Raw genomic sequence first — 112,168 nt, forward strand, 5'->3', positions numbered from 1 at the left:
CGTCGACGATCTCCACCGAGACCCGCGGATCGCTCGCCGCGTTGTCGGTGAGTCCCGCCAACGGCCCCCGGCACCATTCCAGGACCACCGGATTGAGCTCGGCGACCACCACCTGGGCGCTGGGCGGCAGGCAGTCGAGCACCGCCCGCAGGGTGAAGCCCATCCCCAGGCCGCCGACCAGCACCCGGGGGGCGCCGTGGTTTTTCAGGTGGCCGCAGCCGAGCTGGCCGAGGGCCACCTCCGAGCGGTGGGCGAGGCTGTTCATCAGCACCAGGGAGTTGACGGTGATCAGAAAGTCCCGCTCGCCGCGCTGGCGCAGCTCGAGCAGGCCTTCGGCGGTGGGGACGCTTTGAATGGTTTTCCAGGGCAGGGCCATCGGTCGATCCTTTGCTGCAGGGGGAAGCAACCCCCGGTTGAAAAATCACATTATGGCTCATCTCGGCTGGTTTGCCGATAAAAAACGCCGCACCCCGGCGGTGGCGGGTCGGCACTTCGTTTTGGACGCCGGGGCGGCAAAAATGCTATGGTGGGGATCGGCCGCCGGCCTATCCCTCTTTCGGAAAGTTTTTGCCTGATGAACCAGACCGCCCACCCTTTTCAGAGTCTCACCCCGAGTTTCGTCATGGACGCGGTGGAAAGCCGCGGCTATCGCTGCGACCACCGGGTGTTCGCCCTCAACAGCTACGAGAACCGCGTCTTCCAGGTCGGCGTGGAGGAGAGCGCGCCGCTGATCGCCAAGTTCTACCGCCCCGGGCGCTGGAGCGACGAGCAGATCGTCGAGGAGCACCGTTTCTGTTTCGAGCTGGTCGAGCGCGAGCTGCCGGTGGTCGCCCCCCTGGCCGGCGCCGAGGGGGAGAGCCTGTTTCATTTCGGCGGGTTTCGCTTCGCCCTCTTTCCCCGCCAGGGGGGGCACGCCCCCGAGTTCGACAACCTCGACAACCTGCTGATCCTCGGGCGCACCCTGGGGCGGCTGCATGCCTTCGGGGCGACCCGCCCCTTCGCCCATCGTCCGCGCCTGGATTGTCAGAGCTTCGGCCATGCCAGCGTCGAGCTGATCAGCGAGCGCTTTATCCTCCCCGAATACCAGGCCAACTACGACGCGCTGACCCGCGACCTGCTGCAGGCCCTCGACGAACTGCTGGACGACGGGCGGATCAGCTTCCTTCGCACCCACGGCGACTGCCACGCCGGCAACGTGCTGTGGCGCGACGGCGCCCCCCATTTCGTCGATTTCGACGACGCGCGCATGGCCCCGGCGATCCAGGACCTCTGGATGATGCTCTCCGGCGAGCGCTCCCGGCAGTGCGCCCAGCTGGCGGAGATCGTCGAGGGGTACGACGAATTCTACGACTTTCGCCCCAGCGAGCTGCGCCTGGTGGAGGCGCTGCGCGCCCTGCGCATCCTGCACCACAGCGCCTGGCTGGCGCGGCGCTGGGACGACCCGGCCTTTCCCCACCACTTCCCCTGGTTCAACACCGTGCGCTACTGGGGGGAGCACATCCTGCAGCTGCGCGAGCAACTGGCCGCGCTCAACGAGCCGCCTCTTAATATCTAAAAAGCGTGATGAGTAATGAGTGATAAGTAATCAGTAAAAAAGCTTTCACCTGTTACTCATCACTTATTACTCATTACTGGTCTTTGGATTTATGAACAAAGCACGCATTCTCCAGCTGATCATCGAGACCCTCGCCGCGGACCTCGCGGTGCTGTTCCAGGCGGCGAAAACCGCCCACGAGGCCGCCACCCACGAGGAGAACATCCCCGACAACAAGTACGCCACCCTGAGCCTGGAGGCCTCCTACATCGCCCAGGCCCAGGCCAACCGCGCCCAGGAAATCAAGGCGGCCCTCGACGCCTACCGCGGCCTGGAGCTGAAGGCGTTCGCCGAACAGGCTCCCATCCGCTTGAGCGCCCTGGTCACCCTCGAGGACGCAGACGGCGGCACCCGGATGGTATTCATCGGCCCCGAGGCCGGCGGTCTGAAGGTCAAGGAGGGGGGCCGCGAGATCGTGGTGATCACTCCGCAGTCGCCGGTCGGCCGGGAGCTGATCGGCAAGCGGCTGGGCGACGAGGTGGAGATGCGCGCCGGCGGTTCGGTGAAGCAGTACGAGATCGTCGCCATCTGCTGAGGCCTGCCGTCCGCCGCCCGGGATGAACTCGCCTTTGTCCGCGAAATTGCGCGGAAAAAAGCATTGCCGTGGCGGTGGCAATGGTGGTACAAGTAACCCGCACCTGAACCACAGGACTTGCCCCCTGTGGTTTTTATTTTTTGCTGACCAACCCTCACCCCGGCCTTCTCCCTGAGGGAGAGGGGGCTTTTCGGTGAACACCCATATTTTTTTCTAAGTAAAGGAAAGACGGAACATGATCAGCGCAGCCAACGTGGCCCTCTCCTACGGCAAGAGGGTCATTTTCAAAGACGTCAACATCAAGTTCAGCCCCGGCAACTGCTACGGGCTGATCGGCGCCAACGGCGCCGGAAAATCGACCTTTCTCAAAATCCTCGCCGGCGAGGTCGAGGCGGACAAGGGCGAGATCAGCGTCGGCGCCGGCGAGCGCATCGCGGTGCTGCGCCAGGACCAGTTCGCCTTCGACGAGCACAGCGTCTTCGACACGGTCATCATGGGGCACGCCCGGCTTTACGAGGTGATGGCCGAACGCGAGGCGATCTACTCCAAGGGGGAGTTCACCGAGGAAGACGGCATCCGCTCCGGGGAGCTGGAGGCCGAATTCGCCGAGATGAACGGCTACGAGGCCGAGTCGGAGGCGGCGGTGCTGCTCAACGGCCTGGGCATCCCCGAAGAGCTGCGCCACAAGAAGATGAAGGAGCTCGAGGCCGGGGACAAGGTGCGGGTGCTGCTCGCCCAGGCGCTGTTCGGCAATCCCGACGTGCTGCTGCTCGACGAGCCGACCAACCACCTCGATCTCAAATCCATCACCTGGCTCGAGGAGTTTCTCTACCGCTTCCCCAACACGGTCATCGTGGTCTCCCACGACCGGCATTTTCTCAACCAGGTCTGCACCCATGTCGCCGACATCGATTTCGGCAAGATCACGGTCTACGTCGGCAACTACGACTTCTGGTACCAGGCCAGCCAGCTTACCCTTAAGCAGAAGCAGGATGAGAACCGCAAGATCGCCGACAAGGCCAGCGAACTCAAGGAATTCATCCAGCGCTTCTCCTCCAACGCCTCCAAGGCCAAGCAGGCGACCTCGCGCAAAAAGCTGCTCGAAAAGCTGACCGTCGAGGAGATGCCGGTCTCCTCGCGCAAGTACCCCTTCGTGGTCTTCAAGCCCGAGCGCGCCTGCGGCGACATCATCCTCGAGGTCAAGGGGCTGAGTAAAACCGTCGACGGCGTCGAGGTGCTGAAGAATTTCGATCTGATCGTCAACAAGGGGGACAAGATCGCCTTCGTCGGCGGCAACAGCCTGGCCAAGACCACCCTGTTCCAGATCCTCGCCGGGGAACTCGAGCCCGATGCCGGCAGTTTCCGCTGGGGGGTGACCATCACCAACGCCTACTTCCCCAAGGAGAACAGCGCCTATTTCGACAACGAGCTGAACCTCATCGAGTGGCTCTGCCAGTTCCCCCCCTGCGACGGTGAGAGTTTCGCCCGGGGTTTTCTCGGGCGGATGCTCTTCTCGGGGGACGAGGCGACCAAGAAGACCCGGGTCCTCTCGGGCGGCGAGCGGGTGCGCTGCATGCTGGCGCGCATGATGCTCACCGGCGCCAACGCCCTGGTGCTCGACGAGCCGACCAACCACCTCGACCTGGAATCGATCACCGCGCTGAACAACGGGCTGATCGCCTTTTCCGAGGTGGTGCTGTTCGCCTCCCACGACCACCAGTTCGTCTCCACCGTGGCCAACCGCATCGTCGAACTGACCCCGGGCGGGGTGATCGACCGGGTGATGAACTTCGAAGAATACCTGGAGAACCCCGAGGTCGCCCGGCAGCGCGATGAGCTTTACCAGGGGCACGGCGAACTGAAGCTTTAGGAGGATTTAATCGGTGTTCGGACAGCAGCGAAAAGACATCCACCCCGGCCTGGCGGTGGCCGTGGTGCTGAAAAAGGATCAGCGCAGCGGCAAACTGACCGAGGGGGTCGTCAAGGACATCCTCACCAGTGCCCCCTATCACTCGCGGGGGATCAAGGTGCGGCTCGAGGACGGCCAGGTCGGCCGGGTGCAGGCGCTTATCAGTACTTGAAGTGTTTGATCTTTTCGCCCTTGCCGCCGATCTCGGTCATCGCCTCGATGCCGATGCGCAGGTGGGTCTCGGTCCAGCGCCGGGTGACCAGGTCGTCCGACTCCTCGGTCTTGACCCCCTCGGGGGTCAGCGGCACGTCGGAAACCAGCAACAGGGCGCCGCGGGCGATCTCGTTGTAGTGGCCGACGATGAAGATGGTCGCCGTCTCCATCTCGATGCCGATGCAGGTCATCTGCTGCAGGCGGGCGAGAAAGGCCTGGTCGTGCTCCCAGAGCCGCCGGTTGGTGGTGTAGACCACCCCGGTGCGGTACTCGTGGCCGTGCTGGGCGATCTTTTCCGAGACGAACTTGTGCAGCTTGAAGGAGGGGAGGGCGGGGACCTCCGGGGGGAAGTAGTCGTTGCTGGTCCCATCGCCGCGGATGGCGGCGATGGGCAGGATGAAATGGCCGATTTCGGTGGCTTTCTTCAGACCGCCGCACTTGCCGAGGTAGAGCACCCCCTTGGGTTTGCGGGCGATCAGCAGGTCCATGATGGTGGCGGCGTTGGCCGAGCCGATGCCGAAGTTGATGATGCTCAACCCGTGGTTGTTGGTGGCGGCCTGCATGGGGCGGTTCTCCCCGTAGACATCGCAGCCGAACTGCTCGGCGAAGCTGCGCACGTAGTTGTCGAAGTTGGTGAGCAGGATGTAGTCGCCGAAGCGCTCCAGGGGCATCCCCGTGTAGCGCGGCAGCCAGTTTCGGGCGATCTGCTGTCGGTCGGCCATAGGTCCTCCGCGGGTTCGGGTCAGCAGCAGGAGCCGCCGCCGGAGGCTTCGCCGGCGGGAGGGCAGGGGGAACAGTCGAAGGGCCCGAAATGCACCGAACGGTCGCCGTCGACGCGAAAGTGCGGGGCGAAGCGGGTGCCGCCGAGCATGTCGGCGGTGTTGCCGCAGACCAGCATCGGCTTGCCGGTGACGAAGAAGTGGTGGCCGTCCAGGGCGAAGCCGTGGGGCGCGTCGGGGATGCTCCCCAGGTAGGTGGCGACCTGGCCGTAGTCTTCGCAGATGTCTTCGAGGCTCGCGAGCTTGAAGGCGCGCACGGTGACGGAGTAGAAGTCGATCATCCCGGCCTTGCGCTCCAGGGCCTGGTTGTTGAGGGCGATGCGGCGGCTGGAGACCTTGCGGTAGTCGGGGCAGCCCAAGCCGGCGAGCAGCCGGCGGAAGTCCTCGGTGTAGAGGGCGCCGGCCAGGCACTCGCCGTGTAGCACCGGGTCGCGGCGCAGATCCTCGGGGATGCGCCGGCCGGCGAAGACGTCGGAGAAATAGAGCTCCCCGCCGGGCTTGAGCACCCGGAAGATCTCGGCGAAGACCCGCTCCTTGGCCGGGGAGAGATTGATGACGCAGTTGGAGACCACCAGGTCGATGGAGTTATCGGCGATGCCGGCGCTGGCCAGGTCCTCGATGTAGCCCTGGACGAATTCGACGTTGGGCTCGGCGAAGCCGAAGCGGCTGGTCTGCCGCGCCATGTGGCGGCGGGCGACCTCGAGCTGCTCGTCGGTCATGTCGATGCCGATCACCCGCCCCTTGGGCCCGACCAGCTTGGAGAGCAGGTAGACGTCGCGGCCGGTGCCGCACCCCAGGTCGAGCACCGTCAGCCCCTCGATCGCCTCGGGGATGGGCGAGCCGCAGCCGTAGAAGCGGTCGAGGATTTCCCCCTCGATCTGGGCGAGGATCTCGCGGTGGGCCCGGGGCATGGCCTCGGTGCTGCAGCAGGCGCTGGTCTTGAGGTCCTTCTGGCTCTTGAGGGTCTGGCCGTAGTACTGCTTAACGGCGGCGAGGGTGGTTTCGCGGTTGTCCATGGTCGGTATCTCCTGAATCAGGTTTTTCGGGGCCGGGGGCCCGTCAGAATTTCATCTTGGCGAATTGGGAGGCGGCCGAGGCCCGCACGGCGTCCTCCAGGGTGCGGATCCCCTTGGCTTCGAGCAGGGGGATCAGCTTGAGCAGCACCTCGGCGGTGACGATGGCATCCCCCAGGGCGGTGTGGCGGCCGACGATCTTGACGTTGAGCCGCTCGGCGATGCCATCGAGGGAATGGCTCTCGAGGTTGGGGTGGATCACCGAGGAGAGCAGCAGCGTGTCGAGCACCGGCTGGTCGAAGCGCACCCCAGCCTGCTCCTGCTTCAGCTGCAGGAACTTCATGTCGAAGGCGGCGTTGTGGGCCACCAGCACCGAGCCTTCGGCAAACTGGTGGAACCGGGGCAGCACCTGGTCGATGGTCGGCTGGCCCACCAGCAGCTCGGGCTGGATGCCGTGGATGGCCACCGACTGCGCGGGGACCGGCCGGCGTGGATCGACCAGCTGGTCGATGGTCTCGTGGTGGAGCAGGCGGTTGTTGACGATGCGGATAGCCCCGATCTGGATGATCTCGTCCCCCTCGGAGGGGTTCAGGCCGGTGGTCTCGGTATCGAAGACCAGGTAGGCCAGCTTGCGCAGGGATTGCGGGCCGAGCTTCTGCCAGCCTGGCTGGTGAAACAGGTCGAATTCGTAATAGATCGGTCGCTGTCCGGCCGGGGCGCGCAGCTCGATCCGCTCCTCCTCCGGCGCCGGGGCGGGCAGTTCGATGCGTACCTGGTGACAGGAGACGCCGCCGGGCGGCTCGATCCCCAGCGACCCGCCATGCTTGGCCACCACTTCGCAGAAACTGAGGATCTGCCCCTGGACGTTGGTGATCAGCGGTGAATTCTCCCAGTTGCCGAGCAGCTGCCGGCTGACTTCGCAGCCCGGCCAGGAGATGGTCAGGGCGGCCTTGCCGGGGGCGCAGCGCGAGAGGCGCAGCTGCATCTTCACCAGGTTCTGCTGTGGTTTCAGCAGTCCCCCCAGGTGGGAGATGGCCTGGACGATGGAGTAGCTGTCCAGTTTCAGCCACAGCCCCTCCTCGGCCTGGCAGTCGACCTCGATGGCAAAGCGCGCCGTGATGTTGCGCTGGATGATCTGCAGCAGGTTCTCGGCCAGCACGTCCTCCACCCGGCTCAGGGCCTGCAGGTGGCGGGCGTAGTTTTCCCGGGCCTGGGCCAGGTGCTGCTGCAGCGAGCGGGAGGCCCGGTCGATGTTGAGCCGGTACAGGCGCAGCTGCTCGGGCTTCAGTTCGGGATCGGTGAGGATGGTGGAGATCGACTCGCGGATCTCGCCGATGGCGGTCTGCAGGTCGTCGGTCAGGGACTGGATGAGCATGTCGCGGCGGGTGTCGGCCTCGATCTGCCGGGTCATATCCTCGACCGACAGGACAAAGCCCGATATCTGCCGGCGCTCGTCACGGGTGCCGAAAACCGGGGCCATGCTGACCCGCAGGCAGCGGCCCCCGTGCAGGGCGGTCATGAACCCGGAGACCGGTTTGCTCTGCCCCTTCTCCACCGCCTGCTGGAGCATCTCCAGGCCGTGGACGATGGGGTCGCGGTCGAGGATGCCGAACACCGAGCGCCCCAGACCGATCAGCCCCCCGGGCTGGGATTCGGCATAACCGCTGCGCTCGACGGGGCTCAGCAGCTGCTGGGCCTGGGGGTTGTAGAGCAGGATCTGCCCGTCGGTATTGCAGACCACCACCCCGCCCGGCAGTTCGGACATCAGGGCGGCCAGACGGTTGCGCTCCTCGGTCAGGTCGGCCCGGGCCGAGCGGATCTTCAGATCCACTTCGGTCTGCAGCCGGAGAAAGGCTTCGGCCGACTCGTTGATCACCTCGGTGAGGTAGATCAACTCCTTGGCGCCCCTGGGCTTGATGCGGTACTCGGGGTTGACCGAGGAGATCAGCCGCGTTTTTTCCGCCAGCTGAAGAATCGGGATGATGTAGTAATGAAACAGCAGGCTCACCAGGCTGCCGATGGCCATCACCAGCACCACCGCGCCCAGCAGCGGAAACGGCAGCAGCTTCTCGGCGAGCGCCTGGACGTAGAGCTGCTCCTCAAGCTCCAGGCTGAACCAGGAACCCAGAACGCTGGCCAGGATCACCCCGAAGATCAGGTTGACGATGGCGAGGAGAAAAATCCAGTATTTCAGCGATGGTCTCATGCATTCCGCGGGTCCCGGGCCAGCGCGGGCCGGGGGATGGAACAGGTTGAAAATTATCGGTTCTCATCATATGCCAATTTCCGCGGTGCGTCCATCCCCTGGCGGCCCGCGGGCGTTTTTTCAACAAAACGGTTGACAGACGTCGGCTTTTCTATTAAAAGAGCAGCTCGCAAGGGTTGCAGGCACGTAGCTCAGTGGGAGAGCACTACCTTGACACGGTAGGGGTCGGCGGTTCAATCCCGCCCGTGCCTACCATCCCTCCCCGGGGATGGACAACCGCGCGCAGGATAAATGCAGAGACCGGATCGGCCGCAACGGCCGCTCCGGTCTTTTTTTTTTCGGCAGTCCGTTCCGGGACACCCCGCGCCCCTTTCCTGGGATGCAGGATCTGGTATTGTTTCCTCAGAGCCCAGTCCGGCGATCTCCAACCACCCCAGGAGAGACCATGAATTCGCTCATCCCCGAGTACAATCCCCCCGACTTCGCCCGCCCCGAATTTGCCGAGGCCCCCGTGGTCAAAGTGGAGCCCGCCCCCCTGGACGGCGTGGTCCCGCAAAATTTTCACGGCACCTCCAACCACCCCGAATATGTGCACCTCGGGGCGGGCAGATGGATTCTAGCCGGAGAAAGCCGCATGGATAGCGTTCTGGTGCTGCGCGGTGAAACCCTCGAGGTGGTCGAGGCCCGACGGGTGAAGCGGGGCGACCCGGTGGTGGTCGGCCGCACCGAAAACGGCGAGGAGGGGATCTACGTCCACACCAGCGGTTTCACCTCTGCGGCCAGCGCGGCGGCGGACAAGTTCACCTTCCGCACCCGGGGCACCCGCGAGACTCCCTTCTCCCGCTCCTACGACGAGCTCTACCAGGTGCTGCGGCATGATCGCGACCAGGGCAACATCGTCTGGGTGCTGGGACCGGCGGTGGCCTTCGACAAGGACAGCCGCGACGCCATGCAGGGGCTCATCGAAAACGGCTATTGTCACGCCCTGCTGGCCGGCAACGCCCTGGCCACCCACGACCTTGAGGCGGGGTATTTCCGCACCGGTCTGGGGCAGAACATCTACTCCCAGGCCCTGCAGCCGCTGGGCCACTACAATCACCTGGACATCCTCAACGAGGTGCGCCGCGCCGGCTCCACCCGCCAGGCGATCGCCGAGCTGGGGATCCGCGACGGCATCATCTATGCCTGTGAAACGCAGAAGATCCCCTATGTGCTGGCCGGTTCGATCCGCGATGACGGCCCGCTGCCCGAGGTGATCGCCGATGTCTACCGGGCCCAGGATGCCATGCGCGTGCACGCCCGCAAGGCGACCACGGTGATGGCCCTGGCGACCCAGCTGCACTCCATCGCCTTCGGCAACATGGTGCCGAGCTACCGGGTGCTGGAAGACGGCAGGGTGCGGCCGGTCTTCTTCTACATCGTCGACATGACCGAGTTCAGCGCCGACAAACTGGCCAACCGCGGCTCGGCCCAGGCCATAGCCGTGCTGACCAACGTGCAGGATTTCATCGTCAATCTCTGGAACAACCTGAAAAAGCCCTGAGCCTGGGGCAGGGGAGGAGCGGCGGATGAAAGGGCAGGTGCAGATCATCGGCGTGCCGATGGACCTCGGCCAGTTGCACCGCGGGGTCGACATGGGCCCCGGCGCCATCCGCTACGCCGGGCTTCTGGGGCGGCTGGCAAGGCTCGGCTACCAGGTGCACGACCGTGGTAACCTGCCGGTCCCGGTGCGCGACTCCCTGGCCGACCAGCAGGAGCAGAACTATCTGCCGGCGATCCGCCAGGTCTGTGAAGCCACCTACCGCTCGGGCCGCGAGGCGCTCGAGCAGGGCGCCATCCCGGTGTTTCTCGGGGGGGACCATTCCATCGCCATCGGCTCCATCGGCGGGGTAACCCACAGCGCCCCCGCCGGGGTCATCTGGATCGACGCCCACGGCGATTTCAATACCCCCCAGACCTCCGACTCGGGCAACATCCACGGCATGCCGCTGGCCGTGTTGCTCGGAGAGGGGTTCCCCGAACTGGTGGATGTCGGGCGCCCGGGAGCCAAGCTGGTGCCCGGAGACGTGGTGCTGATCGGCATTCGCGATCTGGACCCGGCGGAGAGGTCCCGGCTGAAACAGAGCGGCATTGGCGTGTTCACCATGCGCGATATCGACGAGCGGGGGATGGCCGTGGTGCTGAAGGAGGCCTTGAAAAAGCTCGGCCATCGGCAGCGGCTGCACGTCAGCCTGGACGTGGACGCCCTCGAGCCCCACGAGGCCCCGGGCGTCGGCACCCCCTCACCGGGGGGGCTGACGTACCGGGAGGCGCAGCTGGTGATGGAGATCCTCGCCGACACGCGGCGGGTCGCCTCCCTGGACATCGTCGAGATCAACCCGATTCTCGATGATCGCAACCAGACCGCGCAGATCGCCGTGGCGCTGGCCGCCTCGCTGTTCGGCAAACGCATCCTCTAGCCACCTAAAGCAAAGGGCGGGCCCCTTAGGACCCGCCCTTTGCTGTCTTTGGTGGTAGGGGCAGGCCTGTGTGCCTGCCCTGGGCGGCCACCTGGGGCCGCCCCTACGGTTGTTTTCTCATTACGGCTCTTTGGCCAGTTCCGCGGCCTTGGCGAAGGCCGTTGCCATATCCGGCAAATGGGACAGCTCCGGGACCACCTGGATGTAGCGTATCGTCCCCTTTTTGTCGACCAGGACCACCGAGCGCGCCAGCAGGTAGATCTGGTCCACCAGCAGCCCGCTCGATTGGCCGAAGTCGGCCTTCTGGAAATCCGACAGGTAGAGGATGTCCTTGAACCCGGTTTCCTCGGCGAAGCGTGCCTGGGCGAAGGGGAGGTCACGGCTGATGGTGACCCGTCTGATGGCCGGCGGGAGTTTGCCGGCGGCTTCACCGAGGATGTGCGTCTGCCGCTCGCAAACCTGGGTGTCGAGCGACGGTACGATGCTCATCAGCAGCACCGAGCCCTGCATGTCGGCCAGGTCGACGCTGTTGAGGTTCGAGTCGACCAGGGGGACCGAGGGGAGCTTCTCCCCCACTTTGAGGGGGGTGCCGAGCAGGTTCAGGCTCAGGGTCCCGCCGCGGGTGACGGTTTCGCCGGGGTTGACCGAGCGGGTGTCGACGGGAATGACCGGCGCGCTGCTGGCGCACCCGGTCAGCCACAGGGCTGCCAGGCCGGCGAACACCGCGAGCAGCTGTTTGACTTTCATGGGTAGAATCCTCCTTGTTGTGGAATGACATCAATTCTACCCCGAATCGCCCGATCTTCAAAATTTTACCATCCCCCTCACCCCCGGGGGCCGTCCTGGCCTTTCAGGTAGCCCAGGGTGGCCGTCCAGAAGGAGAGGTCGTAGCGGGTTTCCTCGTAGAGCCGGGCGTTCATGATCGCCACCCCGGCGATCTCGGCCAGGGCCGAGAGAAAGGCGACCTCGTCCTGGCTGAATTGGCGCGGCGCGCCGGTGTAGAGACGCAGCAGCCCGATCACCCGGCGCTGGGCGATGATGGGCAGCGAGAGCAGCGAGGCGATCCCTTCGCGGGCCATCTCCTCGGGGTATTCGATACGCGGGTCGCTGCAGGCGTCCTCCACCAGCACCGGGCTCCCCTCGAGGTTTTCCCTGATGCTCTGTTCGGCATGCAGCGGCCCCTTGTCCAGGAACTGTTCGCTCAACCCCCGGGCGGCCAGCAGCTCGAGTTCGTGGGTCGTCTGGTTGATCAGGCGGATGGCGCACCCCTTGACCTTCATGACGATCAGCACCCGCTCGATGATCAGGGCCATGACCTCGCGCGAATCGAGGGTGGAGAGGATCGCCCGGGTGATCTCGTGCAGGGTCCGGAACAGTTCCAGGCTGCGGGCAGGGTCGATGGGGGCGAAGGAAAAGCATTTGAAAGCCTGGGTCGGCTCGATGTGCTGCTGCGGCAGCTCGATGCCGGTCTGCTGCAGCAGGCTGGAAAGCTGCACCCCGGCATCCCGGTAGATGCGGGCGTTGGCGATGGCCAACCCGCCCATTTCGGCCAGCGCCGAGGCGAATTCGATCTCCTCGCTGCTGAAATCCCTGGGCTCGGCGGTGTACAGGCGCAGCACTCCGATGACCTTGTCGCGGGCGGTAACCGGAACCGACAGCAGGGTGTTCAGGCCCTCCTCGCGCAGCTCCGCCTGGTACTGGATGCGTGGGTCGCGGAAGGCGTCGCGGATGTGGACCGCCTTGCCCTGCAGAACCTCGGGCATGCTGCGGTCCGAATCGAGGGGGCCCTTGTTCAGGTAGCGGTCGCTCAGCCGATAAGCGGCGGCCAACTCCAGGCGATGGCCCTGTTCGTCGACCAGGCGCAGGCTGCCGGCCTTGACCTCGAGAGCCTCCACCGCCTCGCGGACCAGGGCCTGGAGAATCTCCTCCAGGGATGAGGTGGAAAGGACCGCCTGGGCGGCTTCGAAAAAGGCGCGGAAGAATTCCTGGGTATGGGTCTGGGGCATGGTTTCACCTTGATGGAGGTTGCTGAGGCGCCAGGGTTGCGCGGCAAATCAAATATATCATAACGTTGTTTTATTGCTTTTGGCAATTTCTGGATCCGCGGCCTCGCAGCGGGCCCCGCCAGGCAGCAAACCGGCCAGGTTGCCCAGGTCGACCCCGGGTGCTGCGGTGAGCTTGACCAGCCCGGCGAGAAACTCGCCATGTTCCGGGTGCCCGGGCAGGTGCACCGCACGCCGCAGATATTCTCCGCGGGAAAACGTCCCCCAGTTGACCAGCCGGCTGAAATAGGCCCGGCAGCCCAGGCCTTGGGCCAGCGCGACGAAGAGGGGCATTTCCCGAAAATTGTTCCGCTGCACGACAAAGCTCAGCTTGAGGTCGATCGGCAGGCTCCGCAGAAACTCCAGGTTGTCCAGGAGGCGGGAGAAATCCCCGCCGCGGCGGTTGCGGGCGTAGGTGCTCGGGGTGGCGGCGTCGACAGAGACCTCGGCGCGGCGCACCAGCGGATGCAGCTGCGGCAGCGATTCCCAGGTCCGGCGGTTCCAGAGCTGGCCGTTGGTGTGCAGGCGGATTTCCTGCAGCCGGGGAAACAACCTGGGGCCGAGCTGGGCAAGCAGGTCCCGGTAGGCCGGGCTGGCAAAGGGGTCGCCGTAGCCGCTGAGGGTGATTTCCCGCACCGAGTGGGAAGCCTCGGCGATGATGCGCCGGGTGAGCGCCTCGGCGCGGCTGCGCTCTTCGCCGGAGGCCGAGTGAAAATCCTCGCGGCAGCTCGGACAGGCCAGGTTGCAGCTGCGATCGTAGCAGAGGTTGAGTTTCGCCGGCCCGAAGGGGAGCACCGACAGGCCCCGGTGGATGGCCTCGGCGCACTCCCCCGGAACCAGGGCGTCACGGGGCCGTACCGGAGCGCTTGAGGTCGCCAGCCGCGGGCAGCGTCGGGGACTGCAGCGGTGGAAGGAGCCGTTGAGGATGGTCTTGCGGATTTCCACCGCCGCCGGGCCGTTCCAGACCCGTTCGAGCGGCTCGGCGAGCAGGTTGCCGACGGGGGCCCTCAACCAGGCCGGGCAGCAAAGAAACACCTGGCCGCCCGGATGGATTTCACACCATTCGAAGGGACTCGTGCAGACCAGCGGGTTGGGGCGAACCGGTGTCGGGGGCATGGTGCCTCGGCGGACAGCAGGGTGTGGGTAAGCAGAATGGCTGATTTTCCCGGCAAAGGCAAGGGCTGCGGGGTGAATCATTTTTGGTTAAATTTGCGCTTGACAGCAAAGAGCGGGTTGGCTATCTTCTATGTCACGGAGATAAAACGATGTTTCGAGCTTTTCGGCAAATAATCAACCTGCTTCTGGTAGTCGTAGTCGTCGTACCCTGACGGCTCGCCGCTACCATGATTCGACAGCGAATTCAGGGAGCGCGGGCAGAACCCGCGCTCCTTTTGCCAATAACGACAAAAGGCCGCGGATGAACCCCGCGGCCTTTCGCATTTTCAACCAGCTCACGGGGAGGAGAGATCATGAAAAACGGAGCGCAGATTTTATTGGAATGCCTCAAGCGCGAGGGGGTGGACACCATTTTCGGCTACCCGGGGGCGCGCACCCTGCTGGTGCACGACGCGCTGATGGATGACCAGGATATCCGCCACTACCTGGTGCGCCACGAGCAGGGGGCGGCCCACGCCGCCGACGGCTACGCCCGCACCACCGGCAAGGTCGGGGTCTGCCTGACCACCTCGGGGCCGGGGGCGACCAACCTGGTGACCGGGATCGCCACCGCCTACATGGATTCGGTGCCGATGGTCGCCCTGACCTGCCAGGTGACCACCGCCGACATCGGCAACGACGCCTTCCAGGAAGCGGACATGGCCGGCATCACCCGGCCGATCACCAAGCACAACTACATCGTCACCGACGTCAAGGACCTGGCGCGCATCATCCGCGAGGCCTTCTATATCGCCCGCACCCGGCGCCCCGGGCCGGTGCTGGTCGACCTGCCCAGCGACGTATTGGCCGCAAAAATGGACATGGAGATCCCGGAAAAAGTCACCCGCCGCGGCTACCAGGAGCTGCCGACCCTCAACCAGAAGCAACTGAAACGGGCCGCCGAGATCATCAACAAGGCCAAGCGACCCCTGATTTACGCCGGCGGCGGCATCATCATGGCCGATGCCGTGAACGAGCTGCGGGCCCTCGCCGAGAAGGGGGACATCCCGGTGACCCACACCCTGATGGCCATCGGCGCCATGGACGCCGCTTCGCCCCACTCGATCGGCATGCTCGGCATGTACGGCGCCTACTACGCCAACCTGGCGGTGCATGAGTGCGACTGCCTGATCGCCGTCGGCGCCCGCTTCGACGACCGGGTCACCGGGCGGGTCGACACCTTCGCCCCCAAGGCGCGCATCATCCACATCGACATCGACCCTTCGAGCATCCGCAAGAACGTCACCGTCGAGCTGCCCATCGTCAGCGACGCCAAGCAGGCCCTGGCGGGGCTGCTCGAACTGATCAAGCCCGCCGAGCACAAGGACTGGCTCGAGCAGATCCACACCTGGCAGCGCGAAGCGCCCCTGCCGCGCCCCGAGCGGCCCGACCTGGTCCCCCACGAGATCATGGAGGCGATCCGCGAGGTGGCCGGCGAGGCGCCGGTGGTCGCTTCGGACGTCGGGCTCTCGCAGATGTGGACGGCGAACTACTTCGGTTTCGCCGGACCGCGCCAGTACATCACCAGCGGCGGACTCGGCACCATGGGCTACGCGCTGCCGGCGGCCATGGGAGCCGCCGTCGGCCACCCCGGGCGCACGGTTTTCGCCATCAACGGCGACGGGGCCTTCCAGATGAACGTGCAGGAGCTGGCGACCTGCTCCCATTACAACATCCCGGTCAAGACCATCATCCTCAACAACGGCAAACTCGGCATGGTACGTCAGTTCCAGAAGGTCTTCCTCAAACAGCGCTTTGCCGCCACCTGCCTGGGGCGCGGCGTCGATTTCTGCACGGTAGCCAAGGGCTTCGGGGTCAATGCCATCCGGGTCAGAGCGAAAGCCGAGCTCAAGGCGGCCCTGCGCAAGGCCATGGAGATTCCAGGCCCCGTGGTGGTGGACGTGGCCATCCACCCCGACTGCTACAGCTTCCCGATGGTTCCGCCGGGCAAAAAGACGGTGGAGGCGATCTTCTCCCCGGAGGACTGGGAAGGGTAGGCTCAGGCGACTGCGGGCCGGCGGCGCCGCCGTCTGCCCTGGCTGAGCAGCACCCCGCCGAAGACCAGGCCGCAGGCCAGCAGCTGGGAGAAGGTCAGGGTCTCGCCGAGCATCAGCATGCCGAGGGTCACGCTGAACACGGGGATCAGGTTGGTGTAGCCGGCGGCCTGGCTGGCCGGCACCCGGCTGAGGGCGAAGTTGTAGCAGGCGTAGGCGCCGAGGGTGATGAACACCCCCAGGTAGATGATGGCGACGACCGCGCCGGGGACGAAGGCCGTCGGCAGGGGCACCGCGGGCAGCAGCAGGAAGGGAAAGAAGAACAGGCTGCCGATGAAGGCCTGGATGGCGGTCAGAAACAGCGGCGGGTAGTTGGCGCTGAGGTGCTTGAGGGTGACGGTGTAGCCGGCGGCGCAGACCATGGCCAGAAACTCGTAGAAATTGCCGAGCAGCGGGTTGGGGGCGTAGTCGCTGCTTTCCCCGCCCAGGCTGAGCCAGCAGGCGCCGACGATTGCCAGGGTAAACCCCGAGAGGGTCTGGCGGGTGACCTTTTCCTTGAGCGCGGCCCAGGCCACCACGGCCACCAGCAGCGGCAGCATGGCGGTGATCATCCCGGCCTGGGAGGCGGTGGTGTTGGTCAGGGCCTTGGCTTCGAAGATGAAATAGAGGCAGGGCTCGCAGACCGCCATGATCAGCAGGAACTTGAAATCCGGCCGCCGGAAGCGGATCTTGCGGAAGCTGGGGATGAGGACCAGGAAGCAGAGACTGGCCACCAGCATGCGGCCGAAGATGACCACCATCGGGTGGTAGCTCTGGAAGGCCAGCTTCAGGGCGACGAAGGAACTGGCCCAGAGCAGCATGGCGAATATCAGGCTGGCGACCGGCAGCCAGTCCGAATGTAGTTTGCGCACCGCGAATCCCCCGTACAGTTTTGCCGAATCGGGTTTATGCACATCAACCCGCGGGGCGTAAAAATACCCCCGTCCGCCAAAAACTGCCAGCGAATTCTACATCGCGCCGGAACCAATGCTGGAAACCCGTTCCCGGCGGCGACCTGCCTAGCTTTTTTTGCCGGGGCCCCGCTTCTGGTCCCTGCGTCTTTTCGCTCCCCTCAGGCCGAAAAAGCACCCGGCGAGGGTCAGGGTCCAAATGGTCGCGGTCAGTACGATTTCCGAAGTGGTCATGGCGGGTCTCTCCCTTGGGTCAGCCGATCTTGCCGAAAAGCATAGCCAATCGGGTTGGAGTGGTCCTTGACCCCGGTCAAGAACCGTTTCGTTTTGTCGGCGGGATCGCTTGCTGTTGCGGTTTTTCGGCTTCTGGGCTAGGATGCAATGATTTGGCGCGGCTCGGGGCGGTCATCCGCGGCGCATGAAAGGGAGGGTGCGATGAGCATCGAAGTCTGGCTGAGCTATTTTCTGGCCGTGGTCATCCTGAGCGTTTCGCCGGGCGCCGGTGCGGTCAACACCATGAGCACCAGCATCCGCGTCGGCGTGCGCCGGAGCATTCCGGCCATCTTCGGGCTGCAGGCGGGGCTGGCCCTGGATATCCTGCTGGTCGGGTTCGGCCTGGGGGCCCTGGTGGCCTCCTCGGTCACGGCCTTCACCGTGCTTAAATGGGCCGGTGCGGCCTACCTGGTCTACCTGGGGTACCGCAAATGGACCGACCAGGGGACGGTGGAAATCAGCCGGGGACAGGCCGGCGAGGCCAGCGCCTGGAAAATGTTCAACCAGGCCGCCCTGGTCAACCTGACCAACCCCAAGGCCCTGGTGTTCCTGGTGGCGCTGTTTCCCCAGTTCATCGACCCGGCCCGGCCCCAGCTGATGCAGTTTTTCATTCTCGGCCTGACCCTGGTCGGGGTCGATATCCTGGTCATGTTCGGTTATGCTTCGCTGGCCTCGTCCCTGCGGCAACTGCTCAGCAGCCGTCGCCACATGCGCATCCAGAACCGCATTTTCGGCGGGCTTTTCGTCGGCGCCGGCGCCCTGCTGGCCTCGGTCAAGTCCTGAGGTCGCAGAGTCGGGGGCTTCACCGTTGCATCCGGCAATGAATCTGGTTTAGTTTAAGTCTAGAAGTCTGCTGCTCAAGGAGGAGGGGAAGATGATTCTTGTCAGGTTGAAGGACGGCACGTTCAAGAAGGTCCCCACCGATCTGCTGACCCGGATGATCGAATCGGAAGAGATCACCCACTTCCGGCGCACCGACGGCTGGGTCGCGGTCGGCAGCGATGCGGTGCGCAAGCGGCGCAGCCCCTTCTACCACGGCGAGGAGCGGCGCGGCTGGAAGCGCTTCCCCTGAGCGGATGATAGCGGAAACAAAACAGCGAAAGCCGGGCCCAAGGGCCCGGCTTTCGTCGTTCTGGGGGAAATCTCCGGCTTCCGCTAACCGCCCAGGTAGGCCTTTTTCACCTCGGGGTTGCCGAGCAGCTGCTCCCCGGTCCCCTCGGCGACGATGGTCCCGGTGTCGAGCACGTAGCCGCGGTGCGCCAGGTGCAGGGCGAGGTTGGCGTTCTGCTCGACCAGCAGCAGGGTCAGCCCCTCCTGGTTGAGCTTTTTCAGCGTGCGGAACATCTCGTACTTGAGCAGCGGCGCCAGGCCCATGGAGGGTTCGTCGAGCAGCAGGAAGTTGCAGCCGGTCATGATCGCCCGGCCCACGGCGAGCATCTGCTGTTCGCCGCCGCTGAGCGATTCGGAGCGCTGCTTCTTTCGTTCGGCGAGGCGGGGGAATAGGTCGAAGACCTTCTGGTAGTCCAGCTTGATCCCCTCGGCGTCCTTGCGGGCGTAGGTGGCCAGCTCCAGGTTCTCCAGGACCGTCAGGTTGCCGAAGATGCGCCTTCCTTCGGGGACCAGCGCCAGCTTGAGCTGGTCGACGATCACGTGGGGCGCCGTCTTGAGGATCGAATCGCCGCGCAGGCGGATCTCGCCGCCCACCACCCGCGGCGCCTCCGGCGGGGGGAGGCGGGCGATGCTGTAGAGGGTGGTGGTCTTGCCGGCCCCGTTGGCGCCGATCAGGGTGACGATCTCCCCTTCCTTGACGTGGAAGGTGATCCCGTGCAGGGCCTGGATGTTGCCGTACTTGACTTCCAGGTTTTCAACCGAGAGCAGCATCAGATATTGTCGTCTCCAAGATAGGCGGAAATGACCGCCGGGTGATTGCGAATTTCCTCGGGGGTACCTTCGGCGATGGTTTCGCCGAAGTCGATGACCTTGATCCGTGAGCAGAGCTGCATCATCACGTCCATGTGGTGCTCAATCATCAGGATCGTGACCTCGAACTTCTGGTGGATCCAGCGCACCAGGCGGATCAGCTCCAGCACGTCCTGCGAGTTGAGCCCGGCGGCCGGCTCGTCGAGCAGCAGCAGCTTGGGGCGCACCGACAGGGCCCGGGCGATCTCCAGCTTGCGCTGGGTGCCGTAGGGGAGGTTGCGCGGCAGTTCATCGGCGAAATCCGCCAGTCCCAGCGCCTCGAGCAGCTCGTGGGCGTACTCTTCGATCTCCTTTTCCCGGCGCTGGTAGCGCTTTGAACGCCACAGGCTGTCGACCACGCCGTAGCCCAGCCAGTGATGCTGGGAGATGCGGATGTTGTCGAGCACGCTCATCTCGTTCCACAGCCGGATGTTCTGAAAGGTGCGCGCCACCCCCAGGGCCGTGACCTTGTGCGGCTTGCGCCCGGCGGTGTCGACCTCGTTGATCAGGATCTGCCCCTCGCTCGGCTGGTAGAAGCCGCTGATCATGTTGAACACCGTGGTCTTGCCGGCCCCGTTGGGCCCGATGAGGCCGGAGAGCTCGCCCCCCTCGAGGGTGAGGTTGAAATTGTTGACGGCGCGCAGCCCGCCGAAGCTCTTGCCCAGGTTCTTGATTTCCAGTACCGCCATGCCTTGAGATCTCCCTTCGCGCCTTACTTGAACCGGTAGAAGCGGCGCAGCCGCGGGAACAGGTGCTGCAGCTCACGGTTGCCCATGATCCCCTCGGGGCGGAACTGCATGAGGATGATCAGCAGCAGCGGGATGACGATCCACTTGATGATCTGCAGTGGGCGCAGCGCCTCGAGCAGCAGGGTGAAGAGCACCGCCGAGAGGACCGATCCGGAGAGCGAACCCATGCCGCCCAGGTAGACCATGACCAGCACCTCGGTCGACTTGAGGATGGTGAAGGAGCCGGGGTTGACGTAGCCCATGATGTGGGCGAACAGCCCGCCGGCGATCCCCGCCAGCCCCGAGGAGAGCATGAAGGCGACCATCTTCATCTTGTTGGTGTTGACGCTCATGATCTCGGCGGCGACCTCGTCCTGGCAGATGGCCGAGACCCCCTTGCCGTAGGTGGAGGAGACGAAGCGGCGCAGCACGAAGACGCAGAACACGGTGAAGATGAACACCCACATGGGCATCCAGGGCAGATAGGCGACATCCTCCATGGCCCGCACCACCCCCTTCATCCCCATGAAGCCGCGGGCGCCGCCGATCACCCCCATGTTCTCTATCGCGCTGATGACGATGTAGTTGGCGGCGATGGTGATGATCGCCAGGTAGTCGCCGCGGGTCTTGAAGGAGGGGAAGGCGACCAGCAGCCCGGCCAGGGCCGCGGCCGCCCCGCCGGCCAGGATGACCAGCGGAAAGCCGTAGATCGCCAGGTCGGGGGAAAGCAGCGGCTCGCCGAAGACCCGGTCCTTGGCGAACAGCAGCACGCCCAGCACCGAGGAGACGTAGGCGCCCACCGCCATGAAGCCGGCGTGGCCGCAGGAGAACTCGCCCATGTAGCCATTGACCAGGTTGAGGCTGGTGGAGAGGATGATGTTGACCCCCATGAACATCAGCACCGAGAGGGCGTAGAGGCCGATCAACTCCTCGTGGGCCGCGTAGCTGAAGGAGAAGAAGGCTGCGGCAAGAATGGCGGGGATGGTGTATTTCTGCATAGAGGTTTCCGTAAAGTAAGTCTTGTCAGATCTTGGTGGTCTTCGCCACCCCGAACAGACCGGTCGGCTTGAAGGTCAGGATGACCAGCAGCACCGTGAAGGCCAACAGGTCGCGGAAGGTGGAGGGGAAGACCGCCACCACCAGGATTTCCACGGCGCCGAGCAGAAAGCCGCCGAGGAAGGCTCCGCGGATGTCGCCGATGCCGCCGACCACCGCGGCGATGAAGGCCTTCCAGCCGATCAGCGCGCCCATGTAGGGCTCCAGCACCGGGTAGCTCATGGCAAACAGGATCCCCGCCAGCCCGGCGAAGGAGGAGCCGAGCACGAAGGTGGCGACGATGATGGTGTCGATGGGGATGCCCATCAGCGGCACCGCGAACTTGTCGTAGGAGATGGCCCGCATGGCCATGCCGACCCGGGTCTTGGTGACGATGAAGTGCAGCAGCACGAAGACCAGGATGGCAGTCAGGATGACCGCCAGCTTCAGGTTGGTGAAGCTCACCCCGCCGACGTTGTAGACCGTCTCGGGGATCATCGCCGGAAACGCCTTGCGGCTGGCGCCGAGCAGGGCCAGGTTGCCGTGCTCCAGCATCAGGCCGGCCATCAGCGCGGTGATGACCACGTAGAGCCGGTTGGCTCCCTTGCGTCGCAGCGGGCGGTAGGCGACCCGCTCCAGGGTTACCCCGACCGCCGAGGTCAAAATCATCGTCAGGGGGATGACCAGCACCAGCGCCGCCCAGCCGGGCAGCCCGGCGGCGGTCAGCAGGAAGGTGGCCACGAAGAAGGCGATGTAGGCGCCGACCATGAAGATGTCGCCGTGGGCGAAGTTGATCAGGGTCAGCACGCCGTAGACCAGGGTGTAGCCCAGGGCGATCAGGGCGTAGAAGCTCCCCCACTGCAGGGCGTTGAGGATGTTCTGAATGATCGTGGCAAGCAAGCTTAGATTCCTTTAAATGGCAACCGCAGAAGGCAAAATGGCAGGCCGGATTACCCGGCCTGCCACTTCGCGTCAGTTTGTTACGGTCTCTCGATGGGGTTCATCAGGGGCAGACCGACTTGGTGAAGACGAATTCGCCCGAGTCGCTGATCTTGACCACCACGGCGCACTTGACCGGGTCGCCCTGCTCGTCGAACTTCATGGTGCCGGTGATGCCGTCGAAGCTCTTGATGGCGGCCATTCCTTCCTTGACCGCCTGGCGGTCGCGGCGCAGTTTGCCGGTCAGCTTACCGGCCTCCTGGATCCCCTGCAGCACGATGCGGGTGGCGTCCCAGGTCAGCGCGGCGACGTCGTCGGGGACGTTGCCGTATTTGGCGGTGTAGCGGTCGATGAACTCCTTGGTGGCGCCGGTGGCGCCGGCCGCGGCGTAGTGGGTGGAGAAGAACAGCCCTTTGCAGTCGTCGCCGCACAGCTCCATCAGCTCCGAGGAGCCCCAGGCGTCGGAGCCCATGAAGGGACCCTTCCAGCCGAGCTGGTGAGCCTGCTTGACGATCAGCGCCACCTGGTTGTAGTTGTCGGGAAGGAAGATGAAGTCGGGCTTGGCGGCGATGATCTTGGTCAGCTGGGCGCTGAAGTCCTGGTCCTTGGTACCGTGGCTTTCAAAGGCCAGCACGGTCCCTTGGCCCATTTTCTTTTCGAAGACTTCCTTGAAGATCTCGGCCAGGCCCTTGGAGTAGTCGTTGGAGAGGTCGTAAAGCACCGCCGCGGTCTTGGCGCCGAACTGCTCGACGGCGAAGTCGACGGCCACCGGACCCTGGAACGGGTCGAGGAAGGCGGCGCGGAACACCCAAGGGCGATCCAGGGTGGTGTCGGGGTTGGTCGACCAGGGGGAGATCATGACGGTTTCGTTGTCATTGGCGACCTGGCCGGCGGGAACCGCCTGCTTGCTGGAGTTGGGGCCGACCATGGCCAGTACTTCGTCTTTTTCGATCAGTTTCAGCGCGGTGGTGACGGCCGATTCGGCCTTGGCCTCGTTGTCCTCGTAGATGAACTCGAGCATGTACTTCTTGCCGCCGACTTCCAGTCCGCCCTTGCCGTTGATGTCTTCCTTGAGCATCTCTGCGGAGAGCTTGGACGACTCGCCGACCTTGGGGATGTCACCGGTCAGCGGGATGTTGAAGCCGATCTTGATGGTGTCGGCCGCCAGGGCGGGCGCCGCCGCCAGGGCCAACAGGGAAACCAGCGCCACCAGTTTCATTTTCTTCATGTACTCCTCCTGAATAGGGGTAAATAAGAAATCCCATCGGGCGTAACCGGGAACCGCCCCCGACAAGGCAAGACTAAGTGATTTTGATACAATGAAACATTGGGAAATGTCAAGCTAACTTGCGTACTTCACGGCGGACCGGGCGATATTCAGCGGCCGTCTGGTGATGCCGGGGGGGCGTTTCGGTCATTAGCCCGACGCCCTGGTTCGCTTGCGCCCCGGGGATGCGAACAAAAAGGGCCCGGGTGAACTTGCATCTCCACCGGGCCCCGTTGCTGGCTCAGCAGGGCCACGACCTTGTGTCCCGCTGGTTAAATTTCCAATATTTATACCCGGGACGGGGAGGCGGGTCAAGGTTAATCCACCCACCCCTCAGGGCAGAATGGGACCCTGCTCGGCAGGGTTGCGGGCGGCGGCCGATATGAGTAGAATGTCGCCACTTCCCCCAGGAAAGGCGATTCATGGAAAACAAGATGGTCCTTATCACTGCCGCCGGCCCCGACCGGCCCGGCATCATCGCTGCGGTCACCGGCAACATTGCCGCGGCCGGGGCGCGCATCCGCGACATCGAGCAGACCGTGACCCACACCCTGCTCTCGCTTTCGGTGCTGATCGATTTTCCCACCGGCGAAAGCGACCAGAAGCCGCTGATCAAAGACCTGCTGTTTCTGGCCAAGGAACTCGGCCTGGACCTCGACTTCCAGGTGCTTGACGAGGTCGAGTACCGGCGCAAGAGCAACCGCTTCTCCTATGTGCTGACCATCCTCGGCGGCGAGGTCAACGCCCGTGCCTTGGCGCGGGTGTCGGCGGTTCTTGCCGAACACGAGGTCAACATCGAGCGGATCTCCAAGCTCACCCAGGGGCAGCTGCGCTGCGTGGAGTTTCTCGTCACCGCTCCCGAAACCCTCGACGTCAAGGCCATGACCCGCAAGCTGCTGCACGCCGGAGCCAACCTCGGGGTCGACATCGCGGTGCAGAAGGAGAGCCTCTACCGGCGCAACAAGCGCCTGGTGGTGATGGACATGGACTCGACCCTGATCCAGATCGAGGTCATCGACGAGCTGGCGCGCCTCGCCGGGGTCGGCGAGCAGGTCGCTGAAATCACCGAGCGGGCCATGAACGGCGAACTCGATTTCCAGGGGGCCCTGCGCGAGCGGGTCGCGCTGCTCAAGGGGCTCAAGGCCGAGGCCCTCGAGCAGGTCTACCGCAACATCCCCTTCACCCCCGGCGCCAAGAACCTGGTGCGCATCCTCAAGCGTCTGGGCTTCAAGACCGCGGTCATCTCCGGGGGCTTCAAGTTCTTCACCGACCGTCTGCAGCAGGAGCTGGGGCTCGACTACGCCTACGCCAACCAGCTCGAAATCGAGGGCGGGCAAGTCACCGGCGGGGTGGTGGGGACCATCGTCGACGGCGCCCGCAAGGCCCAGCTGCTCGAGGAGATCGCCCGCCAGGAGGGGGTCACCCTGGACCAGGTGATCGCCATCGGCGACGGCGCCAACGACCTGCCGATGCTCGACAGGGCCGGGCTGGGGATCGCCTTCAACGCCAAGGCGCGGGTCCGCGAGCAGGCCAACTACCATATCAACCAGCAGAGTCTCGATTCGATCCTCTACCTGCTCGGGCTCTCCGAGCGGGAGATGGAGGAGATCGCCGGGTGAGGCTGCCCGAACCTCTGCTCGATGGGACCCTGGTGCGCCGCTACCAGCGCTTTCTCGCCGACGTGCAGCTGGCCGACGGCACCCTGGTCACCGCCCATACCCCCAACACCGGCAGCATGAAGCAGTGCGCGGTGCCGGGGCACCGGGTGCTGGTCTCGCTCAGCGACAACCCCAAGCGCAAGCTGCAGCACACCCTGGAGCTGATCCGGGTGAACGGCCACTGGGTCGACACCCACACCCACCGCACCAACCGGGTGGTGGAGGAGGGGCTGAAAACCGGGCGGATCGCGGAGCTCTCCGGCTTCAGGGTGAGCCCCGAATACCCCTTCGGCGGCAGCCGCATCGATTTTCTGCTGGAAAACGGCGCCGGCCGGGCGCTGGTGGAGGTGAAAAACGTCACCCTCTGCTGCGAGCCGCAAACCGCCTGCTTCCCCGACGCCGTCACCACCCGCGGCCAGAAGCATCTGCGCGAGTTGATGGAGGCCGTCCGCCAGGGGTACCGCGCGGTCATCTTTTTCCTCGTCCAGCGCGGCGAAGCCGCCGCCTTCACCCCCGCCGACGCCATCGACCCCGAGTACGGCCGCCTGCTGCGCGAAGCCGCCGCAGCCGGCGTGGAGGTGCTGGCCTACAAGAGCCTGGTGTCGCCGAGGGAGAACCGGGTCGGCGAGCGGATTCCGGTCCTGCTATAATTCTCGGACTCCTGACTCCTGACTCCTGACTCCTGACTCCTGACTCCTGACTCCTGACTCCTGACTCCTGACTCCTGACTCCTGACTCCTGACTCCTGACTCCTGGTTTCCCATGCGCGCCGTCGGCCTGATCACCGAATACAACCCCTTCCACAACGGCCATCTCCACCACCTGCAGCGGAGCAAATCTGTCGCGGATGCGGAAGTCGCCGTGGCGGTGATGAGCGGGCATTTTCTGCAGCGCGGCGAGCCGGCGCTGGTCGACAAGTGGGTGCGCACCGAGATGGCCCTGGCCGCCGGCGTCGACCTGGTGCTGGAGCTCCCCTTTCCCTTCGCCTGCAACAGCGCCCCCTACTTCGCCCAAGGCGCGGTGCAGGCCCTCGATGCCCTGGGCGGGGTGGAGAGCGTCTGCTTCGGCAGCGAATCGGGGGAACTGGGCACGCTGGAGGGCTGCGCCCAGCTGCTGCTCGACCAGGAAGAAACGCTCGCCGGGCGGACCGGGGAGCTGCTGCGTACCGGGGTCGGCTACCCGGAGGCCCGGGCCCGGGCCTCCGGCGAACTCTCCCCATCCCCCGCGATTGGCGACCTGCTCGCCACCCCCAACAACATCCTCGGCATCGAATACCTCAAGGCCCTGCGCGCCACCGGCAGCGCCATCCGCCCCCTGACCATCCCGCGCATCGGCGCCGGTTATCACGACGTGGAGGCGGTGGGCGAAATCGCCAGCGCCACCGGAATCCGCCGGATGGTGGACGCCGGGACGCCGGTCGAGGCATTTATCCCCTCGACCTGCCGGGCGCCGCTGCTGCAGGCACTCGCCGAGGGGCGGTGCCTGGATACCGAGAGCCTGCACCGGCTGCTGCTGGCCCGGCTGTTTCGCGGTGCCGAATCGCTGCGCGGGCTCTATCAGCTGGAGGAGGGGATCGAGACCCGCCTGGTCGAGGCTGCCGAGTCCAGCACCGGCTACGACGGACTGGTGGGGAGCGCCAGGCCCCGCCAGTTCACCCGGACCCGCATCCAGCGCCTCCTGGCCTACCTGCTCAACGAGGTGAGCGCGGCGCAAATGGCGGATTTTCTGGCGTGCGGCCCGCTCTACCTGCACCTGCTGGGCAGCAGCGCAAAAGGACGGGAGTTCCTGAGCGCCAACCGCAAGCAGTTCGCCCTGCCGCTGGTGCAGAACTATTCGCGGGTGCGGGCGATTCTCAAACGCCACTATGGGAGCAGAAGCCAAGCCTTCCGGGTGGCCGAAGCGATGCTGGAGCTGGAGCTGCGCGCCACGCGCAACTACACCCTGCTGATGCGCCGCTGGCCGGGAGGGCACCGCAATCGGGATTTTTTCGAGCCGGTGCGTTTCGGCTGAGGACCAAATTGAAAAAGCCGGGGCGTTTCCGCTCCGGCTTTTTTCGTCTGTTTCCCCGGGGACAGGCTATTTCTTCGCCTTTTTCTTCATCTCGAACCCCACCAGCGTTTCGGGGGTGACTACCCGGAAGGTGAAGGATTCGGTCATGAACAGGTGAATCTCCTCGGCGGTGTGATGGTGGTAGCCGATGGCGAAGTCCTGCCCCACGGTCAGCTCCAGGTCGCCGCCGCGGGCGGCGGCGAGCAGCGCCCCCTTCACCGTGTTGGAGTAGATCACCTGGCCGCCCAGCTGCATCTCCAGCAGGCTGCGCAGGGTCCCACCGGGGGTGCTGCGGGCGAGAAACTTCCAGACCTCGGGGCTCACCACCAGGTTGGCGCCACCTTCCACCCCCTCGCGCAGCAGCCGGGCCTGGCCTTCGGAGACGGCGTCGACCAGGGCGTCCATCTCCAGCTCCAGCGGCAGCTGCGGGCCGGGAACCTCGGCCTGCAGCCCCTTGATCCCTGCCGGGCCGAAACCGTGATACACCGCCTGCTCCTCGAAATCGGCCATCTGCCGGGCCGCCTCCACCAGAGTGTCGAGCTGAAAGTCCTTGGCGCCGCGCTCGATATTGTCCAGCTCCCACTGCTTGACCACGAAGCTCACCCGGGTCTCGACCAGCGGCAGCACCTGGTTCACCCCGTAGCGGACCCCCCCGGGCTTCTGCTCGGCGGGGATCTGCAACCTGCCGAGGTTCACGCAGGGGTGGGCGATGCCGTAAGGACCATCCAGGTCGACGAACTTGCGCGCCGAGAGGTTGGCGGCCAGGGCTTCGCGGGCCATGGTGTCGATTTCCGCCCAAGCCTTGGGGGTGATGGGGGCCAGTTCACGTCTGAGCAGGTTCATATGGTCGCTCCTTGTCAGGGTTTGTTCTTCAGGCTGCCGACACCGAGGCCGCTGGCCGTATTATCCGCGGCCGGCGCCGCCGACTCCGCGGCGGCCTGGCCGCCGAGAAACTCGGTTTCCACTTCGGCGGCGCCCTGCTGGTAGAACATCTCCTCTTCGGGCTCCAGCTCCTTCAGCAGCCGCAGGAACTCGCCGGCGTGGACCCGCTCCTCGTTGGCGATATCCACCAGCACCTGCTGGGCCAGGGTGTTGTCGGTCGACTCGGCGAGCTGCATGTAGAGCTGGATCGCCTCGTACTCGGCCGACACCATGAAGCGAATGGCGCGGACCAGCTCTTCGTGGGTGAGCATCCGGTCACTTTTCAGACCGCTGAATGGATGGCCAAAATCGGGCATCGGTACGTCCTCCTTGCAAATAAAAACGGGAAATTGTCGGCATGCTTTCACGTAGCCGCCATAAATTGTGGCGCATGGCGTCGGCTTGTCAAACCTGCGATGGGATTTTTTCTGGAAAAAAGGGGGGGGGGGGATCGGCGGGCGAGGCGGCGGTGCCCGGCGGCGTTCGACGAGAACCGCCGCCGGGCCATGGCGGAGAGGAATTGGGGCTATTCGAGGATCAGGTTGGGCAGCTCGTCGGTGTCGTCGGCCTTGCGGGGAAACTGCTCCTCGAGCAGATCGCCGCAATGGCGGATCGCCGCGCAGAGGGCTTCGCAGGCATGTCCATCCCTGATCCCCAGGGTGATGGTGCGTACCATCTCGTCCCAGGTCTCGGGCGGAACCCTCTGGTTGATGCCGCGGTCGGCCAGCACGAACACCCGGTGTTCCAGCAGGGAGATGAGAATCAGCACGCCGGTCTGGTCGCGGGTATGCTGCAGCCCCTGTTCGTAGAAACTCAGCAGGGCTTTCTCCTCGACTTCGGCGGCCATCTCGTCGGGGTGAATGAGCCGGCGCTTCAGGCCAGGGCTCTGGCGGAGGATCAGCTTGAACAGAAAATAGAGGGGCAGGAACATGGGCAGAAACACCCACATGGAGCTGTGTCCCAGCCACCAGGCGATCAGGCCCGCGGTGGCCGTGGCGAAAATCCCCCCGCCGACGATTTCCGCCCGGGGATAATCGTAGGAGGCGTCGACCAGCATCGGCACGATTTCGCCGCTGGTGCGCGATTCCGCCTCCTGCACCGCCATCTCGATGCGGTGTTTTTCTTCCTCGGTAAAAAAGGTTCTGGCCGTCATTTTCATCATCTACCACCCTCCCGAGGAGCCGCCGCCGCCGAAACCGCCACCACCGCCGGAAAATCCACCGCCGCCGAAACCACCACCGCCACCGCCGAAGGGAGGGCCGCCGATCCAGAAGCCGCCTCGGCGGTGATGGGCCCGGCGCAGGCCGGGACCACCCAGCATGGACATCAGCAACGGGGCGAAAAAGAACAACAGCAGCAGCAGGCCGAAGGGGCTGCGCTGTTTTTTCCGCCCGCCGCTCTGACCGCTCCCCTGGTACTCGCCGCGCATCGCCTCGGCCATGCCGGCCACCCCGGCGATGACGCCGCCGTCGAAATCGCCCGCCTTGAAGCGGGGGGAAATCTCGTTGTCGATGATCCGTCCGGCGAGCAAATCGGTGAGGCGTCCCTCCAGGCCGTAGCCGACCTCGATGCGGATCTTGCGATCATCCCGGGCGATCAGCAGCAGGGCGCCGTTGTCCTTCCCTTGCTGGCCGATTTGCCAGGCCTCAGCCACCTTGAGGGCGTACTCCTCCAGCGAATTGCCCTCCAGGGAGGGGACGGTCAGGACTACGAGCTGGGTGGAGTCGCTTTTTTCGAAACCGTTCAGAAAGCGTTCGAGCTTGACCACCGTTTCGGCGGAAAGCATCCCCGCCCGGTCGTTGACGTATCCCGTTGCCCGGGGCACGTCGAGGGCCGCTGCCTGGAAGGCCAGCAGCAACAGCAGCAGCGCCGGGACGAAAAGCCGCAGCAGGCGCATCAGTTGAAGTTCACTTTGGGGGCGACCTCGGCCCCGGCTTCGGCCTTGAACGGCTCCTTGCGTTCGAGCTTGAGCAGAAACTTGTTGGTCAGGTTGTTGGGGAAGGTGCGAATCGAGCTGTTGAAGGTCTGCACCGTGGCGTTGAAGCGCTGGCGCGCCACGTTGATGCGGTTTTCCGTCCCCTCGAGCTGATGCTGCAGGTCGCGGAAATTCTGGTTGGCCTTCAGGTCCGGATAATTCTCCGCCACCACCAGCAGGCGGGAGAGGGCGCTGGAGAGCTGCCCCTGGGCGGCCTGGAAGCGCTCCAGGGCGGCCGGGTCATTGAGGTCCTGGGCGCTGATGTTCATCTGGCCGACCCGGGCGCGGGCGTCGGTGACCCCCTGCAGGGTCTCCTGCTCGTGGGCGGCGTAGGCCTTGACCGTCTCCACCAGGTTGGGGATCAGGTCGGCGCGGCGCTGGTAGGTGGCCTCGACGTCGGCCCAGGCGGCGAACACCGCCTCCTCGTTTTTCTGGATTTCGTTGTAGCCGCAGCCGGAGAGGGCCGGCAGAACAAGTGCCGCGGCCAGCAGCAGCCAGAGGTGTTTGCGGATCATGGGATTCTCCTTGGATAAAATTGGCTAGGGGCGTGTCAGAAAATATAATCACCGGGTCCGGTACTGTAAAGCCAAGGTTGCATTTCTCTTGCCGGCTTTTCCCTCTCAGGGAAGGACCAGCCGTGTATGGCTGCCGTCGCGCCCGGAAAACACGTCGAGGCGCAGGGGCATCTGTTCCTTGAGTTCGGCGACGTGGGAGATGACACCGATCATGCGCCCGGCGGCCTGCAGGTCGATCAGGGTGCGCACCGCGAGTTCGAGGGATTCGGCGTCGAGGCTGCCGAAACCCTCATCGATGAACAGGGTGTCGAGGCGGACGCCGCCGGCATAGGCCTGGACCACGTCGGAGAGCCCCAGCGCCAGGGAGAGCGCGGCCATGAAGCTCTCCCCCCCGGAGAGGGTAGCCACCGGGCGCACCTTGCCGGTGTAGGCGTCCTCCACCTCGAGCTCCAGCCCCGAGGCCTTGTTCCCCTTGGCCCGCTCTTCCTTGCGCAGCAGCTGGTAGCGCCCCTTGCTCATCAGGCTCAGCCGTTGGCTGGCCTCGATCAGCACGTCATCGAGCAGCACGCTGAGCACGAACCGTTGCAGGCTGATCTTGTCCCCGGTCTGGCCGTTGGCGACGTCGCTGAGGGTGCCGATCACGGCGTACTGCCGGTCGAGTTCGGCCTGCTGGGCCGCGCTGCGGGCCAGTTTGTCGCAGGTGTCCCGCAGCAGCTTCAGCCGGCCCTCGAGCTGCTGCCAGCGGGATGCTGCCTGGTTTTTTTCGTTTTCGGCCAGGCGCAGCGCCTCCTCCAGGGCTGCCAGGTCGGGGCGGCTCCTGCCCTGCAGGGCTTCGCGCTGCTGGCCGAGGGCCCCGGCGACCAGCTGGCTCTGGCGGTCGTAATCGGCGATGTTCTGGCGCAAAGCCTCGAGGGGCGCCTCGTCGAGGAGGGCTGCGCGGTAGGCCTGCTCGTCGGCGAAGGGGCCGCTGTCCAGAACCGAAAGGCACTTGGCGCCGGCGGTTTGCAGCGCCGCGTCGGTTTTTCTGAGCTGCTGTTCGGCGGCATCGGCGGCCGCCTTGGCTGCCCTTGCATCCCCCAGGGCCTTCTGGTGGCTGTCGCTGATCTCCCTGATCCGCTTTTCCACCCCGGCGATCTGCTGCCGGGCCTGATCGAGCGCCCGGGACAGCGCTCCGGCCTCCCGGTAGGCTTCGGGAAGCTCCTGTTCGGCGGTCTCCGCCTGGGCCTTGGCCGCCGCCGCGGCGCTTTTGCGGTCCAGCACCGCCCTGCGCAGCTGTTCCAGGTCGCTGCCCTGTGCCTGGCGCAGCTCGGACGGGTTCAGCCCCCGCTGGTTGGCAGCCGCCTGCAGCTCGTCCAGGGCGCGCTCGATCTCGCCGGCCGGACGATCGGCCTCGGCCCCGAGGTCCTGGCGGCAGCGCTCCTGCCGTTGCTGCAGTTCGCGCAGGCGATTTTGCTCTTCCCCGTACTGCTCGCGGGCGAGCTGCAGTTCGTCGTTGGCGGCGCGCAGCTCCTGCCGGGCCTCTTCCACCTGCCGCTGGGTCGGCAGGGGCGCCTCGCTGCGGGCCGGAAAGGGATGCTCGCGGCTGCCGCAGACCGGGCAGGGCTCGCCCGTCTGCAGTTCGGCGGCGAGGATCGCCGCCTGCCCCTGGTGCCAGGCCAGCTCCAGCTTTTTCGCCTTTTTCTCCAACTCCTCGCAGCGCTGGCGCAGTATGCCCCCCTGATCTTTGCGGATCTGCAGCAGTTTCTGCTGCCTGGCGAGTTCCCTGCCCAGTCGTTCCAGCTCCAGCCACAACCCCTTGCGCTCGGCGAGCAGCTTGTGCTGCAGCAGCAGCTCGGTCCGCTCGGAATCTTCGACGGCCTTCTGCCAGGCCTGCCGGGTGTCGGCCATCCTGTCGGCCCGGGCCCGATAGCCCTCGAGCAGGGTCGCCTGCTGCTTGGCCTGATCGAGTTCGCTCTGCAGCGGCGCGGTTTCCTCAAGTCTCTTGATGGCGGCGGCCAGACGCTCCTCGGCGTTTCGCAAGCGGCCGGCAGCAAGCTCGGCCTCTTTCTGGGTCTGCCTAAAGTCCCTATCGCAGCGGGCCCGCTCGTCGAACACCGGCCTGAGTTTTGCCGCCTGCTCGGCGGCCCGCAAACGGGCGCGCTCCCGGTCGATGGTCTCCTGCTGCCGGTTCAGTTCGGCCTGCCTGCACTGGAGCTTTTCCAGCTCCAGGAAGGATTTCTCCAGGGCCTGAGCCTGTTGCTGATCCTTGCCCGCGGCAATGAAGGCCAGCTCCCGCCGGTCTTTTTCCTTAGTCGCCTTAGCCACTTCGGGCGCCAGCTCGGCGAGTTCGCTCTCCAGGGCGGCGTCGCTTTCCACTCCGGCCCCCTCCAGGATCCCCTGGCGCAGCTGCTGGCGGCGTTCGCGCTCCCGGCGGATCTCCGCGGCCTGGGCCTTGAGGCTCTCCTCGAGCCGTTTGTAGATGCGGGTCTGGAAGAGCTGGCTGAAGATCTTCTCCCGGTCGCTCGAGTCGGCCAGCAGCAGCTGGCGGAATTTGCCCTGGGGCAGGACCATCACCTGGCGAAACTGGTCGACGGAGAGCCCGGTGAGCTCCTCGATCTCCCGGGTAGCCTCGGTCACCTTGCTGGCCACCAGCAGGGTTTCGCTGCCGTCGGCGTGCAGTTCGAAAAGCTGGGCCTCGGCGCTCTGGCTGGTGGTCCCCTCACCGCGCGCCTTGGGCCGCTGCTGCTCGGGGACGCGGCGGATGCGAAAGCGCCGCCCCGAAAACTCGAAAACCAGGGTGACCTCGGTGAGGGTCTCCAGCGCCGCCAGGTCGCAGCGCATCTGCGCTCCCTCGCGCTCGTCGCCGGTGGTCTTGCCGTAGAGAGCGAAGCAGATGGCGTCGAGGATGGTGGTCTTGCCGGCCCCGGTGGGCCCGTTGATGAGAAACAGCGGGTTCTCGTCCAGCGCCTCGAAGGGGATTGTTTCCTCTGCCGGAAAGGGACCGAAGGCCGTCATGGTCAGGGACAGCGGCCGCATGCTCAGTTCCCCCCTTCCCGGTGCAGGGTCTCGAGGCAGGCGGCGAGGGCCTTTTCCTGCTCCGCGCTGAGTCCCTCGCCGGTGACCTGGCGGAAGAAGTCCTCGAACATCGCCATCTCCCCACGCTTGAGTCGTTCGCGGCTCATTTCCAGCCGCTCGCTGCGCGACATCAGCCCGGGTCGCTCCAGGTGCAGCACGTTGGGGTAGACCTCGCGCAGCTTGTTCATCACATCGAGGATCGCGTGGGTATCGCTGAGGCGCACCAGCAGGTAGTCCTCGCGGCGGGGGTCGTTTTTGCCTTTGGCCAACAGCTCGTCCAGGGCCCCCTCGACGACCCGCATGTCGCGCAGCGGCCGCAGGGGGATCTGCTCGATGGCGGCCTGGCCCGCGGCATCGAGCTCGACCAGGGTGACCGCCTTGCGCTGGCGCTCCTCGGAAAAGGAGTATTTCAGCGGCGAACCCGAGTAGCGGATGTGCTCGGCCCCGCGGAACTGGGGACCGTGCAGGTGACCGAGGGCGGCGTAGGCAAAGTCCCTGAAATAGTCGGCCGAGACCTGGTCGGCGCCGCCGATGTTGAGGGGGCGCTCGGATTCGGAAGTTTCGCCGCCGGCGAGAAAGCAGTGGGCGATCACCACGCAGGGACGGCCCGGGGGATTGTCGCTGCGGACCTGTTCCAACAGGTGGGCCATGGCCGCGTCGTGGCTGGCGACCTCCACCTGGTGAAGGTTGCGCACCGTGGCGGGGTCGGCGTAGGGGACGGGGTAGAAGGCCACTTCGCCGTGGCGGCCCTTGAGCAGCACCGGCCGCGGCCGCCGCCAGAGCGGCCCGACCACGTGCAGGCCGGCCCCGGCCAGCTGCCGCGCGCCGAAGGCCAGGCGCTCGGGGCCGTCGTGGTTGCCGGCGATGAGAATCATCGGCACCTGCAGCTCGTTGCAGATGCGGTTGACCGTTTCATCGAGCAGGGCGACGGCCGCCGCGGGGGGGACCGAGCGGTCGTAGATGTCGCCGGCCACGATGACCGCATCCACCTGCCGTTCGCGGACGAGGTCGACGATCTGCCGCAGAACGTGGCGCTGGTCCTCGAGCAGCGAGATGTTATGAAACTGGCGCCCGATGTGCCAGTCCGAGGTGTGGAGAAAACGCATGATCCGTTGGCCCGAGCGAAAGGGGATTTTCGAAAGGAATTTCGCCAAGAGGATAACAACAGGGAAAGACAAGGGAAAGGGAAATCGGCGGCAGGCCCCCGGGGGATGCGGTAGCCGCCCGGGGCACCACTTTTTCAATTCGCCCCGGGGAGGGTAAACTAAGGTAAGGGGCTGATGTGGCAACGACGGAAAATGGGGGAGAACGATGAAACGCTGGCTGGTGAGCGGATGGCTGGTTCTGGCTCTATCTCTGGCGGGTGGCGGCTCTGCCGCGGCCATGCGCTGCGGCAACGACCTGGTCCTGGTCGGCGAACGCAAGCTGGAGGTGTTGAAAAGCTGCGGGGAGCCCGATTTCGTCGATACCTGGGAGGAGCGACGCCGCGAGCGGATCTACTATTTCGGGCATTGGTACCCGGACTACCGGCTGGTGGTGGTGGAGGAGTGGACCTACAACTTCGGCCCCAGCCTGTTCATGCGAACCCTGACCTTCGAAAACGGCCGCCTGGTCGAGATCGAAACCGGTGACTACGGCTTCTGAAGGCGCCCATCCCCGGCAGTCAGCTGCCAATAAACTCGCGCAGATCCGCTGCCAGGCCGCGCAGGCTATCGGGGGTAAGCCGGGTCATCCCGCCACAGTGCCGGCAGAGACGGGGTCTGCCGGGAAACAATTCGGTCAGTTTCTCACGGAAAATGGTTTTGCAGTCGGGGCATTCGTAACTGATGGACAGGTCCATGCCGTTTCCCCTTCTTGGCGAGATGGTTAGGAAGAGTTTGCATTCTGCCAGTTCGGTTAAGATTTATCAATAGCTGATTTCCGGACTCCGGCTGCCCCACCGGACTTGAACGGTGGGCCCGCAGCGGGTACCCTTTAACCGTTGGATGGCTGGTCCGGACGCTGCATCAGGCCGAACAACCCTTGAACGAAAAGGAGGTTGCCGTGGGGTTCGACTTCGCAGGTTATGAACAGCTGATCGCCGTCCAGGCCGAACAGAGCCTGGCCCTGGCCGACACCCCTGGGGAGATGGCCGGTGCGATGAAAAGGCTTTTCCGGCGGGTCGAGGAGGATTTGGCGGCGCATCAGGGGGAGGAGGCCCGGCATATCGCCTGCGCCGAGGGGTGCGGTACCTGCTGCACGGTCAATGTCGCGGTGCTGATCCCCGAGGCGATCGCCATTTGCCATTATCTCACCGAAGCCAGAAGCTCTGCCGAACTGGGCGCACTGGGGCGGGGTCTTGACGAGCTGGACCGCGAAACCCGCTGGCTCGATGATGAGGAGCGCATTGTTGCACAGCGCCCCTGCGCCTTTCTCGATGCCCGGGGGGCCTGCTCCATCTATCCCGTGCGGCCGCTGCTGTGCCGCTCGGTGACCTCCACCGATGCCGAGCGCTGCCGCGAGGCCATCTGCGGGGCGGTTTTCGGCGAACAAGTCCCGGTGCTGATGAACCTGTTTCAGAAATCCTTGATGGAATCGGCCTTCGCCGGTCTGGCCCGGGGGCTGGAACTGGCCGGGCTCGACGCCGGCGGGGGGCGGCTGACCGGGGCCACCAGGCAGCTGCTGGACGAGCCGGCACTGGCCGATGCCTTTCTCGCCGGCGAGCCCTTTCCCCGCTGCTCCGGATAACTAAAGGAGGCCGCGGCGCGCCGTCTTCAGTCGGTTGCCGGTCGGTTGCGAAGATGGCGGATCAGCGCCAGGGCGTCGCTCGGGCTCAGACGCCCCACCGGGCCGTTGCTGTAGGTGGCGTTGACGATCTTCCCCCATTGCAGGATGAAGGCAAAGGGTTGGATGATATGGCGCCGGTGTTCGTAGAAGGCGCCGATTTTTCGGGCCACCTCCTCTGCGTCCAAGTCGTAGAGCACGGTGAAGCTCAGGCCGTTGATCCGCTCCATGTCGAGCGCTTCCTGGCGCGAGCCGCTGGACATGGCGAAAAGCGATACGTCGAGGAGTTCGAACTGTTCGAAATGCTTCTGGAAATCAGCCAACTGCTGATGGCAGAACGGTCACCAGTTGGCCCGGTAGCCGAGCAGGATCGCCCACTCGGTGGCGATATCCCGGGGCAGGTGGACGGCCCGGCAGTCGGTGGCTATGGCGGTCAGGTCGGGGAATCTGCTTTCAACAGGGAGCATAAGCACCTCGCTATTCAAATGGCGCTGGAATGGATCGCCTGTTTAATTATTCCACCCTGCACGAGACTGTCAAACCCCTCGAAATGACTATCCCTCGTACAGGCAGGCCGGTTCCCGGGCCAGGCCCCGCGAGAAGATCTCGGCCAACTGCTCGGCGGGCATGGGGCGGGCGAAATAATACCCTTGCATCTCCTTGCAGCGGCGCTGGTGCAGAAAACCCAGCTGGTCCTTGCGTTCCACCCCCTCGGCGATGACCTCCAGGTTGAGGCTGCCGGCCATGGCCAGAATGGCCTCGACGATGGCGGCATCGTCGGCATCGTTGGGGATGTCCCGCACGAACTCCTGGGCGATCTTGATGCGATCGATGGGGAAGTGCTTGAGATAGGTCAAGGATGAGTAGCCGGTGCCGAAATCGTCGATGGCCAGGTGGATGTTGCGAACCTTGAGGTCGGTCAGGGTCATGATAGCGTCCTGGACGTTTTCCATGACGATGCTTTCGGTCAGCTCCAGCTCCAGCAGGTTCGGATCGAGGCCGGTTTCCTGGAGGATCCGCTCCACCGTCTCGAGAAACTCGGGATGGTTGAACTGGCGGGCCGAAACGTTGACCGCTATGCGCAGCCCGGGAACGCCCGCGGCCTGCCAGGCCCTGGCCTGGGCACAGGCGGTGCGCAGCACCCATTCCCCAAGCGGCAGAATCAGCCCGGTCTCCTCGGCGATGGGGATGAACTTCTCCGGCGGGATCAGACCCTTTTCCGGGTGGCGCCAGCGAGCCAGCGCCTCCACCCCGGTGATTCTTCCCGAGGCCAGGTCGAGCTGGGGCTGGTAGACGAGGAACAGTTCGCCGCGTTTGAGCGCCTGGCGCAGGCTGGTCTCGAGGTTGAGTTTCTCCAGCGCGCGGGCGTTCATCTCCGCGGAGAAGAACTGGTAGGTGTTGCGTCCCAGCTCCTTGGCATGGTACATGGCAAAATCGGCGTTGCCGATCAGGGTCGACACGTCCGCCCCGTCGTTGGGGTAGATGGCGATGCCGATGCTGGCGGTGGTGACGAACTCCCGGCCATCGAACTGTACGGGCTGGCCGACGACCCGCAGCAGCCTTTTGGCGAAAGCCACCGGGTCCTGATGGTGGGTGAAGTCGGTGCTGATGATGACGAATTCGTCACCTCCCAGCCTGGCCACGGTGTCGCCCTCCCGGACGCATTTTTTCAGGCGGTTGGCGACCACCTGCAGCAGGCGATCGCCGGTGGCGTGGCCGAGGGTGTCGTTGATGCTCTTGAACCGGTCAAGGTCCAGAAACATCAGGCCCACCCCGGCCCCTTCGCGGTGGGCCTGGGCCATCGCCTGGCTGAGGCGGTCCTGGAACAGGGAGCGATTGGGCAGTCCGGTCAGGGTGTCGTAGTAGGCGAGCTTCTCGATCTCCTGTTCCGATCGCCGGCGTTCGGTGACATCGGTCACCACGGCCAGGCTTCGGCGGATATTCCCGCCGCGGTCCCGTTCCGCGACCGCGGATAACAGGGCATCGATGACCTCGCCGTGTTTCTTGACCAGTTGGCAGGCTACGTCCTTCACCTGGCCGGTGGTGAAAAGCTCGGGCAGGGTGAGGGTTTCCGCTGTTTGCCGGGAGCCTTCGGTCATGAACTCGGTCAGGGGATGGCCGATGACCTCTTCGCGCCGGTACCCCAGGGTCTCCAGCCAGCAATCGCTGACGCTGACCAGGCGTCCGCCGGCATCGATGGAGTGGAGCATGACCGGGGTGCGCTGATAGAGCTCGCGAAAGTGTCTGGCCGCTTCCAGCTCCTGCCCATTGGGACGGTTGGCAAGCCGCCGCCAGAGATAGAGCAGCGGACCGCCCAATCCGCCCAACGCCAGGGCGGCGACTACGGATTCCCCTGGCGGCAGGTTTTCCTGGGCAAGACCCTGCACCATGGTCGGCAGACTGAAGAACAATCCGCCGGCCAGCGAGCAGAGAAGCAGGCAAATGAGATGCTTTCTCATGGGCATCCTGAGTTTCGCAACGGCACCCGGGGAGGATGCATTAACCCCATAATTTCATCGCAATCCTTGAAAAAGTCAATGAAAAGCCCCCGCCGGCCAAGGAGTATTTCCTGTGCGGCCTTCTCAGTGGGGGGGGCCTTCCTGCATCGCGCGGGAAGTAGCGCAACAGGGCCGGGGAAATGGCTCCCGGGAGGCGTGGAAGTTTGGAATCAGTTGTGCTAACATTTCACCAGAAGTCATTAAATCCAGAGAGGGCGGGCGTTTGTGAGTAAGCAATTGCCGTCGGAGGACGCGCGGGTTCTTCCCCGGAGCAAGACCAGGACCGTCCCTCCGCAACAGTTCAGGGTATTGATGCACAACGACGATTACACCACCATGGAGTTCGTCGTTCAGGTATTGGAGGCAGTTTTTCGCAAACCGCCCACGGAGGCCAACCAGATCATGCTCAACATCCACCTGAAAGGGGTCGGGCTCTGCGGGGTTTATCCCCATGAAATTGCCGAAACCAAGGTGGATAAGGTGCATGCCATGGCCCGTTCCGAGGGCTTTCCCCTGCGCTGCAGCATGGAGCAGGTTTAGAGGTACGGCGGGTGATGTTCAGTCAGGAAGTTCAGATTACCTTTTCCCTCGCGGTGCGTGAGGCCCAGCGCCGGCACCACGAATACTTGACCACCGAGCATGTGCTCTATGCGATGCTCTTCGAGGAGAGCGGGCAGGAGTTGCTGCGCAATTGCGGGGGGGATCTGGAGCTGTTGCGTTCCGAGCTGGAGGAGTTTTTCTCCAGCCAGCTCGAGCCCCTGCCCGGGAGCGAGGAGTCGGTCCCGGAGCAGACGGTAGGGCTCCAGCGGGTTCTGCAGCGCACCGTGATCCACATGCATTCGGCGGGCAAACAGCAGATCCTGGTCGGCGACGTGCTTGCGGCCATTCTCGAGGAGCGCAACTCCCACGCCGCCCAGTTGCTCGAGTCCCAGGGGCTGAGCCGGCTGGACGTGCTCAACTTCATCTCCCATGGCGTGGCCAAGGTTCCCGGCGAAGAAAAATCCAACAGCCAGCCTGCGCCCGAGGGGGGGGAGGAGCCTGCCCCGGCACCCAAGAAAGGCGCGCCGGCCCGCGACCCTCTCGAGGCCTTCACCGTCAATCTGGTGGAGCGTGCCCGCCTGGGGAAGATCGACCCCCTGGTAGGTCGGGCCGCCGAGCTCGAGCGGACCATCCAGGTGCTCTGCCGGCGGCGCAAGAACAACCCGATCTACGTCGGCGATCCCGGCGTGGGCAAGACGGCCATCGCCGAGGGGCTGGCCCTCAGGATCCATCAGGGCGAGGTGCCGGAGGTCCTGCAGGACTTCGAAATCTATACCCTCGACATGGGCGCCCTGTTGGCCGGGACCAAGTTTCGCGGCGACTTCGAGGAGCGGATCAAGGCGGTGCTCGGCGCCCTGCAGAAAAAGCCGCGGGCGATCCTGTTCATCGACGAGATCCACACCATCGTCGGAGCCGGCGCCACCAGCGGCGGTTCGCTCGATGCCTCCAACCTGCTCAAACCGGTGCTCGCCACCGGTGAGTTGCGCTGCATCGGCTCGACCACCTACGAGGAATACAAGAACCTCTTCGACAAGGACCGGGCGCTCTCCAGGCGTTTCCAGAAAATCGACATCCTCGAGCCGAGCGTGGCCGAAACCGTGGAGATCCTCAAGGGACTGCGCAGCTACTACGAAGAGCACCACGGGGTCAGCTACAGCGACGAGGCCCTGCAGGCGGCGGCCGAGCTCTCGGCGCGGCACATCAACTACCGCCACCTGCCGGACAAGGCCATCGACGTGATCGACGAGGTCGGCTCCTGGTTCCGCATCCACCCCCAGGCGAAAAACCTGGTGGGGGTCGCCGAGGTGGAAAAAGTCGTGGCCTCCATGGCGCGGGTGCCCACCCGCAGTGTCAGCACATCGGATCGCCGCCGGCTGAAAAACCTGGACCGGGACCTGAAACGCAAAGTCTTCGGCCAGGATGCCGCCATCGATGTGCTTTGCCGCTCGATCCTGCGCTCCCGGGCCGGGCTGGGCCATCCGGAAAAGCCGGTGGGCTCCTTCCTGTTCACCGGACCGACCGGGGTCGGCAAGACCGAGGTCGCCCGCCAGCTCGCCCTGCAGATGGGAGTGGAGTTCATCCGTTTCGATATGAGCGAGTACATGGAGAAGCACTCGGTGGCGCGGCTGATCGGAGCCCCGCCGGGCTACGTGGGGTTCGACCAGGGGGGGCTACTCACCGACGGCGTGGTCAAGAACCCCTACGCAGTGCTGCTGCTCGACGAGATCGAGAAGGCCCACCCCGACCTGTTCAGCATTCTCTTGCAGGTCATGGACCACGGCACCCTGACCGACAACAACGGCAAGAAGGCCGATTTCCGCAACGTGGTGCTGATCATGACCAGCAATGCCGGGGCCCGGGAGCTGAGCGCCAACCCCATCGGCTTCGGCAGCCCCGGGCCGGCCAGCGCCAAGCAGGCCATTGAAAAGACCTTTTCCCCGGAATTCCGCAACCGCCTCGACGCGATCATCCCCTTCGGGGCGTTGAGCGAGGAGGTCATGCTCAAGGTGGTGGACAAGTTCGTGGGCGAATTGAGGGCCCAGCTCGAAGAGCGGGAGGTCACCCTGTCCCTGTCGGCGGGGGCCCGGCGCCACCTGGCCCGCAGCGGCTACGATCCCCTTTACGGGGCGCGCCCCCTGGCCCGGCTGCTTCAGTCCCGGATCAGCGACGTGATCGCCGGCGAGATCCTCTTCGGCAAACTCAACCGGGGCGGCCAGGTGAGTGTCGGCATCAAGGGCGAGACCCTGACCTTTGCCTACGACTCCGGAAAGTGAAATGCGCAGGCGGCAGGCCTGATTCCCTGCCGCCTCACCCCCTAGGTTTCCGCTCTCAGGGTATTTGAACCTTGTGCCTGTCTTCCAGCTGATTGACCAGCCCGTTTTCCCTCCGCCCCGTCTGGCCGACCCCGAAGGGTTGCTGGCCGTGGGCGGAGATCTCTCCCCGGCCCGCCTGCTGCTGGCTTATTCCATGGGGATTTTCCCCTGGTTCAACGAAGGCGATCCCCTGCTCTGGTGGTCCCCCGATCCGCGTTGTGTCCTCGACCTTGCCGACCTGAAGATTTCCCGCAGCCTGGCCAAGGTTCTCCGGCAGGGAGTGTTCGAGTTGAGCTTCGACCGGGCCTTTGCCCAGGTGATCGACGCCTGTGCCGAGTTGCGCCGCCAGGGGGGAGCCGGAACCTGGATCACTCCGGAGATGAAGCTGGCCTATGGTGAGCTCCACCAGAAGGGGTATGCCCACTCGGTGGAATGCTGGCATCAGGGGCAGCTGGCGGGGGGGCTGTACGGGGTCTGTCTGGGGCGCTGCTTTTTCGGCGAATCGATGTTTCACCGGGTCAGCAATGCCTCCAAGGTCGCCTTGGTCGGCCTGGTAAGTCACCTGGCGCAGCGGCGGTTCGCCCTTCTGGACTGCCAGATGCCCACCTCCCACCTGATCTCCCTCGGCGCCCGCTGTATCAGCCGGGACGAATTCCTCCAGCGGCTCCGCCAGGGTGGAGTCGAGCCTTCCGTGTCGCCGGTTCCCGGCGGTTTCGATTGAGCCGGCCGGGGCCTCTCCAGGCCCGCGCAGGCCAAATTTCCGGGGCGGTCAGGCTGCCTTTAATTTAGGCAGATGGCTGCCGGCTCGCCTGGTGCAACGAGCTGCGCGGGTTATCCGCAAATTTCCCACAGGGTTTTCCACGCGGCTGTGGAAAAGTCCGAAAATTGCTGTAATTGCAAATGATTAGGATTTCGCCTCGGGAGTGGAGCCGGCGCTGGCGGAGAGGTGCTCGCGGACCAGGCGCTCGATCCGCTTTTGGTCGCTGGCGAGGATGTCGATAAACCGCATGCCGGCCGTGCGTCGGTCCTGGTCTGCGGCATCGCCCACCCAAACCACCTCGGCCAGAGCGCAAATGGGCTTGGCTCCTTCGGCAATTTCGAGAAACAGCAGGCAGAGGTCGGCCACCTCGACGGGAGGCCGGATGGGGATGCGGATGCCGCTGCAGCTGAGATTGACCTGGCAGCGGGGGAAGGGGCGCAGGCGCGAGAACTCCGCTTCGCCTTCCAGCAGGCGGAGGTTTTTCTCCCACTGCCCGCGGAAGGTGCGCAGTTCGCCGCGACCCTTGGTATAGCGCAGGCCGGCGGCGATGTCGATGCGGGGGTACTGGCGCCGCTGGTAGATCTCCAGATCGGGGTTGACCTCCACCCGGATCCGGTCGCGACCCTGCTGGGCGTGAAAGCGGCCGGTCAGGCGCAGCCCCAGGCCGAAGCTTTCCGAGAGCAGTTCGCAGGGCATCTGCGGCGTGAAGGGATAGTCTTCTCCCTCACGGATGCGGTAGGGGATTTCCAGGTCGAAAAAGCTTTCATCCCCGTCCCGGAAATACAGCGTCAGGGTCTCCTGGCGGTCGTCGTCGCGGTGCACCAGGGGCCTGATGAGGATCTTTTGTCCCGGTTTGAAGTACTTCGGGTAACGCATGAAAATCCCGGTGGGAGTAAGGGGTGGAATGGCTCCTGAGACTCATTCCACCCCAGCCCAGGCGGTTGCGGCTCACGGAAATGGGGGAGCAACGGCCGCTCCCCCTGGGTACCCTCGCCAAAAAGCCGACAGCCTGTTACATCTGGTGGCAGTTCTCGCAATCCTCTTTTACGCTGAACGCCGCATTGCCGTCGTGGCAGGCGCCGCAGGAGTCCCCCTGCTCCATCTCCTGCATGGTGCGCCGCTGGTTGCCGGGTCCAGGGAGGAACAGGTCCGGGTGGCACTCGCTGCACCCGAACATGCCGGTGTGGGCCTCGTGGCTGAAGGTTATGTCGCCGGCATCGGCGTTTTTGAAGACGATGTCGCGGGTCGGGTGGCAACTGGAGCAGCCCTCCTTGACGCTGAAGGCTTTCTGCCCGTTGTGGCAGGCGCCGCAGGACTTGCCCTCGGCCATGTCCTTCATGGTGGCGACGGGGTTCTTCTCCGGCCGGATGTGAAAGATGCCGTTGTGGCAGCTGGGGCAGTTGTTGCCCACGGCTTCCAGGTGGGTGTAATGGCTGAAATTGACCGCGCCGGCACCCTTGGAGCTCATGACCACGATGTCGGTGATCCAGGCGGCGCACAGGGTCGCGGGCAGGGCGGCGAACAGCAGAATCAAGACGAGGGACCTGGGCAATTTCATGAGTCCTCCAGCAGCAGGGTGGTAAGGGTCGTCCCGGGGGGGCGCCATCCCCCGGAATATGCAAGAAAAGGGCCGGGTTTTCCGGGTCAGGAGCCTCTCGGGCCCACTTTGCCCTTCAGGGCCAGGCGCCCGTGAAGATCATCGACAAACTGGCGCGCCACCCTGCCCGAGCGGGCACCCCGCATCAGGGCCCATTGCAGGGCCTGGGTTTCCAGGTTGCGGCGCGAGATGCGCAGACCGCGTGTTTTGGCCAGGTGCCGTGTTATCGCCAGGTAGGTGTCCTGGTTCATGGGGTAGAAGCCTATGGTGATGCCGAAGCGGTCGGAGAGGGAGAGCTTTTCGGAAACCGCCTCTTCGGCATGAATCTCCGCCTCACCGGTGTTGTCGGCAAAGCGCTCGGGCATCAGGTGGCGGCGGTTGCTGGTGGCGTACACCAGGACATTGTTCGGGCGCGCTTCCAATCCACCCTCCAGCAGGGCCTTTAGCTCGCGGTAGGAGACCTCGGATTCGTCGAAGGAGAGATCGTCGCTGAACAGGATGAAGCGGTAGGGGAGGTCGCGCAGCTGCTGGGTGATCGCGGGGAGCTGAAAAAGATCCTCCTTGTGGACCTCGATGAGGCGCAGTCCCTCGCCGCCGAATTCACCGAGCAGGCCCTTGACGGCCGAGGATTTGCCGGTGCCGCGCTCGCCCCAGAGCAGGACGTTGTTGGCCGGATGCCCCTTGACGAACTGCCGGGTGTTCTGTCGCAGCCGCTCCAGGGTGCGGTCGAGGCCGAGCAGGTCGCCGAGCAGCGGGATGTCGGGGTGGTCTATGGCCTCCAAATAGCCGCCGTTGCCGCGTTTCTGCCAGCGAAAGGCGTGCTGGCCGCGGAACGCCTCGGGGGGCAGCTGGTATTCGGCCAGCTGGCGGGTCAGCATCTCCTCGCCGAGGTCGAGCAGGTGGTCCAGCCGTTCCAGAACATAGCCCCAATCGATATCCACCGAGTTAATCGCCATCGCCGATCCAGCCTCCCGAGAAGTTAAATATTGAAGGGGAGAGCCATAGTAACAGAATTCGCCCCGAGGATGAACGACAACCTTCGGATGCAACGGCCGCCGCCGGGGCATGTTTCCCCGGGAAAAAATGCTCGTCGGAGCAATTGCCAGCGCAACGGCGGGTATGCTAGCATCGCCGCTCGTGGCGGGGCGGTTGGCCATCAGCGGGTTTCCCGCGGGCGATACTGCCCTCGGTTTGCGGCTGCCGACCAGGCAGCCGATTGGGCGAAGGGACAGGGATGAAAAAGCCGGATGACAGACTTTTTGCGGTTACGGCCCCCGGCCTCGAAGGGGTCTGCGCAGCAGAGCTGGCCGCGCTCGGCATGGCGGAGGTCGAGGCCGTCGCCGGGGGAGTGGAGTTTTGCGGCGGGCTGCGCGAGATTTACCTCGGCAACCTCTGGCTGCGCACGGCCAGTCGCGTCCTGGTCAGGATGGGCGAGGTGCGCAGCCGGGATTTTCCCGACCTGTACAAAAAAACCGTGAAGCTTCCCTGGGGGCGCTTTATCCGTCCCGACACCCGGCTGCGGGTGCGGGCCGTCAGCCATGGCTCGCGGCTCGGCCATACCGGCAGGATTTCCGCCACCGTGGCCGAGGCGGTCAATCGGGCGCTCGGCCGCAAGGAACAACCCGAAACGGGGCCCGAGCAACTGATCCTGGCCCGTTTTGAGGACGACCTCTGTCAGTTCTCCGTGGACAGCTCGGGCGAGCTGCTGCACCGGCGCGGCTATCGGGAGGAAGCGGGAGCGGCGCCGCTGCGTGAAACGCTTGCCGCCGGCATGCTGTTGCTGCTCGGCTGGCAGGGCCAGGTGCCTCTGGCCGATCCGATGTGCGGCTCGGGATCCCTGGTAATCGAGGCGGCGCTGCTGGCCCGCAACCTCCCGCCGGGCCGGGCCAGGCGTTTTGCCTTTATGGATTGGCCCCGTTATCGCCCCGGCCTCTGGGACGCCCTGCGCTTGGAGGCCGGACGTTCCGAACGGCCCTGTCCGGTTCCCCTGGCCGGTTCGGACCAGGATCCGCTGGTGCTCGAGCTGGCCCGCCGCAATGCCCTGCGGGCCGGGGTGGCCGAGGTCACCGCCTGGGACTGCCGGCCACTGCAGCAGCTGCAGAGCGATGCGGGCTGCGGCCTGCTCATCAGCAATCCGCCCTACGGCGAGCGGATTGGCCGCGGCCCGGGCCTGGTCGAGCTGTTTCGAAGTCTCGGACAGGTGCTCGTGGAACGTCGCCCCGGCTGGAGCCTCGCTTTTCTCTGTCCCGACCCGGAACTGGCGCGGCAGACCGACCTTGCACCGGCCTGCAGGGCCGAGCTGCACAACGGCGGAATCGCCGTGGGCCTGTACACGGCCACAAGGGGGCAAAATCCCCGGTGAAATTTTCTTGATTTGTTCGGAGCGATTCTGTATTATCTCCCCTTGTCCTGCAGGCCGGGGGTTTGCGGAACATAGATAAAGAACGGAAAGCGAGGTGATTCCCAGGTGGAGATCCAGGTTGTCGACAACAATGTCGAGAAAGCCATTCGGGTCCTCAAGCGCAAGCTGCAGCAGGAAGGGTTGTTTCGTGAAATGAAGCAGCGCAAGTTTTACGAAAAGCCCAGCGTCAAGCGCAAGCGCAAGGAAAAAGAGGCCCAGCGCCGCCTGCGCAAGAAAATGCGCATGATGCGCCGCGACTAGTACCTCGCTGTTCAGACCATAAGCAAAAGGCCGATCCTTCCGGGATCGGCCTTTTTGCATTCAGTCTGAGGAACTTCAGAGGCTACACGATAAAAAAGGGGCCGGCGTTGCCGGCCCCCGGGTGTTGCCGGTGCGATCAGCGGGGCAGGGTGGGGAGCTCGAGGCCGGCCATGCGGTCGAGCATCCGGACCACCTGGCAGCTGTAGCCGAACTCGTTGTCGTACCAGACGTAAAGGACACAGTGACTGCCCGAGACGATGGTCGCCAGCGAATCGACCACGCCGGCGTGGCGCGAGCCGACGAAGTCGCTGGAGACCACTTCGGGCGAGTTGGTGTAGTCGATCTGGTACTGCAGCGGCGAGTCGAGGGAGATGTCGCGCAGGTAGCTGTTGATCTCCTTCACCGAGGTCTCCCGGCCCAGGGTCAGGTTGAGGATGGCCAGCGAGACGTTGGGGGTCGGCACGCGGATGGCGTTGCCGGTCAGCTTGCCGGTCAGCTCGGGAAGAGCCTTGGCCACCGCCTTGGCGGCGCCGGTCTCGGTGATGACCATATTCAGCGGGGCCCCCCGGCCGCGGCGGGATTTGTTGTGATAATTGTCGATCAGGTTCTGGTCGTTGGTGTAGGAGTGGCAGGTCTCCACGTGGCCGTTGAGAATGCCGAAGCGGTCGTGGACCGCCTTGAGCACCGGGACGATGGCGTTGGTGGTGCAGCTGGCCGCGGAGAAGATCTGCTCCTGGTCGTTGATCAGTTCGTTGTTGACCCCGTAGACGATGTTGGGAATGTCGCCCTTGCCCGGAGCGGTCAGCACGACCTTGGCAATCCCCTTCGCCTTGAGGTGTCGGCCGAGCCCGTCGCGGTCGCGCCACTTGCCGGTATTGTCGACCAGGATCGCGTTGTTGATCCCGTACTGGGTGTAATCCACCGACTCGGGGGAGTCGGAGTAGATGATGCGGATCATGTTGCCGTTGGCGATGATCGCGTTCTCCTCCTCGTCGACGCGGATGGTCCCGTGATAGGGTCCATGCACCGAATCGCGGCGCAGCAGGCTGGCGCGCTTGACCAGGTCGTCGTCGCTGCCCTTGCGGACCACCGCGGCGCGCAGCCGCAGCTTGTCGCCGCCGCCGGTCTGCTCGATGAGAATGCGGGCCAGCAGGCGGCCGATGCGGCCGAAGCCGTAGAGAACCACGTCCCGGGGCTCGCTGAGCAGGGAGCCTTTGCCGGTGTTGATGCCGGAGAGTTCCTGGCGGACGAATTCCTCGGCCGAGAGGCCCTGGCCCTGCGCCATAAAGCGCACGGTCAGCTTGCCGATGTCGATCTTGGCCGGAGCCAGGTCGAGATTGCACATGGCCTGGAGAATCGGGAAGGTGTCACGGACCCAGAGTTCGGTTTCGAGAATCTGCCTGGCGAAACGGTGGGTCTTGAGGATGTCGATGGGTGAGTTGTTGACCAGGGAACGGCCATAGACGGTGGTCACCACCCCGTGATTGCGGTAAAGGTTACCGATCAGGGGAATCATCGCCTCGGCAATCTCTTCCCGGGCTTTCCAGTCCTTGAAATAATCTTCCTGCTTGGAGAGGGCCATGATGCAATCCTTTGGAGAAAAAGCTCGGAGGAACGAGCAGTTGAATGTTTGCGGGCGGTATCGTAAACGAACTTTCACCCTTTTTCAACCCATTTCTCCCTGGTAGACTTTGATCTGGACTTGATCCTGCTGAACTGTTATTAATAAGACTGTTTGCCTGAGGCCAGAGGCGGCCCAGCGAGAACAAACCAAGGAGGTCGAAACCAATGGGTGATAAGGTGCACTACAGCGAGCTCGGTCTGGTCAACACCCGGGACATGTTCAAACGGGCCGTTGGCGGCGGCTATGCCATTCCGGCTTACAATTTCAACAATCTTGAGCAGTTGCAGGCAATTGTCGGCGCCTGTGCCGAAACCTCCTCGCCGGTGATCATCCAGGTCAGCAAGGGGGCCCGGGATTACGCCAACGAAACCATGCTGCGTTTCATGGCGATGGGCGCGGTGAAGATGGCCCGGGAGATGGGCTCCAATATTCCGATCTGCCTGCATCTGGACCACGGCGACTCTTTCGAACTGTGCAAAGCCTGCGTCGACTCGGGTTTCTCCTCGGTGATGATCGACGGCTCGCACCTGAGCTACGACGACAACGTGGCCCTGACGCGCAAGGTGGTGGAATACGCCCATGCCCAGGACGTGACCGTCGAAGGCGAACTCGGCGTGTTGGCCGGGATCGAAGACGAGGTGGTGGCCGAACACTCGACCTACACCAAACCCGAGGAGGTCGAGGACTTCGTCAGGAAAACCGGGGTCGACTCCCTGGCCATATCCATCGGCACCAGCCACGGGGCGTACAAGTTCAAGCTCAAGGAAGGGGAGCAGGTGCCGCCGCTGCGCTTTGACATCCTCGATGAGATCGAACGGCGCATCCCGGGCTTTCCCATCGTGCTGCACGGGGCCTCCAGCGTAGTGCCCGAATACGTCGGCTTGATCAACCAGTATGGCGGCAAGATGGAAGGCGCCGTCGGGGTTCCCGAGGAACAGTTGCGGCGGGCTGCGCAAAGTGCCGTCTGCAAGATCAACATCGATTCCGACGGGCGGCTGGCGGTGACCGCGCGAGTTCGCGAATTTTTGGCGCAAAACCCCGGAGAGTTCGATCCGCGCAAATACCTGGGTGCCGCGCGCAAGGAGCTGATCAAGCTGATCAAGCACAAAAACCAGGCAGTCCTGGGCAGCGCCGGCAAGGCTTGAGCGGTCCCGGGAGTCACCCGGATCGGTTTTAATAAAAATTAATTTCCTTTGCGGGTATCCAATGATAACGCCGCCTTGCAGTAGCAGGGCGGCGTTTTTTTGGGGCCTGAATCGAGAAATATGACAAAAAAGGTCTTTTAAGATGGCATGGCATCTGCTATATGTTTAGCAAGAATGGTAAAGAAGACGGTCTGATCTGCCGAGCAATTTTGTCGGCTTTTGCAATGAGGGTTCAAACCCATGGATTCCAGGGGAGGGAAATAAAGGTTGCTGCTGCAGCCTCAAGGAGTCCAGCAATGCGGAAACACCCCAATGAGTTCACGCGGAGGCAGATCCTGAAGTATTTCGAGGATCGTTTCCTGAATGTGGAAGTCAATGCCGTAGAGAACGGCTATGTCATATTTTTCCATCGGTTCAGCGCTATCGAGGCGTGCGCCGTGGATGATCCGGCCGGTCGTCTGCTGTACGACGAGGAGCAGGACATGTGGCGGCTCTACTGGATGAGCAGCCGCTCCCAGTGGCATCTCTATGACCGTTATGACGGCCTGCGCGATGCCCTGGACCTGATGGTCAGCGAAACAGCGGCCAACCTTTTCCATAAGGTCCTCTAGGTGGCAGGCGCCGGAGCGGACAGCAGCCGCGGGCGGAGGGCGAACTGGTCGGTGCGATCTGGCCGAGGCGGGAATGCGCCCGCGGGGTGAAGGTAGGCCCGATGGCCAATAAATGCAAAAGAAAAGCCGCCTGCGGGGCGGCTTTTTCGCTTTCTCAGTCCTGCTTGTCCGGTGCGGGGGGATGCTTGCCATGCCCGTGGGCCGGCGTTGCGGTGAACAGAACCTCCAGGGTGAGCTTCTCCCCTTCCCGTGCCACTTCCAGCAGCGCCCGGTCGCCGGGGCGTTTCTGCTTCACCGCGTAGACCAGATCGAAATTCTCCTCCAGGGCCGCTCCGTCCAGACTCAGCAGCCGGTCCCCCGCGGTGAGGCCGGCAGCCTCGGCTGCCGAACCGGGCAGGACCCCCTGCACCCTTACCCCGTCCTCTTCCCCGCCAAGCATGACCCCCAGGCGCACTTCCTGTTTGTCGAGATCCTCGTACTCGGTGAACTGCAGAAAGTCGTAGGGCAGCATGGGAAACTCGGGAATCTCCACGTCCATCAGCCGGTCCTGCTTGTCTTCGGGGATGACGATTTCCCTGGAGCCGACCAGGCTGTAGGAACTCGGCAGGCGCCTGAACACCCGGCGCGGAATGCCGAAGCCGAAGCGGACGTGGTTGCCGCCGGCCACCACCAGCATGCGCGTCTTCTCGCGGCCGGGCGCACCCAGGTAGGCGGCGACGTTGTGGGCCATGGTTTCATCCCAGAGCGTCTGCACCCGTAGGAAACCATCCAGTTGGCTGTTGCCGTGAGCGTGGCCACCGTAGATGGCCTCGACCAGCTGGCGTTGATAGGGGTCGTTGAAGTCCATTTCGGGAAGCTGGCTGCGGATCTGTTCGGGCAGTTCGCTGAAATCGAACTGGCCTACCGCCTTTACCAGGGTCTTTTCGGCATTGAGCCCCACGACCGGAATTTTGTGCCGGCGGGCGAATTCGAGCAGCGGCCGATACAACTCGTAGTCCATGCGCCAGGTGTCGTACCAGCGCGACTGCTTGAGAAACGCCTTCTCGTCCAACTCGCCGGCGACCCAGCGGTCGAGTACCGGCTGCTGGGAGGGGGTGAACATCTCCATCCCCATAGCCACCTGGCCGGGGTAGCGCTCGGCCAGAGCGGTGAGCACTGCCAGCTCCTGGCGGTGCGAGGCTGGGTTGTCGTGGGTTTCGCCGACGTAGACGATGCGTGAGTCGCTGACAATGGCCAGCATCTGCGCCTCCGCAACCGGTTTTCCGGTAGGCAGATGGATGATTTTTCCCACGACGGGGGGCTGTTCGGGGGGGTAGGGCATTTCGGGGTTCCGGGCCAGCTTGGCGGCGGGGCTGCAGGCCGCCAGGATCAGGGCCGCAAAACCGGCCAGCAGGGCCGGAACGATGGGTTTGCTGCGTGGCATGGGCCGTCTCCCTGTGATTACAGCTTCGGGCGGCCGGGGAGACGGGCCGGAGAAAATCCTCCGGCCCGTCGCTACCTCAATGCGGGCCCGTGGTGCTGTAGATGTTTTTGGAGTAGAAGATCTCGGTCATCTCGCGCCGCAGGCGCTCGCGGACCCGCTCCTTTTCGTCGTCGGTGAAGTCCTGGGCGGCGGTGGAAAACAGGTAGTAGTCCAGGTCGAAGTCGCTGAGCACCATCTTGGTGTGAAACAGGTTCTCCTGGTGGATGTTGATGTCCACGCATTGATAGCGGTCGAGAATCTTCTTGTCGACGAACTGCTGGATCGAATGGATCTTGTGGTCGATGTAGTGCTTCTTGCCCTTTACGTCGCGGGTGAAGCCGCGGACCTTGTAATCCATCAGCACGATGTCGGATTCGAAGGAGTCGATCAAGTGGTTCAGCGCCTTCAGGGGGCTGATCTTGCCGCAGGTGGAGACGTCCACGTCGACCCGGAAGGTGGAGACCCCGGTCTTGGAGTCGGTTTCCGGGTAGGTGTGGATGCACAGGTGGCTCTTGTCGAGGTGCGCCAGCACCTGGTCCGGTTTCGGGTCGACCGGCTCCTCGGCGATCAGGATGGTGACGCTCGCCCCCATCGGGTCGTAATCCTGACTGGAGATGTTCAGGATGTTGGCGCCGATGATCTCGGAGACCTCGGTGAGGATCTTGACCAGGCGCTCCGAGTTGTACTCCTCGTCGATGTACTCCAGGTACTCCTTGCGGGCCTGGGGCGAACGGGCGTAGCAGACGTCGTAAATGTTGAACGAGAGCGTCTTGGTCAGGTTGTTGAACCCGCGCAGTTTGAGCTTGGGGCGCCGGCGGGGCTTGCCCTTGCTTTTGCTGGTTTTGGGCTTGGTGGGTTTTACGGAATTCTTCTTTGCGGACATCGGCAATATCCCTCCCCGGGAAGCGGTGAGATATTTGGCAAAGCCAAATCTCCTAATTAGACCACAGCCGGCCGAGGGTGGACAAGACAAATCTTGGGGGAGTCAGCGGTTTTTTTCCGGAGCCTCCTCGGCGGCGGGGGCGGGGACCCCCTTGGCTGCTCGCCCGGTGCTGGCGGTGCGCAGGCTCAGCAGCAGGCTGAACAGGGCCGGCACCAGCAGCAGGGTGAACAGGGTGGAAACCACCAGGCCGCCGACCACCACGCTGCCCAGCCCCCGGTACAGTTCGCTGCCCGCTCCGGGGAAGAGCACCAGCGGCAGCATGCCGAAGACCGAGGTGCCCACCGACATGAAGATCGGCCGCACCCGGCCGCGCACCGATTCGCGCAGCGCCTCGCGGCTCTCCAACTGGCCCTCGCGCATGAAGTTGAGCGCCTGGTGGACGATGAGAATGGCGTTGTTGACCACCGTGCCGACCAGGATGATGAAGCCGAGCATGGTCAGCACGTCCAGGGCCTGGTAGGCCAGCAGGTGGCTGACCAGCCACAGCCCGAGAAATCCTCCGGCCATGGCCAGCGGCACGGAGAACATGATGACGAAGGGGTAGAAGAAGCTCTCGAACAGGGCGGCCATCAGCAGGTAGGTGATGACCAGGGCGAGCAGGAAGTTCCACTTGAGCACGTCGAAGGTTTCGCGCAGCTTGTCGGCGGTGCCGGCCAGGCGCACCCGCAGGTCGCTGCCGAGCACCCCCTGTTGGCGAAGGGGCTCGAGGACCTGCTGCTCGATCATTTCCATCGCCGCCTCGAGGGGGATTTCCTCCGGGGGACGAACCTCCAGGGTGATGGTGCGCTGGCGTTCGGCGTGGTTGATCTGTTCCGGGCCGGCCACCAGAAGCACCCGGGCCAGGGCGCCGAGCGGCACCTGTTGGCCGTCGGGGGAGCGCAGCAGCAGCTTTTCGAAATCCTGGGTGCGGCTGGCGAAGTGCTCAGCGCCCATGACTGTGAGGTCGATTTCGTTGCCCGCCACGTTGACGGTGCTTGCTCGGGTCCCGTCGAGCAGGGCGTCGACGGCGATCCCCAGGTCGCGGGCGCTGATCCCCAGGTCAGCCAGGCGTACCCGGTCGGGCAGCACGCGGATCTCCGGGTTGCCCAGGTCGAGGCTGGGCACCGGGCGCACCTGCGCGCCCGGGACCGCCTGCCGGACCATTCCGAAGGCCCGGGCGCCGATTTCCACCAGGCGCGGGAGGTCGGTGCCGGAAAACTCCACCTCGATGCTGCGGCCGCCGGTGAGGCCGCTTTCGAACAGGGAGGTCTGCGAGACGATGGCGATCATTCCCGGCACCTTGCCAAGGCGCTGCTGCATGAACGGGATCAACTCGCGGACCCGCCTCGGGTCACGGGCCCTGACGCCCATGAAGATCTGCCGGCCGCGGGCGACGTAGAAAAAATGGGTGATCGCCGGGGTGGTGCCGCGGTCGTCGTAATCCGTTTGCCAGAGGGGGGCGAAGTCGCCTTCCAGACCCTGGCCGATGCGGGTCAGCTCCGCCACGTTGTAGCCTGGCGGTGGCAGCAACAGGCCGATGAGCAAGTTGCGGTTGCCAGTCGGCAGGTATTCGGGTTTGGGCATCAGCAGCCAGGCCCCGCCCAGGGCCGCGGCGGTGAACAGCAGCACCACCGCGAAGCAGGCCAGGGCGCTGCGGCTTACCCGGTAAACGGTGTTGGCGACATGCTCGGAGAAGCGCCCGGCCAGCGCCACCAGGCCGAACAACTCGGCCGGGCCCGGTCGCCTGGCCGAGCTCTTCCCGGCGCTGCGGATCGCCCCCCGCCCGAGCAGCAGTGCCGCCGCCGAGGGGATAACGGTGATGGAGATCACCAGGGAGAGCCCGACGGCGGCGCAAATGGCGATGGCAATGTCGCGAAACAGCTGGCCGGTCTCCTGGACGATGAAAAGTATCGGCAGGAACACCGCGATGGTGGTCAGGGTCGAACTGAGCACCGCCCCCCAGACCTCGCCGGTGGCCTCGATGGCGGCGGCCTTTTTCTCCTTGCCCAGCTGGCGGTGCCGGTAGATGTTCTCCAACACGACAATGGCGTTGTCCACCACCATCCCCACGGCAAAGGCGAGCCCGGCCAGGGAGATGACATTGAGGGTGCGGCCGAACAGGGTCATGACGATGAAGGTGCCGATCACCGAAATGGGGATGGCGGTGGCGACGATGAGCGTCGGGGCCAGGGAGCGCAGAAACAGCAGCAGCACCGTCACCGCGAGCAGGCCGCCGACCCAGAGGTTCTGCAGTACCAGGTCGATGGCCGATTCGATGTACTCGGTTTCGTCGTAGACCTGGCGCAGGACCAGCCCTTCTTCGGCGAGGACCCCCTCGTTGAGTTCGCGCAGGGCCAGCTTGAGCCCGGCCATGACCTCCAGGACGTTGGTCCCCGATTCGCGCTGGACGTTGACGGCCATGGCCGGCTCGCCGTTCTGGCGCACCGAAACCGTCGCCTGCTCGTAGCCGAAGCGGGCCTCGGCCACGTCGCCGACGAACAGGCGCTGCCCCGAGGCGGTCGGCAGGGCGATGGCCTCGACTTCGCCCGGCGCGGTCAGTTCGGCGAGGGTGCGCACGATGTAGCGGCGCTTGCCTTCATCGAAGCTGCCCGCGGAGATATTCACATTCTCGCTGTCCAGGGCGCGGATGAGTTCTCCCAGGGTGAGCCCGATGGCCGAGAGCTTTTCCGGGTCGACCACCACCTGCAGCTCCGGCTCGCGCCCGCCGATGACGTTGCTGCGGGCCACCCCGGGCACCCGCTCGAAGCGGGCCTTGACATGGTCTTCGGTAAACAGCTGGTAGCTGTAGATGGGGTTGCTGTTGCCGGCAAGGGGCTTGAGGATGAACCAGGCGATGGGCCGGTCGTCGGTGTTGACGGTGGAGATCACCGGGCGCTCGGCGTCCTCGGGGATATCCCGCACCTGGTTCAGGCGGTTGCTGACCTTGAGCAGCGCCGCGTCCATGTCGGTGCCGGGGGTAAAGGTCAGCACGATCCGGCCGCTGCTGTCCTGCGACTCGGATTTCATCTCCTCGACCCCTTCGACGCTCTTGAGCTCGTCCTCCTGGCGCAGGATGATCTCTTTTTCGACCTCTTCGGGGCTGGCACCGGGCCAGTCGGTCTGGATAGTGATTTCCGGGCGGGAGACCTCGGGGGTGAGCTGGATGGGGGTGCGCCACAGCGAGAGCAGGCCGAACAGCACCACCAGCAGAACGCCGACGCTGACCCCGACCTGACGCTCGACGGAGGTGGCGATCAGCTTCATGGCGCACTCCCCCCGCCACCCGGGGCTTCCTGGACCTGCTGCCCCTCGCGGAGCCTTTCGTTGCCGCGGATGGCCACGCGGTTCCCCGCCTCGAGGGAACCATCCAGGGGGCGCACCAGGAAGCTCCCCCCGGCCGCCTGGAGCAGTTCCACGGGAATGATTCGAGCTGTATCCCGATGAATTTTCACCACGTATCCGCCGCCGTCGGGGCGGGGTACATAGGCATCCTTGGGAATCACCAGCCCCGGGTTGTCGAGGTCGCGCATAAAGGTGACCCGGGCCAGCATGCCGGCGAGGATTTTCCCCTCGGGGTTGGCGACGCTGACCTGCACCGGGAAGGTGCGCGATGCGAGGTCCGCCTGGGGTACCACCGCGGTGACTTCCCCGGAGAAATCTCCCCCCGGCAGCGCGTCGAAGTTTACCCGGGCCTGCATGCCGAGTTTTACCTGGCTCAGGTGCTGCTCGGGGACCGGGGTCATCACCTGGATGGTCGAGAGGTCCGCCAGCTCCACGACGGCCTCCCCCTCGTCTACCCACTGCCCGAGTTCGGTGACTGCCCGCACTACATGCCCGCTGAAGGGGGCGCGGATGCTCATCCGCTCCAGCCGGTCCTGGAGCAGGCGGATGGAGGCCTGGTTGCGGCTGGCTTCCTGCAACAGGGCGTCGAGTTCGGTCTGGCGGGCCTGCAATTCCTCCTCGGAGATGATTCGCTGGCTGTGCAGCTCCCGGGCCCGGCGCAGGTCGGCCTCGGCTTTGGCGATGCGGGTCTGTACCTCGCCAAGGCGGGCCCTGGCCTCCTCCCGCTGCAGTTCGACAGGGTAGCTCCGCAGGCGGGCGATCACCTCGCCCCTGGCCACCTGGTCGCCGCGGCGGACGCGGAGAAACTCCACCAGGCCGTCAACCTCGCTGGCCACCCGGGCCATGTAGCGCGGCTCGGCGGTGGCCGCAAAGGTGCGGGGGATGCGCGGCTGCCCCTGTTCGACGGTGGCGGTGACGATCAGGGCGGCCGGAGGGGTGGCATTCGGCTGGGCGTAAACCGGGGAGGCAAGACACAGCAGCAAGCTGAACAGGGCGCGAGACCTGAGCATACCAGGCGGGTCCTTCTGCAGTGGCGGGGGGGGCCCCGCGGGGAACTGGGTCGGACGGGCATCATGGCTCTACAGTTAATTAATTCAATAAACCACCGGAGTGTCAAGGGCGGGAGTCCTGGTTAAAGATAGATGGACGCCCCTTGGGAACGCAAAAGCCCCGGCCGAGGGGGCCGGGGCTTGGTGGGGTACTCTGCTGAGAGGGGGGGATCAGCCGGCGACCAGCTTTTCCTTGCGGGCGGTCATCACCTTGTAGGCGCAGAACTCGCCGCACATGGTGCAGGCGCCGTGCTCCTCGTCGACCCCCGATTCGGCGCGCAGACGGCGGGCCTTCTCGGGGTCGAGGGCGAGGGCGAACTGCCCCTCCCAGTCGAGGGCCTTGCGGCAGCGGGCCATGGCGATGTCTTTCTCGAGGGCGCCGGGCACCCCTTTGACGATGTCGGCGGCGTGGGCGGCGATGCGGCAGGCGATGACCCCCTCGTGCACGTCCTCCACCGTCGGCAGGCGCAGGTGCTCGCTGGCGGTGACGTAGCAGAGAAAGTCGGCGCCGGCGCTGGCCGCCAGGGTGCCGCCGATGGCGCAGGTGATGTGGTCGTAGCCCGGGGCGATGTCGGTGACCAGGGGCCCCAGCACGTAGAAGGGGGCGCCGTGGCAGAGCCGCTTCTGCAGCTGGATATTGGCCTCGATCTGGTTGAGCGGCACGTGGCCGGGTCCCTCGATCATCACCTGGACGCCGGCCTCCCAGGCGCGCTGGGTCAGTTCGCCGAGCACGATCAGCTCGTGGATCTGGGCGCGGTCGGTGGCGTCGGCCAGGCAACCGGGGCGGAAGCCGTCGCCCAGCGACAGGGTGGCATCGAAAGGCTTGACGATCTCGAGCAGCCGGTCGAAGTGCTCGTAGAGGGGGTTTTCGGCGTTGTTGTGGGTCATCCACTCGATGGTGAAGGAGCCGCCGCGGGAGACCACCTCCATGATCCGCCCCTCACGGTCCATACGCTCGACGGTGGCGCGGGTGACCCCGCAGTGCACGGTGATGAAGTCGACCCCATCCTCGAGGTGCTTGACGATGCCGTCGAAGATCTCGTCGACGGTCATCTCGACCATCGCCTTGTTCTTGCGGGTCACCGTGTCGACCGCCGCCTGGTAAAGGGGGACCGAGCCGATGCAGGCGTTGGTCTGGGAGATGATCGCCGCGCGGATCTCGTCAATGGGCCCGCCGGTAGAGAGGTCCATGATCGCGTCGGCGCCGGCGGCCACCGCGACGCGGGCCTTTTCCAGCTCCTTGTCGATGCTCTTGTCGTCCTTGCTGGTGCCGATGTTGGCGTTGACCTTGGTGCGCAGGCCCTTGCCGACCGCCAGCGGGATGCCGTTGCCGTGCTTGTTGTTGTGGCAGATGATCGCCGTTCCTTCGGCGATGCGCTGGCGCAGGATCTCCGGGTCGATATTCTCCGCCGCGGCGGCCTGTTTCATTTTGTCGGTGATGATGCCCTTGCGGGCGGCTTCGAGCTGGGTCATTTATTTACCTCGAGGAGTCAGAATTCAGGAGCCAAGAGAGTGCATGCTCCGACTTGGACTAGTTGTCTTTCCTGGGTTTGCCTTTCACCAATCACTTATTACTCATCACTGATTACGGCTTTTGCCGCCTGCCAGTGGTTGACCGGGCCGTGGCCGCTGCCCAGGGGGACGGCGCTGCGGATTGCTTCGGTGATGAACGCCTTGGCCTTTTCCACCGCCTTGACCAGGGGCATTCCCTGGGCGATGAAGGTAGCGATGGCCGCCGAGTAGGTGCAGCCGGTGCCGTGGGTGTTGGGGGTTTCGAGCCGTTCGGCGCCGAAGCGGTGAACGCTGTCGCCGGCAAGCAGCAGGTCGACGGCGGGCCCCGGCAGATGTCCGCCCTTGATCAGCACGTTGCGCGCGCCCAGCTTCTGCAGGGCGCGGGCCGCCACCTCCATGTCGGCCTCGGTTTTGACCTTGAGCCCAGCGATGGCTTCCGCTTCGGGGATGTTGGGGGTGATCAGGTAGGTGAGCGGGAGCAACCGGGCCAGCAGGGTGTCGACGGCCTGCTGCTGCAGCAAGGGGGCGCCCCCCTTGGCGATCATCACCGGGTCGACCACCGTCAGCAGGTTGCGCCGCTTGAGCGCGCGGGCGACCACGCCGATGATCTCCGCCGAGTAGAGCATGCCGGTCTTCACCGTGTCGGCCCCCAGGTCGGAGAGGACCGCCTCGATCTGGTCGGCGACGAAATCCTCCGGACAGGGGTGGATGCCCCGCACTCCCCGGGTGTTCTGCGCGGTCAGGGCGGTCAGGGCGCTGCTGCCGAAGGCGCCGAGCAGGGTGATGGTCTTCAGGTCGGCCTGGATGCCGGCGCCACCTCCCGAGTCGGACCCGGCCACGCTCAGCACGCGGCCGCGGGGGTAGGGGAGGTGGCGGTTGAACTGCAGGGCGATCTCGCGGGCCGCCAGGGACGGAAAGGGGTCGGCCATCACCGCCGAGATCACCGCCACCGCGTCGGCGCCGGCCGTGATAGCCTCGTCGGCCCGCTCCCGGTCGATGCCGCCGATGGCGACGATGGGGATCTTGACGGCGCGGCGCACCTTCTTCAGGGTATCGATGCCGACCAGCTCGGTGTCCTGCTTGGTGCCGGTGGGGTAGATGCTGCCAACGCCGATGTAGTCGGCCCCCTGGGTTTCGGCCTTGAGCGCCTGCTCGACGGTGCGGGTGGAGACGCCGATTATGCGCTGGTGACCGAGAATCTTGCGGGCCTCGGCGACCGTCCCGTCCCCCTGGCCAAGGTGCACGCCGTCGGCCTCGCAGGCGGCGGCGAGGTTGGCATCGTCGTTGACGATGAAGGTAGCCCCGACCTTGCGGCAAAGCCCGGCGAGCTGCCGGGCAGCCTCGATCCGGCGCTCTGCGGGCAGCTCCTTGTCCCGGTACTGGATCACCCGGGCACCGCCCTGCAGGGCGGCTTCGACCCGAGCGGCCAGGTTGCCGTCGCGGTCGCTGTCGGTGATGACGTAAAGCCCTTTGATCATGGCCTGTCGCTTTCCCGGATAAAAAAAATGACGCCGCTGACCCCATGGGGGCGCGGCGCCATTAACGTGTTGACCGTTGTCGCCGCTTCCCTACGCCGGTATGACCCGGATCAGGTTCAAAGGGTCGTTCCGCACTCCGCGGAACTCTCAGTAGGACACTCCCCTAGCGGTATTTTTGATTTTTTATGCTTTAAGCAGTTCCTCGCCCGCGCTCAAGCGAGCACGATGCGTTTGTTGAGCAGGTCGATTTCGCCGATCGCGCCGGCAATGCTGCGGGTCTTGCCGAACACATCCACCAGCTTGAGCTGGCCGCCCGCGGCCAGGATCGACGAGACGTGCTCCAGAGGAGTTTCCTGGTCGCCGTCGATGAGAAGAAACGTCCCATGATCAAGACACATGCCGATACCTCCATGGAAAAGTAAGAAAAAGCCTAAAGGAATAGGCAGTTGCTGTCAACCTTAATGTCTCTGCTTTATTTCTCCCCCGCTGGGCTGCCCGGGCTGCTTGGTCCTTTACAGCGCCGGGACCCCGTGGTAAATAATTTATTTTCCCCCCTTCATCCCAAAGGGAGAACCTTCCCATGCAGGGTCGCCGTCCTACCGTTGCCGAAATCGACCTTTCGGCCCTGGCCCATAATTTTTCCCATATCCGCTCGCGAACCGCCGGCCGTCAGGTGCTGGCGGTGGTCAAGGCCGACGCCTACGGGCACGGCGCCGCCCGCGTCGCCCCGTTTCTTCAGGCGCAGGGTGCCGAGCTGTTCGGTGTCGCCCTGGTGGAGGAAGCTCTGGAGCTGCGTGCCGCCGGGGTCACCCGGCCGATCCTTGTTCTGGGCGGCATCTACCCCGGGCAGGAGCAGCAGGTGCTCGTCGCCGGCCTCTCCTGCACCCTGTTCTGCCTCGAGACTGCCCGGCGCCTGAATGCCGAGGCCGCAGCTGCTGGGCAGATCTGCCCCTTTCATCTTAAGCTCGATTCGGGGATGGGGCGGGTCGGCGTCCGACCGGAGGAATTGGCCGGGGTGCTGGATGAACTTGCCGGCTTGAGGTCTCTGCGCATGGAGGGGTTCTTCTCGCACCTGGCGCTGGCCGACGAACCCGGCCGGGAGTTCAACGAGGTCCAGGTGCGGAGGTTCCGCGAGGCCCTGGCCCGGGTGCGCGAGCGGGGCTTCGCGCCGGGTTTCGTGCATATCAGCAACAGCGCCGCCATCTTTACCCGGGATATCCCCGAAGCCAACCTGGTGCGCCCCGGCATCGCCCTCTACGGCGGCCTGCCGGCACCGGGGCTGGAGGGGACCATCGACCTGCGTCCGGTCATGCACCTGCGCACCCGGGTGGCGGCTCTCAAGACGGTGGCGCCGGGCACGGGGATCTCCTACAGCCACCGCTTCAGCGCAGAGAGGCCCACCGTGGTCGCCACACTGCCGGTCGGCTATGCCGACGGCTACAACCGGCTGCTGACCAACCGTGGCGAGGTGCTGGTTCGCGGGCGCCGCGCCCGGGTCGCCGGCACGGTCTGCATGGACTGGATCATGATCGATGTCACCGATGTCCCCGGTGTCGCCGTCGGCGACGAGGTAACCCTGCTCGGGTCCGCCGAGGGGGGCAGTATCAGCGCCGAGGAGTGGGCGGAGAAGGTCGGCAGCATCTCCTACGAGGTGTTCTGCGGCATCGGCAAGCGGGTGCCGAGGGTGTATTTAGGTGAGGAGTGAGGAGTGAGGAGTGAGGAGTGAGGAGTGAGGAGTGAGGAGTGAGGAGTGAGGAGTGAGGAGTGAGGAGTGAGGAGTGGAGGGCCTCCGGCTCTGGTCTGCGCCTCGGGCTGGATTTGGGGACGACGACGTTGGCCGGGCGGCTGATCGATGGTGCCGGGAAATGCCTGGCCGAGGGGAAGCTGGCCAACCCCCAGTCGGCCTTCGGCAGTGACATCATCCGCCGCCTCGAGGCGGCGCGCGGTGGAAACGCCCAGAAGTTGCAAGCGCTGTTGGCCCAGGGGATCGGCGGGCTGATCGACGATCTGCTGGCGCGGGCCGGGCGCTCACGGGGGGAGATTGCCGCGGCGGCGGCGGCCGGCAATCCCGGCATCTGCCACTTGCTGCGCGGTCTGGAGGTCGACTCGGTCCTGTTTCCCCCGCACCGGCCCCCCGACTGCGCCGGGGTTCATCTCGAGCCGAGAGGGCTCGGTCTGGATCTGCCCGTCTCCCTCTACCTGTTTCCCCTGGTCAGCGGCTATGTCGGCGGCGACCTGGTGGCCTTCCTGTTTGCAGAGCCCGAGCCGGCAGCGAGCACCTTTTTTCTCGATGTCGGCACCAACGGCGAGATGGCCCTGTTCGCCGACGGGCGCTGGTGGACCACATCGGTAGCGGCGGGACCGGCCTTCGAGGGGGGCGGGATCTCCTGCGGCATGGCTGCGAAGGCCGGCGCGGTGGAGCAGGTGCGCCTCGACGGCGACCGGCTGCGCCTGGGGGTGATCGGCGGCGGCGCGCCCCGCGGGCTTTGCGGCAGCGGCCTGGTCGAGGCGGTGGCCGCCGCGCTCGAGGGAGGGCTGATGGACCCCCGCGGAACCCTGCGCGATCCGGGCGAGGTGGCGAGCCACCTGTCCCGCTACCTGGTCGAGTCGCCCGAGGGGAACGCCTTGCGGCTGTACCGGGATGCGTCGGTGGAGCTGCGGCTCACCCAGGAGGATGTGCGCAATTTCCAGCTGGCCAAGGGGGCCGTGCAGGCCGGGGCACTCTGTCTGCTGCGGCGCGCCGGGGTCGCGCCCGAGGACCTCGCGGCGGTGGTGGTGACCGGCGCCTTTGGCTTTTCCCTGGCTTCCGCGGCCCTGAAAAGGGTTGCCATGCTGCCGGAAACCATGGTAGATAAGGTCCGTTTTGTCCCCGGGGGAGCGCTTGCCGGCGTCTGCCGTCTGCTGGCTGATCCCGAGGGGCCTGCCAGGGCCCAGGCCCTGGCCGACCGGCTCAAGCCTTACCCCCTTTCGGGGACCCCGGCCTTCGAACAGGCCTTCCTCGCAGCCCTCGATTTCTGAAAAAACCGCCCGTGGGACGGTTTTTTCGTGTTTTTAAGAACCCGTAAACGGCACATCCACATCTCTGGCTGGCGGCCGACGCCTTCAGTCGCGGAAAGGGAATCTCAATGGCTACCATCAAGCGTGCTCTCATCAGTGTTTCGGACAAGACCGGCGTGGTTGACTTCGCCCGGGAACTCAGCGGCTACGGCGTGGAGATCCTCTCCACCGGCGGCACCGCCAAGCTGCTGCGCGAGCAGGGGCTCGCGGTCAAGGACGTCTCCGAGTTCACCGGTTTTCCCGAGATGCTCGACGGCCGGGTCAAGACCCTGCACCCCAAGGTCCACGGCGGCCTGCTGGGGATGCGGGAGAACCCAGAGCACGTGGCCAAGATGAAGGAGCACGGCATCGAGCCCATCGACATGGTGGTGGTCAACCTCTACCCCTTCGAGGCTACCGTCGCCAAGCCCGACTGCACCCTCGAGGATGCCATCGAGAACATCGACATCGGCGGCCCGACCATGTTGCGCAGCGCCGCCAAGAACAACCGCGACGTCACCGTGCTGGTCGACCACGCCGACTACGCCGGGGTGCTGGCCGAGATGAAGCAGAGCGGCGGCGCGGTCGGCCGCGAGACCAACTTCCGCCTGGCGGTCAAGGTCTACCAGCACACCGCCGCCTACGACGGCGCCATCTCCAACTGGCTGGGGCGCAAGCTCGATGCCGAGTCGGCCGAATTCCCGCCGACCCTGACCCTGCAGTACAAGAAGGCCCAGGGGATGCGCTACGGTGAAAACCCCCACCAGAAAGCGGCCTTTTACGTCGAAAAGGAGGTCAAAGAGGCCTCCATCGCCACCGCCAAGCAGCTGCAGGGCAAGGAGCTTTCGTACAACAACATCGCCGACACCGACGCCGCCCTCGAGTGCGTCAAACAGTTCGGCGAGGCCCCGGCCTGCGTCATCGTCAAGCACGCCAACCCCTGTGGCGTCGCCCTCGGCAGCAACCTCCTCGAGGCCTACAACCGGGCCTTTTCCACCGACACCGAGTCGGCTTTCGGCGGCATCATCGCCTTCAACGGCGAGCTCGATGCCGATACCGCCAAGGTCATCGTCGAGCGCCAGTTCGTAGAGGTGATCATCGCCCCCAAGGTCAGCGCCGAGGCCGTGGCGGTGGTCGCCGCCAAGAAGAACGTGCGCCTGCTCGAGTGCGGCCAGTGGCCGGCCCAGCCCGCCCAGCGCTTTGAATTCAAGCGGGTCAACGGCGGCATGCTGGTGCAGGACACCGATCTGGAGCTGACCGCCGAACTCAAGGTGGTCACCAAGCGCCAGCCCACCGACGCCGAGATGCGCGATCTGCTCTTCACCTGGCAGGTCGCCAAGTTCGTCAAGTCCAACGCCATCGTCTACGGCAAGGACGGCATGACCATCGGGGTCGGCGCCGGGCAGATGAGCCGGGTCAACTCGGCACGCATCGCCGCCATCAAGGCCGAGCACGCCGGCCTGCAGGTCAAGGGGGCGGTGATGGCCTCGGACGCCTTCTTCCCCTTCCGCGACGGCATCGACAACGCCGCCGCCGCCGGCATCGCCGCGGTCATCCAGCCCGGCGGCTCGATCCGCGACGAGGAGGTCATCGCCGCCGCCGACGAACACGGCATGGCGATGGTGTTCACCGGGATGCGCCATTTCCGGCATTAAAAATAAAAAAAGGCGTGATGAGTGATGAGTAATCAGTAACAGGTGAAAAGGCTTTTTCTCATCACTCATTACTTATCACTTATTACGCTTTGAAAGGTTTTTGAATTATGAAGATTTTAGTTGTCGGCGGCGGCGGCCGCGAGCATGCCCTGGTCTGGAAGATTGCCCAGTCGCCCCTGGTGGACAAGGTCTACTGTGCGCCGGGCAACCCCGGCATCGCCGGGCTGGCCGAGTGCGTGGCGATCGCTGCGGACGACATCGACGGGCTGCTGGCCTTCGCCAGGGAGATGGCCATCGAGCTGACCGTGGTCGGCCCCGAGGTGCCCCTGACCCTGGGGATCGTCGACCGCTTCCAGGCCGCCGGCCTGGAAATCTTCGGGCCGAGCCAGGCTGCCGCGCGCATCGAGGGGTCCAAGGGCTTCTCCAAGGACCTGATGGCCAAGTACGGCATCCCCACCGCCGCCTACCGCAGTTTCACCGACCGTGACGCGGCCGTGGCCTACATCCGCGAGCAGGGCGCGCCCATCGTGGTCAAGGCCGACGGCCTGGCCGCCGGCAAGGGGGTCATCGTCGCCATGACCGAGGAGCAGGCGGTGGCGGCGGTAAACGAGATCATGGTCGATGCGGTCTTCGGCAGCGCCGGAGCCAGCGTAGTCATCGAGGAGTTCATGGAGGGGGAGGAGGCCTCCTTCTTCGCCTTCACCGACGGCAAGAACATCCTGCCGCTGGCCTCCAGCCAGGACCACAAGCGGGTCTTCGACAACGACGAGGGGCCCAACACCGGCGGCATGGGCGCCTACTCGCCGGCCCCGGTAGTTACCGAGGCCCTCACCGCCGAGGTCCTCGACACCATCGTGCGGCCGACCATCGAGGGGATGGCCGCCGAAGGCTGCCCCTACTCGGGCATTCTCTACGTCGGGCTGATGATCGCCGGCGGCAAGGCCCGGGTGGTGGAGTTCAACGCCCGTTTCGGCGACCCCGAGGCCCAGCCTCTGCTGATGCGGATGAAATCGGACATCGTGCCGGTGCTGCAGTCCATCGCCCGCGGCAAGCTGACCCAGGGCTCCCTGGAGTGGCACGACAAGGCCGCCGTCTGCGTGGTGATGGCCTCGGGCGGCTATCCGGGATCCTTTGAAAAAGGCTATGAAATCAAGGGGCTCGAAGACGCGGCCAAGATCGATGATCTCATGGTCTTTCACGCCGGCACGACCCTCAAGGACGCCAGGATCGTCAACCACGGAGGCCGGGTGCTCGGTGTGACCGGCTTGGGGGCCAGCGTGGCCGAGGCGATCGAAAAGGCCTATCTCGGGGTGCAGGCCATCGGCTGGGAGAAGGTCCATTTTCGCAAGGACATCGGCCGCAGGGCGCTGCATCGCTGAACCTTGGTCCAGTTTCTAATTAAGTGAAAAAGTCTATTCGAAACAGCCTGTTGGGCCCTGCGAATGTGCTTTTAACCAGTGCAGATTCGTGCCGATTTCCCTTGACACTGGAAGAGGGCGTATATTAGCTTTTTCAAGACTTTGTAAATTCTATCAAAAAACGAATGTGGCTTAACATTTCCAGCTCCGGTGGCTTCATCCGCACCGGACGGGCTATCGTTTAGCCTTGCGCATGTGCCGCACTCCCGCCAGCGGCTTGCGGACCCGCTTGCTGTCAACCGTGATTTCAACCTCAGGGGCCCCATTCTCCAGGAGAAATTGACTTGAGTACAAAACGAAGCCCTATCGATGCTCTCTGGGACTTTTTCTGCTCCCTCAAGCTGACTATCATCACCCTGATCCTGCTTGCCGTCACCTCGATCATCGGTACGGTCATCCAGCAGAATCTCTCTCCCCAGGAATACCTGCAGATCTACAGCGAGACGACCTACCGGGTGCTGAATTCGCTGCAGTTTTTTGACATGTACCATTCCTGGTGGTTCCTCGCCCTGCTGGGGATCTTCTCCATCAACCTGATCGCCTGCTCCATCAAGCGTTTTCCCCGGGTCTGGAAAACCGTCCACGAGCCCGTCTTGACCGCTGAAGATTCGCTGTTCCGCACCTTCAGCAACGTTGAAGAGCATGTGGTGAGCGGCTCACCGGCCGATTACCGGGACAAGATCGCCAAACTCTTCAAGGAGAACTTCGCCGAGCCGGTTGTCACCGAAAAGGAAGGCAAGATTCATTTCTTCGCCCAGAAGGGCAAGTATTCCCGGTTTGGCGTCTATGTCACCCATCTGTCCATCCTGATCATTTTCCTTGGGGCGATCATCGGCAATCTCTGGGGTTACAAGGCCTTCGTCAATATCGTCGAAGGGACCCAGACCACCAAGGTCTGGCCCCGGGGCAGCAACGAACCGCTCGAACTCGGCTTTGCCGTGCACTGCGAATCGTTCAGCGTCTCCTTCTACCCTGGCTCCAACCGGCCCAAGGAATTCAAAAGCATCCTGACCGTTCTCGAAGACGGTAAACCGGTGAGCGAGGAGCTGACCAATCGGCCGATCATCGTCAACGACCCGCTGCGCTACAAGGGGATCACCTTCTACCAGTCCAGCTATGGCCCGACCGGCGATCCGATTTTCAACTTCCGGGTCAAGGTTCGCGAGACCGGCGAGACCCTCGACCTCGTGGCAAGGCAGGGGCAGATGGTCAAACTGCCCGATGGCGGCGGGTTCCGCGTCGTTCAGTTCGCCCCCTCCTTTCAGAACTTCGGTCCCGGCGCCCGGCTCGAGACCGTCTCGGCCGACGGAAAACGCAGCAACTTCGTGGTTCTGCAGGCCTTTCCCGAATTCGACGCCCAGCGCGGCGGCGACTACATCTTCAGCATGGGCGAGTACAAGCAGCGCTATTACACCGGCCTGCAGGTGGCCAAGGACCCGGGGGTCTGGGTGGTCTGGCTCGGCTGCTTCCTGATGGTCGTCGGCTGCATCATCGCCTTTTTCCTCTCCCATCGCCGCATCTGGTTGACCATTCAGCCGGTGGGTCAGAAAACCGGCATCAAGCTGGGCGGATCGGCCCACCGCAACCAACCGGCCTTCGAACTGTTTTTTGACGAATTCAAAAAGAACCTCAAGAACGAAATCGCTTCCTAGGCCTTGCGCGGCCACCAAGGAGGAGTGCACCCATGACCAGCTCCATGTTGTTCAATATCACCACCATCGCCTATTTTGCCTCGATGGTCCTGTTCGTCGTTTTCATCGCCGGGCGCAGCAAGGTTGTCGGCCTGCTTGCCACCCTGGTCGCCTGGGCGGGTTTTGCCGCCAACACCGGCGCCATTGCCATGCGCTGGGTGGAGTCGCATCAGCTGGGCTTCGGCCATGCGCCGCTTTCCAACCTGTATGAATCGGTGGTCTTTTTCGCCTGGTCGATCCTGCTGATCTACCTGCTCTTCGATCTCAAGTACAAGCAGCGGGCGGTGGGCGCCTTCGTGCTCCCCTTCGCCTTTCTCGGCATGATCTGGGCGCAGCTGCGGCTCAACGACGCCATCGAGCCGCTGGTGCCGGCCCTGCAGAGCAACTGGCTGACCTACCACGTATTCACCTGCTTTATCGGCTACGCTGCCTTCGCCGTGGCCTGCGGGGTTTCGATCATGTACCTGGTCAAGGTCGGCAAGGAAGAGAAGTCCCCGTCGGACTCTCCTGCCGGGGGGATTCTCGGCATGTTCCCCTCGGCCAAGATCCTCGATGACCTCAACTACAAGGCGATCATGGTCGGCTTCCCCATGCTGACCCTGGGGATCATCACCGGCGCGGCCTGGGCCAACTACGCCTGGGGCACCTACTGGAGCTGGGACCCCAAGGAGACCTGGAGCCTGATCGTCTGGTTCATCTACGCGGCCTTCCTGCACGCCCGCTTCACCCGCGGCTGGGTGGGGCGCAAGGCGGCCTGGCTGTCGATCTTCGGCTTCGCGGCGACGGTCTTCTGCTACCTCGGGGTCAACCTGATCCTGTCCGGTTTGCACTCCTACGGAGGGTAGGCAACTCCACCTCGTGCCCCTTCGGAAATCCCGGAGGGGCACTTTTCTTTCATGGCGCGAAGATTGCAGAGGTTTGTTGTCGGCAGGCAGCTGCCTGCCCGTTTTGTTCGCCATTTACTGTGCAGGCCCCTGCCCGAGGGGAACTGACGGCAACAAAGCCAGCCCGGGGGAAGCAGTGCTCCCCGGCACAAAGCCGCGTAATCACGTTTCCGATTCTGCGATTCGCTGACAAGGAACGCCGCCATGCATATGAAAAAGCTTGTTCTTTGGGGGGCGGTGCAGTTTTTCGCCTCCTTTCTGTTTGCCTCCTCTGTTGCGGCTGCCGACGGTTGCCTGGTGTCCGACTGCCATGCCGACCTCGCGCTCCCCAAGGTCGTCCACTCCCCGGTGAGCGAGGGTGAATGCGAAAGCTGTCACCAGGCGACCGGAGCCAAACATCCGGGAAGTGCCAAGGGGTTCAAGGCCGTGGCCAGGGGAGGCGAGCTGTGCCTGCAGTGCCATGACGATGTCGGCAATGAACCGAATCGGCACGGGCCGGTTCGAGCGGGGCGCTGCAATTTCTGCCACACCCCCCACGCATCCGACAACCCCGCCCTGCTGCTGGGCTCCGGAAACAAGATCTGTTTCTACTGCCACGGCGGGATCGAGCGGATTGTGAAAAATGCCCGGTCGCAACATGCCCCGGTGGCCGAGGGGCGCTGCTGGGACTGCCACAAGCCCCACGGGTCAGAGTTCAAGCCCCTGCTCAAGGACTATTATCCCGCCGAGTTCTATACGCCCTACCGGTACGAGAACTTCGCCCTCTGCTTCCGCTGTCACGACGACCGGGCGTTTCTCTACGAGCGGACCTCGGAGGCGACCAGTTTCCGCAACGGCGACTACAACCTCCACGTGCTGCACGTCAACAAGGCCAAGAAAGGGCGGGTCTGCAAGAGTTGTCACGGGGTTCACGGCGGGGACCAGGACAAACTCATCCTCAGCAAGATACCAGGTTTCGGCAGCTGGGAGATTCCCATCAATTTTCAGCGTACCGCCAACGGCGGGACCTGCTTTGTCGGCTGCCACAAGCCCAAGACCTATGACCGTCTGAGCCAGCAGCAGATCCTCAGGGAACAAAAGACCATCTTCGGTCAGGAGTAGGCGTCCGAGGGACCCCTTGGTTTTCTGGTGTAACGCTTCCCGGCCGCGGGGGGGGCAAGGCTGGCAAATGAAAAAGGCAGGATTGGAAATACCGATGAATCGTTTTGTCCAGGCAGGGATTCTCGTGGTGCTGCTGCTGATTGCCGGCTGCGCTCCCAAGGCAGCGGAACGTCAGCGCTTTTTCTGGCCCCCGGGGGACGCGCGGCCGCGGATCGAATATCTTGAGTTCTTCTACAGCGACGACGACGTGCGCCGCGGTGGTGAGCACTGGCTTGCCGAGGCGGTGTTGGGCAAGTCACAGCCGCACAAGGTTTTTTCCCGGCCCCACGCGGTAGCCGCGGACGGCAAGGGGAGAGTGTTTGTCTCCGATGTCGCGCAGCGCGAGGTGTTTGTCCTGGACCGAACCGCGCACCAGGTGAGAACCCTGAAAATCCCCAATGTCCCCCAGCCGCCCTTCAAATTTCCCGGCGGATTGGCCGTGGACGACGCTGGGCGGCTCTTTGTCGCTGATTCTCTCGAGGGGAAGATCATCGAGTTCGGCGCCGACGAAAAAGCCGTTCGCGGCTTCGGCAAGGGGCAGTTGCAGCGGCCGACCGGGCTGTGCTTCGACAACAGGCTCAAGCGCCTCTACGTGGTCGACACCGGCGCTCACCAGGTGGTGGCATTTGATGGCGAAGGCAAATCGCTCGGTACCTTCGGCAGGCGCGGCTCCGGTCCCGGGGAATTCAATTTCCCCCTCGATGTCGATGTGGACAGCGAAGGCAACCTCTATGTCCTCGATTCGATGAATGCCCGGGTGCAGGTCCTCGATCCGCAGGGGCGTTTCCTCCGGGAGTTCGGTGAGCGGGGCACCGCCCTTGGCTCTTTCCGGATTCCCAAGGCACTTTCCATCAGCCCCTCCGGCCACGTTTACGTCACCGATTCCACGGCCAACCGCTTCGTGATCTTCGATCTGCAGGGGCAATACCTGCTTTCGGTGGGCGGCGAGGCCCAGGTGACCAAGGGGCAGGTGACCCCGGGGGGCTTTTTCCTGCCCATGGGCATCGAGGTGGACGCCAACGAGGCGATCTGGGTGGTGGACTCGCTCAACGCGATGATCCACAAGTATCAGTACCTCAACGACCAGTACCTTCAGAAACACCCCATCAAGCAAGGTCAAACCTTTCGACCGCCCGGTCTCTGAGGTCGGGTGAAGAAATGACTTCTTTCATCTCGGGGAGCATGCAGTGAACAGTCGACATTCCCGCTTACTGGCTTCGGTCCTGGGCGCCCTTGCCTTTCTGCTTGCTGCCGGGCCTGGCTGGTCTCTGGAGATCATCTATCCTCCGGACAAAACCGTGGTGAGCCGGACCAATTATCTCATCATCAGGGGCGGGGACAACCCCCAGCTCGATGGGGTGTCCATTGAACTGGGCGGCTACAAGACCGAACTGCTGGATCTTTCCCAGCCCGAGTACCGGGCGGCCTTCGGCGATTTTCTGATTGTCGAACCGGTGCTCGATCCGGGGCGCAACCTTATCCTGGTCAAGGGGTACGTCAAGGGCGAGGAGGTCGCCAGCGCCCGGTCCGAGGTCTATTTTGCCGTCACCCCCGGAGCGTCGGCACCGAAGGATTATCGCCCCTTCGCCATGCACTCCCAGGAAAACGAGGCCAAATGCACCGGCTGCCACAACATGGCGCCTTCGCCCGAGGAGCTGGCCGCGGACAACGCCAAGACCAATCCCTGCGGCTCATGCCATGCCCGGCGTCTGGCTCAGGACTACGTGCACGGCCCTGCCGGGGTCTATCAGTGTACCTATTGTCACCAGGTTGACAGCCGCCCCGTCAAATATCAGCCCCGCGCGGAGAACGCCGCCCTGTGCAACGAGTGCCACCAGGACAAGGTCGATGAATTCACGGCCAAGAAGTTCGTCCATGGCCCGGTGGAGGCCGGGCTCTGCCAGGTCTGCCACGATCCCCACGCCAGCGACACCTATGGGCAGTTGGTCAAGCCGGTCAATGAGCTCTGCCTGGATTGCCACGAGGCGGTCAAGCGCCAGCCCCATGTTCTGCGGGGGGTTGGCGGGAAAGCGCACCCGCTCATGGGGGAGGCCGATCCCAACCGCCCCGGCAGGGAGCTCACCTGCGTGGGCTGCCATGATCCCCACGGCGGGCAGTCGGAGGCCTATTTCCAGGGGGGGATCAGCTCCCGCATGGCCCTGTGCCAGCTCTGCCATAAGAAATAAAGCGTAAAAAATAAATCGCTCAAAGAGGAGTTGTCGTGAAAATGAGAAACCTGACTAGCTTGATTGTTGGCGGAATGGCCGGGCTGCTGCTGTTGAGCGGGTGTTCCGCAGGGTCGGCCGCCAAGCCGCGGATCCTCTGGCCGCTGCCCCCCAACGAGCCCCGCCTGGAGTGGGTCAACACCTATGCCTCCCAGGACGATTTTCCCAAGACCCAGGCGCAGAAACTGTCCGAGCAGGTGGTCGGCAAGCCCGAGGCCTACACCTTCAAGACCCCCTTCGGGGTGGTTGCCGACGGCAAGGGGACGGTCTATGTCTCGGATGTCCACCACAAAAATATCCGGGTCTACGATTTCAACAACTATGAAATCCATTTTCTCACCGATCAGCCGGTGTTCAGCCTCCCTCTGGGGCTGGCTATCGACCAGGCGGGGCGGCTCTACATCGCCGACGGGGAGGCCCGCAACGTCAAGGTCTACTCGCCGCAGCAGGTGCCGCTGTTCGCCATCGGTGATGAGAAGATTTTTGAAAATCCGGCCTTTCTGGCCATCAACGAGCGCCTTAACCGGATCTACGTCTCCGATGGCAAGGCGCACAAGATCCAGGTCTTCGACCTGCAGGGGAAGCATCTTTTCGCCTTCGGGGAGCAGGGCAGGGAGCCTGGCAAGCTGTTCGGACCGCAGGGGATGGCCATCGACGGGCAGGACCGGGTCTTTGTGGCGGATATGCTGAACGCCCGCATCCAGGTGTTCGACGCCCAGGGGAAATACCTCTACCATTTCGGCGAGCGGGGCGATCGCGACTGGCAGTTCGAGAACCCCAAGGACCTCGCCTTTGACAGCGAGGGAAACCTGCACATCGTCGACACCCGCAAGGCCCTGCTTTTGACCTACGCTCCCGAGGGACGCCTGCTGCTGGCCACCGGCGGCGCGGGAGGGTCGAACCACCCGCTCGGCTTTGCCAGCCCCCACTCGATTTTCATCGACGGCAACGACCGCCTCTACATTGCCGACGGGTTGAACAAGCGTTTTGCCGTCTGGCAGTACCTTTCCAAAAAATATCTCGCGCAAAACCCCATCACCCCGGAGGACATCGAGAGGCTGGACCAGTTTTTGAAGAAAGAGAAGGGCAAATAGCCCGGGGGCGGCCCAGAGGGTCGTCAGTGATATGACATCGGGGTGTCCGTAAAATGGCTGGGCTTTTCGCCCAGCCATTTTTTTTGTATGAAATTAAGGGCATATATGTTTGGCACATGCTTTGCTTAAATGGGAGTCATGAGGTATCACTGCCACCCATGGACACGCTATCAACCGTCTGTCCAACAAACAAAAAGGAGGTAAAGGGAAATGAGAAAGTATCTACTGTTGGTTGCAGCTGCGCTGCTGCTGGCCGCTCCGGCCATGGGCCTCACGATTCAGGGGTCGGCCCACGACCTGAGCAACACCACCGGCGGGGGGGCTGCCGGGGACATCGACGAACTCTGCGTGTACTGCCACTCACCCCACGGGGTGACCGCTTCTGTGTCGGCTCCCCTGTGGAACCGCGGGATGTCCAACGCCACGCAAATCTATTCGGGTGTCGACATCCAGGCGACCTACGACCTGACCAGCTACAATGCCACTGACGCTCCCCTGTGTCTTTCCTGCCACGACGGCGCCAGCATCGGCGGCGCACTGACCAACCCGCCCAACAGCGGCGGCGCGCTCTACTCGCCGGCGCTTGGTGCGGACGCCGACCTTGGCACCAACCTGAGCAACGACCACCCCATCGGCTTCGACTATGCGGCAATCGATGCGGGCTCGGGTGCCGGGGAGGACTCGGAGATCAAACTGATCACCGACGCCACCGCCGCGGGCGTGCAGTTCTTCGGGGCCAGCAGCAACATCATGTGGTGCTCTTCCTGCCACGACGTGCACGATCCGGCCAATGTGCCGTTCCTGCTGGTCGACAATACCTCTTCGAACCTCTGTCTGGCCTGCCACGACAAGTAAGGCAGGGCTGTTTACTGGTGATCGGGCGGGGGGTAACCCCCGCCCTTTTCCCAGCGGAATCCGGGCCTGTCTGGACGCTCCCCGACGCCGCGCAGCCGGAGCGCAGATGTAGAGGGCTGCGGGGCGAGCGCCGCTGGAAATTTTAATTGATCAAAAGGGTCTGGCGCGAACGTCTGCGATGTGGAGAAGTTCCGGGATCTGTTGGATTTCAGGGGAATTTTCTCATCAGCGGTGCCATGCAAATAAACATCCCGGGAATTTCATGCGTCTAGTCTTTTCTCTCATAGCCATGCTGGGCATCATCTGGGTGGGCTGCCCCGGTCTGGCGGCGGCCGAGGGCCGCCTGTTCGGGGCCGCCGAGATGATCTACGGCGAGCACTCGGCCAAGGAAGTGGGGGAAAAGGTCCTGGACGCTGATTATTTTGCCCAGCAGTACTCGCTTTTGTACGCCCTGAAAGGGAAACTTCTCGAGGGCCGGGCTGGCGACTACCACCTGTCCCTCGGATACGAGTGGAACTCCCTGTCGGGCGAGTTGAACGGCGAGGGGATCGACGTCGAGACCGGAAAGATCCTCTATCGGGGGGATGTCATGGTGGCCCCCGGTGGGCTGCCGTTTCGCCTCCACCTCTACTCGCAGGACATGATCCAGTCGGCCTTCGTCGACGGCAGGGTGCCCACCCTGTTCGAGAGCCTTCCATCCGACAATTTCGCTACCCCCAGTCCCATCGTCGACATTCAGAACGGCCAGCGGATCCGCTCGGGCGCCACCCTCATGGTCGGCATCCGCAACGGCTCCTACCAGGGGCGCTACCGGGAGGTTCTGTCCCAGTTCCCACGGCTGCTGGTCGACTACTCCGAAGTCTACGTCAAGGACGAAAAGAGCCTCAGCCCGGAACATTACCGGGACCGCAACCTGGCTTTCGTCTCGCTGAACAAGAAGGACAACTGGTTTCACTACCGTCTGTTCGAGCACCGCGACTACCTGAATCCCGAGGAAAATTACGAGGAGTCGACCTACCTGCTGGGAACGGTGGACCACACCCTGCAGCGGCAGTGGATCAACTTCACCAATTGGATGAAGATCTCCGCCGACGGGTCCTTCACCGAGGGGAAAAAACCGAACCTCGAGGAAGATGATTTCGAGCGGTATGACCTCAACATGTTCGCCGTCGCCCGGCGCAGCGGCTGGAACGCGTCCTCCTTCAACACCTACAGCCGCCTGCTGGAGGTGGGGGAGCTTCGCAAGAGCCTCGAGGTTCCCTTCTATCTCAACGGCGAACTCTCCCGGGACACCTTTGCCCGGTTTCGCTTCGTCGGTTCGCGCGACGAGCGGTTGGACTTGGAAAGCGGCATCCAGGAAGATGAAGATGTGCTCTTCGCTTCCACCAGGCTGGAGACTTTCCGCAGGGAGCGGTTTATTCTGGCGCCCCAGCTCGACGGCGAGGTCAAGCAGGGGGACCGGGGTGAGGGCCACGCCCTGAGGGCGCGGGTCGAGTACTATACCAACAAGGCGGTGCGGCCGCGCTACGACATTTTCACCGCCTATTCCCTGGCGCGGTTCGAGGGGACCGGGGACGAGGGGTTGGAGACCCGCTTCTGGGAGCAGGAGCTGGAAGGGCGGATCGAGACCAGCCTCTCCACCAGTTTCCGCACCGGGCTCGGGGAGGAGCTTCTGTACGGCACCGGCACCCTGGATCGCACCGTCAGTCGCCATATCATCCCCAAGAGCGCCATCGGCCAGAGTCTGTTCGGCACCGATTTCGACAACCGGGACGGCGACGTGTTCCGGTCGATCACCACTTGGTTTGGCGAGCACCGCTCTCTGTCCCGGATCAGCAACCGCGTCGAACTGAAGTATGACTACCTCTCGGAGCCCGAACAGAGCAACGGCCAGTTCATCGCCAACCACTCCCTGCGTTACGATGGGCGGGAATTCCTGGTCAATATCCTCAACCAGCTGGTGGTCGGCGAACATGACAGGCGCAACAGCGAGCTGAGCGGCGGGGCCTTGGCCGACGACTTGTCCCTTTCCAGCGCTAATGCCAGTTTCCTGAATCGCTCCCTGGTTCGCTACCTGCCCAACCGCAGCATGGAGGGCTCGCTGCGGCTCGATTACGAGTGGCGTGACGAGGATGAAGGCTCCAGCTCCCACGTGCTGGGCGAGCAGCAGTACGTTTACCGGATCTTCAAAACCAACGGCATCATCCGGAAACTGGCCGAAATCGAGGAGAAGATCGAGTATGAAAGGTTCACCGACGCTGCCGGAGGGCAGCTGCGGGCAACAGTTTTCACCCTGACTGGGGATTACTACCCGATCAAGATCCTGCTGCTCAGGGCAAGGGCCCGCTACGATATCCGCTCCCCGGAAAATACCCATACCACAACCTGGTATTTGACCACCGCCCTGAACTTTGAGAAACTGCAGGTGGCCCTCGATTACGCCTACGGCGAGCGAAGTGAGGGAGACACGCTTCCTGAAAGGTATGAGCACCGATGGGAGGTGCAGGTGAGAAAGATCTTCTAGAAAAACCGGGTTCGCCCGGTTTTTCCGGTTTTGGAGCCAACGAGCCTGAGCCGGTGAATATGTCAGGTCCTGAAATTATTCTTCGTTCCGATGAAACCCTCGACGATCTGCGCCTAGGCGGGTTGAAGATCATTCAGAAGAAGGACGGCTACCGCTTCTCCCTCGACCCGGTTTTGCTGTGTGCTTTCGCCCGGGTCGCCCCCGGGGAGGCCTTGGCCGATCTGGGCACCGGCTCGGGCGTCATCCCGCTGCTGCTGGCGCGGATGAGCGAGGCGGAGCGGCTGGTCGGGGTGGAGGTTCAGCCGGGGATGGCCGGGCGCGCCCGGCGTAGCGTAGAGCTAAACGGCCTGGCCGGGCGGGTGGAGATCGTCGAAGCCGACCTGCGCTCGCTGCAGGGAACCCTGCCGGCGCAGGGATTCGATGTGGTGCTTGCCAATCCCCCGTTTCGCCCGTTGGGCACCGGGCGCCAGGCGCCGACGTCGGAGCGGGGCGCGGCGCGCCATGAACAGGCTGGGGGGCTGGGGGATTTTTTGCGGGCAGCCGCCTTCCTGCTGGGGGATGGGGGGCGCTTCTACGTCGTTTATCTGGCGGAACGCCTGGTTGATTTGCTGGCCGGGATGCGCGAGGCGGGGTTGGAGCCGAAGCGGCTTCGCTGTGTTCACTCGCGCCGGGGCGAGGGGGCGCGCATGGTTCTGCTGGAAGGGCGCCGTCGAGGGCGCCCTGGATTGGTGGTGGAGCCGCCGTTGTATGTCTGTGAGGGGGAGGACTATTCAGCGGAGGTGCTGACGATCTACGGCGAGCAGAAGCCCTGAGGGAATGAAAATTATTTCCTGCTTTTCTTCAGCTGCGCCTGGCGCATCATCAGGGCGCGCAGCTGGCGTTTGATCTCCGGGTCGGCGAGCGAGGCGAGGGTGGCCTCGATTTCGGCCTTTTCCTCCTCGGTGAGGGGGGTGTGCTTCCAGGCGGCGGGGTCGGGGCCGCTCTCCGGCAGTTCATCGGCCTGGATGCGGCCGCGCCGCAGGTAGATATCCTTCAGGGTGCCGGCACCTAGCCGCTCATTGAGCTTGGCGAGGATCCGCGGCTTGAGCAGCTGCAGCTGCTGCATCCAGACCGGCTGTTCGACCCGCACTTCCAGCACTCCCTCGCGGATTCTCAAGGGCCGCGCCCGGGCCGCGATCTGTGGTCCGACCACCTCGTCCCAGACCTGCCAGGCCCGGTATTCGCGCAATTTCCCTTCCATCCCCCGCTGCCGCAGCAGCTCCTGGACGATATCTCCGGCGGTGGCGGCCCTGCGCATGGGCGGGCGGTTTTTGCCTTTCACCGGTTTTTCCAGCGCCGGAAGCGTCCGCCGGCAAGTTGGCCGGCGACGGCGCAGGCCAGGGTCAGGGGGATGATGTTCCAGCCGAACCCTTCGGCGAGGCGAAAGGCGACGATGAAGGGGATGGACAGGTGGATATAGACGAACCAGCGCACCGAGTACTTGGGTGCGGTTTCGCGCAGAAACCCCAACGGCAGATTGACCAGGAAGGCGAACGCGAGAAGGCTGGCAAGGCCGAGGGCCTGGGAGTGAATCAAGGGGTGGTTCCTTTCGGCGGCAGATACCTGCTTTTGTGCTGACCGGGGTTTCAGGGGTTTGCCCTGGTATTAAAAGCACGTCTAAGTGTAGCTGGATTGTCCGAGCCCTGTCAACGAACTAGCTCTTGCGCCCCGTTCGGAAAACGTGGCATCATGCGCGCACCGAACTTCAAGGGGGTGCAGATGGTCCGTGAAGGCGACCTGGTGGCAATCTTCCATTCCATTCACCGGGTGATGAAAGTCGAAAAACTGCTCAAGTCCAAGGGGGTCGAGATGCTGCTGATTCCGGTTCCCCGGCAGCTGACCTCGGATTGCGGCCTGGCGATCCGCTTTACACCGGACGAGAAACCGCGGGTCTGGGAGGTGTTGGAACCCGAGGGCCTGCTCCCCGCCGAACTGTTCCAGCGTGAAGGCAAAGAGTACCGGCAAGTGGAAATCTGAGGCGCCCAGCCGCCGGTTTTCGCGCGGTTTTTCCCTTGACAAGGTTCAGGTGCTTAACTATAGTGCCCATTTTGCGAGAATTCGTTAGGCGCCTGCCTGGACGGCCATGTTTGATAATCTGACGGAAAAATTCGATTCGGTCTTCAAGAAGCTGCGCGGACAGGGGCGGCTGACCGAGGACAACATCCAGGAAGCCCTGCGCGAAGTGCGTCTGGTGCTGCTCGAGGCCGACGTCAACTTCAAGGTGGTCAAGGATTTCGTGGCTGCGGTCCGTGAGCGGGCGGTAGGCCAGGATGTCCTCAAAAGTCTGACGCCTGCCCAGCAGGTGATCAAGATCGTCCGCGAGGAGCTCGGCCGCCTGATGGGCGAGGGGACTGACAACAGCCTCGATCTGGCGGCGCGTCCGCCGGTGCCGATCATGCTGTGCGGCCTGCAGGGTGCCGGCAAGACCACCACCTGCGGCAAGCTGGCGCTGAGCCTGCGCAAGCAGAAGCGCAACCCGCTGCTGGTGCCGGCCGACATCTACCGGCCCGCGGCCATCGACCAGCTCAAAACCGTCGGCCGCCAGCTCGGTATCGAGGTCTACGACACCCAGCCCGGGCAGGACCCCGTGGCCATCTGCGAGGCGGCGCGCCGCTACGCGGAACTCAACGGCTTCGATACGCTGATTCTCGACACCGCCGGGCGCCTGCACATCGACGAGGCGCTGATGGGCGAGCTGGGCCGGATCAAGGCCTCGCTGGCGCCGCGGGAGATCCTGCTGGTTGCCGACGCGATGACCGGTCAGGATGCGGTCAACGTGGCCGAAAGCTTCGACGCCCAGCTGCAGCTGACCGGCGTGGTGCTGACCAAGCTCGACGGCGACGCCCGTGGTGGTGCGGCCCTGTCGATCCGCGCGGTGACCGGCAAGCCGATCAAACTGGTCGGCCTCGGCGAGAAGATGGACGCCCTCGAGGTGTTTCACCCCGACCGCATGGCCCAGCGCATCCTCGGCATGGGCGATGTGCTCTCGCTGATCGAGAAGGCCGAGGCGGCCATCGACAAGGACCAGGCCGCCAAGCTCGAACAGCGCCTGCGCAAGGAAGGCTTTACCCTCGAAACTTTCCGCGACCAGTTGCAGTCCATCAAGAAGATGGGCTCGCTCGAGTCGATCCTCAAGCTCATCCCCGGGGCCGGCAAGGCCATGAAGCAGATGAAGGGGATGCAGCTGCCGGACAAGGAGATGAAGAAGATCGAGGCAATCATCAACTCGATGACGCCCCAGGAACGGCGCGACCACAAGATGCTCAACGGTTCGCGGCGGCTGCGGGTCGCCAAAGGCAGCGGCACTACGGTGCAGGACGTCAACCAGTTGCTCAAGCGCTTCACCGAGGCGCAGAAGATGATGAAGAAGATGCAGCAGCTCGGCCCCAAGGGGTTGAAGGGGCTGATGGGCCGCGGCGGCGGGATGCCCTTTTAGAGGGCCCAGGCCCCGCAGAGGGGGCGGCCCGGAGAATTTCAGGTATAATTGACAGCATTCAGGCCCGGCAGGGGGTAAGCGCGGCGGAAAAGAGCCGGCTGCCGTAGACCCGGGATTTGACCTTATAGACCAAAGCCTAATTCGAAAACGGGATTCCCGTTAAGAAACATCCAGGAGGAACAACCGATGGCAGTAAAAATCAGGCTGGCCCGCGGCGGCGCCAAGAAGAGACCTTTCTACCAGGTGGTAGTTGCTGACGAGCGTTTCCCGCGCGACGGCCGTTTCATTGAGAATCTGGGTCAGTACGATCCCAAGCAGAACCCCCCCATGGTGACCCTGAAGGAAGACCGGACCCTGGAGTGGCTGCAGCAGGGCGCACAGCCTACCGATACGGTACGCAACCTGCTGCGTGCGCAGGGGCTCTGGGCCAAGTTCAAGCAGCCGGAAAAGGCGTAAGCTTCCCATCCGGAAACCGAGGCGGGCCAATCCTTTATCTTAAAGGACGGACTCCATGAAAGAGCTCATCGAATTCATCGCGAAATCCCTGGTTGAAAATCCCGGTGCGGTGACCATCTCCGAGGAGCAGGGTGAGGATGGGGGCATTCTCATCAAGCTTGCCGCGGCCCAGGAAGATATGGGCCGCATCATCGGGAAGCAGGGGCGCACCGCCAAGGCCATGCGCACGCTGCTAAACGCCAAGGCTACCCGGGAAAACAAGCGGGCTACCCTCCAGATCATGGAGTGATGGCAGTCCGCGTGGGTGAATGGTTCTGTGCCGGAGTGGTCCGGGGAACCCACGGTCTGCGTGGGGACCTCAAGGTCCGCCCCGTCACCGATGACTCCGCCTCGCTGCTCGAGGCCGGCGAACTGGAATTCCGCAAGGCGGACGGAACCGCCACGCGTCAAGTCCCGGTCCGGTCCTCGCTGCATAAAGGGGATGTGCTGCTGCGCCTGAAGGGGCTCGAGCACATCGATGAGGTTCAGCACCTGGTGGGCAGTGAGGTCTACATGCCCTACCGGGATCTGCCCGACCTGGAAGAAGACGAGTTCTACTGGTACCAGTTGGAGGGCCTGCGGGTGCTCGACCGGACCCGGGGGGAACTCGGCACGCTGGAAGAGATGTTCACCACCCCGGCCCACGACATTTACGTGGTTCAGGGGCCCTACGGGGAGGTTCTGATCCCCGTGGTCGAGCAGATGATTGTCCGGGTCGACCTGGTGGCTGGCTGCATCGAGGTCGATCTGCCCGAAGGGCTGGTTCCGGGTTCCGATGAAGTTTGAAATCCTGACCCTCTTCCCCGACATGTTCGAGTCTCCCTTCGCGGGGAGCATCCTCGGCAAGGCGGCGGAAAAGGGATTGATCGAGATTGAGCCCCACAACCTGAGGGACTGGGCCGAGGGGCGGCACAAGGTGACCGACGACACCCCCTACGGCGGGGGCGACGGCATGGTCATGAAGCCCGAGCCGGTGGCCCGGGCGCTCGCCGAGCTGAAACAACGCTCGCCGGCCGCGCGGGTGATCCTCATGACCCCGCAGGGGCGCACTTTCCGTCAGCCAGATGCCCAGGCCCTGTCGCGCGAACAGGGGCTGGTTTTTGTCTGTGGGCGCTACGAAGGGTTCGACGAGCGGATCCGCTGTCTGGTGAATGACGAATATTCCATCGGCGATTTCGTGCTGACCGGTGGAGAACTGGCCGCCATGGTCATGATCGACGCGGTCGCCCGCCTGCTGCCCGGGGTGCTTGGCAGCAGCGGCAGCGCCGAGGTCGATTCATTTTCGGACGGGCTGCTCGAGTTTCCCCATTACACCCGGCCGGCCGAATTCCAGGGACACCGGGTGCCCGAGGTTCTGCTTTCGGGCAACCACGCCGAGATCGCCCGTTGGCGACGCCGTGAGCAGTTGCGGCGGACCCTGCAGCGGCGTCCCGACCTGCTGGAGCGGGCCCCGCTCAGCGATGAGGATCGGCGCATTCTCGAGGAGCTGCGGCGCGAGTTGCGGGGGCAGGGCTGATGAGCCGCAAGCCGCTGGCCGTGGCGCTGGTCCACCACCCGGTGATCGACCGTGCCGGGGACCGGGTGACCACCGCCGTCACCAACCTCGATCTGCACGACATCGCCCGCGCCTCGCGCACCTTCGGGGTCGACAGGTTTTACGTGGTGACCCCCGTCGCGGAGCAGCAGGCCCTGGTGGAGAAGATTCTCGGCCATTGGCGCGAAGGTTTCGGCGCCGGCTACAATCCGCACCGGGGCGATGCGCTGGGGCTGGTCAGGCAAGTCAATTCGCTGGATGAGGCGCTGGCCGACTGGAGCGCCGCCGCCGGCGAGACCGCGCGGCCGGTGCTGACCGGAGCGGGACGCAAGGACGGCATCCCGAGCGCTGAGTGCCGCGGGCTGATGGCTCGGCACCCGCTGCTGCTGGTGTTCGGCACCGGATGGGGGCTGGCGCCGGAACTGTTCGACCGGGGCTGGACCGTGCTCGAGCCGATCCGCGGCGCCGGGGAGTACAACCACCTTTCGGTGCGCTCGGCCGTGGCCATCATTCTCGACCGGCTGCTCGGCACCTAGACAGACAATCGATTTCAAAGCTGCGGCCGCTTCAGCGTGCACCATCCACGCGCCGGCGGATACAGTTCGAAAATCCACAAAAGCGATATCGGCATACAGGAGGACAAGATGAACATCATTGATCGTATCAACATGGAGCAGATCCGGAAGGACATTCCGGTTTTCAAGGCTGGCGACACCCTCAAGGTGCATGTGAAGATCGTCGAAGGCGACAAGCAGCGCATCCAGGTTTTTCAGGGCGTCTGCATCAAGCGGGTCAACCGCGGCCTCGGGTCGACCTTCACCGTCCGCAAGGTTTCCAACGGCATCGGCGTCGAGCGCGTGTTCTCTCTGCACGCCCCCAACGTCGAGAAGATCGAGGTTGTGACCATCGGCCAGGTTCGCCGCGCCAAGCTTTACTACCTGCGCAACCTGTTCGGCAAGGCTGCCCGCATCCGCGAAAAGCGCCAGGCCTGATTTACCGCCAGAAAGCCCCGGCCGCAAGCCGGGGCTTTTTGCTTCTGCCACTCCGAATCTCTGGGAGAGTCCCGGTGACCCTGGATCTGTTCCCCGCCGAAGAGATTTCCACCCTGCATTTCGAACAGGCCGCCCAGGCCCGGGGATTCAGCGCCGTGGCCGGCATCGACGAAGCCGGGCGCGGTCCCCTGGCCGGCCCGGTGGTGGCCGCCGCGGTGATCCTGCCCGAGGCGTTCGACCTGCCGGGCCTGACCGACTCGAAGAAGCTCACCCCCGGCCGGCGCGAGGCCCTCTTCCCCCTGATTCGGGCCCAGGCCCGGGCGCTGGGGGTCGGGGTGGTTTCCGCCGCCGAGATCGACGAGCTCAACATCCTCCAGGCCACCCTGCGCGCCATGTCCCTGGCGGTCGAGCGCCTGCAGTGCCCGGCCGATTACCTGCTGATCGACGGCATTACCCCGCTGCCCCTGGCGCTGCCCCAGAAGACCCTGAAGAAGGGTGATTCCCGCTCCTTGTCGGTGGCCGCCGCCTCGGTGGTGGCCAAGGTGGTCCGCGACCGGATGATGGTCGGTTTCGACGCGCGTTTTCCCGGTTACGGATTCGCCAGGCACAAGGGGTACGGCAGCGCCGATCACCTGGCCGCCATCGCCCGTCTCGGCCCCTCGCCCCTGCACCGGCGCACCTTTGGCGGGGTGCGCGAGCACCTGGAAAAGTCGTGACCCGCCAGCGCCTGTCCCTGGGGCAGTGGGGCGAAGACCAGGCGGTCCGCTACCTGCAGGGGCTCGGGATGAAAATCGTTGAGCGCAACTTCCGCACCCCCGTCGGCGAGATCGACATCATCGCCCGCCACAGGAAAACCCTCGTTTTCGTCGAGGTCAAGACCCGCCGCAGCGCGGCCTTCGGCACCCCCCAGGAAGCCGTGGGCGCCTTCAAGCAGCGGCAGATCCTGCGCACCGCCCAGTGGTACCTCGCCCAGGGGCACGGCCGGGGCCTGCAGCCGCGTTTCGATGTGGTGGCGGTGCGTCCGGCGGCCGACACCGCCGCGATCGAGCATATCCCCGATGCCTTCGGCGCCTGAACGTCCGGCGGTCGCCGAGCGGTCGAGGTTTGCCTTTTCCCCTTAATCCGATTATCATTTGGCCTAACCAAGGGCTCTGCCCGCTGCGGAGTAGACCGATGACCTCTTTCAATCCCTCCCTTGGCGCCCTGGGCATGCTGCGTCTCGGCGTGGCCTCGCCCGAGCTGCGCGTGGCGGATGTCGCTTTCAATCTCGAGCGGATCCTGGCGATTGCCCACGAGGCGCGCGGCAAAGGGTGCCGGCTTCTGCTGCTGCCCGAGCTCTGCCTGACCGGCTATACCTGCGGCGACCTGTTCTTTCAGCCGCTGCTGGTGGAACAGGCCCGCGCGGCGTTGGAGCGCATCGCCGAGTTCACCGCCCGCGAACCGCTGGTGCTGGTGGTCGGGGCCCCGGTGCTCCAGGGCGACCGCCTGTTCAACTGCGCGGTGCTGATTGCCGGGGGCAGGATCCGCGGCGTGGTCCCCAAGACCTTTCTGCCCAACACCCAGGAGTTCTACGAGCAGCGCTGGTTCGCGCCTGCCGGCGAGGCCAGCGCAGATCACTTGAACTGGGGCGGCGAGTCGATCCCCTTCGGGGCCGACCTGCTGTTTCAGGCCGAGCGTCTCCCCCAATGCGTGGTGGGCATCGAGATCTGCGAGGACGCCTGGGTGGCCAACCCGCCCAGCGGCCAGCTCGCCGTCAGCGGCGCCACCGTGCTGCTCAATCTTTCGGCCAGCCCCGAACTGCTCGGCAAGCAGGAATACCGCCGGGCGCTGGTCCAGGCCCAGTCGGCCCGCTGCCTGGCCGCCTATGCCTATGCCTCGGCCGGCCCCGGCGAGTCGAGCACCGACCTGGTGTTCTCCGGCCACTCGCTGATCGCCGAATACGGGATGGTGCTGGCCGAGACCGACCGTTTCGACTTCGAGTCGCAACTGGCGCTGGCTGACGTCGACCTGCAACGCCTTGGCAACGAGCGGCTCAAGAACAACAGCTTTGCCGAGTCGCGGCCGGCCCGCAGCTGCCGCACCCTGAGCTTCCCCCTGCCCGACACCCCTGCCCAGCCCCTGCTGAGGCCGATCCCGGCCATGCCCTTCGTGCCGCCCGACGACCGGGAGCGCAGCGGGCGCTGCCGGGAGATTTTCGCCCTGCAGACCACCGGCCTGGCCAAACGCCTGCGCCACACCGGGGCCAAGCAGGTGGTCATCGGCATCTCCGGCGGGCTCGATTCGACCCTGGCGCTGCTGGTCACCGCCAAGGCCTTCGACAAGCTGGGGCTCGCGCGCCAGGGGATCTGCGCGGTGACCATGCCGGGCTTCGGCACCACGGCGCGCACCCGCGGCAACGCCGAACGGCTGGCCGAACTGCTCGGGGTCAGCCTGCGGGTGATCTCCATCGACCCGGCGGTGCGCCAGCATTTTGCCGATATCGGTCACGACGAGGCGGTGCACGACATCACCTACGAAAACTCCCAGGCCCGGGAGCGGACCCAGATCCTCATGGACATCGCCAACCAGGTCCAGGGGCTGGTCATCGGTACCGGCGACCTTTCGGAGCTGGCCCTGGGCTGGTGCACCTACAACGGCGATCACATGTCGATGTACGGGGTCAACTCGGGGGTGCCCAAGACCCTGGTCCGCTACCTGGTCTCCTGGTGCGCCGAGGCCGAATTCAGCGGCGAGGCCTCCGCGATTCTGCGGGATATCTGCGCTACCCCCGTCTCGCCCGAGCTGCTCCCCCCCGACGAGAACGGCGAGATCGGCCAGGTGACCGAGGACCACATCGGCCCCTACCTGCTGCACGATTTCTTTCTTTTCCACGTGGTGCGCCTGCAGTATCCGCCGGTCAAGATCTTCCACTTCGCCAGGCAGGCCTTCGCCGGCAGCTACGGCGATGAGGAGATCCTGCACTGGCTGAAGAATTTCTACCGGCGTTTCTTCTCCCAGCAGTTCAAGCGCTCCTGCCTCCCCGACGGGCCCAAGGTGGGCAGCGTGGTCCTTTCGCCCCGCGGCGACTGGCGCATGCCCAGCGACGCCAGCGCCGCGCTCTGGCTGGCCCAGCTCGAGGAGCTGGAAACTTCACGCTAGGGCGAAGCTGCGTGTTCGCCCGTTCCAAAGGGCAGACACACAGGTCTGTAAAGGCAGACACACAGGTCTGTAAAGGCAGACACACAGGTCTGTAAGGGCAGACACACAGGTCTGTAAGGGCAGACACACAGGTCTGCCCCTACGGTCTGTCCACAACGATCAGGGAACAAATGACTGGCACCCTTTATCTCGTCGCGACCCCCATCGGCAACCTCGAAGATATCACCCTGCGCGCCCTGCGAGTGCTCAAGGAGGTCGATCTGGTAGCCGCCGAGGACACCCGCCACAGCCGCAAGCTCTTCGGCCATTACGGCATCACCACGCCCCTGACGTCCTGTCACGAGCACAACGAGGCGGCCAAGGGGGAGCGCATCCTTCAGCTGCTGCGCGAGGGCAAATCGGTGGCCCTGATCTCCGACGCGGGGATGCCCGCCATCTCCGACCCCGGTTACCTGCTGGTGCGCCGCTGCCGGGATGAGGGCCTGCCGGTCACCGCCGTCCCGGGAGCTTCGGCGGTGCTGACGGCGCTGGCCATTTCCGGGCTGCCGGTGGAGCGTTTCGCCTTCGAGGGGTTTCTGCCGAACAAGAGCCAGGCCCGCCGCACCCTGCTCAAGGGGCTGCAGGCCGAGCAGCGGACCCTGGTCTTCTACGAGGCGCCGCACCGGCTGCTGGCGGCGCTGGGGGATGTCGTCGAGGAGCTGGGGGGAGGGCGGCAGGTGGCGGTGGCCCGGGAGCTGACCAAGCTGCACGAGGAGCTGTTTCGCGGGTCCGCGAGCGCGGCTCTGGATCATTTCGGCGCCGAACGGGTGCGCGGCGAAATCGTGCTGCTGCTGGCGCCGGCCGAGGAGGCGCCGCAGCAGGAGACGGTGCGCGAGGCCCTGGCGCGCTGGCGCCGGGATACGGACCTGCCGATGCGGCAGATCGTCAAGGAGGTGGCGCGCCAGTTCAATCTGCCCGGCAGCGAGGTCTACCGGGAGAGCCTGGCGTTGAAAGAGGAGGACGAGGAGGAATGACCGAGGCTTAACGCCGGATGTCGAAGCCGGCGAACTCGCCGCGGAACTCCTCCCAGTCGACGTCGACCTCGCTGACCTGGGCCGCCGGCGGGCCCTGGCGGCACCAATCCAGCACCTGGCGGATCTGCGACTCCCGCCCCTCGAACAGGGCCTCCACCTCGCCGTTGGGCAGGTTGCGTACCCAGCCCGTCAGCTGGTGGCGCAGCGCCTCCTGGCGGGTGTAGTAGCGAAAGCTGACCCCCTGGACCACCCCGCGGATGCGTACCGTCGCGCGAATCTGTTTCATTGGCGGGACTCCTTCTCCATCATTTCCAGAAACTCTTCTTCACTCAGCAGGGCGATGCCGAGCTGGCGCGCCTTCTCCAGCTTGCTCCCGGCCTCCTCGCCGGCCACCACGTAGTCGGTTTTCTTGCTCACCGAGCCGGCGGCCCGGCCCCCAAGCCGCTCCACCATTTCCTGGGCCTCTTTGCGGCCGAAGCGGGTCAGCGCGCCGGTGAAGACGAAGGTCTTGCCGGACAGCGGGCCGCCGGCCCGGCGCGCCTCGGTGCCGGGGCTGACGCCGCTTTTCTCGAGGGCCTCGAGCACCTCGCGGTTGCGCGGCGAGGCGAAGAAGCTGACCACGCTCTCGGCCACCTGGGGGCCGATCTCGTGCACGGCCAGCAGCTCCTCGCGGCTGGCGCGGGCCAGCGCTTCGAGGGAGCCGAACTGGCGGGCCAGCACCTTGGCGATATGCTGGCCGACGTGGCGGATCCCCAGCGCGTGGAGAAACCGTGGCAGGGGGCGCTGTTTGCTGCTCTCGATGGCCCCGAGCAGGTTCTCGGCCAGCTTCTCCCCCATGCGCTCGAATTCGAAAAGGTCCTCGCGGGTCAAGGTGTAGAGGTCGGCCACGCTCTGCACCTTGCCCAGGCGCAGCAGCTGGTCGATGTAGCGGTCGCCGAGCCCCTCGATGTCCATGCCGGTGCGCGAGGCGAAGTGCTTGAGCGACTCCTTGAGTTGGGCCGGGCAGGAGAGCCCCTGGCAGCGCGGGACCACTTCGCCCTCGAGCTTGGCCACCGCCGAGCCGCAGGCCGGGCAGCTTTCGGGCAGGGGGACGGGCGTCTCGCTGCCGCTGCGCTTTTCGGCGAGAACCCGAACCACGTCGGGGATCACGTCCCCGGCCCGCTCCACCACCACGTGGTCGCCGATCCGTGCGTCGAGGCGGGCGATCTCGTCCCAGTTGTGCAGGCTGGCGCGGGCGACCATGACCCCGCTGACCTCCACCGGCTTGAGGTGGGCCACCGGGGTGATGGCACCGGTGCGGCCGACCTGCATCTGGATGTCCTCGATGACGGTCACCGCCTGGCGCGGCGGAAACTTGTAGGCAGTTGCCCAACGGGGCCGGTTTGATACCTCACCCAACTCATTCTGCCAGTCACGGCGATTCACCTTGACCACGACACCGTCGATTTCAAAAGGGAGGGCGTCTCGCCGACCCAACATGCTTTGATAGTACTCCAGAACTCCTTGAACTCCTGAGACCACTTGGGTTTCGGCCAAGTTGACGCGAAGTCCCCAGCCTTGCAAGGCTTTGAGCAGTTCACCGTGGGTTTGGGGGGGGGAGGAGTCGATTTGCCCAATTCCGTAGCAATAAATGTTTAACGGTCGTTTGGCGGTGATCCTAGAGTCGAGCTGGCGAAGACTGCCCGCCGCTGCGTTGCGGGGGTTGGCGAAGGTTTTCTGGCCGTTTTCTTCCAATTCGCGGTTCCATCGCTGGAATTCGTCTGTTTCGATGTAGACTTCACCGCGTACCTCGAGGAGCCCGGGGGGATTGCCTTGCAACACAAGGGGGACGGAGGGGACGGTTTTTAGATTTTCGGTGATCTTCTCCCCTGTGATGCCGTCGCCTCGAGTCGAACCAGTAATAAGCCTTCCGTTTTGATAGACTAGTTCCACCGCCAACCCGTCAAGCTTCATTTCGCAGATGTATTCGACATCTTCCGCTTCCGGCAGGGCGAGGAAGCGCTTGATTTGGGCATCGAATTCGCGAAACTCCTCCTTGTCCTTGCGGTTGCTGAGCGACAGCATCGGCAGGGTGTGCCGCACGGATTCGAATTTCTCCAGGGGCGGCGCTCCGACCCGCTGGGACGGAGAGTCGGCCGTTACCAGTTCGGGAAAACGCTTTTCCAACTCCAGCAGTTCCCGGAACAGCCGGTCGTATTCGGCGTCGGTTATCTCCGGGGCGTCCAGCGCATAGTAGCGGTAGTTGTGGTGGTGAAGTTGGGCGTCGAGTTCGGCGTGGCGCTGCCGGGCCTGGTTGCGGTCCATGAAAATCCTTTCCGGTGAAGCCCTGGTGGAGGGAATACGGGTCGAGCACGCCCCGGATTTATAGCACATGGCGGGCGACCGTTCAATAAACCGGAAAAGTCCCCTGTGCGATGCCACTAATGAATTGTCAAGCGGTCAGGCATCGGGTAAACTGCCAGGCAATTGATCCCTGGAGACAACCTCGTGGAAGACCAGCTGTTCCGCCTCGGCGTCCTGTTTGTTCTTTTTGTACTGTCGGCCTTCTTTTCCGGTTCGGAAACGGCCCTGATGTCTATCGACCGGCTGCGGGTCAAGTACCTCGTGGCCAAGAAGAGGCGGGGCTCCACCAGGCTCGAAAGCCTGCTGCTGCACCCCGACCGGTTGCTGAGCGCGATCCTGGTCGGCAATAACCTGGTCAACATCGCCATTTCGGTCTTCGCCACCGGTCTGTTCGTGCATCTCTATGGCGAGCGGGGCGAACTGCTCACCATCCTGGTGCTCACCCCCCTGCTGCTGCTGCTGGCCGAGGTCTCCCCCAAGACCTACGCCGCCAGGTATCCCGAGCGGGTTTCCTTTTTGGTGCTGCGGCCGATTCTGCTGGTGATGACTCTGCTGGCCCCGGTGGTCTGGCTGGTGACCTCTTTCTCCCGCATGCTCACCCGCCTGCTGGGCAGCGGCGAGGAGGAGCGGCCGATCATCTCCGAGGACGAGATCCACACCATGATTTCCGTCGGCGAGCAGGCCGGGGCGGTGGCCAAGGACAAGCGCAAGATGCTCCACGGGGTGCTGGAGCTGGCCGAGACCCGGGTGCGCGACGTCATGATCCCCCGCACCGAAGTGGTGGGCATCGAGGTGAATGCCCCATTCGAGACGGTGTTGGCGCTGGTGCAGGACTCGCGTCACTCGCGTTTTCCGGTTTACGAGGGGAGCCTCGACAACATCGTCGGGATCATCCATTCCAAGGACATCCTCAATTTCATCGAGATGCGCGACGGGTTTTCCCTGCGGGAGATCGCCCGTCCGCCCTATTTCGTCCCCGAATCCAAGCAGATCGAGACCCTGCTGCAGTCCTTTCGCCGGCGGCGGATTCACCTGGCCGTGGTGGTGGACGAATACGGCGGGGTCGAGGGTATCGTGACCCTGGAGGACATCGTCGAGGAGATCGTCGGCGAAATCCAGGACGAATACGACGTGGAGGAGGTCCTGGTGCGGGAGCTGGCCCCTGGTCGCTACCTGGTCGACGGGAGCATCTCCCTGCGCACCGTGAACCGACGGTTCGGGCTCGAGCTGTCCGAAGAGCACGCCAATACCCTGGCCGGATTTCTGCTGCGGACTCTGGGCACCATTCCCCAGGAGGGGGAACGCTGCGAAGCGAACGGCACCGTCTTCGTGGTGCGCAAAGTGGTCGATCGGCGGGTCGAGGAGATCGAGATGACTCTGCCTGCGGCAACTCCCTGACGACCAACGTTTTTTTTACCTTTTCCCGCCTCCTCGACACCCCCGCCCCCGGGGGTGTTTTTTTATGTCCGCCAGACAATCTAAGCCCTTAAAAAATTGGAAAATTCTCTTGACAAGGGGTAGGCCCCTCGCTATCATTCCCAAAAAGTGGGGACTCGTGTCAAAAGGGGACATCGGCGGCCTAAATGCAATTCTCCGGAGAGTTTCATAACGCCATCGACGGCAAGGGACGTCTCAGTATCCCTAAGGATTTTCGCGACTTGCTCGCGAATGGGGGAGACGAACGGCTGGTGGTGACCAAGAACCTCACCGGGGGGCTTTCGGCCTATCCGGTGGCTCTCTGGGAGCAGGTGATGGCAACGATGCAGCAGGCTTCGCCCACTCCGGAGAAAAATGCCGCCATCCGCCTGATGGTCGCCCCGGCGGTCCCCTGCGGCTTCGACAAGCAGGGCCGGATCATGGTTCCCCAGTCGCTGCGCACCCATGCGGCGCTGGACAAGGAGGCGGTCATCATCGGCATGTTCGACAAGATCGAGATTTACAGCCAGAGCCGCCATGCCGAGGTGACCCGCAGCTCCGAGGCGCTGCTCCAGGCCAATCCGCAGTTCCTGGCCGGGATGGGGTTCTGACCCTTGGCGCAGGGCGATTTCTCGCATCTTTCGGTAATGCCCGGTGAGGTCCTGGAGCTGCTCCAGCCCCGTGCCGGAGAAACCTATCTCGACGGGACCCTGGGGGGCGGCGGGCACTCTCGCCTGATCCTCGAGGCGTCGGCCCCCGATGGCCGGCTAATCGGCCTCGATCGGGATCCGGCGGCGCTCAGAAAGGCCGCCGAGGTGCTCGCTCCTTTCGGCGAGCGGGCCATCCTGCGGCACGCCAATTTCTCCGAGGCCGGCCGGGTGCTGGCCGAACTGGGGATCGCGGGACTCGATGGAATGCTCCTCGACCTGGGGGTGTCGTCCCATCAGCTGGATTCGGCCGAACGGGGCTTCTCCTTTCGGGCCGAGGCCCCCCTGGATATGCGGATGGACCCGACCGGCGGGGAGACGGCCGCGGATGTGGTCAATACCTATTCCGCTGACGATCTGGCCCGCATCTTCCGCGAGTACGGCGAGGAGCGATACGCGGGGAGAATCGCCCGGCGTATCGAGAAGGTCCGCCAGCAGGCGCTGCTGGAAAGCACCCGGGAACTTGCCGAACTGGTACGGGACGCCGTGCCGGGGGGGCACATTCCCTCGCGGATTCACCCGGCGACACGGGTCTTTCAGGCTCTGCGCATCCAGGTCAACCAGGAACTCGAGCATGTCCGCGAGGGTATCGCCCGGGGCCTGGAGCTGCTAAAGCCCGGCGGGCGGCTGGTGGTGATCAGTTTTCATTCCCTGGAGGATCGCATCGTCAAGCGTTTCTTCCAGGAGCAGGCCAAGGGTTGCATCTGCCCGCCGCGGCTTCCGACCTGCGTGTGCGGTCACCAGCCCGGGGTGGAGATCCTGACCCGCAAGGCGGCGCGTGCCGGCGAACAGGAGGTCGCAGGCAACCCCAGGGCCCGCAGCGCGGTGCTCCGGGCGGTGCGCAAGCTGGCCTGAGCATTTTTTCGATGTGATTCTGGAGGGTGGTATGTCGAATGTATCCATAAAGTCTCTGCCGAAAATCAACGGCTTCTCCCTGTCCCGTCCCCGGATCCTTCCCCTGCTTGTATCCGTTACCGCCATCATGGCGGTTTCGTTGTTTTTTGTCTGGTCCCGGATTGAGGCCGTCAATCTGGAGTACGCCATTTCCAGCCACGAAAGCCGGCTGCGGGAACTCAACCAGGAGTCCCGGCAGCTGCGCCTGGAGGTCGCCAGCCTGCGCAACCCGCTGCGCATCGAGCAGGTGGCCCGCAAGGAACTCGGTCTGAGGATGCCGACCCCGAACCAGGTGATAATCGTCGAATGATGGAGCGACTGGAGAGGTGGGTGCGATTTCGCATCAGGATGGTCTGCCTGGTTTTCGTGGTGGCCTTTTGCCTGGTTGCGGTGCGCGCCTTCCAGTTGCAGGTGCAGGGAGAGCAGGAGTGGCGCAAGCGGGCTGAACGACAGCACCAGAAGGTGATCCCCCTGACCCCGAGGCGGGGCACCATTTTCGACCGCAATGGCGAGGAGCTGGCATTGAGCATCGAGGTGGACTCCATCTATGTACAGCCCCGACAGGTGACCGACCCCGCTGCCGCGGCTCGGGCCCTCAGTGGCGTGCTCTCCATGTCCGCCGCTTCGCTCAAGGCCAAACTCAGCTCGGGAAAGAGCTTCCTCTGGCTCAAGCGCCAGGTTACCCCCCGGGAAAGCGAACTGGTGCGGGCTCTGGAGATTGCCGGTGTCGGTTTTACCAAGGAACATCGCCGCTTCTACCCCAACTCGGAGCAAGGCGCCCAGGTCATCGGCTTTACCGGTGTCGATCCCAAGGGCCTGGAGGGGGTCGAGCTCAAGTACGATGCCGAAATCCTGGGACAGAGCGGCTACCTGGTCACCGAACGCGATGCCCTGGGGCGGGGGATCGGTTCCGGCGAGGTGGTCATCGAGGGTCAGAACCAGGGCAGCAACCTGCAGCTGACCATCGACAAGAATATCCAGTACATTGCCGAAAAGGAGCTGGCCGCGGGGGTCCGGGAAGCCAACGCGAAGGCCGGCACGGTGGTGGTTCTCGACCCGATGACCGGGGAGGTGCTGGCCATGGCCAGCCAGCCGGATTTCAACCCCAACGCCTTCTACAAGTATCGGCCGAACCAGTGGCGCAACCGGGCGATCTGCGACACCTTCGAGCCAGGCTCCACCCTGAAGCTGTTCATGATGGCCGCCGCGTTGAATGAGGGCCTGGTGCGGATGGATCAGAAGATCTACTGCGAGAACGGGGTGTTCAAGGTCGGTGGCAAGGTGATCCACGATCACCATAAATACAAGGACCTCTCGGTCCTGGAAATTCTCAAGTACAGCTCCAATATCGGCTCGGCCAAGATTGGCAAGATGCTCGAACGCGAGAGGCTCTACCGCTACCTGACGGATTTTGGCTTCGGGCAGAATACCGGGATCGACCTGCCCGGAGAGGTGCCCGGTTTGCTGCGCCGCCCCTCCCAATGGTTCGAAATTGACCTGGCGGCCATCTCCTTCGGCCAGGGGATGACCATCACCGCGTTGCAGTTGGCCCGGGCGACCGCGGCCATTGCCAATGGCGGCTACCTCATGGATGCGCCGGTGGTGAGCAAGGTGACCGACCACGAAGGGCGGGTCCTGACGAGCAACCCGCCGCGGGCGATAAAGCGGGTGGTCTCCGAAGATGTGGCGCGCCAGGTGCGGGAAATGATGACCACGGTTTCCGAAGAAGGGGGCACCGGCACCCTCGCGGCGGTCCCCGGTTTCAGGGTCGCCGGAAAAACCGGGACCGCCCAGAAGGTCGACCCGGTGACCGGAGGCTATTCGGTGGACAAGCGCGTCGCCTCCTTTGTCGGCTTCGTGCCGGCGGAGAATCCTCGCCTGGTGATTCTCTCGGTGATCGACGAGCCGGAGGGCAAAACCTACGGCGGGTTGGTCGCGGCCCCGGTGTTTTCACGGATCGCCTCGCAAAGCCTGCGCTACCTGAAGGTGGCGCCGACCGCTCCGCTGCCTGCGGGCCCCATGGCGCTGCCGCCGGTCATGGAGGTTTCGGTCCCCTTGGAGGAGCCGACCCTGGCGACCCTGGAGCCGGCCGACGGCGGGGCGCCGATCATGCCGAACTTTTCCGGGATGAGCTACCGGCAGGTGCTGCAGACCATGGGAAAAACCGGCGTGAATCTCCGGCTCAAGGGACATGGCAGGGTCGTGGAGCAGTCTCCGCCGGCGGGGCGGCCGATAAGCTACTCGAGCGAAGCCTGGGTGCGGTTGGCGCCGCCGACCTGAAAATACCCTTTGACTTTTGCTCGCGGGGAGAAGAAAATGTCTGATTCTATGAAGGTTTCTACATTTTTGCAGAAGTTGTCCCCGCTCCGAATCGAGGGCCCGCCGGAGGCCGAGATTTCGGGTCTTTTCTACGACTCGCGCTCGGTGTTTCCGGGAGGGGCCTTTTTTGCGTTGCGCGGCGCCGCCGTGGACGGGCACCGGTTTATCGGCGATGCCGTGGCCAGGGGGGCTCGGGTGGTGGTTCTTGAGGAAACGCACCCCGTCCCTCAGGACGTCACCATGGTGCTGGTGGAAAATTCCCGACGGGCCATGGCCCTGTTTGCCCAGGAATTTTTCGGCGACCCGACCAGGGGCATCCCCGTAGTCGGGGTGACCGGCACCAACGGCAAGACCACGGTGACCTACCTGGTGGAGTCGATCCTCAAGGTCGCCGGGATGCACCCTGCGGTGCTCGGCACGGTCAATTACCGATTCGGCGAACGGCAGCTGCCGGCCATGCATACCACGCCCGAGTCGGTTGACCTGTTGCGTACCCTGGCCGAGTTCCGCGCGCAGGGGGCCGATGCGCTGGTGATGGAAGCCTCCTCCCACGCCCTCGAGCAACAGCGCACGGCGGGCGTACGCTTTGAGGTCGGGGTCTTTACCAACCTGACCCCCGAGCACCTCGATTACCATGGCGAAATGGAGGCCTATTTCGCCAGCAAGCGGAAACTGTTCGAAAAGCTCGAGGCCGGTACCGCGGGCAAGGCGGTCATCAACATTGACGACCCCTACGGGGCGCGCCTGGCCGGTGAGCTCGACCACCCGCTGACCTGCGGGACGGTTGCGGGCGCCCAGATCAGGGCCCGCGACGTCAGAATGTCCCTCGAAGGGATCGAAGCGTCGGTGGAGACGCCCCGGGGAAGCTTTCAGCTGCGCTCGCCCCTGGTCGGACTTTACAACCTGCAGAACCTGCTCTGCGCGGCAGGGGCCGGTCTGGCGCTGGGGATCGCCCTGGACCAGGTGGCCCAGGGCCTGTGCCGCGCCAGCCAGGTGCCGGGGCGCCTGGAGCGCATCGCCAACCAGGTGGGAGCGCTGGTGCTGGTTGATTACGCCCATACCCGCGACGCCCTGGAAAATGTGCTGGTCACCCTGAGGGAATTGTCGCCGCGGCGGCTGATTACCGTATTCGGCTGCGGCGGCGACCGCGACCGCACCAAGCGTCCGGCCATGGGCGAGGTGGCGGCGCGGCTCTCGGACCTGGTGGTGGTCACCTCGGATAATCCGCGCAACGAGGATCCTCTGGCGATCATCGAGGAAATCCGGGGCGGGGTGCAGAGGGTGATCCCCGCGGAATGCTCCAGGCAGGAGACATTCACCCCCGAGGGCAAGAAATATCTCGTCGTGGCCGATCGCCGCTCGGCCATTGAGCTGGCGGTCGAAGTGCTGCAGGCCGGTGACCTTCTGGTCGTGGCCGGCAAGGGGCACGAGGATTACCAGATTCTGGGTCGGGAGCGGATCCATTTCGACGATCGGGAAGAACTGCGTCGGGCCCTGGCCCTGCGGGAGGCGGAGGCATCTCCATGAACATCGACATCCAGAAAATTGCCCAGGTCACCCGCGGACGGCTGGCCCCGGCGGGAGCCAGGACGGTGATCACCGGGATCTCCACCGACAGCCGGACCATCAAGCCGGGCGAACTTTTTATCCCCTTGCGGGGCCCGAACTTCGACGGCCACGATTTCCTGGTCAGGGCCCTGCGCAACGGTGCAGTCGCCTGCCTCAGCGAGGAGGTCATCGCCGGGCTGCCGGTGCCCGTTATCCAGGTGGAAGACACCCTGCGGGCCCTCGGCGACCTGGCGGCGGATAAGCGGCGGGGCTTCGACGGCCCGGTCATCGCGGTAACGGGATCTTCCGGCAAGACCACCACCAAGGAGATGCTCGGGGCCATCATGAACCTGACCGGGCCGGGGCTCAAGACCGAGGGGAACTTCAACAACCTGGTCGGGCTGCCGCAGACCCTGTTTCGGCTTCAGCCCGAGCACCGCTGGATGGTGCTGGAGATGGGGATGAGCGCGCGGGGGGAGATTGCCCGCCTGGCCGAGATCGGCGCCCCGGATGTCGGGGTCATCACCAATGTGGCCGAGGCGCACCTGGAGACCCTGCATGGGCTCGACGGCGTGGCCCGCGCCAAGGGCGAGTTGTTCGCCGCCCTCAAGCCCGGGGGGACCGCGGTGATCAATGCCGACGATGATCGGGTGGTGCTGATCCCCGTGGCCAACGGGGTGCGAAAGCTGCTGTTCGGCACGGGCGGACCCGCCGAGGTGCGGGCCACGGACATCCAGGTGAGCCGGGACCGGGTGGATTTTCGCCTGCAGTTGCCGACCGGGGAATTCTCCGTAGCGCTGCAGGTGGCCGGCCGGCACAACGTGGCCAACGCCCTGGCCGCGGCTGCCGCCGCCTTCGCCATCGGCATCAGCGGAGAGCTCATCGCCCGGGGGCTGGGTCTTTTCCGTCCCAGCAAGGGACGGATGGAAACGGTGGAGCTGCGCGACGGGGTGCTGATGCTCGAGGACACCTACAACGCCAACCCGCTTGCGGTAAAGGCGGCCCTGCAGACCCTGGATGAAATGGGTGGTGAGGGGCGGCGCATCGCGGTGCTGGGGGATATGCTCGAACTGGGCGAAGCCTCCGCCAAGCTGCATTCGGAGGTCGGCATGGCCGCGGCACGGCGCGTGGACCAGCTGATCCTGCTCGGGACCATGGCGGAACATACGGCCGAAGGGGCTCGCCGCGGCGGTATGCCCGCTGAGCGGGTGCTGGTGCTGGCGAGCCACGAAGAGGCGGTCAACCGCCTGCGCGCCCTGCTGCTGCCCGGGGACCGGGTGCTGGTGAAAGGGTCGCGCGGCATGCGCATGGAGAAGATCAGCGCGGCCCTGCGTGAAACCGAAGCCTGCCTGGCGGCGGGCAACTGCTAGGGAGCCGGGATGCTTTATCACTTGCTTTATCCCCTGCATACCGAATTTTCGGTGCTGTATATTTTCCGGTTCATCACCTTCCGGACCATTTACGCCACCATCACGGCCCTGGTAATCTCTTTTATCCTTGGGCCGTGGCTGATCAACAAGCTCTCCAGCCTGCAGATCGGGCAGAGCATTCGCAAGGTTGGGCCGGAGTCGCACTTCAAAAAGGAAGGGACGCCGACCATGGGCGGGACGCTGATCCTGCTGGCCATCGTCCTGCCGACCCTGCTCTGGGCCGACCTGACCAACCTCTATGTCTGGCTGACCCTGTTGGTCACGGTGGGCTACGGCGCCATCGGCTTCGTGGATGACTACCGCAAGGTCAAGCTGAGGAACAGCGACGGTCTCTCGGCCCGGCAGAAGATGTTCTGGCAGCTGCTGATCGCCTTTGCGGTAGGCTTGGCGCTGTCCCTGTATCCGCCGTTCAAGACCACCCTGGCGCTGCCGTTTTTCAAGGGGGTCCTGCCGGATCTGGGGATGTTTTACATCCCCTTCGCCATGCTGGTGATCGTCGGCGCCAGCAACGCCGTCAACCTGACCGACGGGCTGGACGGGCTGGCCATCGGCCCGATGATTATCGCATCGGGGACCTACCTGCTGTTTGCCTACGTGGCGGGCCACGCGCGGGTTTCCGAATACCTGCAGATCAGTCCGGTGCCCGGGGCCGGCGAGCTCTCGGTGCTGTGCGGGGCAATGGTCGGGGCGGGGCTGGGGTTTCTCTGGTTCAACAGCTACCCGGCCCAGGTCTTTATGGGGGATGTCGGCAGCCTCTCCCTGGGCGGCTCGCTGGGGACCATCGCGGTCATCACCAAGCAGGAAGTGGTCCTGGTGATCGTCGGCGGCATCTTCGTGGTGGAGGCGCTTTCGGTCATTTTTCAAGTGACCTCCTTCCGGCTTTGGGGGAAGCGGATCTTCCGCATGGCGCCGATCCATCACCATTTCGAGCTCAAAGGGTGGCCGGAGCCGAAGATCATCGTGCGGTTCTGGATCATCAGCATCATCCTGGCCCTGGTGGCCCTTTCGACCCTGAAGCTGAGGTAGCATGCGGCGCGAGTATTCGGGAAAACAGATCGTGGTGGTAGGGGCCGGGCGCACGGGGCTGGCGCTGTCGGCGTACTTCCGCGAGCGCGGCGCCGCTGTCACCCTCTCCGACAGCCGCTCGGCCGAGCGGATCGGCGACCTGGAACCGCTGCGGCGGCTCGGCGTAGCGCTGGACCTTGGCGGCCACAGCGAGACTCTGTTCTCCTCCGCCGACCTGGTGGCAATCAGCCCCGGCGTCCCCCTGAGCGTTCCGGCGGTGGCCGCCGCGGCAGAGCGGGGGATCCCGGTGCTCGGCGAGATCGAGGTGGCCTGGGCAGAGCTCGAGGCGCCCCTGGCGGCGATCACCGGGACCAACGGCAAATCCACCACCACCAGCGTGATGGGGGAGATCTTCCAGGGCTGGGGCAAAAAGACCTTTGTCGGTGGCAACCTCGGCACCCCGCTGATCGAGGCCGCTGTTCAGGGCGACTGGCAGTGGCTGGTCGCCGAACTCTCATCCTTCCAGCTCGAGGCGATCCGGGATTTTCGCCCCCGCTATGCGCTGCTGCTCAACATCACCGAGGACCACCTCGACCGCTATCCCGACATGGCGGCCTACGTCGCGGCCAAGGCGCGGATCTTCGAGAACCAGACCGAGGCCGACGTCGCCGTGCTCAACGCCGAAGACGCGCTGGCGCTGGAAGCGGCCGCCGGCTGCCGTGCCCGCCGGGTGCTGTTCTCATCGGACAAGGCTCTGCCCGAGGGGATGGGTTACGAGGCCGGCGAGATCGTCTGGCGCTGGCAGGGCCGCGAGTGGCGCTTCGCCGTCTCGCAGCTCAAGCTCAAGGGTCTGCACAACGTGGAAAACGTCATGGCCGCCATGATTCCGCCGCTGCTCGAGGGCTGCCCCCCCGAGCTGGCCTGGCGGGCGGCCTGCGGCTTCGGCGGTCTGGCCCATCGCATGGTGCCGGTGCGCACCCTGGAGGGGGTGACCTGGTACAACGATTCCAAGGGGACCAACGTCGGCAGCGTGGTCAAGAGCCTGGCCGGGCTCTCGGCGCCGGTGACCCTGATTGCCGGCGGCAAGGACAAGGGGGGCGATTACGGTGCGCTGGCCGAGCTGGTCCGCGAGAAGGTGGCCCACCTGGTGCTGATCGGGCAGGCCGCCGAGCGAATCGCCTCGGTGCTGGGCGGGTTAACTCACACGCTGCGCTGCGCAAGCCTGCAGGAGGCGGTGCTCAAGGCGCGGGAGCTGACTCCCCCCGGCGGCGCCGTGCTGCTTTCGCCGGGCTGCAGCAGCTTCGATATGTTCACCAGCTTCGAGGAGCGCGGCGAGGTGTTTACCCGCGCGGTCCTGGCGCTCTCCGAGCAGAAGGTGGTCTGATTCATGGAGCTGAGGAAGGGGTTTGACAATTCGATTCTCCTGCTGGCGGTGGTGCTCACCTGCTTCGGGGTGGTCATGGTCTACTCGTCCTCCTCGATCATGGCGGCCAAGCGCTACGCCGACGGTTTCCACTTCCTCAAGCGCCAGGGGCTCTTCGCCGTGGCGGGGATGCTGATCATGGTCGCGGCCATGCACGTCGACTACCACCGGCTGCGCAAGTTCGCGGTGCCGTTCCTGCTTTTCTGCTTCGCCCTGCTGGTGGCTGTGCTGATCCCCGGGATCGGCTCCAATGCCGGCGGCGCGTCGCGTTGGATCCGCCTGGGCGGTTTCAACGTGCAGCCTGCCGAACTGGCCAAAATCGCCCTGGTGGTCTACATGGCCCATTCGCTCTCCAAGAAGAAGGAGAAGATCAAAAGCTTCAAGCTCGGCTTCATCCCCTACATGGTGGTGCTGGCGGCCCTGCTGGCGCTGCTGCTCAAGCAGCCGGACCTGGGCAGCGCCATGACCCTGGGTGGCGTGGCCATGGTGATGCTGCTGGTCGCCGGCGCCCGGCTCTCCTACCTGGTTTCCCTGGTGATCCTGGCCCTGCCGTTTCTCTACTTCCTGGTCATGAACGTCGACTACCGGCGCAAGCGCATCCTCGCCTTCCTCAATCCCTGGGAGGATCCCACCAACACCGGTTTTCAGATCATCCAGAGCTGGATCGCCTTCGGCACCGGCGGCCTGTTCGGCAACGGGCTGGGGGAAGGCAAGCAGAAGCTGTTCTTTCTTCCCGAGGCGCACACCGACTTTATCTTTGCCGTGGTCGGCGAGGAGCTCGGGTATGCGGGGGTGCTGGTGATCAGCGCCATGTTCCTGGTCCTGGTGATGCGCGGCATGCGCACCGCGCTGCACGCTCCCGACGATTTCGGGCGCTATCTGGCTTTCGGCCTGACCCTGCTGCTGGGCCTGGAGGCCTTTGTCAACATCGCGGTTGTCCTGGGGATGCTGCCCACCAAGGGATTGGCGCTGCCGTTTCTGTCCTACGGGGGGACCAGCCTGTTCTGTACGCTGGGGGCCGTGGGGGTGCTGCTCAACATCTCCAGCCAGGCGCCGGGGGAGGTCCGATGAGGTTGCTGCTTGCCGGTGGCGGCACCGGCGGACACCTGTTTCCCGCTGTGGCATTGGCCCAGCGGCTGCTGGAGACCGATCCCGGCTCCGAGGTGCTTTTCGTGGGCACGCAGCGGGGGATCGAGGCGCGCACCCTGCCCGCGCTGGGGCTGCCGCTGCGGACGGTGGACATCGGCGGCTTTGTCGGCAAGGGCTGGCTGAAGCAGTTGGCGGTGGGGCCGCAGCTGGCCAAAAGCATCTGGCAGTCCCTGACCATCATCACCGGTTTCAAGCCCGATGTGGTGGTCGGCGTCGGCGGCTATGCCTCGGGGCCGGCGCTGGTGGCGGCCAAGCTCAAAGGGTTGCCGGTGCTGATTCACGAACAGAATGCCTGGCCGGGTTTGACCAACCGGCTGCTGGCCCGCTGGACGGATCGGATCTGTCTCTCCTTCAGCGAGTCCGACCGTGCCTTCCATCACGGCCGCACCGTGCTGACCGGCAACCCCCTGCGCAAGGGGATGGATGACTGTCCGCCGATTCCGGCCGCGCAGCCGCTGCTGCTGGTTTTCGGCGGCAGCCGTGGAGCGCGGGCGATCAACGACGCGATGGTGGAAACCCTGGCCCATCTCGCACCGCTCAAGGGAAAATTTGAGATCCTGCACCAGACCGGAACCGAAGACCTGGAGAGGGTTCGGGCGGGGTACCGCGAGGCGGGCTGGAATCCGGATTCGGCAGTGCCCTTCATCCAGGACATGGCGGCGGCCTACGCCCGGGCCCACCTGGTGCTGTGCCGGGCCGGCGCCACCACCATCGCCGAACTGACCGCCTGCGGACGCCCCTCGATCCTGGTCCCCTATCCCTACGCGGCGGCCGATCATCAGACGGCCAATGCCCAGGCGCTGGCCAGCAAGGGAGCGGGACTGCTGCTGCCCCAGAGCGACCTGAACGCCGAACTGCTGGGACGAATGATCGGCGATCTGTTCCACGACCGCGAGCGCCTGCTGTCCATGGCCGGAGCGGCATTTTCTGTCGGCAAGCGTGGTGCCGCCGACCTGATTTTGCAGGAGTGCCGCGCCATCATCAAAAAGAGCGGCTGGTAGACCGGCAGGCGGAACTTGATGTACCTTTACCTTTTGGAAAAAAGCTGACGTTTATGTACGGAAAAATAAGCAAAATACATTTTATCGGGATCGGCGGCATCGGCATGAGCGGCATCGCTGAAGTACTGCTCAACCTGGGTTACCAGGTCTCCGGCTCCGATTTGAAGGAATCCGAAATCACTCAGCGCCTGGCCAGCCTGGGCGGGACCATCCATTTCGGGCATCGTCCGGAAAATCTCGGCGAGGCCGATGTGGTAGTCACCTCCACCGCGGTAAGGGCCAGCAACCCCGAAGTGCTCGAGGCCCATCGGCGGCTGATCCCGGTCATCCCCCGGGCCGAAATGCTGGCCGAACTGATGCGCATGAAATATGGCATCGCGGTGGCCGGGACCCACGGCAAGACCACCACCACCAGCATGGTCGCGACGGTCCTGTCCCACGGCGGCATCGACCCCACTTCGGTCATCGGCGGCCGGCTCGACCTGCTCGGCTCCAACGCCAAACTGGGCCAGGGCAAGTTCCTGGTCGCCGAGGCCGACGAATCGGATGGCTCCTTCCTGCACCTGTCGCCGACCATCGCGGTGGTCACCAACATCGATGCCGACCACCTCGACTTCTACCGTGATCTGGAGCAGATCAAGGACACCTTCGTCGACTTCATCAACAAGGTCCCTTTCTACGGGCTGGCCGTGCTCTGCCTGGATGATCCGAACATCCAGGAGATCATCCCGCGGGTGAAGAAGCGCTTCACCACTTACGGGCTATCCAGCCAGGCCGATATCCGCGCCACCGCCATCGAGCACCGCGAGGGGACCACCTCCTTCACCGTGCACCGCCGGGAGGAGACCCTGGGCCGGGTCTGTTTCCGCATGCCCGGGCGGCACAACGTGCTCAACGCCCTGGCCACGGTGGCCGTGGCCCTGGAGCTCAACCTCCCCTTTGCCACCATCGCCGAGGGTTTCAAGGACTTCGGCGGGGTGCAGCGCCGCTTTCAGGTCAAGTTCGATCAGGGCGGCATCATGGTGGTGGACGATTACGGCCATCACCCCGCGGAAATCAAGGCGACCCTGGCAGCGGCCCGCTCCGGTTGGGACCGGCGGGTGATCGCGGTGTTCCAGCCCCATCGCTACAGCCGCACCAAGGCGTTGCTGGGAGATTTCGAAACCGCCTTCTACCAGGCCGACCACCTGGTGGTCACCGACATCTACGCCGCGGGCGAGGACCCCATCGAGGGGGTGGATGCCGCTCTTCTCGCCAGCGGAATTGCCGGGCATGGCCACAAGGACGTACGGCATATCGCCGATTTCAATGCCATCGCCTCCCATCTGCTGGCGATGGTCCGGGAGGGGGATATCGTCATCACCCTCGGCGCCGGCAACGTCTGGCAGGTCGGCGAGCAGCTGATCCGGTTGTTGAGGGAAAAGCAGTAACTTGTCGCAGACGCTCTTTGAAAGCCTGAAGCTTGCCCTGGATGGCAACCTGCTGTGCGGCGAACCCATGGCCCGCCACACCACCTGGCGGGTCGGCGGGCCTGCCGACCTGTTTCTGGCACCCGCCGGCCGGCCTCAGCTGCTGGAGGCCCTGCGGCTGCTCGCCGCGGCAGGGGTCCCCTGGCAAGTGGTCGGTGCCGGCAGCAACCTGCTGGTCCGCGACGGTGGCATCCGTGGCGCGGTGATCCACCTGGGCCGCTTCCGCGAGCTGAGTTTTGGCCAGGCGGGCGAGGTGGTGGCCGGCGGCGGCCTGCCCCTGATGACCCTGATCCGCCAGAGTGCCGAACGCGGCCTGGCCGGCCTGGAAGGGCTGGCCGGCATTCCCGGCACCGTCGGCGGAGGGGTGGCGATGAACGCCGGGGCCGGGGGGCAGCAGCTTTCGGACGTGGTCCGTGAGGTCGTCCTTGCCGGTCCCCGGGGCGAGGAAACCTGGGAGGCTGGAAAACTGCAGTTCGGCTACCGGCATTCCGTCGTTCCCAGCGACCGGGTGGTGGTGGAAGCCCGGATGCAATTCCGGCCCGCCGCTCCCGCTGCCCTGGCGGAAGAGATCCGCAGCCGCCTCGCCCATCGGGGGCAGGCTCACCGGGTCGGGGGACCCAACGCCGGCTCGGTGTTCAAGAACCCGCCGGGGCACCAGGCCTGGAAGCTCATCGACCAGGCCGGTCTGCGCGGAGCGCGCGAGGGCGGAGCGCAGGTTGCGGAGCGGCATACCAATTTCATCGTCAACACCGGCGGCGCCACCGCCGGGGATATCGTCAGGCTGATGGCGCGCATTCAAACGGAAGTCAAAAGCCAGACCGGCATCGAATTGGAGCCGGAAGTGAAAATCCTCGGAGAGTAAAAAGAGGCAGTTTTTGTCCGGTATTTATTCTGACCCCTGGATTCTGACCACTGAATATTTGGAAATATGACCCGCAGCGAATTGAAGAAAAAACGAATCGGTGTCCTCATGGGCGGACTGTCCGCCGAGCGGGAGATTTCCCTGCGCACCGGCCGGGCGGTGCTTGGCGCCCTGCAGCAGTCCGGCTTCCAGGCGGTGGAAATCGACGCCGGCCGCAATCTCGCGGCACGCCTGGTGGAGGAGGCGGTGGAGGTCGCCTTTATCGCCCTGCACGGGCGTTTCGGCGAGGATGGCACGGTCCAGGGCCTGCTGGAGATCCTCGGCATCCCCTACACCGGCAGCGGGGTGCTCGCCTCGAGCGTGGCCATGGACAAGGTGACCACCAAGAAGCTGCTGCTCTATCATGAGCTGCCCACCCCGGCTTTCGAAGCCTACCGGCGCGGCGAGGACCAGACCAGGCTGCTGGATCGCTGCCGGCATTTTCCCCTGGTGGTCAAGCCGGCCCGGGAGGGCTCGACCATCGGGGTCAGCATCGTGCGCAACCCCGAAGAACTGCAGCGGGGGCTGAGCGAGGCCCTGAAATGCGATGACCTAATCCTGGTGGAGGACTTCATCCAGGGGCGGGAGGTCACGGTCAGCATCCTCAACGGCCAGGTGCTGCCCATCATCCAGGTGGTGCCCAAGGGCGGTTTCTACGACTACCAGGCCAAGTACACCGCCGGGCAGACCGAATACCTGCTGCCCGCCCCCCTTGACGGGGTGCTGTACGACCGCATCCAGCAGATGGCGCTGGCCGCCTACCGGGTGCTGGGATGTGCCGGGGCCGCAAGAGTCGATTTCATGGTGCGGGAGAAGGAGTTTTTCTGCCTCGAGGTGAACACCATCCCCGGGATGACGGAAACCAGCCTGCTGCCCAAGGCCGCAGGCCATGAGGGGATTTCATTCGCGGAGTTGGTGCTGCGCATGCTGGAAGACGCGGCCCTGGGAAAGTAGCTGGAGCAAGGGGCGCTTTTAAACGGGTAGTTTCGTGGGGACGAGGGAGCGGGGATAACCGGTGAGGGATCTGAAAGCCCAGAGTCAGACCAAGGTCAAGGTCAAGGCAAACCGCCGCAAGCGTGAGAAAAAGCCGCGCAACTGGAAGAAGTTCTTTCATGTGCTGCTGACCGCCACGGTGCGCCTCGGATCGGTGGTTCTGCTGGTCAGCGGGGCCTTCCTGGTCGGGCAGATGCTCTTTCAGTCCGGGTATTTCAATGTGGAGCGGGTGCGGGTTTCGGGGCAAAATAAGGTGAGCGAGGAGGCGATCCTGGCCCAGTCCGACATCGCGCTGGGGACCAACATCTTCGATCTCGACCTCGAGATGATCGGCAGCAAGATCGCCGAAAACCCCTGGATCGCCTCGGCGCAGGTTGAACGGGCTTTCCCCCGGGAGGTGCTGATTCGAGTCAGCGAGCATGAACCGAAGGCGATCGTCAATCTCGACCATCTGTATTACGTGGATGCCGAAGGCGAGGTCTTCAAGACCCTGGTTCCTTCGGACAGCCTCGATTATCCGGTGATTACCGGAATCGACCGCAAATGGCTGCTGGAGCGCCCGGAGGAGGCGCGGCGGATGCTCGGCGATGCCCTGGCCCTGGCCCTGGCTCTTTCAAACCGCAGCCGCTTCAACCTGGCCCAGGTCTCCGAACTGCATGTCGACGCCACCGAGGGACTGGTTCTGTACACCCTGGTCGGGGGAATCCCGGTGCACATGGGGTTTGGCAATTTCGACATCAAACTGGATAGGCTGGAACATATATATCCTGAGCTTGCCCCCCGCCTGTTGGGGCTGAAGTACATCGATCTGAACGTGACCGACCGGGTCATTGTCAAGCTCGATCCCAGGATGGTTTCGGGCAAAGGGTAGGGCGCGACTGATTTCTGGCATTAGGCCTGTTTTCGAATAGCAACCGCTGGACAAGGGGGAAAGGAAGAACGATGAGCAATAAGCGGGAGAACCTGATTGTCGGCCTGGATATCGGTACCACCAAGATCTGCGCCATCGTCGGCAGCCTCACCGACGAGGGGCTGGATATCGTGGGTATCGGCACCAGCCCGTCCAAAGGTTTGCGCAAAGGGGTGGTGATCAACATCGAGAGCACCGTCGCCGCCATCCAGAAGGCCCTGCGCGAGGCCGAGCTGATGGCCGGATGCGAAATCAAGGCGGTCTTCGCCGGCATCGCCGGGGGGCACATCCGCGGCATGAACTCGCAGGGGGTCATCGCCATCAAGAACCGCGAGGTGACCAATGAGGACGTGCGCCGGGTGATCGACGCCGCCAAGGCCATCGCCATCCCCATGGACCGCGAGGTGATCCACATCCTCCCTCAGGAGTTCATCATCGACGACCAGGACGGGATCAAGGAACCCCTCGGCATGAGCGGGGTGCGCCTCGAGGCCAAGGTGCACATCGTCACCGGCGCCGTCGCCAGCGCCCAGAACATCATCAAGAGCTGCAACCGCGCCGGGGTCGACGTGGGCGACATCGTGCTCGAGCAGTTGGCCTCGGCCGAGGCGGTGCTTTCGCCCGACGAGAAGGAACTTGGCGTGGCGATCATCGACATCGGCGGCGGCACCACCGACATCGCCATCTTCGTCGACGGGGCCATCAAGCACACCTCGGTGCTGTCGCTGGGCGGCAACCACCTGACCAACGACATCGCCGTGGGCCTGCGCACCCCCATGGCCGAGGCCGAAAAGATCAAGCAGCGCTACGGCTGCTGCCTGACTGCCATGGTGGGCAAGGACGAGACCATCGAGGTCCCCTCGGTGGGCGGGCGCGAACCGCGCATCCTCTCGCGGCAGCTGCTTGCAGAGATCCTCGAGCCGCGCGTGGAGGAGATCTTCACCCTGGCCAACCGGGAAATCATCAAGAGCGGCCTCGAGGACGTGATCGCCTCGGGGGTGGTGATCACCGGTGGGACCTGCATCCTGCCCGGCATGCCCGAGCTGGCCGAGCAGATCTTCAACCTGCCGGTGCGCCGCGGTGTCCCCCGCGATATCGGCGGGCTGACCGACGTGGTCAATTCGCCGATCTACGCCACCGGCGTGGGGCTGGTCAAGTACGGCACCAAAAACCTGCAAACCAGCAATTTCAAGATCGGCCAGGAGAACGTTTTCGACAAGGTCATTCGCCGCATGAAAGAGTGGTTCGGCGAATTTTTCTAACCGAATATTTCGACAATGATGTCAACCCAGGCCAGGGTCGCGGAGAAGCCCTGACCGCAATCAACGGATCGGAGGGAGTCATGTTTGAATTTGATGAGAGTATCGACCAGACGGCAAAGATCAAGGTAATCGGCGTAGGCGGTGGCGGCGGCAACGCCATCAACACCATGATCGACGCCCACCTCGAGGGAGTGGAGTTTTTCGCGGCCAATACCGACGCCCAGGCGCTCAAACGCAGCCTGGCCCCGATGAAGATCCAGCTCGGTGCCAAGCTCACCAAGGGCCTTGGCGCAGGGGCCAACCCGGAGATGGGCCGCGAAGCAGCCCTTGAGGACCGGGCCCGGCTGGCCGAACTGCTCGACGGGGCCGACATGGTCTTCATCGCCGCGGGTCTCGGCGGCGGCACCGGTACCGGGGCCGCGCCGATTATCGCCGAGGTGGCCAAGGACATCGGCGCGCTGACCGTCGGGGTGGTCACCAAACCCTTTACCCGCGAGGGGAAGCAGCGCTCCAAGAAAGCCGATTTCGGCGTGGATTCCCTCAAGGACGTGGTCGACTCGCTGATCGTCATCCCCAACGACCGGCTGCTTGGGCTGGCCGGCAAAAACATGAGTATCCTCGACGCCTTCAAGCCTGCCGACGACGTGCTGCGCCAGGCGGTCCAGGGGATCTCGGACCTGATCACCACCGAGGGGATGATCAACGTCGACTTTGCCGACGTCAAGGCCATCATGAGCGAACGCGGCATGGCCATGATGGGCATCGGCCTGGCAGAGGGCGACAAGCGCGCCGCCGAAGCGGCCCAGCAGGCCATCAGCAGCCCCCTGTTGGAGGAAATCGACATTTCGGGCGCCAAGGGGGTGCTGGTCAACATCACCGGTTCCTCGAGCATGACCATGGAGGAATTCGACGAAGTCTCGCGCATCATCCACGAAAAGGTCCACGAGGACGCCAACATCATCATCGGCCTGGTGATCAACGAGGAGATGGGCGAAAAGATCAAGGTGACCGCCATCGCCACCGGTTTTGGCGCCTCTTTCGACAAGAATCAGCGCAACGTCGAGGAGATCGCCAATCGGGCCGTGGTGGCCGGCAAGGTCGACCGCGACCTGCCGACCTTCATCCGCGACAAGCAGAAGGAAGTCCCCCGGATGCCCCGCTCTTCGGGGTTCAGCGAGGAGAAGGAATACGACATTCCGACTTTCCTGCGCCGCCGGGTCGACTGACCCAGGTATTTGATCGAGGGCCAGCCCGGCAACGGCACCACCCCCCCTTGCCGTAACGGGCTTCCCGACATGATCCGGGGGTGAGCTCCGTCGGCTCGTCCCCCGATGGCATGGAGCAGAGTCTCCTGGCCTGTCCTCCGCCGGTTCTCCGCCCGGCGGGCCCCAGGGCAGTGCCTGCCATTTTTGCTATGCAGCGACGACTCCCTCGTCAACGGGGACCGCATTGTGCGGTCCCCTCTTTTTTTTCCAGGATTTCGTTGCCAGCAACCACGCCACCTTAGTAAACTGGCACCCAGTCACGAATCACGAGTCACGAGTCACGAATCACGGCCGTAAATGTCCAGAAAACTGATCGAAAAAGCGAGAAAACGGTTCGAAGCCGAGACCGGCGGCAGAACCAACCCGTGGGGAGGACGGCTGGCGGTGGCCCTGGTCTACCCGAACACCTACCACCATGCCATGAGCAACCTCGGTTTTCTCACCGTGCACCACCTGCTCAACAGCCGCGAGGACTCGCTCTGCGAGCGCTTCTTTCTTCCCGACCCGGAGGACCTCGAAGAACATCGCAAAACCGGCTACCCCCTGTTTTCGCTGGAATCGGGGCGGTTTCTTGAAGACTTCGACGTGGTGGCCTTTTCCATCCCCTTCGAGAACGATTACCTCAATCTTCCGGAAATCTTCGAGCTGGGCCGGCTGCCGCTGTTCGCTTCACAACGCGACGACCGCTACCCGCTGTTGCTGTGCGGCGGGGTCTGTGCCTTTCTCAACCCCGAGCCTCTCGCCGAAATCATGGACGCTTTCGCCGTGGGCGAGGCCGAACAGATCCTCCCCGCGCTGCTGGGTACCCTGGGCGGATTCGAGGGGACCAGGGAGGAGCTGCTTCAGGCCCTGACCGAGCAGCCTGGGCTTTATGTGCCGTCCCTCTACCAAGTGAGCTACCACCCCGAGGGGACGGTGGCGGCCATGACTCCGGAACCGGGCGTGCCGGGGCGGGTGCGGCGCCAGTGGGTGGCCGATTTGGACGCTGCGCCGAGCCGCTCCTTTATCCAGACCGAGGCCACCGAGTTCGGCGATATGGCCCTCACCGAGGTGTCGCGGGGCTGCTCGAGGGGGTGCCGTTTCTGCGCGGCGGGGTATCTGTACCTGCCCCCCCGGGAGCGAAGCCTGGCGAACCTGACCGGCCAGGTCGAAGCCGGCCTCTGCAGCCGCGAAAAGGTCGGCCTGGTGGGAGCCGCGGTCAGCGACTACCATGAAATCGCCGCCCTGAACGAAGCGATCAGAGAGCGCGGCGGCAAAATCTCGGTGTCGAGCCTGCGCATCGATTCGCTCAGCGCCGAGGAGGTCGCGGCCCTGGCCGGGTCGGGCCATCGCACCGTGGCCCTGGCTCCTGAGGCGGGCAGCCAGCGGATGCGCGATCTGATCAACAAGGGGATCGACGAGGCGCAGATCCTTCGTGCCGTGGCCCTGCTGGCCGCGGGGGGGATAATCAACCTCAAGCTCTATTTTCTTATCGGCTTGCCTGGGGAGAGCGACGAGGATCTGGATGAGCTGCTTGAGTTGACCGCCAGGATTCGCGAGGCCTGGCTGGCCGAGGGGAAGAAGAGGGGGCGGCTCGGCACCATCACCCTGTCGGTGAACCCTTTCATCCCCAAGCCCTTCACCCCGCTGCAGTGGAGCGGGATGGATACGGAAAAGTCCCTGGAGAAAAAGATGCGCCGGATCCGCTCGGCCATCGCCCGCATGCCCAATACCGAGGTGATTTTCGAATCGCTGCGTGCGGCGGTACTGCAGGCGTTCCTCTCCCGGGGCGACCGCCGGATCGCCGAGGCCCTGCCGCTGCTCGCCGCCGGGAAGAACCTCAAGGCCGCCTGCCGTGAGCTCGGGCTCGACCCGGCTTTCTACGTGACCCGCGAGCGCGGCGAAGACGAACTCTTCCCCTGGGAGGTTATTGACCAGGGTTTCGCCCGCGACTACCTCTACCAGGAATACCTCCGCGGGCTGGAGGGGAAATTCACCCCGCGCTGTTCCGCCGGCTGCCGCCGCTGCGGGGTGTGCGGGTGAGGTTTGATTAATTTGCGGTTTCTTGACAGGGGCGGGGCGGGACGGCTAGAGTGTCGGGATGTGCAAGCGGTTCGGTCAAGGATTTGACCTGGGGTTTGGGCTGGTTCGGGTGGGGGTATTCCCCTTCCCCGGGGCCTTCCCTCCTTGAATTGGCTAAATGATTGTTCCGGAAGGAGATTGCAGAATATGTTCTTGCGTAGTCTGATGCTGCTGGTCGTGATGGGGGTGCAGGTCCTGGCGCTTGCCGGATGCGGAGGCGGAGGCGGCGGGGGCAGCTCCGCCAACCCCAAGCAACCGTTGGTCCCCGACACGGTGGCTCCCCAGGTCCTCGAAGTGGCCCCGCTCGACGGGGCGGTGGATGTGGCGGTCAACCTGGCGGCCATCACCGCCACCTTCAGTGAGCCGATACTGGCGGCGAGCATCAACGGCGCCGTCGGCACTCTGGTGGTAAACGATGTCACCGATCCGGTTTCGCCTGTCCCGGTGCCAGGTACTGTTCAGCTCTCCAGCGCCACCATTGCCCAGTTCACGCCGGCGGGAGCCCTTCCCGCCAACGCCACTTTGGAAGCGCGCATCACCACCGCGGCCCAGGATCTGGCCGGCAACCCTCTTGCCGCTGATTTCGTCTGGAGCTTTACCACCGGCGCGGTACCGGATACCACCGCTCCCACGGTCACCTCGTCGATCCCCGTCGACGGGGCGCTCAACGTCGACAACCTGGCCACAGTTTCCGTGACCTTCAGCGAAGATATGGATCCTGCCAGCCTTAACGCAACGACCTTTACCGTCGGTAACCTGGCGGGGACCATCGTCACCGCCGGCAACCTGGCCACCTTCACCCCGGCGATCGGGCTGGCCCCCGGCGTCACCTATACCGCGACGGTGACCACCGGTGCCGCCGACCTGGCGGGCAACGCCCTGGCGGCTCCGTTCTCCTTCGACTTTACCGTGGAGAACCTGGTCTGGGGCGGCAGCATCCAGATCGGCGAGGCCGGTATCGAAGAGGTGTTGAGCGTCGCCGTGGATGATGCCGGCAACACCTATGTCTTCGGGCACACCGATGATGACCTGGAGGCCGCCGGCGCCAACGCGGGCGGGGATGACCTGTTCCTAGTCAAGTACGATCCCACCGGGGCCCAGCTGTTTCTGAAGCAGATCGGCTCGGCGGGCGATGAAAGCGCCACCAACGTGGTGGTAGATAAATCCGGAAACATTTATATCGTGGGATCGACCACCGGGGACTTGGGTGACGGCTTTCTCGGCGGCACCGACACCTCCCCCGGGGACGAGGATGCCTTTGTCGGCAAATTGGACCCGACCGGGCAAATCCTCTGGCTCTGGCGCTTCGGGGATGTGGTGGAGTTCGACGCTGCCAACGCCGTGCAGGTGGACGCCGCCGGAAACGTCTACGTCGCCGGCTCCACGAGTGGCGTCCTGGAGGTG

General features: G+C 64.5%; 102 protein-coding genes, 1 tRNA gene, 2 pseudogenes and 1 riboswitch (2 of these 106 cut by a window edge). Of the genes and pseudogenes, 66 read left to right on the top strand and 39 right to left on the bottom strand.

What is annotated here, in order from left to right; translation table 11 throughout:
- A protein-coding gene (locus tag DESUT3_RS04740; protein WP_221251307.1) for a spermidine synthase crosses the window boundary here: on the bottom strand, positions 1 to 376 show its 5' portion. 338 nt of this gene lie to the left of the window's left edge; only the first 376 of its 714 coding nucleotides appear in the window; it begins with the start codon at positions 374 to 376; its stop codon lies beyond the left edge, outside the window.
- A gap of 198 nt (positions 377 to 574) precedes the next feature.
- Between DESUT3_RS04740 and DESUT3_RS04745 the strand changes: the two genes are divergently transcribed.
- The 4 genes from DESUT3_RS04745 (at position 575) to DESUT3_RS04760 (ending at position 4,210) form a co-directional block, all read left to right on the top strand.
- Complete coding sequence (locus tag DESUT3_RS04745) at positions 575 to 1,555, top strand: serine/threonine protein kinase (protein ID WP_221251308.1); 981 nt, start codon at positions 575 to 577, stop codon at positions 1,553 to 1,555.
- 91 nt (positions 1,556 to 1,646) lie between these two features.
- Positions 1,647 to 2,129, top strand: coding sequence for a GreA/GreB family elongation factor (locus DESUT3_RS04750; protein WP_221251309.1), 483 nt, complete (start codon positions 1,647 to 1,649; stop codon positions 2,127 to 2,129).
- Positions 2,130 to 2,364: 235 nt separating this feature from the next.
- Positions 2,365 to 3,999, top strand: coding sequence for an ABC-F family ATP-binding cassette domain-containing protein (locus DESUT3_RS04755; RefSeq protein WP_221251310.1), 1,635 nt, complete (start codon positions 2,365 to 2,367; stop codon positions 3,997 to 3,999).
- Between the two features lie 13 nt (positions 4,000 to 4,012).
- On the top strand, positions 4,013 to 4,210 hold the full coding sequence (locus DESUT3_RS04760; RefSeq protein WP_221251311.1) for a YwbE family protein: 198 nt from the start codon (positions 4,013 to 4,015) through the stop codon (positions 4,208 to 4,210).
- Here the strand turns inward: DESUT3_RS04760 and DESUT3_RS04765 are convergent.
- From DESUT3_RS04765 to DESUT3_RS04775, 3 genes are read right to left on the bottom strand one after another with little or no spacing between them, the layout of a single operon-like run.
- The gene (locus DESUT3_RS04765; protein WP_221251312.1) at positions 4,200 to 4,973 is read right to left on the bottom strand and encodes an AMP nucleosidase; all 774 of its coding nucleotides are present in this window, start codon (positions 4,971 to 4,973) and stop codon (positions 4,200 to 4,202) included. The genes DESUT3_RS04760 and DESUT3_RS04765 overlap by 11 nt on opposite strands.
- Before the next feature lie 20 nt (positions 4,974 to 4,993).
- Positions 4,994 to 6,046, bottom strand: coding sequence for a methyltransferase domain-containing protein (locus DESUT3_RS04770; RefSeq protein ID WP_221251313.1), 1,053 nt, complete (start codon positions 6,044 to 6,046; stop codon positions 4,994 to 4,996).
- Between the two features lie 43 nt (positions 6,047 to 6,089).
- Positions 6,090 to 8,249 carry a 3'-5' exonuclease gene (locus tag DESUT3_RS04775; protein WP_221251314.1) on the bottom strand — a complete coding sequence of 720 codons (2,160 nt, stop codon included), beginning with the start codon at positions 8,247 to 8,249 and terminating at the stop codon, positions 6,090 to 6,092.
- Between the two features lie 180 nt (positions 8,250 to 8,429).
- Here DESUT3_RS04775 and DESUT3_RS04780 point away from each other — a divergent pair.
- The 3 genes from DESUT3_RS04780 to rocF all read left to right on the top strand — a co-directional run bounded on the left by DESUT3_RS04780 (position 8,430) and on the right by rocF (position 10,708).
- Positions 8,430 to 8,504 (top strand) — tRNA-Val (locus DESUT3_RS04780).
- 190 nt (positions 8,505 to 8,694) lie between these two features.
- Complete coding sequence (locus DESUT3_RS04785) at positions 8,695 to 9,792, top strand: ornithine cyclodeaminase family domain (RefSeq protein WP_221251315.1); 1,098 nt, start codon at positions 8,695 to 8,697, stop codon at positions 9,790 to 9,792.
- A 25-nt stretch (positions 9,793 to 9,817) separates the two neighbouring features.
- Positions 9,818 to 10,708 (top strand): arginase, encoded by an 891-nt coding sequence (gene rocF / locus DESUT3_RS04790; protein WP_221251316.1) that lies wholly within the window; start codon positions 9,818 to 9,820, stop codon positions 10,706 to 10,708.
- 120 nt (positions 10,709 to 10,828) lie between these two features.
- Here the strand turns inward: rocF and tpx are convergent, their stop codons facing one another.
- From tpx to DESUT3_RS04805, 3 genes are all read right to left on the bottom strand, one after another.
- A complete protein-coding gene (gene tpx / locus DESUT3_RS04795) occupies positions 10,829 to 11,455 on the bottom strand; it encodes a thiol peroxidase (RefSeq protein ID WP_221251317.1) in 627 nt (208 codons plus the stop codon).
- Positions 11,456 to 11,532: 77 nt separating this feature from the next.
- Positions 11,533 to 12,714, bottom strand: a complete 1,182-nt coding sequence (locus DESUT3_RS04800; protein WP_221251318.1) for a GAF domain-containing protein — start codon at positions 12,712 to 12,714, stop codon at positions 11,533 to 11,535.
- 57 nt (positions 12,715 to 12,771) lie between these two features.
- Positions 12,772 to 13,866: a radical SAM/SPASM domain-containing protein gene (locus DESUT3_RS04805; RefSeq protein WP_221251319.1), complete on the bottom strand. Its 1,095-nt coding sequence runs from the start codon at positions 13,864 to 13,866 to the stop codon at positions 12,772 to 12,774.
- Between the two features lie 353 nt (positions 13,867 to 14,219).
- Here DESUT3_RS04805 and ilvB point away from each other — a divergent pair, with 353 nt between their 5' ends.
- Positions 14,220 to 15,902: a biosynthetic-type acetolactate synthase large subunit gene (gene ilvB / locus DESUT3_RS04810; protein WP_221251320.1), complete on the top strand. Its 1,683-nt coding sequence runs from the start codon at positions 14,220 to 14,222 to the stop codon at positions 15,900 to 15,902.
- 2 nt (positions 15,903 to 15,904) lie between these two features.
- On the opposite strand, the gene DESUT3_RS04815 is transcribed toward ilvB, so the two are convergent.
- Complete coding sequence (locus DESUT3_RS04815; protein ID WP_225911628.1) at positions 15,905 to 16,810, bottom strand: DMT family transporter; 906 nt, start codon at positions 16,808 to 16,810, stop codon at positions 15,905 to 15,907.
- A 474-nt stretch (positions 16,811 to 17,284) separates the two neighbouring features.
- On the opposite strand from DESUT3_RS04815, the gene rhtB reads away from it, so the two are divergent.
- Complete coding sequence (gene rhtB, locus DESUT3_RS04820; protein ID WP_221251321.1) at positions 17,285 to 17,905, top strand: homoserine/homoserine lactone efflux protein; 621 nt, start codon at positions 17,285 to 17,287, stop codon at positions 17,903 to 17,905.
- Between the two features lie 91 nt (positions 17,906 to 17,996).
- Positions 17,997 to 18,194 (top strand): GSU3473 family protein, encoded by a 198-nt coding sequence (locus tag DESUT3_RS04825; protein ID WP_221251322.1) that lies wholly within the window; start codon positions 17,997 to 17,999, stop codon positions 18,192 to 18,194.
- Between the two features lie 83 nt (positions 18,195 to 18,277).
- Here the strand turns inward: DESUT3_RS04825 and DESUT3_RS04830 are convergent, their stop codons facing one another.
- From DESUT3_RS04830 to DESUT3_RS04850, 5 genes are all read right to left on the bottom strand, one after another.
- On the bottom strand, positions 18,278 to 19,003 hold the full coding sequence (locus DESUT3_RS04830; RefSeq protein WP_318835988.1) for an ABC transporter ATP-binding protein: 726 nt from the start codon (positions 19,001 to 19,003) through the stop codon (positions 18,278 to 18,280).
- A complete protein-coding gene (locus DESUT3_RS04835; protein WP_221251323.1) occupies positions 19,003 to 19,770 on the bottom strand; it encodes an ABC transporter ATP-binding protein in 768 nt (255 codons plus the stop codon). Before DESUT3_RS04835 ends, DESUT3_RS04830 begins: the two co-directional genes overlap by 1 nt.
- A 23-nt stretch (positions 19,771 to 19,793) precedes the next feature.
- The gene (locus tag DESUT3_RS04840) at positions 19,794 to 20,807 is read right to left on the bottom strand and encodes a branched-chain amino acid ABC transporter permease (RefSeq protein ID WP_221251324.1); all 1,014 of its coding nucleotides are present in this window, start codon (positions 20,805 to 20,807) and stop codon (positions 19,794 to 19,796) included.
- Positions 20,808 to 20,832: 25 nt separating this feature from the next.
- Positions 20,833 to 21,744, bottom strand: a complete 912-nt coding sequence (locus DESUT3_RS04845) for a branched-chain amino acid ABC transporter permease (RefSeq protein ID WP_221251325.1) — start codon at positions 21,742 to 21,744, stop codon at positions 20,833 to 20,835.
- Positions 21,745 to 21,847: 103 nt separating this feature from the next.
- Entirely contained in the window at positions 21,848 to 23,011 is a 1,164-nt protein-coding gene (locus DESUT3_RS04850) for an ABC transporter substrate-binding protein (protein ID WP_221251326.1), read from the bottom strand.
- Between the two features lie 461 nt (positions 23,012 to 23,472).
- Here DESUT3_RS04850 and serB point away from each other — a divergent pair, with 461 nt between their 5' ends.
- From serB to DESUT3_RS04865, 3 genes are all read left to right on the top strand, one after another.
- The gene (gene serB / locus DESUT3_RS04855) at positions 23,473 to 24,669 is read left to right on the top strand and encodes a phosphoserine phosphatase SerB (protein WP_221251327.1); all 1,197 of its coding nucleotides are present in this window, start codon (positions 23,473 to 23,475) and stop codon (positions 24,667 to 24,669) included.
- The gene (gene sfsA / locus DESUT3_RS04860; RefSeq protein ID WP_221251328.1) at positions 24,666 to 25,358 is read left to right on the top strand and encodes a DNA/RNA nuclease SfsA; all 693 of its coding nucleotides are present in this window, start codon (positions 24,666 to 24,668) and stop codon (positions 25,356 to 25,358) included. The genes serB and sfsA overlap by 4 nt, the downstream gene beginning before the upstream one ends.
- A gap of 112 nt (positions 25,359 to 25,470) precedes the next feature.
- Positions 25,471 to 26,718, top strand: a complete 1,248-nt coding sequence (locus tag DESUT3_RS04865; RefSeq protein ID WP_221251329.1) for a nucleotidyltransferase — start codon at positions 25,471 to 25,473, stop codon at positions 26,716 to 26,718.
- A 66-nt stretch (positions 26,719 to 26,784) separates the two neighbouring features.
- Here the strand turns inward: DESUT3_RS04865 and DESUT3_RS04870 are convergent, their stop codons facing one another.
- The 7 genes and pseudogenes from DESUT3_RS04870 to DESUT3_RS04900 all read right to left on the bottom strand — a co-directional run bounded on the left by DESUT3_RS04870 (position 26,785) and on the right by DESUT3_RS04900 (position 34,328).
- Positions 26,785 to 27,600: a family 1 encapsulin nanocompartment shell protein gene (locus tag DESUT3_RS04870; protein WP_221251330.1), complete on the bottom strand. Its 816-nt coding sequence runs from the start codon at positions 27,598 to 27,600 to the stop codon at positions 26,785 to 26,787.
- 116 nt (positions 27,601 to 27,716) lie between these two features.
- Positions 27,717 to 27,995 (bottom strand): annotated as a pseudogene (locus DESUT3_RS04875) (ferritin family protein); the annotation flags it as partial.
- Positions 27,996 to 28,204: 209 nt separating this feature from the next.
- Entirely contained in the window at positions 28,205 to 28,840 is a 636-nt protein-coding gene (locus DESUT3_RS04880) for a TPM domain-containing protein (RefSeq protein ID WP_225911629.1), read from the bottom strand.
- The gene (locus tag DESUT3_RS04885) at positions 28,841 to 29,575 is read right to left on the bottom strand and encodes a TPM domain-containing protein (protein ID WP_221251332.1); all 735 of its coding nucleotides are present in this window, start codon (positions 29,573 to 29,575) and stop codon (positions 28,841 to 28,843) included.
- On the bottom strand, positions 29,575 to 30,168 hold the full coding sequence (locus tag DESUT3_RS04890) for a LemA family protein (protein WP_221251333.1): 594 nt from the start codon (positions 30,166 to 30,168) through the stop codon (positions 29,575 to 29,577). Before DESUT3_RS04890 ends, DESUT3_RS04885 begins: the two co-directional genes overlap by 1 nt.
- A gap of 105 nt (positions 30,169 to 30,273) precedes the next feature.
- The gene (locus DESUT3_RS04895; RefSeq protein ID WP_221251334.1) at positions 30,274 to 33,183 is read right to left on the bottom strand and encodes an AAA family ATPase; all 2,910 of its coding nucleotides are present in this window, start codon (positions 33,181 to 33,183) and stop codon (positions 30,274 to 30,276) included.
- Between the two features lie 2 nt (positions 33,184 to 33,185).
- Positions 33,186 to 34,328 (bottom strand): exonuclease SbcCD subunit D, encoded by a 1,143-nt coding sequence (locus tag DESUT3_RS04900; RefSeq protein ID WP_221251335.1) that lies wholly within the window; start codon positions 34,326 to 34,328, stop codon positions 33,186 to 33,188.
- Positions 34,329 to 34,533: 205 nt separating this feature from the next.
- Between DESUT3_RS04900 and DESUT3_RS04905 the strand changes: the two genes are divergently transcribed.
- Entirely contained in the window at positions 34,534 to 34,866 is a 333-nt protein-coding gene (locus DESUT3_RS04905; protein ID WP_221251336.1) for a DUF2845 domain-containing protein, read from the top strand.
- A gap of 19 nt (positions 34,867 to 34,885) precedes the next feature.
- On the opposite strand, the gene DESUT3_RS04910 is transcribed toward DESUT3_RS04905, so the two are convergent.
- Complete coding sequence (locus tag DESUT3_RS04910) at positions 34,886 to 35,062, bottom strand: hypothetical protein (protein WP_221251337.1); 177 nt, start codon at positions 35,060 to 35,062, stop codon at positions 34,886 to 34,888.
- Between the two features lie 203 nt (positions 35,063 to 35,265).
- Here DESUT3_RS04910 and DESUT3_RS04915 point away from each other — a divergent pair, with 203 nt between their 5' ends.
- Positions 35,266 to 35,949: a YkgJ family cysteine cluster protein gene (locus DESUT3_RS04915; protein ID WP_221251338.1), complete on the top strand. Its 684-nt coding sequence runs from the start codon at positions 35,266 to 35,268 to the stop codon at positions 35,947 to 35,949.
- 26 nt (positions 35,950 to 35,975) lie between these two features.
- On the opposite strand, the pseudogene DESUT3_RS04920 reads toward DESUT3_RS04915, so the two are convergent.
- The 3 genes and pseudogenes from DESUT3_RS04920 to DESUT3_RS04925 form a co-directional block, all read right to left on the bottom strand.
- Positions 35,976 to 36,314: pseudogene (locus DESUT3_RS04920) on the bottom strand (peroxiredoxin family protein); the annotation flags it as partial.
- 12 nt (positions 36,315 to 36,326) lie between these two features.
- Positions 36,327 to 36,452: a hypothetical protein gene (locus DESUT3_RS21110; protein WP_264082189.1), complete on the bottom strand. Its 126-nt coding sequence runs from the start codon at positions 36,450 to 36,452 to the stop codon at positions 36,327 to 36,329.
- Positions 36,453 to 36,539: 87 nt separating this feature from the next.
- Complete coding sequence (locus tag DESUT3_RS04925) at positions 36,540 to 38,444, bottom strand: putative bifunctional diguanylate cyclase/phosphodiesterase (protein ID WP_221251340.1); 1,905 nt, start codon at positions 38,442 to 38,444, stop codon at positions 36,540 to 36,542.
- Positions 38,445 to 38,720: 276 nt separating this feature from the next.
- Between DESUT3_RS04925 and clpS the strand changes: the two genes are divergently transcribed.
- The 3 genes from clpS (at position 38,721) to aat (ending at position 42,056) form a co-directional block, all read left to right on the top strand.
- Entirely contained in the window at positions 38,721 to 39,023 is a 303-nt protein-coding gene (gene clpS, locus DESUT3_RS04930; protein ID WP_404827031.1) for an ATP-dependent Clp protease adapter ClpS, read from the top strand.
- Between the two features lie 14 nt (positions 39,024 to 39,037).
- The gene (gene clpA, locus DESUT3_RS04935) at positions 39,038 to 41,296 is read left to right on the top strand and encodes an ATP-dependent Clp protease ATP-binding subunit ClpA (protein ID WP_221251342.1); all 2,259 of its coding nucleotides are present in this window, start codon (positions 39,038 to 39,040) and stop codon (positions 41,294 to 41,296) included.
- A gap of 73 nt (positions 41,297 to 41,369) precedes the next feature.
- Positions 41,370 to 42,056, top strand: a complete 687-nt coding sequence (aat, locus tag DESUT3_RS04940; RefSeq protein ID WP_221252476.1) for a leucyl/phenylalanyl-tRNA--protein transferase — start codon at positions 41,370 to 41,372, stop codon at positions 42,054 to 42,056.
- A gap of 183 nt (positions 42,057 to 42,239) precedes the next feature.
- On the opposite strand, the gene DESUT3_RS04945 is transcribed toward aat, so the two are convergent.
- From DESUT3_RS04945 to DESUT3_RS04955, 3 genes are all read right to left on the bottom strand, one after another.
- Entirely contained in the window at positions 42,240 to 42,971 is a 732-nt protein-coding gene (locus DESUT3_RS04945; protein ID WP_221251343.1) for a PilZ domain-containing protein, read from the bottom strand.
- A 136-nt stretch (positions 42,972 to 43,107) separates the two neighbouring features.
- Positions 43,108 to 43,653, bottom strand: a complete 546-nt coding sequence (locus DESUT3_RS04950) for a cytochrome c3 family protein (RefSeq protein WP_221251344.1) — start codon at positions 43,651 to 43,653, stop codon at positions 43,108 to 43,110.
- 86 nt (positions 43,654 to 43,739) lie between these two features.
- Positions 43,740 to 44,648 (bottom strand): ATP-binding protein, encoded by a 909-nt coding sequence (locus tag DESUT3_RS04955; RefSeq protein ID WP_221251345.1) that lies wholly within the window; start codon positions 44,646 to 44,648, stop codon positions 43,740 to 43,742.
- A gap of 278 nt (positions 44,649 to 44,926) precedes the next feature.
- Here DESUT3_RS04955 and DESUT3_RS04960 point away from each other — a divergent pair, with 278 nt between their 5' ends.
- Both DESUT3_RS04960 and rpsU read left to right on the top strand, forming a co-directional pair.
- Entirely contained in the window at positions 44,927 to 46,054 is a 1,128-nt protein-coding gene (locus tag DESUT3_RS04960) for a THUMP domain-containing class I SAM-dependent RNA methyltransferase (RefSeq protein WP_221251346.1), read from the top strand.
- 105 nt (positions 46,055 to 46,159) lie between these two features.
- Positions 46,160 to 46,354 (top strand): 30S ribosomal protein S21, encoded by a 195-nt coding sequence (gene rpsU, locus DESUT3_RS04965; protein ID WP_221251347.1) that lies wholly within the window; start codon positions 46,160 to 46,162, stop codon positions 46,352 to 46,354.
- Positions 46,355 to 46,490: 136 nt separating this feature from the next.
- Here the strand turns inward: rpsU and DESUT3_RS04970 are convergent, their stop codons facing one another.
- Positions 46,491 to 47,936, bottom strand: a complete 1,446-nt coding sequence (locus DESUT3_RS04970) for a glyceraldehyde-3-phosphate dehydrogenase (protein WP_221251348.1) — start codon at positions 47,934 to 47,936, stop codon at positions 46,491 to 46,493.
- A gap of 206 nt (positions 47,937 to 48,142) precedes the next feature.
- On the opposite strand from DESUT3_RS04970, the gene DESUT3_RS04975 reads away from it, so the two are divergent.
- Both DESUT3_RS04975 and DESUT3_RS04980 read left to right on the top strand, forming a co-directional pair.
- Positions 48,143 to 49,123 (top strand): class II fructose-bisphosphate aldolase, encoded by a 981-nt coding sequence (locus tag DESUT3_RS04975; protein WP_221251349.1) that lies wholly within the window; start codon positions 48,143 to 48,145, stop codon positions 49,121 to 49,123.
- A 296-nt stretch (positions 49,124 to 49,419) separates the two neighbouring features.
- Entirely contained in the window at positions 49,420 to 49,734 is a 315-nt protein-coding gene (locus DESUT3_RS04980) for a DUF3024 domain-containing protein (RefSeq protein ID WP_221251350.1), read from the top strand.
- 154 nt (positions 49,735 to 49,888) lie between these two features.
- Here the strand turns inward: DESUT3_RS04980 and DESUT3_RS04985 are convergent, their stop codons facing one another.
- The 7 genes from DESUT3_RS04985 to DESUT3_RS05015 all read right to left on the bottom strand — a co-directional run bounded on the left by DESUT3_RS04985 (position 49,889) and on the right by DESUT3_RS05015 (position 59,897).
- Positions 49,889 to 51,157 (bottom strand): ChaN family lipoprotein, encoded by a 1,269-nt coding sequence (locus tag DESUT3_RS04985; protein ID WP_221251351.1) that lies wholly within the window; start codon positions 51,155 to 51,157, stop codon positions 49,889 to 49,891.
- Positions 51,158 to 51,233: 76 nt separating this feature from the next.
- Positions 51,234 to 52,079 carry an adenosylmethionine decarboxylase gene (gene speD / locus DESUT3_RS04990; RefSeq protein WP_221251352.1) on the bottom strand — a complete coding sequence of 282 codons (846 nt, stop codon included), beginning with the start codon at positions 52,077 to 52,079 and terminating at the stop codon, positions 51,234 to 51,236.
- 102 nt (positions 52,080 to 52,181) lie between these two features.
- Complete coding sequence (locus DESUT3_RS04995; RefSeq protein WP_221251353.1) at positions 52,182 to 55,382, bottom strand: efflux RND transporter permease subunit; 3,201 nt, start codon at positions 55,380 to 55,382, stop codon at positions 52,182 to 52,184.
- On the bottom strand, positions 55,379 to 56,470 hold the full coding sequence (locus DESUT3_RS05000) for an efflux RND transporter periplasmic adaptor subunit (RefSeq protein WP_221251354.1): 1,092 nt from the start codon (positions 56,468 to 56,470) through the stop codon (positions 55,379 to 55,381). Before DESUT3_RS05000 ends, DESUT3_RS04995 begins: the two co-directional genes overlap by 4 nt.
- Positions 56,471 to 56,680: 210 nt before the next feature.
- Positions 56,681 to 57,982: a phosphomethylpyrimidine synthase ThiC gene (gene thiC / locus DESUT3_RS05005; RefSeq protein ID WP_221251355.1), complete on the bottom strand. Its 1,302-nt coding sequence runs from the start codon at positions 57,980 to 57,982 to the stop codon at positions 56,681 to 56,683.
- A 98-nt stretch (positions 57,983 to 58,080) separates the two neighbouring features.
- A complete protein-coding gene (gene thiD, locus DESUT3_RS05010; protein ID WP_221251356.1) occupies positions 58,081 to 59,499 on the bottom strand; it encodes a bifunctional hydroxymethylpyrimidine kinase/phosphomethylpyrimidine kinase in 1,419 nt (472 codons plus the stop codon).
- A gap of 70 nt (positions 59,500 to 59,569) precedes the next feature.
- Positions 59,570 to 59,674, bottom strand: a riboswitch (TPP riboswitch).
- 37 nt (positions 59,675 to 59,711) lie between these two features.
- The gene (locus DESUT3_RS05015; RefSeq protein ID WP_221251357.1) at positions 59,712 to 59,897 is read right to left on the bottom strand and encodes a CooT family nickel-binding protein; all 186 of its coding nucleotides are present in this window, start codon (positions 59,895 to 59,897) and stop codon (positions 59,712 to 59,714) included.
- A 182-nt stretch (positions 59,898 to 60,079) separates the two neighbouring features.
- Here DESUT3_RS05015 and alr point away from each other — a divergent pair, with 182 nt between their 5' ends.
- The 13 genes from alr to DESUT3_RS05080 all read left to right on the top strand — a co-directional run bounded on the left by alr (position 60,080) and on the right by DESUT3_RS05080 (position 76,833).
- Positions 60,080 to 61,204: an alanine racemase gene (gene alr, locus DESUT3_RS05020; RefSeq protein WP_221251358.1), complete on the top strand. Its 1,125-nt coding sequence runs from the start codon at positions 60,080 to 60,082 to the stop codon at positions 61,202 to 61,204.
- A 59-nt stretch (positions 61,205 to 61,263) separates the two neighbouring features.
- Positions 61,264 to 62,517, top strand: coding sequence for an ASKHA domain-containing protein (locus DESUT3_RS05025; protein WP_221251359.1), 1,254 nt, complete (start codon positions 61,264 to 61,266; stop codon positions 62,515 to 62,517).
- A gap of 107 nt (positions 62,518 to 62,624) precedes the next feature.
- Entirely contained in the window at positions 62,625 to 64,190 is a 1,566-nt protein-coding gene (gene purH, locus DESUT3_RS05030) for a bifunctional phosphoribosylaminoimidazolecarboxamide formyltransferase/IMP cyclohydrolase (RefSeq protein ID WP_221251360.1), read from the top strand.
- Positions 64,191 to 64,297: 107 nt separating this feature from the next.
- Positions 64,298 to 65,569, top strand: a complete 1,272-nt coding sequence (gene purD / locus DESUT3_RS05035; RefSeq protein WP_221251361.1) for a phosphoribosylamine--glycine ligase — start codon at positions 64,298 to 64,300, stop codon at positions 65,567 to 65,569.
- A 323-nt stretch (positions 65,570 to 65,892) separates the two neighbouring features.
- On the top strand, positions 65,893 to 67,260 hold the full coding sequence (gene resB / locus DESUT3_RS05040) for a cytochrome c biogenesis protein ResB (protein ID WP_221251362.1): 1,368 nt from the start codon (positions 65,893 to 65,895) through the stop codon (positions 67,258 to 67,260).
- Between the two features lie 32 nt (positions 67,261 to 67,292).
- Positions 67,293 to 68,144: a c-type cytochrome biogenesis protein CcsB gene (gene ccsB / locus DESUT3_RS05045; protein WP_221251363.1), complete on the top strand. Its 852-nt coding sequence runs from the start codon at positions 67,293 to 67,295 to the stop codon at positions 68,142 to 68,144.
- 249 nt (positions 68,145 to 68,393) lie between these two features.
- Positions 68,394 to 69,284, top strand: coding sequence for a cytochrome c3 family protein (locus DESUT3_RS05050; protein ID WP_221251364.1), 891 nt, complete (start codon positions 68,394 to 68,396; stop codon positions 69,282 to 69,284).
- Positions 69,285 to 69,378: 94 nt separating this feature from the next.
- A complete protein-coding gene (locus DESUT3_RS05055) occupies positions 69,379 to 70,467 on the top strand; it encodes a 6-bladed beta-propeller (RefSeq protein WP_221251365.1) in 1,089 nt (362 codons plus the stop codon).
- A gap of 43 nt (positions 70,468 to 70,510) precedes the next feature.
- Entirely contained in the window at positions 70,511 to 71,509 is a 999-nt protein-coding gene (locus tag DESUT3_RS05060; RefSeq protein ID WP_221251366.1) for a cytochrome c3 family protein, read from the top strand.
- A 41-nt stretch (positions 71,510 to 71,550) separates the two neighbouring features.
- Entirely contained in the window at positions 71,551 to 72,642 is a 1,092-nt protein-coding gene (locus DESUT3_RS05065) for an NHL repeat-containing protein (RefSeq protein ID WP_221251367.1), read from the top strand.
- A gap of 210 nt (positions 72,643 to 72,852) precedes the next feature.
- On the top strand, positions 72,853 to 73,497 hold the full coding sequence (locus DESUT3_RS05070) for a cytochrome c3 family protein (RefSeq protein ID WP_221251368.1): 645 nt from the start codon (positions 72,853 to 72,855) through the stop codon (positions 73,495 to 73,497).
- Between the two features lie 262 nt (positions 73,498 to 73,759).
- Positions 73,760 to 76,021 carry a hypothetical protein gene (locus DESUT3_RS05075; protein ID WP_221251369.1) on the top strand — a complete coding sequence of 754 codons (2,262 nt, stop codon included), beginning with the start codon at positions 73,760 to 73,762 and terminating at the stop codon, positions 76,019 to 76,021.
- A gap of 59 nt (positions 76,022 to 76,080) precedes the next feature.
- A complete protein-coding gene (locus DESUT3_RS05080; RefSeq protein ID WP_221251370.1) occupies positions 76,081 to 76,833 on the top strand; it encodes a tRNA1(Val) (adenine(37)-N6)-methyltransferase in 753 nt (250 codons plus the stop codon).
- An 11-nt stretch (positions 76,834 to 76,844) separates the two neighbouring features.
- Here DESUT3_RS05080 and DESUT3_RS05085 read toward each other — a convergent pair whose 3' ends face one another.
- Both DESUT3_RS05085 and DESUT3_RS05090 read right to left on the bottom strand, forming a co-directional pair.
- Positions 76,845 to 77,342, bottom strand: a complete 498-nt coding sequence (locus tag DESUT3_RS05085) for a DUF721 domain-containing protein (protein WP_221251371.1) — start codon at positions 77,340 to 77,342, stop codon at positions 76,845 to 76,847.
- On the bottom strand, positions 77,339 to 77,596 hold the full coding sequence (locus DESUT3_RS05090) for a hypothetical protein (protein ID WP_221251372.1): 258 nt from the start codon (positions 77,594 to 77,596) through the stop codon (positions 77,339 to 77,341). Before DESUT3_RS05090 ends, DESUT3_RS05085 begins: the two co-directional genes overlap by 4 nt.
- A 153-nt stretch (positions 77,597 to 77,749) precedes the next feature.
- Between DESUT3_RS05090 and DESUT3_RS05095 the strand changes: the two genes are divergently transcribed.
- The 12 genes from DESUT3_RS05095 to rsmI all read left to right on the top strand — a co-directional run bounded on the left by DESUT3_RS05095 (position 77,750) and on the right by rsmI (position 86,668).
- Positions 77,750 to 78,037: a DUF3343 domain-containing protein gene (locus DESUT3_RS05095; RefSeq protein WP_318835990.1), complete on the top strand. Its 288-nt coding sequence runs from the start codon at positions 77,750 to 77,752 to the stop codon at positions 78,035 to 78,037.
- Positions 78,038 to 78,143: 106 nt separating this feature from the next.
- Positions 78,144 to 79,496, top strand: coding sequence for a signal recognition particle protein (gene ffh / locus DESUT3_RS05100; RefSeq protein WP_221251373.1), 1,353 nt, complete (start codon positions 78,144 to 78,146; stop codon positions 79,494 to 79,496).
- Between the two features lie 186 nt (positions 79,497 to 79,682).
- Entirely contained in the window at positions 79,683 to 79,952 is a 270-nt protein-coding gene (gene rpsP / locus DESUT3_RS05105) for a 30S ribosomal protein S16 (protein ID WP_221251374.1), read from the top strand.
- Positions 79,953 to 80,007: 55 nt separating this feature from the next.
- Positions 80,008 to 80,241 (top strand): KH domain-containing protein, encoded by a 234-nt coding sequence (locus tag DESUT3_RS05110; protein WP_221251375.1) that lies wholly within the window; start codon positions 80,008 to 80,010, stop codon positions 80,239 to 80,241.
- Positions 80,241 to 80,777, top strand: coding sequence for a ribosome maturation factor RimM (rimM, locus tag DESUT3_RS05115; protein WP_221251376.1), 537 nt, complete (start codon positions 80,241 to 80,243; stop codon positions 80,775 to 80,777). Before DESUT3_RS05110 ends, rimM begins: the two co-directional genes overlap by 1 nt.
- Complete coding sequence (trmD, locus tag DESUT3_RS05120; protein WP_221251377.1) at positions 80,767 to 81,507, top strand: tRNA (guanosine(37)-N1)-methyltransferase TrmD; 741 nt, start codon at positions 80,767 to 80,769, stop codon at positions 81,505 to 81,507. The genes rimM and trmD overlap by 11 nt, the downstream gene beginning before the upstream one ends.
- Positions 81,507 to 82,061: an RNA methyltransferase gene (locus DESUT3_RS05125; protein ID WP_221251378.1), complete on the top strand. Its 555-nt coding sequence runs from the start codon at positions 81,507 to 81,509 to the stop codon at positions 82,059 to 82,061. The genes trmD and DESUT3_RS05125 overlap by 1 nt, the downstream gene beginning before the upstream one ends.
- A gap of 108 nt (positions 82,062 to 82,169) precedes the next feature.
- A complete protein-coding gene (gene rplS, locus DESUT3_RS05130; RefSeq protein ID WP_221251379.1) occupies positions 82,170 to 82,517 on the top strand; it encodes a 50S ribosomal protein L19 in 348 nt (115 codons plus the stop codon).
- A gap of 74 nt (positions 82,518 to 82,591) precedes the next feature.
- Positions 82,592 to 83,233, top strand: a complete 642-nt coding sequence (locus DESUT3_RS05135) for a ribonuclease HII (protein ID WP_221251380.1) — start codon at positions 82,592 to 82,594, stop codon at positions 83,231 to 83,233.
- Entirely contained in the window at positions 83,230 to 83,592 is a 363-nt protein-coding gene (locus DESUT3_RS05140) for a YraN family protein (RefSeq protein ID WP_221251381.1), read from the top strand. The genes DESUT3_RS05135 and DESUT3_RS05140 overlap by 4 nt, the downstream gene beginning before the upstream one ends.
- A gap of 98 nt (positions 83,593 to 83,690) precedes the next feature.
- On the top strand, positions 83,691 to 85,655 hold the full coding sequence (locus DESUT3_RS05145; protein WP_221251382.1) for an NAD(+) synthase: 1,965 nt from the start codon (positions 83,691 to 83,693) through the stop codon (positions 85,653 to 85,655).
- A 170-nt stretch (positions 85,656 to 85,825) separates the two neighbouring features.
- A complete protein-coding gene (gene rsmI, locus DESUT3_RS05150) occupies positions 85,826 to 86,668 on the top strand; it encodes a 16S rRNA (cytidine(1402)-2'-O)-methyltransferase (protein WP_221251383.1) in 843 nt (280 codons plus the stop codon).
- Positions 86,669 to 86,675: 7 nt separating this feature from the next.
- Here rsmI and DESUT3_RS05155 read toward each other — a convergent pair whose 3' ends face one another.
- Positions 86,676 to 86,954 carry an acylphosphatase gene (locus DESUT3_RS05155; RefSeq protein ID WP_221251384.1) on the bottom strand — a complete coding sequence of 93 codons (279 nt, stop codon included), beginning with the start codon at positions 86,952 to 86,954 and terminating at the stop codon, positions 86,676 to 86,678.
- Positions 86,951 to 88,972, bottom strand: a complete 2,022-nt coding sequence (ligA, locus tag DESUT3_RS05160; RefSeq protein WP_221251385.1) for an NAD-dependent DNA ligase LigA — start codon at positions 88,970 to 88,972, stop codon at positions 86,951 to 86,953. The genes DESUT3_RS05155 and ligA overlap by 4 nt, the downstream gene beginning before the upstream one ends.
- Before the next feature lie 183 nt (positions 88,973 to 89,155).
- Here ligA and DESUT3_RS05165 point away from each other — a divergent pair, with 183 nt between their 5' ends.
- The 19 genes from DESUT3_RS05165 to DESUT3_RS05255 form a co-directional block, all read left to right on the top strand.
- Positions 89,156 to 90,409, top strand: coding sequence for an HlyC/CorC family transporter (locus DESUT3_RS05165; RefSeq protein WP_221251386.1), 1,254 nt, complete (start codon positions 89,156 to 89,158; stop codon positions 90,407 to 90,409).
- A 185-nt stretch (positions 90,410 to 90,594) separates the two neighbouring features.
- Positions 90,595 to 91,038, top strand: a complete 444-nt coding sequence (locus DESUT3_RS05170; protein WP_221251387.1) for a division/cell wall cluster transcriptional repressor MraZ — start codon at positions 90,595 to 90,597, stop codon at positions 91,036 to 91,038.
- 3 nt (positions 91,039 to 91,041) lie between these two features.
- Positions 91,042 to 91,989 carry a 16S rRNA (cytosine(1402)-N(4))-methyltransferase RsmH gene (rsmH, locus tag DESUT3_RS05175; protein ID WP_221251388.1) on the top strand — a complete coding sequence of 316 codons (948 nt, stop codon included), beginning with the start codon at positions 91,042 to 91,044 and terminating at the stop codon, positions 91,987 to 91,989.
- Between the two features lie 31 nt (positions 91,990 to 92,020).
- Positions 92,021 to 92,338, top strand: a complete 318-nt coding sequence (gene ftsL / locus DESUT3_RS05180) for a cell division protein FtsL (RefSeq protein ID WP_221251389.1) — start codon at positions 92,021 to 92,023, stop codon at positions 92,336 to 92,338.
- A 20-nt stretch (positions 92,339 to 92,358) separates the two neighbouring features.
- A complete protein-coding gene (locus tag DESUT3_RS05185) occupies positions 92,359 to 94,308 on the top strand; it encodes a penicillin-binding protein (protein ID WP_318835992.1) in 1,950 nt (649 codons plus the stop codon).
- 48 nt (positions 94,309 to 94,356) lie between these two features.
- Entirely contained in the window at positions 94,357 to 95,874 is a 1,518-nt protein-coding gene (locus DESUT3_RS05190; RefSeq protein WP_221252478.1) for a UDP-N-acetylmuramoyl-L-alanyl-D-glutamate--2,6-diaminopimelate ligase, read from the top strand.
- A complete protein-coding gene (locus DESUT3_RS05195) occupies positions 95,871 to 97,265 on the top strand; it encodes a UDP-N-acetylmuramoyl-tripeptide--D-alanyl-D-alanine ligase (RefSeq protein ID WP_221251391.1) in 1,395 nt (464 codons plus the stop codon). The genes DESUT3_RS05190 and DESUT3_RS05195 overlap by 4 nt, the downstream gene beginning before the upstream one ends.
- 9 nt (positions 97,266 to 97,274) lie before the next feature.
- Positions 97,275 to 98,351 carry a phospho-N-acetylmuramoyl-pentapeptide-transferase gene (mraY, locus tag DESUT3_RS05200; RefSeq protein WP_221251392.1) on the top strand — a complete coding sequence of 359 codons (1,077 nt, stop codon included), beginning with the start codon at positions 97,275 to 97,277 and terminating at the stop codon, positions 98,349 to 98,351.
- A gap of 1 nt (position 98,352) precedes the next feature.
- Positions 98,353 to 99,714, top strand: coding sequence for a UDP-N-acetylmuramoyl-L-alanine--D-glutamate ligase (gene murD, locus DESUT3_RS05205; protein ID WP_221251393.1), 1,362 nt, complete (start codon positions 98,353 to 98,355; stop codon positions 99,712 to 99,714).
- Positions 99,715 to 99,717: 3 nt separating this feature from the next.
- A complete protein-coding gene (gene ftsW, locus DESUT3_RS05210; RefSeq protein WP_221251394.1) occupies positions 99,718 to 100,824 on the top strand; it encodes a putative lipid II flippase FtsW in 1,107 nt (368 codons plus the stop codon).
- Positions 100,821 to 101,903: an undecaprenyldiphospho-muramoylpentapeptide beta-N-acetylglucosaminyltransferase gene (gene murG, locus DESUT3_RS05215; RefSeq protein ID WP_221251395.1), complete on the top strand. Its 1,083-nt coding sequence runs from the start codon at positions 100,821 to 100,823 to the stop codon at positions 101,901 to 101,903. The genes ftsW and murG overlap by 4 nt, the downstream gene beginning before the upstream one ends.
- Before the next feature lie 53 nt (positions 101,904 to 101,956).
- The gene (gene murC / locus DESUT3_RS05220; protein WP_221251396.1) at positions 101,957 to 103,333 is read left to right on the top strand and encodes a UDP-N-acetylmuramate--L-alanine ligase; all 1,377 of its coding nucleotides are present in this window, start codon (positions 101,957 to 101,959) and stop codon (positions 103,331 to 103,333) included.
- A 1-nt stretch (position 103,334) separates the two neighbouring features.
- Positions 103,335 to 104,234 carry a UDP-N-acetylmuramate dehydrogenase gene (gene murB / locus DESUT3_RS05225; RefSeq protein ID WP_221251397.1) on the top strand — a complete coding sequence of 300 codons (900 nt, stop codon included), beginning with the start codon at positions 103,335 to 103,337 and terminating at the stop codon, positions 104,232 to 104,234.
- Positions 104,235 to 104,300: 66 nt separating this feature from the next.
- Positions 104,301 to 105,227 carry a D-alanine--D-alanine ligase gene (locus tag DESUT3_RS05230; RefSeq protein ID WP_221251398.1) on the top strand — a complete coding sequence of 309 codons (927 nt, stop codon included), beginning with the start codon at positions 104,301 to 104,303 and terminating at the stop codon, positions 105,225 to 105,227.
- A 61-nt stretch (positions 105,228 to 105,288) separates the two neighbouring features.
- On the top strand, positions 105,289 to 106,137 hold the full coding sequence (locus DESUT3_RS05235) for a cell division protein FtsQ/DivIB (RefSeq protein WP_221251399.1): 849 nt from the start codon (positions 105,289 to 105,291) through the stop codon (positions 106,135 to 106,137).
- A 71-nt stretch (positions 106,138 to 106,208) separates the two neighbouring features.
- On the top strand, positions 106,209 to 107,438 hold the full coding sequence (ftsA, locus tag DESUT3_RS05240; RefSeq protein ID WP_221251400.1) for a cell division protein FtsA: 1,230 nt from the start codon (positions 106,209 to 106,211) through the stop codon (positions 107,436 to 107,438).
- Positions 107,439 to 107,518: 80 nt separating this feature from the next.
- Positions 107,519 to 108,664 (top strand): cell division protein FtsZ, encoded by a 1,146-nt coding sequence (gene ftsZ, locus DESUT3_RS05245; RefSeq protein WP_221251401.1) that lies wholly within the window; start codon positions 107,519 to 107,521, stop codon positions 108,662 to 108,664.
- A gap of 336 nt (positions 108,665 to 109,000) precedes the next feature.
- On the top strand, positions 109,001 to 110,725 hold the full coding sequence (locus DESUT3_RS05250) for a radical SAM protein (RefSeq protein ID WP_221251402.1): 1,725 nt from the start codon (positions 109,001 to 109,003) through the stop codon (positions 110,723 to 110,725).
- 186 nt (positions 110,726 to 110,911) lie between these two features.
- A protein-coding gene (locus DESUT3_RS05255; RefSeq protein WP_221251403.1) for an SBBP repeat-containing protein crosses the window boundary here: on the top strand, positions 110,912 to 112,168 show its 5' portion. It continues 768 nt past the right edge of the window; the window shows 1,257 of its 2,025 coding nt (coding positions 1–1,257); the start codon lies at positions 110,912 to 110,914; the stop codon falls past the right edge of the window.

This window comes from Desulfuromonas versatilis, assembly GCF_019704135.1.
In the GTDB taxonomy this organism is placed as follows: domain Bacteria; phylum Desulfobacterota; class Desulfuromonadia; order Desulfuromonadales; family NIT-T3; genus Desulfuromonas_A; species Desulfuromonas_A versatilis.

What these genes read in the sequence shown, in the direction of transcription:
- DESUT3_RS04745 (WP_221251308.1), top strand. Translation starts at nt 575, where the DNA reads ATGAACCAGACCGCCCACCCTTTTCAGAGTCTCACCCCGAGTTTCGTC.
- DESUT3_RS04750 (WP_221251309.1), top strand. Translation starts at nt 1,647, where the DNA reads ATGAACAAAGCACGCATTCTCCAGCTGATCATCGAGACCCTCGCCGCG.
- DESUT3_RS04755 (WP_221251310.1), top strand. Translation starts at nt 2,365, where the DNA reads ATGATCAGCGCAGCCAACGTGGCCCTCTCCTACGGCAAGAGGGTCATT.
- DESUT3_RS04765 (WP_221251312.1), bottom strand. Translation starts at nt 4,973, where the DNA reads ATGGCCGACCGACAGCAGATCGCCCGAAACTGGCTGCCGCGCTACACG.
- DESUT3_RS04770 (WP_221251313.1), bottom strand. Translation starts at nt 6,046, where the DNA reads ATGGACAACCGCGAAACCACCCTCGCCGCCGTTAAGCAGTACTACGGC.
- DESUT3_RS04775 (WP_221251314.1), bottom strand. Translation starts at nt 8,249, where the DNA reads ATGAGACCATCGCTGAAATACTGGATTTTTCTCCTCGCCATCGTCAAC.
- DESUT3_RS04785 (WP_221251315.1), top strand. Translation starts at nt 8,695, where the DNA reads ATGAATTCGCTCATCCCCGAGTACAATCCCCCCGACTTCGCCCGCCCC.
- rocF (WP_221251316.1), top strand. Translation starts at nt 9,818, where the DNA reads ATGAAAGGGCAGGTGCAGATCATCGGCGTGCCGATGGACCTCGGCCAG.
- tpx (WP_221251317.1), bottom strand. Translation starts at nt 11,455, where the DNA reads ATGAAAGTCAAACAGCTGCTCGCGGTGTTCGCCGGCCTGGCAGCCCTG.
- DESUT3_RS04800 (WP_221251318.1), bottom strand. Translation starts at nt 12,714, where the DNA reads ATGCCCCAGACCCATACCCAGGAATTCTTCCGCGCCTTTTTCGAAGCC.
- DESUT3_RS04805 (WP_221251319.1), bottom strand. Translation starts at nt 13,866, where the DNA reads ATGCCCCCGACACCGGTTCGCCCCAACCCGCTGGTCTGCACGAGTCCC.
- ilvB (WP_221251320.1), top strand. Translation starts at nt 14,220, where the DNA reads ATGAAAAACGGAGCGCAGATTTTATTGGAATGCCTCAAGCGCGAGGGG.
- rhtB (WP_221251321.1), top strand. Translation starts at nt 17,285, where the DNA reads ATGAGCATCGAAGTCTGGCTGAGCTATTTTCTGGCCGTGGTCATCCTG.
- DESUT3_RS04825 (WP_221251322.1), top strand. Translation starts at nt 17,997, where the DNA reads ATGATTCTTGTCAGGTTGAAGGACGGCACGTTCAAGAAGGTCCCCACC.
- DESUT3_RS04830 (WP_318835988.1), bottom strand. Translation starts at nt 19,003, where the DNA reads ATGCTGCTCTCGGTTGAAAACCTGGAAGTCAAGTACGGCAACATCCAG.
- DESUT3_RS04835 (WP_221251323.1), bottom strand. Translation starts at nt 19,770, where the DNA reads ATGGCGGTACTGGAAATCAAGAACCTGGGCAAGAGCTTCGGCGGGCTG.
- DESUT3_RS04840 (WP_221251324.1), bottom strand. Translation starts at nt 20,807, where the DNA reads ATGCAGAAATACACCATCCCCGCCATTCTTGCCGCAGCCTTCTTCTCC.
- DESUT3_RS04850 (WP_221251326.1), bottom strand. Translation starts at nt 23,011, where the DNA reads ATGAAGAAAATGAAACTGGTGGCGCTGGTTTCCCTGTTGGCCCTGGCG.
- serB (WP_221251327.1), top strand. Translation starts at nt 23,473, where the DNA reads ATGGAAAACAAGATGGTCCTTATCACTGCCGCCGGCCCCGACCGGCCC.
- DESUT3_RS04865 (WP_221251329.1), top strand. Translation starts at nt 25,471, where the DNA reads ATGCGCGCCGTCGGCCTGATCACCGAATACAACCCCTTCCACAACGGC.
- DESUT3_RS04870 (WP_221251330.1), bottom strand. Translation starts at nt 27,600, where the DNA reads ATGAACCTGCTCAGACGTGAACTGGCCCCCATCACCCCCAAGGCTTGG.
- DESUT3_RS04880 (WP_225911629.1), bottom strand. Translation starts at nt 28,840, where the DNA reads ATGATGAAAATGACGGCCAGAACCTTTTTTACCGAGGAAGAAAAACAC.
- DESUT3_RS04885 (WP_221251332.1), bottom strand. Translation starts at nt 29,575, where the DNA reads ATGCGCCTGCTGCGGCTTTTCGTCCCGGCGCTGCTGCTGTTGCTGCTG.
- DESUT3_RS04890 (WP_221251333.1), bottom strand. Translation starts at nt 30,168, where the DNA reads ATGATCCGCAAACACCTCTGGCTGCTGCTGGCCGCGGCACTTGTTCTG.
- DESUT3_RS04895 (WP_221251334.1), bottom strand. Translation starts at nt 33,183, where the DNA reads ATGCGGCCGCTGTCCCTGACCATGACGGCCTTCGGTCCCTTTCCGGCA.
- DESUT3_RS04900 (WP_221251335.1), bottom strand. Translation starts at nt 34,328, where the DNA reads ATGCGTTTTCTCCACACCTCGGACTGGCACATCGGGCGCCAGTTTCAT.
- DESUT3_RS04905 (WP_221251336.1), top strand. Translation starts at nt 34,534, where the DNA reads ATGAAACGCTGGCTGGTGAGCGGATGGCTGGTTCTGGCTCTATCTCTG.
- DESUT3_RS04910 (WP_221251337.1), bottom strand. Translation starts at nt 35,062, where the DNA reads ATGGACCTGTCCATCAGTTACGAATGCCCCGACTGCAAAACCATTTTC.
- DESUT3_RS21110 (WP_264082189.1), bottom strand. Translation starts at nt 36,452, where the DNA reads ATGCTCCCTGTTGAAAGCAGATTCCCCGACCTGACCGCCATAGCCACC.
- DESUT3_RS04925 (WP_221251340.1), bottom strand. Translation starts at nt 38,444, where the DNA reads ATGAGAAAGCATCTCATTTGCCTGCTTCTCTGCTCGCTGGCCGGCGGA.
- clpA (WP_221251342.1), top strand. Translation starts at nt 39,038, where the DNA reads ATGTTCAGTCAGGAAGTTCAGATTACCTTTTCCCTCGCGGTGCGTGAG.
- DESUT3_RS04945 (WP_221251343.1), bottom strand. Translation starts at nt 42,971, where the DNA reads ATGCGTTACCCGAAGTACTTCAAACCGGGACAAAAGATCCTCATCAGG.
- DESUT3_RS04950 (WP_221251344.1), bottom strand. Translation starts at nt 43,653, where the DNA reads ATGAAATTGCCCAGGTCCCTCGTCTTGATTCTGCTGTTCGCCGCCCTG.
- DESUT3_RS04955 (WP_221251345.1), bottom strand. Translation starts at nt 44,648, where the DNA reads ATGGCGATTAACTCGGTGGATATCGATTGGGGCTATGTTCTGGAACGG.
- DESUT3_RS04960 (WP_221251346.1), top strand. Translation starts at nt 44,927, where the DNA reads ATGAAAAAGCCGGATGACAGACTTTTTGCGGTTACGGCCCCCGGCCTC.
- DESUT3_RS04970 (WP_221251348.1), bottom strand. Translation starts at nt 47,936, where the DNA reads ATGGCCCTCTCCAAGCAGGAAGATTATTTCAAGGACTGGAAAGCCCGG.
- DESUT3_RS04975 (WP_221251349.1), top strand. Translation starts at nt 48,143, where the DNA reads ATGGGTGATAAGGTGCACTACAGCGAGCTCGGTCTGGTCAACACCCGG.
- DESUT3_RS04980 (WP_221251350.1), top strand. Translation starts at nt 49,420, where the DNA reads ATGCGGAAACACCCCAATGAGTTCACGCGGAGGCAGATCCTGAAGTAT.
- DESUT3_RS04985 (WP_221251351.1), bottom strand. Translation starts at nt 51,157, where the DNA reads ATGCCACGCAGCAAACCCATCGTTCCGGCCCTGCTGGCCGGTTTTGCG.
- speD (WP_221251352.1), bottom strand. Translation starts at nt 52,079, where the DNA reads ATGTCCGCAAAGAAGAATTCCGTAAAACCCACCAAGCCCAAAACCAGC.
- DESUT3_RS04995 (WP_221251353.1), bottom strand. Translation starts at nt 55,382, where the DNA reads ATGAAGCTGATCGCCACCTCCGTCGAGCGTCAGGTCGGGGTCAGCGTC.
- DESUT3_RS05000 (WP_221251354.1), bottom strand. Translation starts at nt 56,470, where the DNA reads ATGCTCAGGTCTCGCGCCCTGTTCAGCTTGCTGCTGTGTCTTGCCTCC.
- thiC (WP_221251355.1), bottom strand. Translation starts at nt 57,982, where the DNA reads ATGACCCAGCTCGAAGCCGCCCGCAAGGGCATCATCACCGACAAAATG.
- thiD (WP_221251356.1), bottom strand. Translation starts at nt 59,499, where the DNA reads ATGATCAAAGGGCTTTACGTCATCACCGACAGCGACCGCGACGGCAAC.
- DESUT3_RS05015 (WP_221251357.1), bottom strand. Translation starts at nt 59,897, where the DNA reads ATGTGTCTTGATCATGGGACGTTTCTTCTCATCGACGGCGACCAGGAA.
- alr (WP_221251358.1), top strand. Translation starts at nt 60,080, where the DNA reads ATGCAGGGTCGCCGTCCTACCGTTGCCGAAATCGACCTTTCGGCCCTG.
- purH (WP_221251360.1), top strand. Translation starts at nt 62,625, where the DNA reads ATGGCTACCATCAAGCGTGCTCTCATCAGTGTTTCGGACAAGACCGGC.
- purD (WP_221251361.1), top strand. Translation starts at nt 64,298, where the DNA reads ATGAAGATTTTAGTTGTCGGCGGCGGCGGCCGCGAGCATGCCCTGGTC.
- ccsB (WP_221251363.1), top strand. Translation starts at nt 67,293, where the DNA reads ATGACCAGCTCCATGTTGTTCAATATCACCACCATCGCCTATTTTGCC.
- DESUT3_RS05050 (WP_221251364.1), top strand. Translation starts at nt 68,394, where the DNA reads ATGAAAAAGCTTGTTCTTTGGGGGGCGGTGCAGTTTTTCGCCTCCTTT.
- DESUT3_RS05055 (WP_221251365.1), top strand. Translation starts at nt 69,379, where the DNA reads ATGAATCGTTTTGTCCAGGCAGGGATTCTCGTGGTGCTGCTGCTGATT.
- DESUT3_RS05065 (WP_221251367.1), top strand. Translation starts at nt 71,551, where the DNA reads ATGAGAAACCTGACTAGCTTGATTGTTGGCGGAATGGCCGGGCTGCTG.
- DESUT3_RS05070 (WP_221251368.1), top strand. Translation starts at nt 72,853, where the DNA reads ATGAGAAAGTATCTACTGTTGGTTGCAGCTGCGCTGCTGCTGGCCGCT.
- DESUT3_RS05075 (WP_221251369.1), top strand. Translation starts at nt 73,760, where the DNA reads ATGCGTCTAGTCTTTTCTCTCATAGCCATGCTGGGCATCATCTGGGTG.
- DESUT3_RS05080 (WP_221251370.1), top strand. Translation starts at nt 76,081, where the DNA reads ATGTCAGGTCCTGAAATTATTCTTCGTTCCGATGAAACCCTCGACGAT.
- DESUT3_RS05095 (WP_318835990.1), top strand. Translation starts at nt 77,750, where the DNA reads ATGCGCGCACCGAACTTCAAGGGGGTGCAGATGGTCCGTGAAGGCGAC.
- ffh (WP_221251373.1), top strand. Translation starts at nt 78,144, where the DNA reads ATGTTTGATAATCTGACGGAAAAATTCGATTCGGTCTTCAAGAAGCTG.
- rpsP (WP_221251374.1), top strand. Translation starts at nt 79,683, where the DNA reads ATGGCAGTAAAAATCAGGCTGGCCCGCGGCGGCGCCAAGAAGAGACCT.
- DESUT3_RS05110 (WP_221251375.1), top strand. Translation starts at nt 80,008, where the DNA reads ATGAAAGAGCTCATCGAATTCATCGCGAAATCCCTGGTTGAAAATCCC.
- rimM (WP_221251376.1), top strand. Translation starts at nt 80,241, where the DNA reads ATGGCAGTCCGCGTGGGTGAATGGTTCTGTGCCGGAGTGGTCCGGGGA.
- trmD (WP_221251377.1), top strand. Translation starts at nt 80,767, where the DNA reads ATGAAGTTTGAAATCCTGACCCTCTTCCCCGACATGTTCGAGTCTCCC.
- DESUT3_RS05125 (WP_221251378.1), top strand. Translation starts at nt 81,507, where the DNA reads ATGAGCCGCAAGCCGCTGGCCGTGGCGCTGGTCCACCACCCGGTGATC.
- rplS (WP_221251379.1), top strand. Translation starts at nt 82,170, where the DNA reads ATGAACATCATTGATCGTATCAACATGGAGCAGATCCGGAAGGACATT.
- DESUT3_RS05145 (WP_221251382.1), top strand. Translation starts at nt 83,691, where the DNA reads ATGACCTCTTTCAATCCCTCCCTTGGCGCCCTGGGCATGCTGCGTCTC.
- rsmI (WP_221251383.1), top strand. Translation starts at nt 85,826, where the DNA reads ATGACTGGCACCCTTTATCTCGTCGCGACCCCCATCGGCAACCTCGAA.
- DESUT3_RS05155 (WP_221251384.1), bottom strand. Translation starts at nt 86,954, where the DNA reads ATGAAACAGATTCGCGCGACGGTACGCATCCGCGGGGTGGTCCAGGGG.
- ligA (WP_221251385.1), bottom strand. Translation starts at nt 88,972, where the DNA reads ATGGACCGCAACCAGGCCCGGCAGCGCCACGCCGAACTCGACGCCCAA.
- DESUT3_RS05170 (WP_221251387.1), top strand. Translation starts at nt 90,595, where the DNA reads ATGCAATTCTCCGGAGAGTTTCATAACGCCATCGACGGCAAGGGACGT.
- ftsL (WP_221251389.1), top strand. Translation starts at nt 92,021, where the DNA reads ATGTCGAATGTATCCATAAAGTCTCTGCCGAAAATCAACGGCTTCTCC.
- DESUT3_RS05190 (WP_221252478.1), top strand. Translation starts at nt 94,357, where the DNA reads ATGAAGGTTTCTACATTTTTGCAGAAGTTGTCCCCGCTCCGAATCGAG.
- DESUT3_RS05195 (WP_221251391.1), top strand. Translation starts at nt 95,871, where the DNA reads ATGAACATCGACATCCAGAAAATTGCCCAGGTCACCCGCGGACGGCTG.
- mraY (WP_221251392.1), top strand. Translation starts at nt 97,275, where the DNA reads ATGCTTTATCACTTGCTTTATCCCCTGCATACCGAATTTTCGGTGCTG.
- murD (WP_221251393.1), top strand. Translation starts at nt 98,353, where the DNA reads ATGCGGCGCGAGTATTCGGGAAAACAGATCGTGGTGGTAGGGGCCGGG.
- ftsW (WP_221251394.1), top strand. Translation starts at nt 99,718, where the DNA reads ATGGAGCTGAGGAAGGGGTTTGACAATTCGATTCTCCTGCTGGCGGTG.
- murG (WP_221251395.1), top strand. Translation starts at nt 100,821, where the DNA reads ATGAGGTTGCTGCTTGCCGGTGGCGGCACCGGCGGACACCTGTTTCCC.
- murC (WP_221251396.1), top strand. Translation starts at nt 101,957, where the DNA reads ATGTACGGAAAAATAAGCAAAATACATTTTATCGGGATCGGCGGCATC.
- DESUT3_RS05230 (WP_221251398.1), top strand. Translation starts at nt 104,301, where the DNA reads ATGACCCGCAGCGAATTGAAGAAAAAACGAATCGGTGTCCTCATGGGC.
- ftsA (WP_221251400.1), top strand. Translation starts at nt 106,209, where the DNA reads ATGAGCAATAAGCGGGAGAACCTGATTGTCGGCCTGGATATCGGTACC.
- ftsZ (WP_221251401.1), top strand. Translation starts at nt 107,519, where the DNA reads ATGTTTGAATTTGATGAGAGTATCGACCAGACGGCAAAGATCAAGGTA.
- DESUT3_RS05250 (WP_221251402.1), top strand. Translation starts at nt 109,001, where the DNA reads ATGTCCAGAAAACTGATCGAAAAAGCGAGAAAACGGTTCGAAGCCGAG.